Source organism: Saxibacter everestensis (genome assembly GCF_025787225.1).
Classification (GTDB): Bacteria; Actinomycetota; Actinomycetes; order Actinomycetales; family Brevibacteriaceae; genus Saxibacter; species Saxibacter everestensis.
Genome location: NZ_CP090958.1, coordinates 288,358 through 401,257, shown reverse-complemented (window position 1 = coordinate 401,257; position 112,900 = coordinate 288,358). Strand labels below are relative to the sequence as shown.

The window sequence follows — 112,900 nt, the reverse complement described above, 5'->3', positions numbered from 1 at the left end:
TTCGCGCTGCATCCGCTCGCCGAAGCGCTTGACCGCTTCTGCGTCATCCGAGGCGTCAGACACAGCTTCGGCCAGGAGCGAGATGGCGCCGATCGGCGTTTTCAGCTCGTGTGAAACGTTGGCGACGAAATCTCGCCTGATGTCTTCGACCCTCCGTGCTTCGGTGTGATCATCACAGAGCACAAGCACGTAACGCGGCCCGACCGGAGCTATTCGGGCGTGCAACAGGCGGACGGACTTCGATGCCGGACCGCGTGCGTGTTCAAAATCCAGCTCTTCGATCAGGCCGCGCTGGCGGACCCGTCCAACCAGGTCGAGCAGCTTCTCGGAAGCGAGGGCGTGCCCCCGAACCAGCCCGAAGGTGTATGCGGTCGGGCTGGCCTTGACCACATCATCGCCAGCGTCAACCACAATTGCCGCTGACGGCAGCACGGCCAGGACTTCGCTGAGCCCTTCCGGCAGTTCGTGTTCGGAATGCAGGTCCTCGCTTTGCCGGGCACGCTCACTGAGCCGGTATGCCAATACACCGGCGATGCCGATGGCCAGGCCCAGCACACCTGAGAGAATGGCAGCAAGAACAACGTCCACGTCATTTAGCCTAGATGCATCCGGATCAGGCGAAGCACCGAACCTGAGGATTGGTTTCGTTTCTTCAGCCGAAATTCATCCGCCGGTCGTCAGTTGTTTACTCTTGGCTGGAACTGTGGAACGGTGTGCGCAACATGCACGCATCGCTACGAGAGGAAATACCAAGTGCGCGAAGTGTTTCGCCAGGATCTTCAGCAGATCGCCGATCTGCTTACCCAGATGGCAACTCTGGTCCGGTCGGCCATAGGAAATGCCAATCAGGCTTTGAACCAGGTCGACCTTCAACTTGCCGAGCGGGTCATCGAAGAAGACGTCCGGATCGACGAACTGCAGCAGGAACTCGACGAGCTAGCGATCAATGTCCTTGCACGCCAGGCCCCGGTGGCCGGCGACCTGAGAAACGTCGTCGCGGCCCTGCGGATGTCGGCCTCGGTCGAACGAATGGGTGACCTCGCCAGGCACGTGGCCCAACTTGTTCGGATCCGCTACCCGGAACATGCCATCCCTGAGCAGGTGCGGCCGATCTTCGTCGAGATGGGCCAATACGCCGAGAAGATCGCCGATGCCACGATCGAACTTCTGGAAAGCCGGGGCCTCGATCAGGTGCCGGCGATTAACGAGGTCGACGAGAAACTCGACGACCTGCACCGGTCAGTCTTCCAGGCCGTCGCGGCGAACTGGGACGGTAGCGGCGAAAGCGCTATCGATGTCGCCCTGGCCAGCCGGTACTACGAGCGCTTCGGCGACCACGCTGTGTCGGTATCGAAGAAGGTCGAGTACCTACTGACCGGCGACTGGTAACCCGGCCAAGGCGGTCAGGGCTGGCCAGGCGCTTGCGGCACGGCATCCAGCCGCTTGCGGTGCGGTCGATCGCAAGCGCCTGGGGCAACCGACGTCGCCGGCGCTGCTCAGCGGCCCTGGTTAGCGACCTGGCCGATCGCCGCTTCCGCGGCTTCCGGATCGAGGTAGCGGCTCGCGGCCAGCGGCTTCAGCTCGGCGTCGAGTTGGTAGAGCAATGGGATCCCGGTCGGGATGTTCAGCCCGGTGATGTCGGCGTCGCTGATGTCGTCCAGATGCTTGACCAGGGCGCGCAGCGAGTTGCCGTGGGCTGTGACCAGAACCGTGCGGCCGAGCAGCAGGTCCGGGACGATTGAATCGAACCAGTACGGCAGCATCCGCACAACTACGTCCTTCAGGCACTCGGTGCGCGGGAGCGCCTCGAACAGGTTCTGGTACCGCGGGTCACTGACCTGCGAGAACTCGTCGGCGTCATCGAGGGGCGGCGGCGGGGTGTCGTAGGAGCGACGCCAGAGCATGAACTGCTCCTCGCCGAACTCATCCAGCGTCTCCTTCTTGTTCTTTCCCTGCAGGGCGCCGTAATGCCGCTCGTTCAACCGCCAAGACCGCTTGACGTCGATCCAGGACCGGTCCGCGACGTCGAGGGCCAGGTTCGCCGTGGCGATCGCCCGCTGCATCCGCGAGGTGTGGACGACATCCGGCAGCAGGTCGTTCTCGGCCAGCAGCTGGCCCGCCCGGGCGCCCTCGGCCTTTCCCTTTTCGGTCAGGGGTACGTCGACCCATCCGGTGAAGAGGTTCTTCTGGTTCCAGTCGCTCTCGCCATGGCGGAGCAGGATGAGGGTGTACGGCGCTTCAGTCATGGCCTCAATTCTTCCACGCCGCTCCGACACCCGGTCAAGCAGTAGACCCGCCATGGGTCCGACTGGTTCGACCGGCGGCTGAGAATCACCGATCAGGTGCGTCGCGACGGCCCCGCTTCAGACATCCCTCAATCACTCCCCTTCGCCGCCACCGTTCTCCGACGGCCGGCGTAGCAAATGCTCGAAGGCGCTGAGATTCCTGGTCGACTCGCCGCGGGATATCCGCCAGTCCCACTCCCGCTGCATCGAGGAGAGGAATCCAATGGTGAGCAACTCATTGAACGAGCCGTCAGCCTGACTGAGCAGCTCCCCCATCAACTGATCGCACACGTCCACGGTGAGCGCCGCTTTCGGCAATTCGGCCATGAGGAAGACGTCGCCCAGCGAATCGATCATGAAGGCTGCGCCGTGCACCCTGCCATTCCGCTCGAGCAACCAGCGATAGAACTCCTGATGGCGTTCGTCCGGCTTACGGATAACGAACGCCATGAACCGTACCGAGTAGTCGCCGATCTTCACGGCGACAGTGGTCTTCAGCTTGCGTTCCCCCGGCAGCTGCACAACCATGCTGCCGTCGGCCGTGCATTCGATATCGATGCCGGCATCCTGAGCCCAGGCTCTGACCACGCCATCGGCTTCTGCCGGGTCAACGGAAGCCTCAGTCATTACGCTCCACCGCCAATCGGTACACCTCGAGAGTGCGGTCGGCCGTTGCCTGCCAGCTGAACTGCGCGACGTGTTCCAACGCGGACCGGCCCATCTCGGCACGCAGGTCGTCGTCACTTAACACCCGGCGCAAGGCTTTTGCCCAGGCGGTTGGCTGATGTGAATCGACCAGCACACCGCTGACACCGTCGTCGACCACCTCGCTCAAGCCGCCGACTGCCGCCGCAATCACCGGGAGCCCGCAGGCTCCGGCTTCCGCGGCGACCAGACCAAAAGATTCGCTGCGCGAAGGCACCGCCGATACGTCGGAGGCCGCGTACCACCGAGCGAGTTCTGCCGGCGGAACCGGAGGACAAAAAATGACCGACTCGGCCAGGCCCAGCTCGGCGGCACGTTTGCCCAGGTCGGCCAGCCCGTCCTCGGACTCGCCGCTCCGGCCTCCCAGCATGGCAACAGAGACTCGGCTGGCCAGATCCGGTTCCTGGTCCCGCAGCTCGGCGACGGCATCGATCAGGATCTGCGGGCCTTTGAGGTACTGAATCCGGCCGACGAAAAGCACGATCAGATCACGCGCATTCAGGCCGAGCTCGGTGCGTGCCTCCGCTCGGGACGCGGGCCGGAATATCTCGTGATCGACGCCCGGCGTGGCTATTGCGAGCCGGTTGGGATCCGCGCCGTAGAGCTCTACGAGATCCTGGGCCTCTCGTCTCGTGTTGGCGATCAGGAACGACGACTCGGCAACGAGACGTTCCTCCCAGCTGATCCGGTTCTCGGGCTCCTCATCGACCCGCAGGTCGCGGTTCTTCACCCTGGCCAGGGTGTGCATGGTGAGCACGAGCGGAATCCTAAGTTCCAGCCCGAGCAACAATCCGACCACACCGGAAATCCAATAGTGTGAGTGGATGACGTCGACCCCGCGCATCGCTGGGTGAGCGCCGATGGCGTCGGCGATTTCGGCGGTGTGCATGGCGAGGGTCGCCTTGTCGAATGGGCCCTCGCCGGGCGGTCGGACCTGATGGACGCAGGCCCCCGGGAGGAATTCAAAGCTGTCGTCATGGTCGGGATCATGGTCCGCGGTGAAGATCTCCACTTTGACGCCCGACGCCACCAGCTGTTTCGCCAGCTGGACGACGTAGACGTTGAGCCCGCCAGCGTCGCCGGATCCTGGTTGATTCAGCGGGGCCGTGTGGATTGACAGAATGGCGACGTGCACACTACGAGCCTACGCGGCATCCCGGGCGAGCTCTCGGGCAAGCCCGTGCCGGTGCGAGCGACGAGGCAGGCGAGACGTCCGACGGCCGGCCGATCACGACTGCGCGTAGGGAAAGCCGGCCAGCGTTGGGAAAGCCGGCCAGCGTTGGGAAAGCCGGCCAGCGTTGGGAAAGCGCCGACCAGCGTGTACTTGATCACATCTGCCCAATGTGGTTAGCCGGTCCATCGATGCGGCAAATAAAATATTCCAGTGCAAAAGCTCCCCCGTGTCTCGTCTCCGCTGGGAGCGATCACCCGCGGCACAACCAATCCAAACCGGCTTCGCCGGATCGACCGATGGATGGTTTCGCAACTGGAATTGCGCCTCCGCTCGCGCCCGTCGGCGCTCGTTGTGGACCTGGGCTACGGCTCTTCGGGCGTCACGCCTGCCGAACTACGAAGCCGGCTGGCGAAAGTCGACGCACGATGCCGGGTACTTGGGCTGGAGATCGACCCTGCCAGAGTGGCGTCGGCTCAACCCTGGGCCGGGCCGCAACTATCTTTTGCGGTCGGCGGCTTCGAGATCAGCACGCCAGGCGGCGAACACCCGCTGGCGATCCGGGCTTACAACGTGCTGCGACAGTACGGCGAGACAGAAGTATCGGCGGCCTGGCGGCGGATGTACGAATCCCTCGCGCCCGGAGGCCTCCTGGTGGAGGGCACCTGTGACGAGCTCGGACGGCGCTGCTGCTGGCTGGCCTTCGAAAAGCCGGAAGCTGCCGCGGGTGGCGCCGCAACCCACTCGATTGCTACCGATATCTCGGTTGACCTGCAGCCGAGCACGTTCACGATCTCGGTCGACGTCAACGACCTGGCGCAACCCTCCGATGTGGCGGCGCGGCTGCCGAAGGCGCTGATTCACCGCAACACTCCCGGCTATCAGGTGCACGAATTCCTTCTGCGTCTTGACGCAGCCTGGTATGAAGCCGCGGCCTGGGAAGGCTACGGACGGCGTCAACGCTGGATTCGGATGTGCCACTCGCTCAAGGAGCAAGGGATGCAGGTCGTCAGCGGCAAGGCCCGGTGGCGACTCGGCGAGCTGACAGTTGCCTGGTCGGAGGTCGCCGACCGGTCGATGGCGGAACCAGCCATGTCATCCCGCGAGCAAGCGGCGACCACTAACGACGCGACCGGATACAACCAGGGAGCACTCATCCAATCGTCGGGGAACTAGTCGTGAGGGACGAGACGTCGGGAATTAATCGTTGAGGAACCCGTTGATGATTTCGCGGATTTTGCTTCGTCCGAGCCACAAAATAGATCCGGCGGGCAGCACAACCAGCTCTGCATTCGGCAATGCCGCAGCGTAGGCCTCGGCTACTTCGACCGGGTGCGCTTCATCATCCTCGTGCGTGAGGACGAGAGTCCTCGCCTGTACCGCGCCAAGTGCGGCAGCGGAATCTACCGCACGCTCGCTCGGCAGGGTCAGGCCGAAGCGCGCGTCGCTGTTAACGATGAGTTCGGCCTGATGCTCAAACCAGGCTTGGGCTGCAGGCACGGCCCGGACTTCCTCCGGCTCCCGCAAGGCGAGTTGCTGCGCGATCCCGGCGGTGTCATGCCGCGCCGCGAGCTCGACCATTCGATCGACCCGCGACATCATCCGGGTACGCCCAGCGCTGCGGGTTGTGCCGTCCAGCACGGCAGGGAGCACGAAGGCGGCCTTCTCGAAACGATCCGGCGAGTCGGCGAGCATCCGGGCCAGCGCACCGGCTCCCATCGAGACGCCCAGCGCCCGGGTTGCTTCGACGCCATCGGCTGCGGCGCGCAACTCACCCGCAAGCTCTTCGTACGTCCATCGCGAACTCGGGGCGGGCCGTCCGCCATGGCCACGAAAATGCATGAAGGCGCGTGTGCCGGAGACTCCGGTGCCAAACGGTCGCGTGTCCCGAATCGATCCACCGAAACCGTGGGCGAACAGGGTGACCGGTTTACCCGTTCCGTACTGCTCCACGAACGCGGGCGTGCTCAAAATGGCGTCAGACATAGTCTTCATAGCGTACGAGGCGGCGCTCGATACCCACTCGGCGCGGTGAGCGGCCCGGTTTAACCGGCCTGCTCGACACCCGGTCGGCGGCCCACCAAGCGCTCGGTCGATGCGCTGTACGGCTACCAGCCGCCGTACGGCCCCTGATTTCTGTCCCGGCTACGCCCCTTGCCGCCGACGGCGCGTAGCGCAGGACGGACATCGGCAAGGAAAACGGCGGCAGCGACGAAGCCGACGATGCTCAGGATGCCAAGCACCTGCAGCGACACCCCGCTGAACGGCAACCCGAGAAATCCGATCAAAGTTGCGGCACCCACAATCGATGCCCAGAACGTCTTGGTCCGCTTGCCCGCGCTCACGTAGCTGTCCTTACTGTGCCGGAGTGCTTCGACCAGGGCGAAGACCTCGACGGCGAACAGCACGAATGCAAGGATCAGAAACAACCAGGATTGCGCTTGACCAATCATGGCACAAGCCTACCGAACGTGGCTGACAGCGAGCTTAGAGTGCGCGGCTAGAGGTCGGGAAGCCGTTTGACCGCGGCCGAGCTGGTGAGTCCGGCGGCCTGCAGCAGGTCGACGGCCATCGGACGCAGCAGCAGCACGAGGCTGTCGCCCTGCAGGTCCTTGACAGTCAGGTTCCGGGGGTCGAGGATCGCCGCTGCCTCACTCAAGATCCGCTGCGCCTCCTCGCGTGAGCTGCCCTTCAGCAACGCCTGGTTCAACTCACGGGCACCTTCGGCCATTGTGCTGACGGCGTCTGCCAGTTTGGGTCGCGGCACGCCTTCGGCCGCCGCGCTCTGCATCCGTCGGGCGACCACCCGGACAAGCCGCATGGCCCGATCCGCGTACTCGCACGCCCGGGCCAGACGGCTGACTTCCGCGGCATGCCGTCGCTGAGCCGGCGATATCCTGGCCGCCTCCTGCGCGATCTTGGCCGACTTCTCCCAGTTCTCCACCAGCCCTTGGCTATCCCGGCCCCGGGTCAGTGCCCGCTCGGCGGCATGCGGGTCGGAGCGACGGGCGGCGTCCGACAGCTCGTCCAGGATCTCCGCGATCTCACGCAACAGCGCTGAAGCGTTTCGTCGTGGTTCACGCCGGGGATCACGCGGCATCAGGCCCGCCACCAGGAGGGCGACGACGCCGCCGACCACGGCATCCTGTGTCCGTTCGAACGGTGCACTGCCCGTAGTTGCCGGCACCACGACGACGTAGATCGACTGGATGCCGAACTGCATGGTGAACAGCGCGCCGCTGTTGAGCATCTGGGCAACCAGGAAGGTAAGCATCATGACGACGAATATCTGCCAGACCCCGGTGCCGAGCAGGTGGACCATCACCTCGCCAACAGTCACTCCAAGCACGGCGCCGATGCTGAACTCGATCGCCCGGCGCACCCGAAGATCGGCAACCACGCCGACACCGACTGCGGCGGCAACCGCCGCGAGGAATGGGTACTGGTGTCCCAGCACAAAAACGGCGAAGGCGTAAGCGCACGTGGCAGCCAGCGCGGCCTGCAGTAGCTGCCCGAACCGGCCCTGGATTCTGCGGATTCCCTGCCGCCAGCGGTTTTTCAGCACCAGCAGCGCCTGCCGGTAGGCCTGGTAGAACTGGGTCGACGAAGTGCTCACGGCACTACTCTGCCCTATCCGACGGTCGCAATGCCGCTTTCCGTCCGGGATTGCATCCCAGTTTGCCGCCGGCAAGTTTCGGCACACGAAACTCACACGATCCGGCAAAGAAGTGTTTGACTAGTTTGGTGAGCAATTCAAATCTGAGCCGAGCAGAAGCCGCTGAGCGGAGTCGGATCCTCGACATCGACAGCTACCACGTCGCCCTCGATCTCAGTGAAGGCCGTGACCCCGAAGAGACCGGCTATGACTCGGTCACCACGATCCGCTTCCACGCCACGGAGGCCGCGACCACGTTCATTGACCTGATTGCGGCGGAGGTACGGGTCGTCGAACTCAATGGGAAGCGGCTTGATCCGGATGCCGTCTTCGACGGAGCGCGGATCACCATCCCCGGCATCGTGCAGGGCGAGAACTCCCTGTGGGTGCACGCCCGGGCCAATTACTCACGCACCGGCGAAGGCCTGCACCGCTTCGTCGACCCGGCAGACGGCGAGACCTATCTATACACGCAGTTCGAACCGACAGACGCGCGCCGGGTGTTCGCGAATTTCGACCAGCCTGACCTCAAGGCCCGGTTCAGCTTCACCATCGTCGCTCCCGACGACTGGCTGGTGCTGTCGAATTCGGCCGCCCCGGAGCCCCAGCGCGTCACCAACGCCACTGCTGCCTGGGAATTCCCGGCGACAGAACGCCTGTCCAGCTACATCACCTGTATCGCCGCCGGGCCGTGGACACGTTTCACCGATACCTGGACGTCGACCACGTCGGACGGCCAGCAGCTGTCGATCGAACTGGGTGCCACGGTCCGCGCGTCGCTGGCGAAATACCTCGATGCAGATGAGATCTTCGAGGTGACGAAGGCTGGAATGCAGTTCTTCCATGGTGCTTTCGACTACCCCTACCCCTGGGGCAAGTACGATCAGCTGTTCGCCCCGGAATACAACCTCGGCGGGATGGAAAATCCGGGACTGGTGACGTTTGCCGAGAGCTTTGTCTTTCATTCGACCGCCACCGAGGCCGATCGGGAACGCCGGGCCAACGTGATAATGCACGAAATGGCGCACATGTGGTTCGGCGATCTGGTCACGATGCAATGGTGGGACGACCTGTGGCTCAAGGAGTCCTTCGCCGACTACATGGGTTCGCTGGCAGTTGCGGAAGCCACCAGGTGGAAAAATTCCTGGGTCACCTTCGCCAACCGTCGCAAGGCCTGGGCGTATAAACAGGACCAGCTGCCGACGACACATCCGATCGTCGCCGACATTCCGGATGTCGAGGCGGCGAAGCTGAATTTCGATGGCATCACCTACGCAAAGGGAGCCGCCGTCCTCAAACAGCTGGTCAGCTTTGTTGGCCGGGAGGCCTTCTTCTCCGGTGCCCGGCAGTATTTCCGCGACCATGCATTCGGGAACACTACGCTGGTCGACTTCCTGAAGGCGATGGAACACGGCGCGGGTGACCGGGACGTTCGTGAATGGGCGGACTCCTGGCTGCAGACCGCCGGAACCTCAACTTTGATCCCGGAGATATCCACCGACGATGCCGGCGTGATCACATCTTTCGTGATCCGCCAGGAAGCGGTGGACCCCACCACCGGCGAAGACGCTCCGCGGCCGCACCGGATCGCCATTGGCTTCTACGAACTGGTTCGAAACGAGCTTCGCCGGACACACCGTTCCGAGGTGGATATTGCCGGGCCGTACACCGAGATTCCCGACCTGAGCGACCGCAAACGACCCGCGCTCGTCATCGTCAATGACGACGATCTGACGTTCGCCAAGGTTCGGCTCGACGATCAATCGCTTGGCACCGTCCGACGACATCTGTTCCGGCTGACCGCGACAATGCCGCGGGCCCTGATCTGGTCGATCCTGTGGAACGCGACCAGGGACGCGGTGCTTCCGGCCGGAGACTTCCTCGAGCTGGCAGATCGGCACCTGGTGCACGAAACGGATCCGAGTCTGCTCGCCACCGTGCAGGATCAGGTGATTCAGGCAATCGATCATTTCGTGCCCCGCGAGTTCCACCTCGATGCCGTCGACAACACGCTCTGCAGCGCTCTCGATGCGCTGTCCACCGCGCAGCCTGGATCAGACCGGCAGCTCGACACCATGCTTTTCGTCATCCGGCTTACCGGCAGGGTGCCATCCGGCGCCGGCTATGGGGCAACCGGTGCGACGTCCGGTAGTGCGGAGACCCCTGCAATAACAGCTTCCCGGACGCTGCTGCAGGCGCTGCTCAGGTTGCCGATCGATGCGGACGCCGGCGCTGGCCGGGAGACCACGGCGCTCGCCGGGCTGAAGGTCGATACCGAGCTGCGCTGGGCGGCGCTGACCGCGCTTACCGCGACCGGATACGCGGACCTGGACGATATCGCGGCCGAACGGGCCGAGGACAGCACCAGCTCGGGTGAACAGCATGCGGTGCGCGCCCGGGCAAGCCGGCCGTTGCCCATCGTCCGCTCGCGTGCCTGGTCGGCGGCGGTCGAACACGACACGCTGAGCAATGACCTGCTTTCGGCAACGATCTCGGGATTCGTGCATCCGGCGGGGTGGCATCTGATCCAGGACTACGTCGGACGATACTTCGACATGCTGGAACCCGTATGGTCAAGCCGCAGCATCGAGATCTCCCGCCGTCTCGTCGCCGGGCTTTTTCCGCACTGGGCAGCCGACAAGGCCCGCGCTGCGCATCGGGCGCAGTCCTGGCTGGACGGCCACCAGGAAGCACCCGCTGGGCTGCGCCGGCTGATCATCGAAGGCCGCGATGAGCTTGAACGGGCGCAACGAGCGGCGCAGTAGCTCAGCGGGTAACTGGGTCGTTAGTCCCAGGCCGCACCGGCGCTGGGAGGGTTGTGGGTCGCTAGACCCAAGCCGCACCGGCGCTGGGAGGGTTAGCAGTCGATTGTGCGGCTTTAAGCCTCCCACCGAGCCTCAACCCTCCCTCCGGCCGAAAAATGCCTTAAAGCAGTTCCTTGCCGAGCAAACGCAGAGTCTGCACCCTCGCTTCCGCGGAGTCAGCCGGTTCACCGCGGTGAGCCGAGGCGACTGGATTGACCATCACCTCGTCGACCCCGAAGGTTTTGGCGAGCTGCCGCAGCTGGCCTGCCGCATTGGACGGCGTGCCGATGATCCAGTGCTGTCGCATTCCTTCGATCAACGCCAGTTGCTGCGCCGGCAACGATGTGTCGGCTGCGTCCTGCACGAGGGCCAGCGGTTGGAGTGGCTCGCCGCTGCGCAACCTGGCCATTGCCTGCAATTGCGGAAGCGCAAGTTCGCGTGCCTCATCGTCGCTTTCGGCGACGACCGCGTTGACCGTCAGGAACGTCGTCGGCCGCGCTGCCAGGTCGCTCGGCCGGAACTGGCTGCGGTAGGCCTGCAGCGCCGCCGCGGTTCCCTGGCCGGCAAAGTGATGGGCGAAGACGTATGGCATCCCGTTAGCCGCTGCGAGCTGCGCGGAATAGCCGGATGAGCCGAGCAGCCATACCTTCGGTTCCGACACCGCGTTCGGCGTCGCGCGCAGGACGTAGTTCGATCCGCCACGCATCGGCACGTTGACGCCGCGCGCGCTCATCAGCGCTATCACGTCCGCGACGTACTCGGGAAACTTCTGCACAGGGTCCTGGTCGGTGCCTTGGCCCACGTGCCCTCGGAGCGCCATCGAGGTCACCGGATCACTCCCCGGTGCGCGACCGATGCCCAGATCGATCCGGTCCGGGTAAGCGGCCTCGAGCAACGCGAACTGTTCCGCAACCGCGAGCGGGGCGTGATTGGGCAGCATGACGCCGCCCGAGCCGACCCGGATGCGTTCGGTGCGCGCGGCCAGATGCGAGATCACCACCGGAGGCGACGTAGCCGCAACCGCCGGCATATTGTGATGCTCCGCCACCCAATACCGGGTGTAACCGGCAGCATCGGCCGCCTGTGCCACATCCACCGAGGCGGCGAGCGCCGAGCCGGTGGTCTGGTCCGTGCGCACCGGCACAAGATCGAGGGCGGAAAGTTTCAGGGGGTTCTTCCGAACTTCGTCATGACTCACGATTGCCATAACGTCACAGCCAGGACGAAACTTCCCGACGACGGGCGTGAGCCAGCTCGCAGGTGTGCTCACTGGGGCATGAGCCACTCGGTACGAGGTTGCGCCGAGTCGCGCCGAGATCTACGGGTTCGCGCCGAGGCTGCAGCGGCTACCCAGCTGATATCCACGGGGTCGCGCCGAGGTTTGCAGGAGCTAACCGGCAAGTAACCCTCGAAATCTCACGATGCGAGCGGAAAACAGCCCGCAACATCGGCCAGCACCTGCATTTATGAGCCCACGGCACGGATGGTGCTCGACCCCGACTACCGCTGAAGGCGCGGCACTGCGTTAACCAAGCCGCCATATTCCCGGCGAGCGGTACCCCAGACTGTGCGCGTCAATAAGCACGGCTCCCCGGTCACCGGACAAGAGGCGTCACCCGGAACCTAATCCGGGCGGCACCTCACCCTGGTCACTTGACCGGAATGGGCTAGAAAATCAGAAGTCCAAGTCCTCGTACCCGGAATTCAGCTTCTCGAGCTCAGTTGCCAGTCGAATTCGGCGGGCGTCAACAACATGCGGCTCTCCGTTGCGGTCATCGACGTATGCCTGGTTCTGACTGTCATACATAGTCAACTCACCGATGATGAGTCCCGTTCTACCGATTCGTGCCTTGATCCTGGCCCGCTTCGAGTTTGGCTGAGCTGCCACGATGTCGCCCTCTTCAGGACGACGGTTCTGATCAGCACTGTTTTGCAAATCCCACACTCCTGCACCCGGCGCCCAACCGGCAATCCAGGGAGGTCGTATCCGCTGGGCCTTCGCAGACTACGTGAGAACACCCAACTGCAGTCAGACGGCGCGTAGATTGCGAACGCGTGGCCAGCACATGCATTTGTACTCCGGGCCGAGCACAAAGCAGATCGCCCCGGACCAGTTTGGTCCGAGGCGATCTGCCGGGTGCCGAAGTTAGTGCCGGCGCCTGAGTGCCCTATTCGACGATGGCGGCGAACGCCTCGTCCAGGATGTCCAGGCCCTCGTTAAGCAGGTCGTCCGAGATAACCAGCGGCGGCAGGAAGCGCAGCACGTTTCCGTACGTTCCGGTGACCAGCACCAGCAGACCGGCAGCGTGCGCGGCCTTGGCCACCGCAGCTGTGGTCGCAGCATCTGGCTCGATGGTTCCCGGCTTGGTGATCTCGATGGCGATCATTGCGCCGCGTCCACGCAGGTCGCCGATGACCGGGAACTTCCCCTTCATCGTGGTCAGCCGCTCGGTCATCAGCTCGCCGATGTGCGCGGCCTTGCCGATCAGGTCTTCCTTTTCGATCGTCGCGATCACGCCAAGAGCCGCGGCGCAGGCGACCGGGTTGCCGCCGTAGGTTCCGCCCAGGCCGCCGCCGTGCACGGCGTCCATGATTTCGGCGCGGCCGGTCACCGCTGCCAGCGGCAGGCCGCCGGCGATTCCCTTGGCCACAGTCATCAGGTCGGGAACGATGTTCTCGTCTTCACAGGCGAACAGCTGTCCGGTGCGGGCGAAGCCGGTCTGGACCTCGTCGGCGACAAAGACCACTCCGTTTTCCTTCGCCCACTCGACCAGGGTCGGCAGGAATCCGGGAGCGGGAACGATGAAGCCGCCCTCGCCCTGGATCGGTTCAATCACGATTGCGGCGAGGTTCTTGGCCCCGACCTGCTTTTCGATCATCGAGATGGCACGCTTCGCGGCGTCAGCGCCGGAGAGCTTGGTGCCGGCCGCGTCATTGTCGCGCAGGGGGTACGACATCGGAGCGCGGTAGATTTCGCCGGCGAAGGGACCGAAGCCATCCTTGTACGGCATGTTCTTCGCGGTCATTGCCATGGTCAGGTTCGTACGGCCATGGTAGGCGTGATCGAATACGACAACGGCGTCTCGGCCGGTGGCATGACGCGCGATCTTCACCGCATTCTCGACTGCCTCGGCACCGGAGTTGAAGAGTGCGGTCTTCTTGGCATGGTCGCCGGGAGTCAGCCGATTGATCGCCTCGGCAACCTCGATGTATCCCTCGTACGGCGTGACCATGAAACAGGTGTGGGTAAATCGCGCAACCTGGTCCTGTACCCGGGAAACAACTTCGGGTGCGGAGTTACCAACGTTGACGACGGCAATGCCGGCACCGAAGTCGATCAGCTGATTGCCGTCGACATCGCGCAGGATTCCGCCGCCCGCTGCCGTGATGTACACAGGCAGTGTCTGGCTGACACCTGCGGCAACTGCGGCCGACTTGCGGGCCTGCAATTCGACCGAGCGTGGGCCGGGGATTTCCGTAACCAGTTTGCGCTCCTGGGTGAGCGCCGGGCCGCCTGGAACCGCGGCATCTTCATGCGTGGAAGTCATAAGGCGAGATTACGCCCGCGACCGCTTCGGTGTCTTTGTACGTTTCGGCAGAAGTAGCGGACTGAATAGTTCATTTTGGCGTAGTAATGGGATGATGGTGGGATGGCGATTTCCCTGCGTTCCCTCACCGACGACCAGGATCTCGACCTCCAGGTCATCGTCGAGGGAGACCTTGACGCCGAAATCACCTGGGCGCACGCCACCGAACTCGACGATCCGAAGCCCTATCTCAATGGTGGCGAGCTGATACTCACGCTCGGTCGTTCCCGCGAGCTGACCCCCAAAGCCTGCCGGACCTACGTGCGCCGCCTCGTAGCCGCGAGAGTGGCGGGCCTGGCATTCGGCGTCGGTCTGGGCCACCGGAAGGTGCCGGCTGCCCTCGCCGACGCCTGCATGGCGAGCGGACTGACTCTGCTGGCCGTGCCGAAGCCAACGCCATTCATCGCCATAGTAAGGACAGTCGCCGAAGCGATCGCAGCCGAACAGCGCGAAGAGGAATTGTGGCTGCTCAATTCGCAGCGCGCTCTCTCCCGCGCCGCCTCGTTGGGTGGCGGCATCCCCGCGGTGATCGACCAGCTCGCAAAGGCCACCGGACGATGGGTCGTGCATTGCGGGATGGATGGCGCCCCGCTGCACAGCGCCGGATCCAGGATCGGCGGCAATGAACTGATCGCGGACTTCGACGCCGACATCCGGCGTCTGCTCGCGGGACCACCCCGTGGGACGGCCAGCGTCACCGCACCGGATCGGACAGTTGTCATGCACGCACTCGGCGCTGGCCGTCAGGTACAGGGCGTGCTGTTGCTCGGTGGAAACACCTCGGTCACCTCGTCGGTGAACACCCTGCTGGCCAGCGCCGTCGCACTGACCGCCATCTCGCTACGACAGGACACCGAACTCACGGCAGCACGAGCTTCGCTGCGCTCGGCGCTACTGGCGCAATTACTGAACGGCCAGCTGGAATCCGTCCGGCAGACGGTTCGCGCGCTGGGCACGCCGCTGCCCCGATCCCCCGTGACGGCACTCCTCGTCCGCGGATCCGCCGCGCAGCTGGAGGCCGTCGAAGAGGCCCTGGCACAGAGGGCAGAAGCGACATTGCTCCACATCCGTCAGGATCGGCTCATCCAATCTGCGGAGCAGAAACCGGCCCAGAAAGGGATAGAGCTGGCCGGATCCGGATTCTTCCATGCCTTGGCGAACTCAGAGCTGGTAATCGTCTGCCGGGCGAATGAGGCAGCCGAACTTGCTGACTTCAGCGCCCGCACTGCTGAAGTCAGCCTCGGCGTCAGCGCGCGGCACAACTGGGCCGATATCGGCCAGGCCGTCTCCGAAGCCCGTACGGCGGTCGATGCCAGCGGCGGCACCGGAATCCGCTGGTTCGGCGACCTCACCGCAGACGGCATGCAGGTGCTTACCAGACTTCCCGGTCTGCGGCTGCTGGCGGAAGAAAGGCTCGCGCCGGTGATCGGATACGACGCACAGCACAACACCGACCTGCTGACAACCCTCGGCTGCTGGCTCAACCACTCGGGAGCCTGGGATGGCGCCGCCACCGAACTGGGCGTGCATCGGCACACCGTCCGATACCGGATTCGGCAGATCGCCGAGCTGCTCGACGCTTCATTTGACGACCCCGACGCCCGGTTCGAGCTGTGGTGGGCATACCGGGTGTTGAAGGCACAAGATGACGTGGGCCACAAACTGGCGTAAGTTTTCTTCTCGGCTAGACAGCGAACGGCTACCGGCGTTCCTCCATGCAGATTAGAAACAGGACAAATATGGCAATCGATTCGTCGCCCCCCAAAGGTGAAACGAAACAAGGCACATCCGGCACCCTCGGAACAGGCCTGAAGTCCCGGCATGTCACGATGATTTCGATCGCTGGCGTAATCGGGGCCGGACTTTTCGTCGGCTCGTCCAAGGCAATCGCCCTCGCCGGACCGGCAGTTCTGATCGCCTACCTGACGGCCGGGCTGCTGGTGGTCCTCGTGATGCGGATGCTCGGCGAGATGGCCGCAGCGAATCCGGACTCCGGGTCATTCTCCACATACGCGGATCGCAGCATCGGTCGCTGGGCCGGCTTCAGCATCGGCTGGCTGTACTGGTGGTTCTGGGTCCTGGTCATCCCACTCGAAGCCGTCGCAGCGGCAATCATCCTCAACAGCTGGATTCCCGCTGTCGCAACCTGGATATGGGCGTTGGGCATCACCCTGATCCTGACCATCACCAACCTGGTAAGCGTCGGCAACTACGGCGAGTTCGAGTTCTGGTTCGCCCTGTTGAAGGTCGTCGCAATCATCGGATTCATCGTCATCGCCGGCCTGGCCGTCCTCGGCCTGCTGCCGGGATCCAACGTCAGCGGTGCCGAGCACCTGGTTAGCGACGGTGGCTTCTTTCCGAATGGATTCGGAGCCGTTCCTGCTGCCTTGCTGACCACGATGTTCACTTTCATGGGAACCGAGATCGTCACCATTGCCGCCGCCGAGTCGGCCAACCCGGCAAAGGAGATCCGCAAGGCGACGAACTCGGTCATCTGGCGGATCAGCCTGTTCTACGTAGCCTCGATCTTCCTCGTGGTCTCGCTGGTGCCCTGGAATTCCGAGGTGCTCGCCGCGAATGGCTCGTTCCAGTCGGCACTCGACGCGATCGGCATCCCGAACGCCAAGATCATTATCGATATCGTGATCCTGGTCGCCGTCGCCTCCTGCCTGAACTCGGCCTTGTACACCGCGTCCCGGATGATGTTCTCGCTGGCACAGCGAGGCGATGCGCCGAAGTCCATAGCCAAGGTGTCGAAGAATGGCGTGCCTACGAATGCGGTGCTGCTCTCGACAGTGGTCGGCTTCATCGCGGTCGGATTCAACTTCCTGGCACCGGAGGCAGTGTTCAGCACGCTGCTGGCGACATCGGGCGCCGTCGCTCTGCTGGTATACCTCGTGATCGCCGTTTCACAGCTACGGCTGCGTGCCAAGACAGAGGCGGCCGGAACCGAAATGCCGATCAAGATGTGGGCATTCCCGGTACTGACCTGGCTCGTGATCATCTTCATTCCGGTGGTGCTGATCTACATGGCCATCGGTTCAGATCTGAAGCTCGAACTGTACGCCACGGCTATTCTCGCTGTCGTCGTCGTCGCAATCGGGCTGATCGTGCAGCGCCTCAACAAGGGAAAGCACGGCGAGGTCGTGAAGGAAGCAGAAGTCACGTCCGGGCACTGACGCCCTCAGGTTGACGGGCCGCCATCCCTTTTGGGGTGGCGGCCCGCTCTACGCTCTCTTTGAACTGGTCCCCATTTGTTGGACTGTCCAGTTAGAGAGTCTAGGCCGCGAGGGTCTGGGTCCGGTATCGCACCGGGCTCAGGCCCTCGAGTCGTTCTGAGAGGCGGTCGTCGTTGTACCAGCGGATGTACTCATGCAGGGCTGTCTCTAGCGCGTCGATGTCCAGGTAGCGGACGTGGTGGAAGCATTCTTCTTTGAGGTGGCCGAAGAAGTTCTCGATGACCGCATTGTCGTAGCAGTTGCCCTTGCGGGACATCGACTGTGTCGCCCCGGTATCGGCGAGTATTTGCCGCCAGGAGCGATGTTGATACTGGAACCCTTGGTCGGAATGAACCAGCGGATACTGCCCGGCCTCGAGCGTTGCGATCACCTCACGCAGTGGCGCGTTCGTCAGCTGCAGGCTCGGTGACGTGCCGATCGAATAGGCGATGATCTGCCGGTCAAACAGATCCATGATCGGCGAGAGGTAGAGCTTGCGATCGCCGACCCGGAACTCGGTTACGTCGGTGACCCACTTCTGGTTCGGGGTGTCCGTGGTGAACTCGCGATTCAGGAGGTTGTCGGCGATCTGGCCGACCTCGCCCTGATACGACACGTAACGGCGCTTGCGGCGCGAACGGCAGACAAGCCCGAGGTCGCGCATGAGTTTCAGAACGGTCTTCTTCGCCACCTGCCCGCCGGCGTTGAGTAGTTCCCGATGCACGCGGCGATGCCCGTAACGGGACTTGTTGGCGGAGAATATCTCCGTGATCGCGACTTTCAGCTCGGCCTGCGGATCCGGGACGTCCAGCCGCGCCTGCTGATAGAAGAACGTTGAACGGGGCAATCCCGCGATCTGGAGCAGCAGGTCGAGCCGGTGCTCAGCCTTGAGGGAGACGACAGCGCGGACCTTCACCGTCGTTCTTGCGCCCTCAAGGCCCTCAATTTTCCCAAGTATGCGACCTCCGCCCGAAGCCGCTCATTCTCGCGCCGCATCCGCACTACCTCGGTCGATTCACTCGGAGCGGAGTCAGTCTCCACTGATTTGCCGGGAGAGCTCGGTCTTAGCGCTTCCTCGCCCTCATTCCGGTACTTCCGCGCCCACGTCTCAATCAGCTTCGGCGAGGACAGATCGAACTCGCGAGCCAGCGCGACCTTCGTCTCGCCCGCCAAGAACCTGCGCACGACGTCAAGCTTGAACTCGAACGAAAACGAACGCTTGGTCGGCTTCGTCACCAAGGCCCCGCTCCCACGAACCCGCCAACGGTCATAAAGCCGATGCACCGGGTTCTCCCGAACCCCGAGATGCCTGGCGGCAGCACCCCAGCTCCACTCGGCCTCGAACAACACTATCGCTGCTTCACGCTGACGCTCTGATAGCGAACTACCTAGATACACGAAACTGGCCCCCGGAAATCGGAACTGAAGTCATCAGTCCAACTTCCGGGGACCAGTTCATCGAAAGATGCCTCGGCTGATCTAGACCGCACCGTAAATCTGCGTGAACATCGGCGGGCGAGCGCGTGACTTGCGTAGTGGCGAGAGTTCGTGGCGTTTTAGAAGGTTGAGCTGGTCTGCTCGAGGTAGCGGGCGACGGTGCCCAGTTCTTCTTCGGTGAACTCTGCGTTAGTCCGGTCGATGGTATCGGTGTACTTCTCGTATCGGCTGATGATCGGCGCGATCTTCTCGGCGATGAGTTCGATGTTGATTCGTCGTCGGTCCTGCGGATCATGCGCGCGCCGCAGGTAGCCGACTGCTTCGAGTCGGTCGAGGACCCGCGTCACGGTGCTCGTGGGCAGACCCGCGGTCTGGCTGAGCTGCTTAGGTGTGCGCACGTCTTCGCGCAGGACGAGCAGGTGCAGCGTCTGGAGGTCGGTGACGAGCATGTCGAACTCGCGCGCGATGCGCTCGTTGCCGAGCACCGCGTTGACGAGCGCGCCCTGGAAGGCCCGCTGTATGCGCGTGCTGTTCGGACTGGACATTCCACACCTTTCCGAGTAATATCTCCAATGTGGGATTATCCCATAATGGGAGATATTCAAATTAGGGAAGATCCCATAACCGAAATCTTAGCGGAGGAGCTCCGATGGCACGACTACACGCCGGGAACCGAATCGTTGCGGTCAGCGTGCTGCTGTTCGCCTCGTTCATGGACCTTTTGGACAACACGATCGTCAACGTTGCGCTGCCGGCAATCGAGCAGGAGCTGGGTGCGTCGCCGGCGCAGTTAGAGTGGCTGGTCAGCGGCTACTTGTTGGCCTTTGCCGCGCTGCTGGTCACTGGCGGGCGCCTCGGGGACATTCTGGGGCGGCGCCTCGTGTTCATCGTGGGCGTGGTCGGCTTTACCGCCGCGTCGATGCTCGCGGGGCTCGCCACGTCCGGCGACGCCTTGGTTTCGCTGCGAGTCGTGCAGGGCGCCTTCGCCGGCGTAATGGTCCCGCAGGTGCTCTCGATCATCCAAGCGCTGTTCCAGCCGCGCGAACGCGCGGCCGTCTACGGGATCGCCGGGGCCGTCACCGGGCTCGCCGCCGTGGCGGGTCCCCTGGTTGGCGGCGCTCTCATTACCAGCGATGCCTTCGGGATCGGGTGGCGATCCATCTTCCTCATCAACGTCCCCATCGGCATCCTGCTCCTAGTGGGTGCGCTGCTGTTCATCCCCGAGACGCGATCCGAGCAGGCCCCCCGCCTCGACGTGCTCGGCGTGGTGCTCGCGATGTCCGGAGTGCTTGCGCTGGTCTACCCGCTGGTTGAGGGCCGGCAATTGGACTGGCCGTGGTGGATGTTTGCCCTCATGGCCCTGTCCCCGATCCTGCTCGCCCTGTTCGTCTGGCACCAATGCCGCCGCGCGGCCGCGTCCCGTGCGCCATTGTTGCCGATGAGTCTGTTCCGCGACCGCGGTTTCAGCGCCGGCCTAGTCGTCCAGCTCGCCTTCCAGGCCGGAGTCGCCAGCTACTTCCTGATTCTCACCATCTATCTGCAATCCGGGCTCGGATACACCGCGTGGGACGCGGGCCTATCGATACTGCCTTTCAGCCTCGGAGCGATCCTCGGCAGCGGCGTTTCCGTGCCACTCACCGCCAAGTTCGGCAAGCTCCTCGTCCTGGCCGGCTCGATCCTGCAAGGAGCGGGCGTAGCATGGTCCATCGCCGTCGTCAGCGACCGCGGCGACGCGCTCACCATTTCCGACTTCATCCTCCCGCTGGGGTTGGCCGGCATCGGCCTGGGGCTGCTCGTGGTTCCGCTGCTCGACGTCGCCCTCGCCACGGTCCCGGTAGACAACGCCGGGTCGGCATCGGGCGCCCTCAGCACCTTCCAGCAGGTCGGTGCCGGTCTCGGTGTTGCTGTGGTCGGCGTGGTGTTCTTCGGGATCATCGGCACCTCCTTCGACTCGGCCACCATGCGCGACGCCTTCCTCACCGCCGCCTGGGTTGCCGTGACCGCGGCTGCGATCGCGGCCGTGGCGAGTCTGCTGCTCCCCAGCATCGCTGCCGTCCGTACCCGCGCGGCGCTCCAAGTCCACGACGCACCCGACCAGCAAGAACCTCTGAAAGGAATGACCTCATGACCAACCCCAGCACACTCGACGCAACCGGCGACCTCGCCGCCGCAACGGCGGGAGAACTCCGTATCTCTGGCGGCGCAGCCAACCTCACAATCGCCGACAACATCAAGCCTGGCCAGCTCTATCACGCGCACTTTCGGGGTCTCATCCCCACTGTCGGCGATGAGAACGGAACGGTGACCGTGCGCTACAAGCGGCGCCTGCACCCCCTCGCCAGCGACCAGGGCGAGGGGTCCATCGAACTGTCAGCGCACGTGCCCTGGAACGTGCACGTCTACGACGCGGCCGCAGGTATCACCGCGACCCTGACAGCCCTGACCCTGACGAGTCTGAGCTTCGACAGTGCTCTAGCAGACACGGCACTCGACCTGCCCACCCCCCTCGGTGCGGTCGAGATCCGGATCGATGGCCCAGTCCGCAACCTCCGCCTACGTCGCCCGTCCGGAGTCCCCGTCGGAGTCCACATCGTCGGCGGAGCGAGCCACATCCACATCGACGGTCAAGAACTCGGCGCGATCGGACCCGGTTACCGCAGCACCGCTCCCACCAGCCCGAATCACTACACACTCGTCATCGCGAAAGCCGCAGACCGCCTCACCGTCACGCACTAGCCCACCCGTCAACCTCACAAAGGAGCACGCACATGTCCGGTACAGGCACGTTGCCCGGATGGCTGAAGCCAGCAAACCGCGTCGTCAAGTTCCGACTTCGCCGCGGCCAGCGATAAGGTCGCCGTCCTCGAGATACAACCGCGCGATCAATGCCGCTAGTCAGGAGAGCCCCGTCGCGAGGCAGCGATCTACGGCGTCGTCGCAGCCACTGACACCCGTCTCAGGAAAGTACAGCTTTTTGAGACATTGGCCGGCTGGTGCTTGCTTGACTACTGCTTCCCGCCATCCTCGGTCGTCGCCTGTCTCAGAAATTCGTCTCACTGCAAAGTGTCTCAGGGTAGTGCCGGTAAGGGTTTTGTGAGTCACAATGGCCGAGTGAGACTTCTTGGATACACCCGCGTGAGCACATCGAGTCAAGATGCGCAGCTGCAACTCGACGCTCTCGTCGCGGCTGGTGTCCAGAAGCGCGACGTGTTCGCCGATGTGACGTCCGGGAGCAAGACCGCGATCGAACGCCGTGGCATGAGGAAGCTCCTCGAGCACGCGGAGTCCGGTGACACGGTCGTCGTCTGGCGAGTCGATCGCCTCGGCCGCTCCCTGGTCGACGTGCTGAACACTGTGAACCTGTTGCGCGAGCGCGACATTCACGTCCGCTCCATCTCGGACGGGATCGATCCGACGACGTCGACGGGCCGGTTGATGTTGAACATGCTCGCCACTCTCGCTGAGTACGAGCGCGAGCTCATTGTCGAGCGCGTGAATGCCGGCATCGCCGCAGCTCGACAGAGTGGCACCAGATTCGGGCGACCGCTATCGGACCCGGCAGTGATCGCCGACAAGCTCGCGATCGCGGCCGATGCTCGAGCCAAGGGGCGCACCGCCGAGGACGCAGCACGGCTCGTCGGCTGGAGTCGCGCCACTCTCTACCGCCACCAGCAAGCCCTCGCCGGCCGCGAGAGCATCACCATGTAGTGATGTCATGAGCGGTGAGGAGCGGTGGCGGATTCTTCGACTTCATGTCGAGGACCAGATACCTCTCACCGCTCTAGCCAAAGAAACCGGGATCGGCCTGCGGACGTTGCAACGCTGGAATCAGCTCTACCGAGACCACGGCATCACTGCACTCGACCCTCATCCGAGAGCCGACGCGGGGACTCGTCGCACGGCGGCCGAGTTGGTTGCGTTCATCGAGCGCCTCGCGTTGACCAAACCGAGGCCAGCGCTCGCGACGCTGCATCGCCTTGTCAGCACCGAAGCGAAGCGGCAGGGCCTAGCGGTGCCAGCTACGCCACCGTCAGAGACATTGTGCAGTCCCTCGATCCAGCGCTCGTGACGCTCGCGCTGGATGGACCCACCGCGTATCGCGATCGACACGAGCTGGTGTACCGACGTCGAGCCGATCGACCCAACGAGATCTGGCAGGCCGATCACACCGAACTCGACATCCTCGTTACCAGTGCCGCAGGCGGCAAGTCTGATCGACCCTGGCTCACGATCGTGATCGACGACCACTCACGCGCGATCTGCGGATACACAGTCTTCACCGGTGCCCCCTCAGCGATGAACACGGCCCTCGCGCTCCGGCAGGCGATCTGGCGCAAGACCGACCCCACATGGGCGATGTGCGGCATTCCCGACGTTCTCCACGTCGACCACGGCTCCGACTTCACCAGCCATCACCTCGAACGCACCGCCATCGAGCTGCGCATCCGGATCATCCACTCCACCGTGGGCCGGCCCCAAGGCCGCGGCAAGATCGAACGCTTGTTCCGCACCATCAACACCGAGCTTCTCTCCACTCTCCCCGGACACCTCGGACCCGGCAGCAAACACCCTCACCCCGCTCTCGATCTGGCCGCCCTGGACCAGGCGCTCGGCGCGTTCATAGGGATGTACAACGCGCGCCCACACCGCGAACTCGGAGTTTCGCCTCGGGATGTGTCGGTCGCGGATGGGTGGCTTCCGCGAATGCCCGACAGCCTGGAACAACTCGACGGCCTCCTGCTCACCGTCCCGAAGAACCGGGTGGTGCAGCGGGACGGTATCCACTTCCAAGGCCAGCGCTACCTCGCCCCGACACTCGCCCCCTTTGTCGGGCACACGATCACGATCCGCTACGACCCGCGCGACATCTCCGAGATCCGCGTGTACGACCGCGACACCTTCGTCTGCGTCGCCGTCGACGAAGCCCACCCCAATCTCCGACTCAGCCTCCGCGACATCGAAACCGCCCGCCGAGCCCGCCGCCGAGCACTCCGACACACCATCAACGACCGCATCCCCACCGCCGTCGCACGGGAAGAGCTGCGCGACGTCGCGCCCACTCCGCATCGTCGCCGGCTACGCACCTATGAAGAGGACGAGTGATGAACCAGGCCTTCATCGTCACCAAGGAGCACCGGCGCTTCGCCGAGTTCGCGAACGCCGTCCGCAAAGAGCGAACCATCGGCATCTGCCACGGCGAGGCCGGCGTCGGTAAGACCAACTCCGCCCGCCGATACGCGAACTGGGATGCGCTTGAGCCCTACATCAACGCGTGGGGGCCTCGCGGCGATCACGACGCCAAGTACTACGCCCTCGCCAACCGATCCCGCACCGTCTTCTACACACCCGAAGTCCTCTGCCGACCCAAAGACCTCATGCACGACATCGACCGATGGCAAGCGAAGATCGAGATCTGCGCCGACGAACACCTTCGCTCACAGGAAACCGAGCCGACAACCAACGCGATAGGCATGTCTCACCTCGTCGAACTGCTCATCATCGACGAAGCCGAACGACTCACCCCGACCACGCTCGAGCTGCTCCGCGACCGCCACGACCGCGAACACCTCTCCATGATCCTCATCGGCATGCCCGGAATCGACCAACGATTCCGCCACTACCCACAGCTCTACAGCCGACTCGGCTTCTCTCACCACTACCGAACCCTCGGCCGAGAAGAACTCCTCTTCGTCCTCGAACGCCACTGGAAACGCCTAGGACAACAACTCGACCCCGACGACTTCACCGACGCGCAGGCCATAGCCGCGATCGAACGCATCACCCGCGGCAACTTCCGCCTCCTCGAACGACTCTTCCCCCAGATCGCCCGAGTGCTGAAAATCAACGGGCTCGAAACCATCACCGACGACGTCATCGAAGCCGCGGCCAGCATTCTCGTCATCGGCACCTAACGCCACGCAACGGTCACAGAACACCGCCACCGAGCGATCAACTCCACACTGGGCGAGAAGAGTGTCGGCCGACTCATGAACGGTCGTATCCGATACGCATGCGTCTGGCGGCGCCGACCCGAACTGTCTTCCCTCCTCTGAGCGCACTACCGTGAGAGATGAGATCGGTCGGCGAACGAGTTCCATAGTTTCGCTGCAAGATTTTGGTCGGTGACGAGATTCCCGGGGTCTCGAGGAGCTAGCTGGTCGAAGAACACGCCTGCGATTGACTGGGGGGTCGTGCCTGCGGAGATGAGTGCGTTAGCCGCCTGCTCTGGCGTCGACATGAAGCGGCTTGCGATGGTGCGAAGGGGCGAAGCCGCCAGCAGTTGCTGTCCGGGCATTCGCCGGATGAGCCCTGTCGTCACGACGCCGGGATGGACGTCTGCGAACTCTGTTTCCGGTACTCGGCGTGTGAACTCGCGGACCATGAGGCTGACCGCCAGTTTGCTGGCCGCATAGGCGTCCCAGGGTTTGTATCGGCGCGAGCTGTCGAGTTGTTCTAGATCGCCGGGCCTGGTTCGAAGGCCGGTGATGCTGGTGGTGGAGATGACCCGGCCTCCCTCCAGTAGAGGGCCCAGGGAGCGTGTCAGCAGGTATGGCGCGATGGCGTTGACCTGCATGGTGCGCTCGTTGCCGTCGACAGTGAGGTCGCGGGTTTTCCACATCGCTCCTGCATTGTGGAACATCAGGTCGATGTGATCGGTGGTTCTGCTCAGCTCGCTCGCCAGGGCTCTCACCTGGTCGAGGTCTGCGTAGTCGGCAGTCAGGAACTCGGCTCCGGTTTCAGCAGCGGTAGCGGCAAGTCTCTCGCTGCTCTGTCCTACGAGGATCAGCCGGCGGGTTTTGTGGCTGAGGCGTCGGGCTGTGGCGGCGCCGATGCCGGAGCTTGCTCCGGTCAGCACGACGGTGCTTTCGGCGAGGAGGGGAATGTAGGAATTCATATCTTGTCCTTCGACGGGGTGTGGATCAGTGAGATAGCAGGGTTTGTTCGGGCGCACGAGATTTCACCCGCGCGGGGAGGGCGATTGCCGCCACACCGGCGGCGGCGAACGCGATCACCGTGATCACATTGCCGAGGACGATTGCTTGCTGGTACACGGCTTGGGGTGCGTGCGAACCAATCACCCCGAAGAATGCGATTCCTGCAACGGCGATACCGATGGCGTAGCCGAGTTGCTGGAACATCGCAAAGGCTCCGGATGCGGCGCCTGCCTGGTCGGTGTCGACCTGAGCCACAGCGAGTCCCATCAGGGGCACGGCCAGCAGAATCATGCCGACCCCCGCAATGCCAAGCGGCAGAGCTAGTGACCAGACGCCGAGCGCGGCTCCACTTGCTGAAAGCACTATCGCGTATGCCACGAAGCCGAGCATCTGCACGCCCGCGCCGATGATCACCGCGGGGCGTCCGATCCGTGCGGCGAAGGGGGCCAGGGCCGTGCCGATGAAGGAGCCGACGGTAACGGGGACCATGACGAGCCCTGCTTCCAAAGCCGAGAAATGCAGTGCCTCCTGCGTGTAAAGGCCGAGCATTAGCGCGAAACTGCCCCATCCGACCTGATACGCGAGTTGGACGAGGGAACCCACGGCGAAGCCACGGCTGCGAAACAGTCGGGGCGGTAGAAGCGCCAGGTCACCGCGGCGACGTTCAACTGCAACGAAAGCGACCGCGAGAACTATCGCGACGCCGATAAGTCCCCAGGTCCACCAGGCCCAGTCGACGCTGTTTCCGACGGTGAGCGGAAACACGAGCGAGAACACGGTTGCCGACAGGAGGACCACACCGACGCCATCAAGGCGCCCGCCTCGTTCCGCGCGTGTTTCAGGGACGAGGAGTCGAGTTGCAATGAGGATCGCTACTCCGACCGGCACATTAATCAGGAAGATGCTGCGCCAGCCGAGGCCGGCGATATCAGCGACGACGAGCCAGCCACCCAGTAGCTGTCCGGTGAGCACTCCCACGCCTCCCAACGCGCTCATCAGACCGAAGATCTTGCCGCGCTCGTGCGGCTCGAATAGCACCTGTGCGGTCGCGAGCACCTGCGGGACCATCAGCGCGGCGGCTGCACCTTGAATGATCCGAGTCGTCACCAGCTCGCCGCCTGAGTGGGCTGCTGCCGCACCGATCGACGCGAGCGTGAAGATCGTGACACCAATCAGGAAAATGTGACGTCGACCGAAAAGATCGCCAAGCCGCCCGCCCGTGATGAGCACGACCGCGAAAGCGAGAATGTAGCCCGTCAGCGTCCATTCCAGCTGAGCATCGGTTGCACCCAGGTCGCGGCGTATCGACGGTAGTGCGACATTCGTGATCATCGCGTCCATGAGATCCATGAACTGCGCGACAACGAGCACCGCCATCGCCAAACTGCGCTTTTTCATCAGAATTCTCCTCTCATGCGTAAACCTTACGCAGTGATAGAGTAAACCATACGCAATCCGCCGTTGTCTAGGAGAACCTGTGGCCCCGTCAGAACATCCAGCAGCCACTCGTCGCGCCTGGGGGCTTGATCAGCCCCGCCGCAGCGGGCCTCGGGCGTCGATCACGACATCTCAGATCATCGATGCGGGGATTGCTCTGGCAGACGCCGGAGGACTCGAGGCGTGTTCGATGCCGAAGCTCGCCTCCTCGCTCGGTGTCGGGACGATGTCGCTCTATCGACACATTGACGACAAGGCTGAACTGACCGCGCTCATGCGCGACTACGCCATCGGCCCGGTGCCGCCTGATGCACCTCGCATGGGACCGTGGGATGAGGCGATGCGCTTCTATGCAGACACTATGTCGGAACGATATTTCGCTCATCCCTGGTTGCTAGACGTGCCGATCACGGGCTTTCCTCAGACACCCCGTGTGCTCGATTGGGTTGAATTCGGACTCGCCGCGTTGACTGCGGCTGGACTCAGCCCCCGCACGGCGCTCCGTTCGACACTTCTGTTGGACGGGCAGGTTACAGCGGCAGCGCGGTTGCGTCGCGATTCTGGCCCGGACGATGAAACGCGGTCGTTGTCCGACTTACTCGACGTCGAGGACTACCCAGCGCTGCGCTCCACTATCGCAACAGGCGTCCTCGCGGATAAAACGTTCGATGATGGCGGGCTGCAGTTCGGTGTTGGGGTCATTATCGAAGGGATCCGAGCGCTGTTGGAGGAAGACCCTCCTAGCGCTTGACGTCCGCCGCCCAACTATTGTGGGACCGCTGGTGGTGCGGAAACCTCGGCTTCGGCCCGTCAATCACTCCACCGAGTCGCTCGATTCAGAGCTGTCGATTGGCGCACGCGTGATGGGTCAAACGGAATGCCTCGGATCCAATCCCAAGGGCGTCATTTAACTCCGCTGGAATCCCGCCAACGATCGCCGCGATTCACAGCCATTGGGCGTCCGGCGCATCGACGGGCTGTGCGCGCCGGTCACGTCGATAGCGCAAGTGGCCCCACATCGCGACCAGGAGGGTGAGCGCCGCGGACACGGCGATGCCCAGCCAGAGATCGAACCGCAGCGCCAGTGCCCCGGCGCCCGCGCCCAACAGGATCAGCCCGATGGCGAGCAGCCGACGGGGCCAGTGCGCGCTCTTGCCCCCCGCGAACCGCGAGTCGGCGGCGAGCGCCGTGATGGTCGACGTCACCACGACTGTGGTGACGTCGGCGACCTTCAGCGCGCGAGCGGTGGCGGCCTGGATCCCCATCGCCACCGCCAGCAGCGAGGTGGTGATTCCGGCAAGTACGTCGTCCCCCTGCACGTCCACGACGCCGACGAAGACGGCAAGCCCCGCGAGGATCGCTGTCACGGCGAACAGGGTCAGCGAGGTGCGCCCACCCCAGGCCGACGGCCGGCCCCGGAGCAGACGGCCGGCCAGCGCCGCGCCCAGCATGAAGAACACCAGGGCCAGCGCAGGACGGACGACGGGCAAGTCGTCGGCGCCGGCGATCGCCATCCCCAGTAAAACGACGTTCCCGGTCATGTTCCCGGTGAACACTCGATCCAGGCCGAGGTAGCCGACGGCATCGACCACGCCGGTGGAGAACGTCAGCACCAGCATCAAGCTCAGATGCACCCGCTCGGTGGAGGTCCGGGCGGACCGCTTCACGTTCCGCTCCATTCGGCTCAGCCGGCATCCTGCTCGGCAGTGCCGGCGGCGCCGTCCGCCCGCGGATCGGTGGCAGCGGCGAACGCTCCGGGCCCTGCCTTCCGCACCAGCTGGGTGTGCCCAGCGACGTCGTCGTGCTGCGGGATCGTGCCGACGACGAATCCGGCTGCGGCGAGTCGGCTCGCCACCTCCGAGGGAGCATCACCCTCGCAGGCGATCGAGATGCTGTCGTTCTCGGCGGCGGGTCCCGCCTCGAGTTGACCGAGAATCCAGCGCGATGCCGAGACGGCCGACGCGGCATCCCCGCCCAGTGCCAGCTGGAGGGCGAGGTGGGCATGGATCTGCGGCTGGGCCCGGCCGCCCATCGTGCCGTGCGCGCCGATGAGCTCTCCGGCCCGCCGGACGAGTACCGGCATCAGGGTGTGCGGCGGACGCCGGCCGGGGCCCAGCTCGCCGGCCGCTCCGGGAGTCAGCACGAACGACGCGCCCCGATTGTGCAGCAGGATGCCGGTGGCGGGATCGACGACGCAGGAGCCGAAGGCATGGAATGCGCTCTGGATCAGCGAGACCCAGCGGCCATCGGAATCGGCCGCCACGATGGCCACCGTGTCGCCCTTGCGGCGCTCGATGGGGGCCTGGTCGAGGTTGACCGGCACCGCGCCGCCCTCCAGCGCCTGGGCGGCGATCGCGTCGAGCCGGGCGGAACCCAGCACCTCGTCGATGTCCAGAGCTGCGACGGTCGAGTCGCCGAGCATAGCGTCCCGCGAGGCCGCCGCAGCACCAAGGATCCTAGCCACTACGGGAGCATCCGCTCCGAGCGGATCGGGAACCCTGCCCAGCCGCTCGGCCACGCGGTCCAGCGCCCCGAGCGCCTGCAGAAAGTAGGTGCCCTGGCTGTTTCCGCCGGCACTGAGGTACTCGTCCCCGCGGAAGGTCATCGCATGAGGCCGTTCGATCGTCACCTCGTGACGGATCAGGTCATCGACGTCGAGACTGCTACCCATGTTCCGCAGGGTGGAGACCAACCGCTGGCCGATCTCGCCGCCGTAGAACTGCCCGATTCCGTCGCTCGCCAGCCGGGACAGGGTCTCCGCCAGCCGGGGAAGCCGAAGCTCCTGCCCGGCCGTGAGCACGCCGCCGGCGCGGAAGAAGACATCCCGGGCGCCGGCGTCCCCTGCCAGGGCGTTTGCCTCATGCGCCAGGCCCCTGGCCACGCCGGGCGCGACTGGGAATCCCTCATCGGCCAGTTCCGCCGCGCGGGACAGGGCGGCCGACAGCGGGCGGCTGCCCCACCTGCTGGCCAGCGACTGCCAGGCGCTCAGCACGCCGGGAACTGTCACGGTGTGCGCGCCGGTGACCGGCATCGCGTCGCGCGCGGACCGGAAGACGTCCACATCGAGGTGACTAGCAGCGCGCCCGCTGCCGTTGATCACTGTGACCGAACCGTCGACGTCGCCGATCAGCGCAATCGCGTCGCCGCCGATCGAGCACTGGTTCGGGTAGACCACGGTCAGGATGGCGGCAGCCGCGAGCGCGGCATCGATGGCGTTGCCGCCGCCGCGCAGCGTGTCGAGGGCTGCGGCGGTCGCATCCGAGTGCGGGGTGGCGACGGCGCCGCGGATGACGCCGGGACGATCATGGTTCACTTCGATTCCTCGTGGTCTTTCTCATCGATTGGGTGTAATGCGTTGATCGACTCGGACACGTCGGCAATATGATCGGACATCGCCGCCGCAGCCTTGGCCGGATCGCCGATCCGCACGGCCTCGTAAATGCTGCGGTGCGCGCCGACCGAAAGCCGCATCCGCCGTTCGGTCTGCAGGGTGGCGCCGCGGGAAGGTGCCATCCATTCGCTCGTCACATCCATCAGGCGAGTGAGCATGGCGTTGTGACTGAGCCTGGCGATGCCGGAGTGGAACGCGACGTCGAGACGCTGCATCTCGGTCACCGACGGCCGGGCCTTGGCTAGTTCGGCCTCGGCGGCTTCGAGCGGCTCCCGGAGCAGCACGAGCTCGCCGTCGCTACGCCGGGTGGCTGCCCTCCCCGCGATTGGCGGCTCGATTACCGAGCGCAGGTCCATCACCTCGCGAATCACGCGCTGGCTATGGCTCAGGTCGCCGAACAGGTTCTGATCCATGGCGGGCCGGTCTTGGCGACTGACCACGGTGCCAACTCGTGGGATCCGTTTTACGTAGCCGCGTCGTTCGAGGTCGTGCAGCGCCTCACGGATGGATGTGCGTGAGGCGCCAGTGAGCTCGATGAAGCCGCGCTCACTGGGAAGTTTCACTCCCTCTTCGAGCACTCCGGATTCGATCCGCTCGATCAGCTTGTGACTGAGCTGATCCGGAACGGACTGGTCGTTCACGCGTAAGCCGGACCACACAGACATGTTCTTCCCCCAAACCATCCTCGAGTCGGCGCCGATGCGTCCGGACCTTCTGGTCCGACCAATTTCGGCGGCAATCTCAGCGTACCTGAACAAGTCTTAAATTCTAGGAATCAGCAAAAAATAATCGCACTAATTATGCTCTTCCATCTGGTCGGACCAGTGATATAGCATGTGACCCAGTTCATGTTTCGGCCATGAGCACGTAGTTCACGAATCGCGTCCAATGCCGGACGCCAAGGAAAGGCAACCACCATGACGACCAGCCAGTCGCACGTCGTGCCGGGGAACGAAAAGCCAGCAGCAGATCTGTTGGGCCATCCTCGCGGGCTGATCACGCTTGCCGGGACCGAGCTCTGGGAACGGTTCAGCTTCTACGGGCTCCAAGTGATCCTGGCGTATTACCTCTACTTTTCGATCACCGACGGCGGCCTCGGCCTGCCAATGACAGTGGCTCTCGGTGTGACTGGATCCTACGGCGGCGCGATCTACATCGCCCAGATGCTTGGTTCGTGGCTTGCCGACCGGTTGGTCGGCGCCCGATACGTGGTCCTGGTCGGGGCGACAATGATCATGCTCGGCCACATCGCCCTGGCAGCGATTCCGGCTGTCCCCGGCCTGATCACCGGGCTCGTCCTGATCGTACTGGGAACCGGCGGACTCAAAGTCAATGTCACCGCTATGGTCGGGGCGCTGTACAGCCGGGAGGACACCCGGCGGGACTCCGGCTATTCCATCTACTACATGGGTATTTCGCTCGGCGCTTTCCTTGGGCCGGTCCTCACCGGCTTCCTGCAATCGGAGGTCGGCTTCCATGTGGCCTTCTCCGCCGCCGCGGTCGGGATGGCGCTGGGACTCGTACAGTACGTGTCCGGATGGCGCCGCCTGCCCGAGTCGACCCGCCGGCCGGCCAAGCCGTTGACCGCGCAGGGGCGGCGTCGCGGCCTGCTCGTCGCCGTCGTCTCGGTCACCGCCATCGTCCTGATGGCGAGCACCGGAGTGATCAATCTGAGCAACATCAGCACCGTGACAACCGGCGTCATCGTTATGGCCACGCTGGCGTACTTCGGCGTCATCCTGTCCTCCCGGTCCCTGAGCAAGACGGAGCGGAACAAGGTGGTGGCCTACATCCCGGTGTTCATCGGCACCGTGGTCTTCTGGCTATTGCTGCTCCAGCTGTTCACGACGTTCGCCGTCTACGCCGACACCAGGGTGGATCTCAGCATTGGATCGTTCGATGTCCCGGCGGCCTACGTGATTACGGCCGAGGGTCTGTTCGCCACGATCCTGGCGCCGGTGATAGCTGCGCTGTGGTTCAAACTGGGCGTGCGCCAGCCCAGCTCCTTGGTGAAGATCGCCGGGGGCCTCCTGGTGCTGGCTGCGGCGTACGCCGTATTCGCCCTCGCCGCGTGGGCCGAAGTGCCGAAGGTCAGCATCTGGATCGCCATGTTCGGCATGCTGTTGTTCGGACTGGGTGAGGTTACGGTGGCCCCGGTTGCGATGTCGAGCACCACCCGGCTCGCGCCCGCGGCGTTCCCATCGCAGATGATGGCGCTCTACTTCTTGACCATGGCGGCAGGTTCCACTCTGGCCGGAACTGTCGCCCAGTTTTACGACCCAGCCAATGAGGCAGCCTTCTTCACGATAACGACAGTGGGTGCCGTGGCGATCTCGGCGGCGCTGCTCGGCCTGGCGCCGCTAGCCAAGCGACTATCCGGGGAACGTTAGCGGGCCGCCGAAGCCTAGCTGGGGTCTGGGAAAGAGCGATCGCCGAACAGGATGCGGCGGGCCGCAGCAAGCCCTGGCGGCGTGCGCATCAAGGTGAATGCGGACGCCGCCATTGCGGGCGTGCGCACCTGGGCAAGCGCCCGGCGCAACATCAGCCGCCCTCGAAAGCGAGCGCGCAGGGTTGCTCCGTCGTAGTGGGACAACGCATCCGTCCGTCCATCCCGAAGGGCGTCGTCGATCACGGCGGCTGCGTGCTCCGACAATCGCAGGCACGGATCCAGGCCGCCGGCGGTGAGCGGTGAGACAGCGCCCGCTGCATCCCCCACCAGGAGTCCCTCGAAGCAAGCAATCCGGCGCAGGACACCCCCGACGGGGATCGGCCCCCCTCGCCGTTCGACCTCATCGGGCCGGTCGATGCCGTTCAGCCCAGGCGCCGTCTCCCCGAACCGCTGCATGGTGCGATGAAGACCGCCGTGGAATCGATGAGCGTAGCCGGCCACACCCACGTGTGCATGCTGTCCGTCGTTGACCACCCATGCCAGGTAACCCGGAGCAAGTGAGGGGTCGAGCACGCAATGGAATGTCGGCGGCTCCTCAGTCCGGGGGACCTCGAAAACCTCCTCGGCCCCGACCAACAGGTGCTGATTGCGGTCCAGGCCCAGGTCGCGGGCGACCCGTGAACGAGCGCCATCGGCACCGACGACGAACCTGGCTCTGACTCGAACCGGTCCAGCCGGACCAGCCATGAAGAACGTATCGCCGTGCCGGCCGACATAGCGAGTACCGAGAACGAGACGCACGCCGGCCTCGACCGCGGCGCGGGCAGTTGCTACATAGAGCGGACCCATATCGCCCACCCGGTACTCGTCTCGTGCACTTTCCAGCATCACCGGCCGGCGTAGGCTCGGCGGGTAAAGCGCGACCCGTCGGATCGGCGGCCCTAAGCAGTCGGCCGGCAGCTGGAAATCGTCGAGGGTTCGCCGCACGAAGATGCCCGTGGTACGAATGGCGCCCGTCAGTGTGGTGCGCCGGTCGACCAGCAGCACGCCATGGCCCTGCTGGGCGAGCAGCTTGGCGGTTGTCAGCCCGGCCAACCCGGCGCCGACGACCAGGACGTCAACGCTCTGTGTACAGCCCACGGGAGTCCCGGTGTCATCCCCTGTCTCGCGCAAGGTGGCTTCGTCGGCGGGCGACCCGGTCATCGCGCGCGGGTCAGTCGGTCGTGCCGACATGATCACCGTCTGGCTCGTCGACCCACTCGAGCAGGTCGCCGGGCTGGCAGTTCAGCGTTCGGCAGATGGCCTCCAGGGTGCTGAAGCGCACGGCCTTCGCCCGCCCGTTCTTCAGCACCGCCACATTCGCCGGGGTGAGTCCGACCCGTTCGGCGAACTCCCCCACACTCATCTTGCGCTTGGCCAGCTCGACATCGATCCGGACTACGATCGCCATCACACGACCTCGGCGAGTTCGCTCTGGAGGGCCGTCGCACTGCGCAGCAAGCCGCGCATCACGACCATGAGCAGCACGAACGCCATCCCGGCCATGACCGCGCCGCCAACGAACACGATCACTCCCGGCGCATCGTCCCGCATCGCCACACCGATTAGATGAATCCCGAAGGCGAGGACGAGGACGGTGGCAGCGAGCCCGGCAACGATGATGGCGTCGACCCAGCGGAACGCGCGCTGGGTGAAGATCGCGCCGCGCCGGACCATCGAGAGCAGTACCCACACTGCGACGAGCGCAACTTCGACGCAAACAGCCAATGCGACGCCAAGAACCGCGTACGGCACCGGAAGGATCGTAACGTCTGACTCGTTGGCGACAGTGTTGGCATAGACAGGAAAGATGAGGACGAGCTGAAGGATCAGGGCGCCAAGCCCGATCAGGATGACGAGTGCTCGCAGGGCAAGAATGGCGAAGTGGCTCATGCATTGATTTTTAATCGGAATCTACCGAAAATCAATAGATGAACCCGGCGCGCAACTGCTAGGGGCGCGGCCGACCTGCACGCCGGCACTCCCAGCCGCCACTGTCAGGTTGGGGTCGTCTTCCGGTGTCGGGAGCGCCCTAAACCTGGCAGTCGGCGCACCTGCGAGCAGTCAGAGGCGCGTCGTCGCCGTCCGAACCGCGCTGCCCCAAATCGCTAGCCGCCTGACGGCGACGCGGATAGCATCGGACGATGACCAACAATGATGGCGCGGTGCTGCGCCGCGCAGTTGACCAGCTGGCAGAGCTCCTCGATGACGTTCCCCCCGACGCTGTGGGAGATCCCACCCCGTGCGCGGAGTGGACGGTGCAGGACTTGGTCGATCACGTCGTCGCGGCGCCGGCGAAGTTCGCCGGGATGGCGCGCGGCGAGTCGATCGACTGGTCAGCCCCGACTCCCCCGGCGGGCAGCGATCCCGCCGCCGCATTCCGCTCGAACGCCGACGACCTGGTTCGGGCCTGGCAGGACGGCGACGGCTCCGCGAGCGGGCTCGATGTCAGCTGGATGTGCGCGGAGTTCGCCGTACACACCTGGGATCTCGCCACGGCGCTTCGCCATGCCACCGGTGACCTCGACCCCGAGGTGGCCGACCGCGGCTTCGCTTTCGTGAGCGCGAATCTCACTGCTGACAAGCGCGGCGCGGCGTTCGATCCCGAACAACCGGCTCCCGAGGGCGCCGACCCGTACCAGCGGACCGCCGCCTTCGCCGGCCGAGTGGTGTGACACCGGGCGGCTGTTCAGCCTGTCTCGATGTCCGGGTTCCGTAAGGTAAATCGCACTGAAACCTTACGAGACGCGGACCTCGGGCGCAGTCGGCGTGGGCTGCGGGGCAGAACCTTACGAGACCCGGACATCACTGTCCCGGCTGGCGATCACTCCGACTCGCTATTCCGGGTGGGACCGGACCCAGTCGAGAACCTGCTGTGCGTGCGTGTTCGGCGGAAATATCGGATAGAAGGCGTGCTCGATGACGCCATCCGTGATCACCAGCGTCAGCCTGGCGTACAGGCGTTCGTGTCCCGGTGCGGCGAATGTCGGCAGGCCCAACGCGTCAGCAAGCTCGAACCCCTCGTCGGAGAGCATCTCGAACGGTAGCGCCAGTCGCGCGGCCACCTCCCGCTGATAGTCGCCGTCCTGGCTCGACAAACCCCAGACGTTGCGCACGCCGGCGTCGGCGAGCTCCTGATGGTGGTCGCGGAAGTCACACGCCTCGGTGGAGCAGCCGCGTGCGCCCGGGATGTCGTCCCAGCCGGCGGGCAGATCGACCCCCGGGCGGCCGGTGAGCGGATACAGGTAAACCACCGATCGACCGGGGCCGAGGGCGGCAAGATCGACGTCCCCGCCGGCCGTGCTGGCCAATGTTATCGGCGGAACAGCCGAGCCAGGCAGGTGATCCGCCGCGCCGTCGTCAGCCGGCTGCGGCAGTCCGGCGGGAAGGGTTGTGTAGTCGGACACTTGAGAATCCTCTCGGTTCGAAAAGGAGCGTGAAGCTCCCTCGGACAAACGCGCCGCGAGCACGGCACGTCGGGCGGCGAGCGAATCAATAGTGCGATCCAACTCGGCGATGCTGTCGCGTAATGCCGCGAGGGACGCCGGGCACTCGTCGCCGTGCTCGTGACCTGCGTCCAGGCAATCGACGAAGGGGCCTGCGTGACGCGGCCGAATCCCGAGCTGCGACAACTCGCGAATCTCGGCTACTGCCCGAACGTCGCGCTCGTCGTAGTCGCGGTAACCGTTCGACAGCCGATCCGGAACCATCAGACCCAATGTCTCGTAGTACCGCACCGCCTTGACAGTCACGCCGCCGCGCCGAGCCAACTCACCGATCCGCATGGCCAACCTCCCGGAATCGAGCCTAATCCTTGCCCCCAGGGGCAAGGTCAAGCTATGCCGCGCGAGGTCGTTGCTCGATGTCCGGGTCTCGTAAGCCAAATCGGCCTAAGACGTTACGAGACCCGGACTTCGGCGATTCCGTTTCGGCGATTCCGGCCGCCGCCGTCAGATCGGCATCCGGAGCGGCCGCAACTCCTCAAAGCGGTCGCCCGGCCCCGGGTTCTCCGGCGTGGTGGACCCACCAAACTGCCGGGTAACGCCCCATACCGCGTTCAGCCCGGTCGTCACGGCGCCCTCGGCCCAGGCCGCGGTCCAGGAGATGCCGTCGCCGGCCAGGAAGATGCCCTTTTCATCGTCCGGCAACTCGTCCTGGATGAAGTGGCTGAACAGCCGCTCCTGGTAGCGATAGTGCCCGGGCAGATTCCCGTTGAAAGCACCCATGAAGTTGGGGTCGGATTCCCAAGAGACAGTGATCGGCTCACCGATGATGTGCGAAGCGATATCGACGTCCGGGTAGATGTTCTTCAACGAGTCGAGCATCATCCGCACCCGGTCGTCGATCGGCACAGAAAGCCACTTCAGTGCGTCATCCATCCAGGTGTAGGAAAGGCAGATGACGCCAGGCTTGTCCGGGCCTTCGTCCATCAGGTAGGTGCCGCGGGTCATCCGGTCGGTGAGCGTCATCGACATCGTGTTGCGGCCGGTCTTGGGATCGATATCGCGCCAGAAGGGCCGATCCACCATCACGAATGTCTTCGATGACAGCATGAAATGGCTGCGGTCCATCGCCATCCAGGTTTCCTGGCTGAACAGCTTCTCGTCGGTCTGCATTCGGGCCGAGAGCAACCAGGGCTGACAGGTCACGACGACGGCGGGATAAATCCGCTTCGTCCCCCATTTGTCGGTCACCGCGATCTGTTCCGGGCCGAGCCGGTCGAGCCGGGCGACCCCGGGCATCGGCGAACCGTTGTGCAGGCTTTCCAGGCTAGTGCCCTCGGGCCAGTGCACGATGTTCTCGGCCGCGCGCTTCCACAGCCGGACAGGTAGCTGCTGCGCCCCGCCGATGATCCGGCGCTGGTGGTCATCGCATTCGGTGCTCACCACACGCAGGATTTCCAGGATCGAGTTCGGGAAGTCGGTATCCCAGCCACCGGTGCCGAAGCCGACCTGTCCGAAGGCCTCGCGGTAGCTGTATGGCTTGGACCGGAATGCCTCAGACTGCGCCAGGAAGCCGTAGAAGCTCACCTCGTCCAGATGGGGCACCAACTCGTTCCAGATGTTCTTTATCGTGGCAGTGTCCCGCTCACGGATCGCATCCTGCAGCTTGGTGAAATTGGCGCCCTCTTTCAGCGCCTCGTTCCAGCTGTCGGCAACCTCGCGGTAGAACTCGGGAAGATCATCGATCGTCTCGGCGTAATGAGTGGCGCCTTTCAGGTCGATCACGGTGCTCGGCGTGTTCGGGGCCAGCGGATTCGGAAACGGCGCTGTTTCGAGGCCGACCTTGTCGACGTAGTGGTAGAACGAGCGCCCGGAAATTGGGAAGCGCATCGCGCCCAGATCGGCGACGACGCCCTCGGCACCCTGGAACTTTCCGGTGCGCATTCGGCCGCCGATTTCAGCCGACTCATAGATGACCGGCTTCAGGCCCTTCTTCATGAGTTCGTATGCCGTCACGACACCGGCCAGTCCGGCGCCGATCACGGCAACCTCCTGGCCGTACGCCGACTCCGGAACAGTTCCGGTGCCAGCCGGATCCGCCAGGAATTCGTCGTACCCGAACGGGAAGTCCGGCACCAGCATCGTTACCGGTTTTTCGCCAGGTTTCGGGGGCGACGTTTCAGATGAGACGGTCAATCGGTACTCCTAAAGTGCTCGCCGGCGCGCGGCATCGAGGGCTTGGCCGGAAACTGGGAAAGGTCAACAGGCTAACCCTAGCGGCGCTGCTCGACTTCCCGGTTGCGACCCGGCAGTCCGACACGCCGTTCCCGGTCAGCCGCCACAATCTGTTCCTGAGCTGCAGCGATTGCGCTCTCCCCGCCATCCGTTACCTGAAGCGTCACGTCGGCAGCAACCGACCGCTTGATCACGGCGAGCGCAATCGGACCGAGTTCGTAGTGCAGCGCTGTCGAAGTGATCCGGCCGATCGCCCGGTCCGCGCCACGAACCTCGGCCGTGATGTCCGCTCCGACTTCTGGCAGTGTGTGTCCCGAACCGTCGAGGTGCAGAAATACGATCCGGCGCGGCGGCTGCCCCATGTTATGCACGCGTGCGACAGCCTCCTGGCCGCGGTAGCAGCCCTTGTGCAGGTGCACGGACGTGCGCAGCCAATCCAGCTCAGCGACGAGGGTACGATGATCGGTTTCCGCGTCCAGCCGCGGCCGCCAGGCTGCGATTCGCAATGCCTCTGCCGCCATAGTTCCGGCCCGTTCGGCACCAAGCACGGCATCCAGCTCGGCCCGCGGCACGATCAGCTCACGCCAGGCATAGTCCTGACCGGGGTGGGAATCGTCGTCAGCAGCGTAGGATGCCGACCCTTCGGCGATGTTCGGCCAGGGGTCGACCCAGACCCGATGCGCCGGCGCTTCGACGGCAGCGGAACGGCTTGCCTCACCCACGACGGCCCATGCTCCAGAGACGTCCGCAATATCCACCCGCATCATGAACTTCATCTTGTTCAGCCATTCGACGAGCGGTTCCGCGTGCGTGGCCTCGGTGATCAGCCAGGCGGTTTCACCGTCATCGACAAGTTTCGCTGCGTGTTCGATGTGCCCGGTCGGTGAGAGCACAAGCGTTTCGGTGCTCACTCCGGGGTCGAGGCCGAGCAGAAGCTGGGTCGTAATCGAATTCAGCCAGCTCAGGCGGTCCGGGCCGGTCAGGGTGATCACGGCGTAATGGGAGAGATCGACGCGTGCCTCCCCGCGGGCGAGCGCGCGCTGCTCAACCAGAGGTTGGCCGTAATGCGCCGGAACGCCTGCGTCCCGGCCGCCGCCGATCACCGCGCCCTTGGAAGGAATTGCCGCGCCATTTCCAGCTATTGGCTGGTCCATACTAACCTCCGAGGTATTTCTTGAGCAGCGACTCCAGATCGTTGCTGCCCTGCCGAACGGCGTCGCCAGCCTGTTCGAGCCGGTCGACAATTTTCTGCAGCAACGCCAGCTTCTCCTGCCACTCGTCCAGTGCGCCCTGGGCCTCGCTCACAACCGATGCGAGTTGCGGAACAAGCGTCGAGGTGTCGATGCCGGCTATTTCGGCCTGCGCGCTGTCCAGTGCTTTCAGGGCCGGTGGCACCTCGTCAGTTAACCTCAACACCTCCGGCAGCGAGGATATGCCGCCGCGAGGCTGCCCGGTTTCGAAGCTGACCAGCCGGGCGAGAGCAACTACCGGCGGCAGTGCGTCGTCCGCAATGGTTCGGAACGCGGATGTCATGGTGCGCACCGCGGAAACGTTGGGGCCCAGCCAGGGCAGCCGCTCGCCACCGGCAAACGCCTGACTGTCGGCCGATGCCTGCGCGGTTTCCAGTTCCCCCTGCAGCTGGTTCAGGGTGGTAACTGCTGCGTCGGGATCACTCGTCAGCTGTGATTTCAGCGTGTCTGCCGAGGCGAGCGCGGCCTTCAGCTCGTTTGTGACCTGGTACGCCCTGATGCCGAAAACGCCGGCCAGGACCGCGACGGCCAGAATAACCAGCAGGACGAGGGTCATCACGATCCGCTGCCGTTGCACTCGACTCCCCTGCTTTCGCTATCCGTTCGCCGACTCGGCCGGTGTTAGCCGACTCGGCCGGTGTTGCCTGCCAGCGTGCACCCGGCACCTAACCTGGGCGCCTCGTTACCTGGGCGCCGAGCGCCTGGTTACCTGGGCACCTAACCTGGGCGCCGAGCGCCTGGCGCCTGCGTTCTGGCCGCCTTCGAAGTGCCGCCGACATGGGCTCGGCCTCAGTTTTCCTCGGCGCTAAGTTCCGTCGGCCTAAGTTCCGTCGCCCTGGGGTCTGAGGCGCTGGGGTCTGAGGCACTGGACTCCGCGGAGCTGGTCACTGACCCGACCTTTTTCAACCGGGCGGAGGCATGGGAGGTCAATCCCTCACCTGCGGCAGCCATATCCCAGGCCCACATCAGTTCACCCTTGACATAACCGTAGAGCCGCTTGGACGCGCTGTATTCCTTCGCTGTCGTCGTCCGGGCAACGACGTCTGTGGCGAGATTGATCTGGGCGCCTTCACTAGTGCCCGCGTACATCTCCATCACACCGCCGGGGTGCACGATGGCGACCTCCAGGTCGAAGACGCCGTCGGCGTTGCGCAGCGATTCGACGCTCTCGGCCGTTGTGAAGCTGGAGGGTTCGCGGGCGGCGATCATTCCCGGTCCCGGATCCTCATCCGTGCGCGGGCGAACAAGCTGCCAGAAACCGGTCTCCATGGTGAGCATGGCCTCGGGGTTGCCCTCCAGGTCGAGCAACCAGGTCTGCGATGTGTAGTGCAGGTAGCTCGCGCCCTCAGGAGCGCCAAAATCGATCCGCTGGCCGAACTGGCGCTCGGCCGTGCCGGGATATCCCACGACTCCGACGCCTTCCCAGCTACCGACGAGCCAGGACAGCGGAACGAGCTCGGGTGCCAGTGAGGCGTCGATTTCGATCGGCATCTGATTTATCGGTTCGACTTGAACAGGCGGTACACAACGAGTCCGGCGGTCCAGGCAATTGCGGCCGTGGCCAGAACCAAAAGACCGATGAAGGTCATCTCCAGGGCAAAGTAATCATGCATGGCGGCAAGTCTACCGTTTGCCGTCGCGCTCCGATCAGTCAGCCGATGAACAGTCGTTCAACGGCGTAGACAACGACGCCGCTCAGCGCGATCGGCGTCGTGCCGAGGGCAAGTTGAACCCCCGCCGAGGCGGCGCGCGAGGACAAGGTGGCCGAGGATTCGGCCGTCAACTCGGCGAGAACTTTCTTTTCCGCGGCCGGCACCGGTATCTCTTCGGGGCCGGCTGGAGCCACGGCGCGATTCAGCGGCGGAACGCTCAGCCGCTTCTTCTTGTTCGAGGCGAAGTTCACGAAAACCGCCATTCCAAGCAGCCGGTGCACGGCGGCAACCAGCACTCCGAGGGCGGCGCCAAGCCCGGCTGCCAGCACTATCGCGACCTCGGTATCGGCAATCACTCCTGCGGCAGCTGCCGCCCCGGCCGCCGCCAACACGATGGCGAGCGGCGAGGTATAGCGGGCAGGCCACGGAATCACGGTGGTGGCGAGTGCCAGCACGAGCGCAGTCAATCCGACGATCAACGCCTCGCCGTGACCCGGAACGCGTAGCACCGCCAGCCAGGCCGCACTAGTGAGCACGATGGCGACACCGGCGACCTGGGATGCGACGTGCAGGACCGCGTCGCTTGCCCCGACTCCGCGGGAAAGATGCTGGATGAACGAGGCAAGGATACCGAGTCCACCGACGAGCGGCAGCCAATCCAGGTACGGACTATCGGGTGAGAGCCCCACCGTCAGAACGCCTGCCACACCGGTGATCGACAACAGCACTGTGGTCGCCATCGGTTGCGGGGAGTCCACCAGCCGCGGCCATCCGTAGGCGAAGCAAAGGACGAGAACGATGACTGCGCCGACAAAGAACCACGGCCCCGCGAAGGTGGTACTGGCCAGTGCCACTCCAAGCAGGGCGGCGATTATCACCCGCAACCATGAATTCACCACTCCATCCTGCCGCATTTGCGTCGGCATTGCTCACCGACGTCGCCGGCACCGCCACCTCGCCCCACCTTTCCCCGCCCTGGGTGGCGGACGATTTCAGTGGTTGTTCCGCCGAGCGGGTAATCTTGACGATTGTTAGCGTCCAAGCCTCTCGCCGTCGAGAAGCGGGCAGGCATAAGGGGACAGATAGATGCTAAGAGTTTTGCACCTAAGCCATTCTGTTGAATCGGCTGAACTGCGCCAGCCGTCCCTTCCTGCCCTGGAACTACTCACCCACGACATCACGTACCTCCCGGTTGACCCGGCTGCCCTGTTGCGCGCTCCGGACGTCGACCTGATCCTGCTCGACGCCACCGTGGATCTGCTGGCGGCACGTTCCGTCAGCGGGCTGCTCCGAACCGTTGGGACGTCCGCACCGCTCATCCTGGTACTCACCGAAGGTGGTCTCACCGCCGTGCGATCGGACTGGGGAGCGAGCGACGTCATCCTGACCACCGCCGGCCCGGCCGAAATCGAGGCCCGGTTCCGGCTCGCCGCCGGCGCGCGGCCGGATGGACCGGAGACCACGCGGGATGAGATCCGCAGCGGCCAGCTCTTGATCAGCGAGGCCAGCTACACCGCGAAGGTCGGTTCCCGCACGCTCGATCTCACCTACAAGGAATTCGAGCTGCTCAAGTACCTGGCGCTGAACCCGGGCCACGTCTTCACCCGGGCCCAGCTGCTGCAGGAGGTCTGGGGCTACGACTACTACGGAGGCACCCGCACGGTCGATGTGCACGTTCGCCGTTTGCGGGCAAAGCTTGGCGCCGAGCTGGAACAGAGCATCGGTACGGTTCGGAATGTCGGCTACCGTTTCACTCCGCTGCGCGATCGTGACGAGCTCGGTCATATCGCCAAGGACTCGGTGAGTATCGACGACGCCAGCGGCACCGTCGACGCCGATGATCCGGCCGACCTCGGGGACACGGACAGTGTGCGAGGGTAAGAGTCATGGTTCGTGACCCGAAGTCTCCCTTGCGCATTACTCAGGTTTCCAGCAGGCTCGGCCTCGGCCAGCCGGAGACCGTAACCCGCCCTGGACTCGACCCCGGACAACGCGAAGTGTTCGACGCCGCAGCGACATTCGACCACGTCTCCGCACTGTCGGATGGCCTGCGCCAGGCCGTCGACGCCGGAACCGCAAGCGTCTGGAACGCTGATGACGGAACCAGCACTGTCGCTGTCGCGGTTGCGGCACTTCAGGGCGAACGGCTGGCCGTCGAGCTGGCAGTGCACCCGGATGCGCGGCGCCACGGCGTCGGGCGGCAACTTGTCGCCACCGTCCTGGCCGAGTTGAGCGACGACGAGCCGTGGTTCTGGGCGCACGGCGACCACCCCGGTGCGGCACAGCTCGCCGAGGAGTTCGGCCTCGCCCGCTCGCGGGAGCTGCTGCAATTGCGCGTGCCGGCTCCCGCCGAAGGATCCGGCGAGGGGTTCGGCAGCGCCCAACTACCCGACAATGTTGTGCTCCGCACCTTCGTGCCAGGCCAGGACGACACCGAATGGGTTCGTGTGAACAACGCAGCCTTCTCCTGGCACCCTGAGCAGGGCCACCAAACCGAGGCCGACATCTCGGCGGCGAGCCGTGAGCCGGACTTCGACGTGCGCGGTTTCTTCCTCGCGGTCGAGCAGGCCGACCCGGCAAGGATCCTCGGATTTCATCAGACCAAGATCCATGGGCAAGCGGATGGCGGACTCGGTGAAGTCTATGTTCTCGGCGTCGACCCGCACGTGCACTCCCGCGGTCTCGGCAAGGCACTGACCGTTGCCGGTCTCAACTACCTCGTCTCCCGTGGGGTGGCAACCATCCAGCTCTACGTGGAGGGAGACAACGCGGCCGCCGTAGGTCTGTACGGATCACTTGGCTTCCAGCGGTATGCCATCGACGTCAGCTACCACCGGATGTCGGACACGCCGGGTCATCAAACGTAAGCTGGATAGACCCGGCACGTCTTCCTTTGGTGTCTGGGCTGGAATAGAGAGAGGCAACAATGTCGACTACAAGCAGCCGCGCTACCTCGGTAGACGACATTCCCGCTGGCCAAGAGAACGAAATCGACCGGGCGGACACGGTGCCCGAGCCGGACCAGGACCTGTCCCAGGCCGATACCGGTGACGACCTGCCGCAGGACCGCTTCCTGGACCGCGAGCTCAGTTGGCTCGCGTTCAACCAGCGGGTACTCGAACTGGCCGAAGACCCGGATCTCCCGCTGCTGGAGCGGGCAAATTTCCTGTCCATCTTCACCTCGAACCTTGACGAGTTCTTCATGGTCCGGGTCGCCGGGCTGAAGCGCCGGATCGCGGCCGGACTCGCAGTACCGACCATCGCCGGCGATCAGCCGCTCGACGTGCTGCGCCGGATCAGCGAGCGCGCACACGAACTCACCGAACGGCATGCCAGGGTATTCGCCGAAGACGTCCGCCCGGAGATGGAAACCGAGGGCATCTTCATCGTCGGTTGGAAGGACCTCACGCCCGAAGAGCAGGAACGGCTGCACGTCTTCTTCAAACACCAGGTGTTCCCGGTCCTGACCCCGCTGGCCGTCGATCCGGCGCACCCATTCCCGTACATTTCCGGCCTCTCACTCAATCTCGCGATCGTGCTGCGCAATCCGAAGACGCAGAAGGAACTGTTCGCCCGGGTCAAGGTTCCGCAGCTGCTGCCGCGCTTCGTGAACGCCGCGAATCTCAATGAGACGCTCACCGCGACGCCTGAGAACCCGGCTCGGTTCGTACCGCTCGAGGACATCATCTCCGAGCACGTCAACCAGCTGTTTCCCGGCATGGAGGTCGTGCAGCAGCACACCTTCCGGGTGACAAGGAACGAAGACCTCGAGGTCGAGGAAGACGACGCCGAGAACCTGCTGAAGGCACTGGAAAAAGAGCTGCTGCGGCGGCGCTTCGGCCCAGCCGTACGGCTCGAGGTTCCGCCGGGCATCAACCCGGCGGTGCTCAGCCTGCTGGTCCGGGAACTCGGCGTGCACCAGCGCGAGGTATACGAGCTACCCGCGCCGCTAGACCTGCGCGGTTTGAGTAGCCTCGCCAGGATCTCGCGTGGCGACCTGCACTACCCGAAGGCCGTGCCGCGGATGAACCGCTACCTCAGCGACGCCGAGTCGTCGAAACAGGTCGACGTGTTCACCGCCATCCGTGCGCGGGACATCCTGCTGCATCACCCCTACGATTCCTTCTCGACGAGCGTGCAGGCATTCCTGGAGCAGGCGGCAAACGATCCCAAGGTGCTCGCCATCAAGCAGACGCTTTACCGCACCTCGGGTGATTCGCCGATCGTCGATGCGCTGATCGACGCCGCCGAAAGCGGTAAGCAGGTGCTGGCGATCGTCGAGATCAAGGCGCGGTTCGACGAGCAGGCCAACATCTCCTGGGCGCGCAAGCTCGAGCAGGCCGGCGTACACGTCGTCTACGGCATCGTCGGACTGAAAACGCATGCCAAGCTGTGCCTGGTGGTACGTCAGGAGTCGGATGGGCTACGGCGCTACTGTCACGTCGGGACCGGTAACTACCATCCGAAAACCGCGCGGCTCTATGAGGACTTCGGCCTCCTGACCTGCAACGACCAGGTCGGCGACGACCTTTCCCGGCTGTTCAACCAGCTCTCCGGCTACGCGCCGAGCACCTCCTACCGCCGGCTACTGGTCGCCCCAAGAGACGTGCGCACCGGTCTGATCAAGTGCATCAAGCGTGAGATCGAGCATCACCAGGCCGGGCGGGACGCGAAGATCCGGATCAAGGTGAATTCGATAGTCGACGAGAAGATCATCGACGCGCTGTACCGCGCTTCGATGGCCGGGGTGCCGATCGAGTTGATGGTCCGTGGCATCTGCTCGCTGCGGCCGGGCGTCCCCGGGCTCAGCGAGAACATCAAGGTACGTTCCGTGGTCGGGCGCTATCTTGAGCATTCGCGAGCCTTCACCTTCAAGGGCGGGGGCGATCCGACCGTCTACATCGGCTCGGCCGACATGATGCACCGCAACCTGGATCGACGGGTCGAAGCCCTCGTGCGACTGACCTCACCTGAGCACATCCAGGAGATCGAATCGCTCTTCGACCTCGCGTTCTCTCCGGACACCGGCGCCTGGGAGCTCGAGGCCGACGGGAAATGGACCAGATTCCACCGTGATGCCGACGGCCAGTCGCACACCAAGTTCCAGGAAGAGCTGATTCGCCAGCACGCGAAGCGCCGGGCGCGGGCCCGACGGTGAGCCCGACCGCAGTACATGACGCCGCGGAATCCGCGGGCATTCAGGCGGATGTGCTTGCCGCAGGCGCGGTGTGCTGGCGTGAGCGGGACGGCGAACTTGAGGTGTTACTGATCCACCGTCCGCGCTACAAGGACTGGTCCTGGCCGAAGGGGAAGGTCGAGAAGGGCGAGACGCTGCCGGAGTGCGCCGTGCGCGAGGTCGAGGAAGAGACCGGGTACACCGTGACGCTGGGCCGGCCACTTCCCGAGGCAAGGTACCGGATCGGCAGACGGCTGCAGAAACATGTGGCCTATTGGGCAGCCGAGGTGACTTCAACGAAGAAACCGGCGCCGCACAATCTGCGGGAAATCGACAAGGGCCGCTGGGTGTCTCCGGCCGAGGCATACCGGATGCTGACAAGATACGACGACCGGGAGCAGCTCGAGGTTGTCGAGCGAGCGTGGGACAACGGCAGGCTCCGGGTCTGGCCACTCATCATCGTGCGCCATGGCAAGGCCTACCCGCGGGCCAGGTGGCATGAGACCGAACACAAGCGTCCACTGCTCGCGCTCGGCTCCCGGCAATCGATGGCGTTGACCGGGCTGCTCGCCGCCTGGGCACCTTCCCGGCTGATCTCGAGCCCGTGGAAGCGCTGCATCGCAACTCTCACTCCGTATTCCGCGGCGACTTCCAAGCCAATTCGGCAAAAGAAGGAGATCAGCGAAAAGGCGAGCAAGCTCAGCCCGGTGAAGGCGCACGGATTGATCGCCAAGCTGATCAGCCGGGGGCGGTCGGTCGCCGTATGCACTCACCGGCCGGTCTTGCCGGTGCTGTTTCAGGCGCTCGCGGATGCCGCGCCGAAATCACTCGCCAACGAACTGCCATCGAAGGACCCGTATCTTTCACCCGGCGAAATCCTGGTGGCATATATCCAGCCGGGCGAGATGTCGCGGATCATTGCCTTCGAACGGTTCCGGCCGATCGACTCCTGAGTCCGCCCGGGCCTCGAGCTTTAGGGCCTCGAACGCTAGAGGCTCGGCCTCCAGGGCCTCGAACGGTCCAAACTGTCCAGTTGCTCCGGCCAGACGGGCGACACGGTCCAGTTTCTCCGCAACGTCGTCACTAATAAGTGACGACGTTGTCGACATTGTGGACCGTCTCGCCACTCATCGGTCGTACTTCGCGTGACATTCAGCTCGTGTTTACCTTCCGTTCACCGACTCTGCGCTCTCAAGTCATGTCACTTCCTTAGGTTGAGATACGACGGAGGTCAGTGGGATCTCCTCGAGTCCGATAGAACCGAAAGGTCACTTGTGAAACTTCATCGCTTCGGCCCAGCCATAGCAATCGCAACGGCTGGTGCACTTTTGCTCTCTGCATGCGGTAGCGACGATCCGACCGGCTCAGGCAATGCGGGCGCAGGCTCCGAGGGCGGCGCGGAGCTATCCGGCACACTGCAGGGCATCGGCTCCAGTGCGCAGAAGTCCGCTATGGACGCCTGGATTGCCGGCTTCCAGGGAATCGCATCCGGCGCAACCGTGCAGTACTCCCCCGATGGATCGGGTGCCGGTCGCGAACAGTTCCTGGCAGGAGCGGCGAACTTCGCCGGCTCGGACGCAGCATTGGACGACGACGAGCTGACGGCCGCAAAGGAAGTCTGCGGTCCCGAAGGCGCCTACGAGTTCCCGGTCTATGTCAGCCCGATCGCCGTGGCCTACAACCTGCCCGGCGTCGACGACCTGCAGCTGGCACCCGAAACCATCGCCGGAATCTTCTCCGGCAAGATCACCAGCTGGAACGACGAAAAGATCGCCAAGGACAACCCCGACGCCAAGCTGCCGGACACCAAGATCACCCCGGTTCACCGCAGCGACGAGTCGGGCACCACGGAAAACTTCACCGACTACCTGGCAGTCGCCGCGAAGGACGCCTGGGGTCAGGAACCCGCCCAGGAATTCCCGAAGGACTTCGGCGGTGAGGCCGCACAGGGAACCACCGGCGTCATCCAGACAGTCGAAGGCGCCGAAGGAGCCATCGGTTACGCCGACGACTCCGCGGTCAGCGACAAGCTGGGCACGGCCAAGGTCAAGGTCGGCGACGAGTACGTCGAGCTGTCCGCCGAGGCCGCATCCGCAGTAGTCGACGCGTCGCCACGGGTCGAGGGCCGGGGCGAGCACGACCTGGCGATCGAGGTGGCACGTGACACCACCGAGTCCGGCGCCTACCCGATCGTGCTGGTCTCGTACCACATCGTCTGCTCCAGCTATAAGGATCAGGAAACAGTCGACCTGGTCAAGGAATGGGAGAAGTATGTAGTCAGCGAGGACGGTCAGAAGGAGGCTCAGGCGTCGGCCGGGTCGGCCCCGATCTCCGATGACCTTCGCGCCGACATCGAAAAAGCACTCGAAGCCATCACGGTTGCCAAGTAACGCATATCCAGCGAAGGCGGCGCGGTCGGTGTCCACTCGGACACTCACCGTGCCGCTTAGCCGCGTGCGGGCCACGCCGCGATCGGCGCCGGGCTCGGCCAGCAGCTAAGAGCCACCTACGATCTACGAACCAAGTACGGAGACAAACGTGACGCAGAGCGCAACAGCTCATCACCCGCCGGCCAAGGCGGTGAAGCGCCCGGGTGACCGCATCTTCACCGGGGGCACTCTCGCCGCCGGCATCCTGATTCTCGTTGTCCTCGCCGGAGTCGCGGCCTTCCTGTTCAAGGAAGCGCTTCCGACGTTCACCGCCGATCCGGCCGAGATCAGTGGCGGCGCAGGTTTCTGGAGCTATGTCTGGCCGCTCGTGGTTGGCACGCTTATTGCTTCGGCGATAGCCCTGGTCATTGCTACGCCGCTGTCGATCGGCATCGCGCTCTACATCTCGCATTTTGCCTCCCGCAAGCTGGCTCAGCCACTCGGCTACGTCATCGACCTGCTGGCCGCCATCCCCAGCGTGGTCTACGGCCTGTGGGGCATCTGGCTCGCGACGGTGATCCGGCCGATCTTCGACTGGCTCAGCACCTACCTCGGCTTCATTCCGATTTTTGCCGGTCCGGCGTCGAGCACCGGTCGCACCATGCTGACGGCCGGCATCGTGCTGGCAGTGATGATTCTGCCGATCATCACGTCACTGTCCCGCGAGGTCTTCCTGCAGACGCCGAAGCTGCACGAGGAGGCGGCGCTCGCGCTCGGCGCGACCCGCTGGGAAATGGTCCGGATGGCGGTGCTTCCGTTCGGCCGCTCCGGCGTCACCAGCGCGATCATGCTTGGCCTGGGGCGCGCACTCGGCGAGACGATGGCCGTGGCGATGATCCTCTCCCCCGGCGCACTGATCGCATCACTCGTCCAGTCCGGCAACCAGACCATCGCGGCGGAGATCGCCCTTGACTTCCCAGAAGCGGCGGGGCTACGCCTCTCCACGTTGGTGGCTGCCGGTCTCGTGCTGTTCATCATCACCCTGCTGGTCAACATGGTCGCCCGAAGCATAGTGGCGCGCAGCGCCATCAAGGGAGGAAGGTAATGGCCCAGCCACCGAAACTCGGCTCGCTGACCGACAACGCAGCTGATTCCACGTCCGTTGCTTCAGATATCTCGACCGAAACTGATGCCCGCACGGCTAGCGGCTCCTCGGCAGCCGGCACTGCGGCCCGGGCGGCTTCAGGGCCGACATCCGCGGCGGGGCCGGCTTCGGGCCTGTCAGCCGGGACGCCTTCCGGGCCCACAGGCGGCCGATCGAAGCGTTCCCGCGGAAATGGCCTGACCTCCAACCAATTGCCCAAGTACGCGCCTTGGGCGATCGGCGCGGCATCCGTCGGCGTAGCTGGCGCGGTTGTAGCGGCGGTCGGTTTCCACCTGATCGGCTGGGCCGTGCTCTCCGCAGCGCTCTACACCATCGCGATGCCGGTGACGTCGGCCATCGTCGAAGGTCGCCGGAAGGCGATCGACCGGCTGGCCACAACCCTGATCACCGGCGCCTTCATTGTGGCCCTGATACCGCTGATCTCCCTGATCTGGACCGTGCTGGTCAACGGGCTCCCGCACCTTTCCGGCCGGTTCTTCCTCACCTCGATGAATGGGATGAAGGGGTCGATCGACCTCGAGACCACGCAGGGCGGTCCGTTGATCGGCGGCATCTACCATGCGATCCTCGGCACCCTGCTGATCACCGGCCTCGCGACGCTGATCTCGGTTCCGATCGGGCTGCTGACGTCTATCTACCTGGTCGAGTATGGCCGGAACAACAGGCTCTCCCGGGCGATCACGTTCTTCGTCGATGTTATGACCGGTATCCCTTCGATCGTGGCCGGCCTCTTCGCCTACGCCTTGTTCTCGCTCATCATCGGGCCGGGGACGAAAACGGGCGGGGTCGCCGCCATCGCGCTCTCGGTGTTGATGATTCCGTTGATCGTCCGGTCCGCCGAGGAGATGCTGCGGCTGGTGCCGATGGAATTGCGGGAAGCCGCCTACGCGCTTGGCGTACCGAAGTGGAAGACCATCCTGAAGATCGTCATTCCGACCTCGATCTCCGGGATAGTCTCCGGCGTGACGATAGCCATCGCGCGGGTGATCGGCGAAACGGCGCCGCTCGTCGTCACGGCGGGCTTCGCCGCTGGAATCAACAACAATGTCTTCCAGGGCTGGATGACATCGCTGCCGGTGTTCATTTATAACCAGGTGATGCGTCCGTTGTCGCCGAAGGCGATCGACCCCAGCTACGACCGGGCCTGGGCAGCGGCCCTCGTCCTCGTCATCATCGTGATGCTGCTTAGCCTGATCGCCCGGCTGGTCGCCCGAATTTTTGCGCCGAAGGCCGGCCGTTGAACCAGATCCCATTGACCATTTCGAAAAGGAACTAATGTCCAAGCGCATCGACATCAAAGATCTCAATGTCTACTACGGCGATTTTCTGGCCGTGCAGGATGTATCGCTGCGGATCGAACCTCGCAGCGTCACCGCGTTCATCGGCCCTTCCGGCTGCGGCAAGTCCACCTTCCTGCGCACCTTGAACCGGATGCACGAAGTCATCCCGGGCGCACGCGTCGAGGGTTCGGTGCTGATGGATGGCGACGACCTCTATGGGCCGGGAGTCGACCCGGTCAACGTTCGACGCCAGGTCGGTATGGTGTTCCAGCGCGCGAACCCGTTCCCGACCATGTCAATCAAGGAGAACGTGCTGGCCGGGGTGAAGCTCAACGACCGGCGCATCTCGGCATCCGCCGCGAATGAGCTAGCCGAGCGCGCGCTCCGTGGCGCGAATCTGTGGGAAGAGGTCAAAGATCGGCTGGATAAGCCCGGCTCGGGTCTTTCCGGCGGCCAGCAGCAGCGCCTCTGCATCGCGCGAGCCATCGCGGTACAGCCAGAGGTGATTCTGATGGACGAGCCCTGCTCGGCTCTGGATCCGATTTCCACCCTTGCCATCGAGGACCTGATCAACGATCTGAAGAACGACTACACCGTCGTCATCGTCACCCACAATATGCAGCAGGCGGCGCGGGTTTCCGACAGAACAGCGTTTTTCAACATCGCCGGCACGGGCAAGCCGGGACGGCTGATCGAGTACAACGACACCGACAAGATGTTCTCCCGGCCCGAGGTCCAGGCCACCGAGGATTACGTCTCCGGCCGCTTCGGCTAAGGGTTTCGGGCTGGGCGTTCGGGCTGGGCGTTCGGGCCGGGCGTTCGGGCTGGGCAGTCTCCCAGCAGAACGCGCTCCACGTGCAGGAACGGGTCCGCATGCGCGCGCGGGCTAGCATACGGCTCGCGTTCCTGGGCCAGGTGTTCGATAGCGCCGGTCACTGCTGCATCCTCGGGTCGTGTGTGGGGTCGGCATACATGCGCGGGCAACGGTGATCGATGGCTTCGGGGCGTAGTTCGAAGTGCCATGGTTCGTTGCGGTAGATCCGGCACAGCCCGTATTCGGCACCGTGTTCCGACAGCCACGCCGTGGCATCGGAGCGCCCGATGTCGACGGCATCTCCGGAAACGTGAAGAGACGTCCCAGCGGTGGCGACCCAACGGGCTGCTTCCTCCTCCGAGCCGTACCGGGAGATCGCCTCGCTGAGAAGCTGATTCTGGTACTCGGCGGAGCGCCATCCGCTGTTGACGTAGAAGTCGATGCCGTCGTCAGCGGCAGCCGCCGCCGCTTCGCGCATTGCCTGGAGCAGATCGGCGTCGAGGTTGGCTACGCCGGCGTACTCGTCCGAAAACACCGTCACGCCGCCGGGGAGGGTGCCATCATCCTCGGTGACGGCACCGTCAGCCTCGGCGGTCGTGCCGCCGTGGTCACCGCGAAGTACATCGCTTGACGAGGGAGCAGATGACGATGCTGACTGATAGAGGAAGGTTCCGATGACCGCAGCGGCGAGGAGGACCAGGCCGAGGGCGGTGGACCTGAAAGCCTTGCGGGACGATGGCCGTCTCGTGGTGATTTGACTCATGCTCCCAGTCAAGGCAAAGCGGTGTTGCCGGCCAGTATGCGGTTTTTGATACGCCGGCGATATGTGTCGGCTCGTAGCATTGAGAGCATGCGTGTGTTGGTCGTCGAGGATGAGCCCTACATGGCGGAGGCCATCAGTGCCGGGCTGCGCCTGGAAGCGATCGCGGCCGACATCGCCGGTGACGGCGACACAGCTCTGGAGCTGCTGAGCATCAACGCATACGATATCGCCGTCCTCGACCGCGACATCCCCGGTCCCTCCGGCGACGAGGTAGCCGAAAGCATCGTCGCCTCCGGCAGCGGCATGCCGATCCTGATGCTCACTGCTGCCGACCGGCTCGACGACAAAGCCTCCGGGTTCGAGCTTGGCGCCGATGACTACCTCACCAAGCCGTTCGACCTCCAAGAGCTCGTGCTTCGGCTCAGAGCACTCGATCGCAGGCGCGCCCACAGCAGGCCGCCCGTGCGGGAGATCGCGGGCCTCCGGCTGGACCCGTTCCGTCGCGAGGTCTACCGCGACGGACGCTACGTCGCTCTCACCCGAAAGCAGTTCGCCGTGCTCGAAGTCCTCGTCGCCGCCGAAGGCGGTGTGGTCAGCGCCGAAGAACTACTGGAACGAGCGTGGGACGAGAACGCCGACCCGTTCACCAACGCCGTACGCATCACAGTCTCCGCATTGCGCAAACGGCTCCGTGAACCCTGGATCATCGCCACTGTGCCCGGCGTCGGCTATCGCATCGACCCGGCACCCGGCACCGCAGCTGAGGGAGCAGACAGTGGATAGGCAGCCTGGTTTGAGCGTTCGGCTCAAACTCACTCTCAGTTACGCCGGCTTTCTCATGCTCGCAGGCGCCTTGCTGCTAGGGGCCGTGTGGGCATTCCTCCTGCGCGGCCTGCCCGAGGTGTGGGTGGTCGGCCCTGACAGGCAGGACGTTGGCTGGTATCGCCTCGCGCGTGACTTCGCGCCGGCCGCGGGAGCTGTGATGCTCTTCCTGCTGGTATTCGGCCTCCTGGGCGGGTGGCTCCTCGCCGGCCGAATGCTCGCACCGCTGACTCGCATCACAGACGCCACACGCATCGCCGCGAACGGATCGCTCTCCTACCGAATCCGGTTACCGGGCCGCAACGACGAGTTCCGCGAACTCGCCGACGCCTTCGACGCAATGCTGGCCCAACTCGAAGCACACTCCGCCGAACAGCAGAGGTTTGCAGCCAACGCTTCTCACGAACTGCGCACGCCACTGGCGATCACGCAGACACTGCTCGACGTCGCCCGCAACACTCCGAACCGCGACAGCGGCGAACTCGACGAACGCCTCAGAGCCGTCAACACCCGAGCGATCAACCTCACCGAAGCATTGCTGCTGCTCAGCCGCACGGACCAACGGTCGTTCACCCGGGAACACGTCGATTTGTCCCTCATCGCGGAAGAAGCCACCGAAACGCTCCTCCCGCTCGCAGAAAAGCACGGCGTCACCATCGCGATCTCCGGGGACATCACCCCCACCATCGGCTCACACGCTCTCCTGCTGCAACTGACCACGAACCTCCTGCACAACGCCATCGTCCACAACGTCCCCGAACACGGCACCGTGCAGGTCAGCACCGCCATCGGCCCCGAGGCCGTCACGCTCACTGTCGAAAACACCGGCGACAAGCTCACTCCACGCCTTGCCTCGACACTCACCGAACCGTTCCGGCGAGGCACCGAGCGCGTACGCAGTGACAATGCAGGTGTCGGGCTCGGTCTGGCAATCGTCAAGAGCATCACACAAGCACACGACGGCACCCTCACCCTCAGCCCCCGGGCCGCTGGCGGCCTTCGCGTCACGGTGCAGCTACCCGCTGCTCGGCGATCGGCTTAAGCACCTGCCGGGCGCCTACCCGGAGAGGGTGAACAACCAGCCGAAGCCACCAGCCAGGATGGCCGTCGCCGGAAGACTGACGATCCAGCTGCCTACGATCGGCGCAAGCACTCGCAGATCCACTGGCCTGCGTCGGCCGGGCACCGCAGCACCCACGATGGATGACGTCACCGTGTACGTCATCGAGATCGGCGCCCGCAGTACGAAGGCGGCAATGTAGAGCACGCTGGAGCTCACCACGTCGGAGACGAAACCGCGCACCGGGTCGATCTTCGCCAGCCGCTCCCCCATGGTTCGGACGATCCGCCAGCCACCCGTGTACGTGCCGACGGCCAGCGCAATGGCGACCATGATTCGAACCGTCCAGCTGACTTCGAGCGTGTCACCGTCATTGAGCCGCCACGCGTCGTCGGCGGCGAGCGCCATCATGATCACGGCGGCGGTCTTCTGCGCGTCCTGAATGCCATGAGCCAGGGCAAGCGCAGCCGTGGAAAAAGACTGGATGGATCGAAAGTTGGAGAACAGCGCCGCCGGAGCCGCCCGCGCCACGAGGCGAATCACCAAGTAGGCGACCAGCATGCTGACGAGGAAGCCGACCAACGGCGAAACGACCAGCGGCAACAATATGACGGTCAGCAGGGTTTCCCAGTGGGTGACAGCCCCGGTCACCAGGCCTGCACCGAGTAGCCCGCCGATAAGAGCATGGGTCGAGGAGCTCGGCAGCGCCAGCCACCAGGTGAACAGGTTCCAGAGCAATGCCGCGAGGACGGCTGCAGCGAGCAGCGGCAGCACCTGGCTTTGTCCACGGGGGTATTCGATCAGTCCTTCGCCCAGACGATGGGCGATGCCTTCGCCGATAAGTGCGCCGATGAAATTGAAAGCCGTTGCCAGGATAAGCGCGTAGAACGGTGTGAGCGCTCTGGAGGCAACTGAGTTGGCCACAACCGAGGATGTGTCGTGGAATCCATTGCTGAAAGCGAAAAGCAGGGCGAGGCCGATGACGATAAGAAGGAGCGGATCCACACTACGACTCCTTGACCACAATACGACCGACGGCCACGCCAATCTGCCGGAACGCCTTCGTGGCTTCCAGCATCGACCCGGCGAGCTGATCACCTGCCGCGTACTCGGATAGCCGCTTCTTCGTGGTCAGGATCCGGCCTATCCGCTGATGCAGGATTCTGGCTTGCTTGGCCTGGCGGGTGATCTCATCGTGGAATTCCCACAGCTCGCGCATCGACCTGAGCCGTCGCGTCATTCCGACCGTGAGCTCTGCCTGTCTGTCCAGGACCGCCAGCATTTCGACGGCCCCGGCCGGCAGATCGCGAAGCGCGTCGTTGCCCATGGCATAGGCAACTGCCTCGAGGCTGTGGCAGGCGGCCTGGACGGCGTCTGCCAGCTCAAACACGTCCTGACGGTCCACCGGGGTGACATAACTTTCCCGGAGCGCACGAAGCACGGCGTGAGTGGCCTCATCGACCTCGTTACAGACTTTGTCCATCTGGCCGCGGGCGGCACGACGTTCTTCTGGTTCGATGCCGGACATCTCGGCGAGCACCAGGTTGGCGTCGGGAAGCTTCTGGGCCTGATCGGTGAGCAGCTGGTAGAAGGTGGCGTCCTGGGGCAGGAACCGTACGCGCATTCAGTACCCCTTGGGGAGTCGAGAGCCAGATGGCGGAGCGAAGCCGGAAGGACACAGACCTAAGCGGGGAGCCTTCCTGGCCGCCACTGAACAATATATCCGGTATCGCGTACGGCCTGAATATGCATTCCACGACGAGTGACCGCATCGATGTGGAAGCCGAAGGGCTGCGACGCGCGTGATCCGCGATGTGGTGCTTCGAGGTGGACGTCGAGCCGGGAGCGCCTCTCGGCGAGGGGCCGCTCGAAGCGGCGTATTATGGAGCCCGGGGCTACCGCGGCTCGACGTCCACTGGTTCAAACGAGAACCACAACCAGTCTGTTCCCAACACCGGCAATCAGGCAAGTCGGATGGAAGAATCGGGTCGATCTAGTCAAGCGTCGACTGGCTAGTCAAGCGTCGACTGGCGCCACGCGGCGGCGGAACGCTCCAAGGCCTCGGCGGTCGACACCAGTATCCCGGCGCTTCGGGTCAGCTCGGCCTCTGGCGCGTCATCCGGCGCGGTCACAGTCGGTTCGGCTCCGGTTGACTCATTCTGCGATCGCTCCCCGGATGCGCGCTCACCCTCATCTGCCAGGTGCGTGCGTCCGAGGGCAACCACCCGGCAGAAAGCGGCGGCCCGTTGCAAGGCAATTGAAAAATCGCCGGTGTAAACCCCACCTAGCACCTGATCGGCGAGCGCCTTCACCTCATCCGGGCCCGGAGGCGTTGCAACCCCGGCCAGTACGACGGACACCTCATCGCCGGTCATGCCGGAATGGAACTGATCCGCAACATCGTGCGGAGCGTTCTGCACCCAGCGGCGCAGAACGTAAAGACGCCACAGCGCGCCAGGCAGGGAGACCGCAGGGCTATTGGCCCACATCTCGGCAATGACCTCGAGCCCCATCTCATCGGCGAGGTTCACGAGCCGGTGAGTCACTTCGGGGTCATCGTTCTCCCGGCCCCTGGTGACAAGAATCTGCGCGGTCATATGGGCAAGCTCGGCCTGGGCAGCCGGGTCCAGCTCGGAACGCATATTGTCCATCGAAGCTAGCGACACCGGACGACGGAACGGTCGAGGCGAAGGCATACGTCCACGCTACGCCGCCGCGTCGCTACGTCCCAATAGGATTCTTGCGGCGGCAGTCAGGCACGCCAGCGGGTCCTCCGTCGTTATGATGTGGGGGACGTTGGCAGTGATCGACCTGATCGCAGTGTGAAACCCCTAACCGGAGGATGATTCGCTTGGCCAAGATCGACAAGTTCCAGAACGGGCTTTCCATGGCTGCGAAGACCGCCGTTCGCGCGGACGGCACGTTGCATCCGACAGCGGAGAAAGGCTTCAAGCGGCTGCTGTCCGTCCAGCGGCCCCTCGTGCTCGCGCACATCCGCCAGCTTCGACGCCGGCATCCGGAGGATACGCCTGAACAACTCGTAAAGACGTTGGAGCGCGAGTACCTTGCCGCGGTAACCACTGGCGGTGCCGCCGTCGGCGCGAGTGCCGTCATCCCAGGCATTGGCACCGGAGCGTCCCTGGCATTGTCCGGCGTGGAGACTGCTGGATTCCTGGAGGCCAGCGCTATGTTCGCCCAGGCGGTCACCGAGGTGCACGGCATCGCAGTATCCGATCCGGAACGCGCACGAGCACTGGTGATGACAATGATGCTCGGCACTACGGGCGTGGACATGGTGCGCACCTTCGCCGGAGAAACCGGAAAAGGTCCCGCCGTGGGCCGGCACTGGGGTCCGCTGATTGCCCAGACTCTGCCGAAATCGGTGATGTCGGAGATTACCTCACGGGTGCGACGCACCTTCATCAAGCGTTTCGCCGCCCGACAGGGCGCGTCGGTTCTGGGACGCGCGGTTCCGTTTGGCATCGGCGCGGCGATCGGCGGTATCGGCAACCATATGCTCGGCAAGAAAGTTGTCGAGGCCTCGCGGACCGCTTTCGGGCCGGCCCCGGCATACTTCTCGCCTGAAATGAGCATTGACGCGTCGTCCGGGCAAGGGGCGTCGTCCGGGCAGGGGGCCGGTCGGTCTCGGCTGTCGAACGCGTTCCGGCGTCGCTCGAAGCGACAGGGCGGTGGCGGCGATCAGCCGACGGTCCTGCTGCCCGATCGCCGCATGCTGAATCGCTCCGCAGACGATCAGCTGCCGCCCGATCCCGGCAGGCCCGCGTGATAGCGTAGGCCTCGCGTGTTTTGCGGTTCTGATCGGTTTTCTCATAAGCTGAGCTAGCGCAAAATCACCGCGTGGCGGGCCTCTAGCTCAGTTGGTAGAGCAACGGACTTTTAATCCGTGGGTCGTGGGTTCGAGCCCCACGGGGCCCACAATGTCAGGAGGGACCGGACACGCTTTTCGTCCGGTCCCTCCTGACGTCACGCGGTAGAGCGGCTCGAACCCTTGCCATGAGAATCATTGGCCTCCGTTCGGGCCTTGTCGCTGTTCTCGTCGCCCAGTTCAGAGCGTTGGCGTTGACTTCGGGGTCGAGCAGGATCTCGAAGGGTCGGAGTTCGTCGTGGAGATGGCTGACGGTCCAGTTACCCGAGGCGTATGCCGAACGCCCATTCGATCAGCGGGGCGCGTTCGGGGTCGAGTGGCACGGTGCGGACCTCGCGGCCCAACTTGTCGCGTTCGTGGACGTTGAGGTAACCGATGGGCGCTTTGCCGAGGGTGCTGCCATCGGTAGCCTGCTGCGTCATGCGCGATCATCCGCGCGGTGAAGCCGGCGAACTCAGGGCAGGCGGCGACGTGCGAGCGGCCCCTGAATAGAGTGGGTGGATGCCAGACCAGCGAGGCCTGCCCCCGCAGCGTGCGCCGTCGATTCCCTCGCTGGTCAGTTTCCTGTTCGGCATCGCCGAGCGCGAGTCGCTCCCAGGCCCAGTCCTCGTCGCACTGCTGGCTGACCTCGGCATCAGCAGCGCTGCTGCGCGGAGCGCGATCGCGCGGATGCGGGCGTCGGGCAAGCTGACCGGCATCCGGCGCGGACGCGTCACCGATTACAGCCTCGCGGGGCTGACCGCCAGCGGCTTCCGCCATGCGCGGATCCTCGGCCACCCCGGGCAGGAACCGGCAGAACGTGTCTGGCAGGGCGAGTTCGCCGGGATCCTCTACAGCGTGCCCGAGCGCCTCCGGAGTCACCGCGACCGGCTTCGCGTCGAGGCGCTGCTGGCGGGATACACGACGCTCAGGCCAGGCCTGCTGATCGGGGTCGCGGACCAGTGGGATGCGCTCGAGCCACTGGTCTCGACGATGCCCGCGGCGATCAGGGTCTACCCTGTGACGCTTCGGCTCCACCCGGCGCAGGCGCGATCGGCCGCTGCCGAGGCCTGGGAACTGGAGTCCCTTGACCGCCATCTCTGCCGCCTGGTCACGTGGCTGCGCAGCGCCCTCGACCGCGACCGCGATCGCCGCCTGACGGGACCGGTGGCACTGCGCCGGCTGGCGGAGCTGACGCTGCCCGTGTACCGCGCACTCGTCGTCGTGCCGCCGCTGCCACCCGAGCTGCTCCCCGACAGATGGTGCCAGCCCGAACTCGTCGAGCTCCTCGGCGCGATCCATGAGGTGCACGGCCCGCCCGTGCAGCAGCACCTACGCGCGTTCCTCGCCGCAGCGCACTGATCCGACGCTCGATCGCCCAAACATCTGTGTCGTTCTCGTCACCGATCTGCGATGATTGCGACATGGATCAGGTCCAGGCCCGGAAGCGTTCGCACACCATCCTCGGCAGCAGCCTCGCGTTCGTGATCGGCGCCACGATCATGATCCTCTTGCACGAGACCGCCCATGCCGTCACCGGCGCACTCCAGGGCTATTACCCCACCCAGCTCGCATTCGCGGTGGACTACACACCGCCGCCCCCGACGATTCCACACGTCATCGCACTGCTCGCTGGGCCGGCCTTCAGCCTGCTGAGCGGTGTGGCCGGAATCGTGGTCGACCGCTTCGTAACGCTGTTCCGCGACCGCCCGTTCTGGCGCATGGTGTGGCTGTGGACGCTGTTCGCCAGCGTGCAAGAAGGCCTCGGCTACCTGCAGATCACTGCGATCCTGCAGGCCGGCGACACCGGGCAGGCATTCGCCCTACTGGAGGCGCCGCCGACCGCGTACGTGATCGGGACGGTGATCGGATGGGCGGGACTCCCGCTCACGGCCTGGGCGTTCTCGGTGCCGATCCGCGCACTCGCGTCGTCGGTCGACGACAAGCAGGACCTGGCGACATGGCCCTGGCTCATCGGCACCGGTGGCCTGCTCGTGCTCATGACGCTCTATGTGCTGCTGAGCCCCGTGAACGAGCCCGCGACCATCGTCGCCGTCCTGGCCGGCGCACTGTCGATCGGCGTCTACGCGCCGATGTCGATGATGTTCCGGACGAAGCAGTGCGACGCACCCTCCCCGCCGTCCATGCCGTGGCCCCCGGTCGCCGGGCTGATCACGCTGGGGGCCTTCGTCGTGTTCAACCTGCTGCTGACCCAGGGCTGGATCTGGCTGTAACGCAGCGCTCGTTCGCGCCTGGATCTTGCGACGATGCGAACGCTGGGGCGCCACATGAACGAGACACTGAGTTCACGTCTTCACCCGACGTGGACCCAGTCCAAGCTCACGATCGAACTGGCGCTAGGTCAAAGGCGCGATCTCGAAGTCAACATCCACGAGTTGCACAGCCCGGACTCCACGGTTACTCCGATCGAAGACCTGGTGGATCGTAAGACGCATCTACGCACGGTCAATGAGTTCCTGGCCGAGCAGGAGAAGAGCATCACCGCGGGCGCACTCGCCAACAGCTCGATGATCGCCAAGGCAGTGGACGACTACGCGAAGGCTCGGGTCGCCCTGCCACGCCCCGGTTCTTCAGCTCGGCGAGCACGTTCATCCCGAATTTCGCGGTCTCCCCGCCACCGGTGCCGGCCCAGACCGAGGACGTCCTTGTGGCCGGCCAGGTCCACCCCGATCGGCATAGACCGGGCGGTTGCCGACTTGGCCGTCACGGACCTTCACGTGGATGGCGTCGACGAAGACCGCGGCGTAGACCTTCTCCAGCGACCGTGCGGACCACTCGGCCATCTCGGCCACGACCTTGTCGGTGATCCGGCTTATGGTGTCCTTGGACACCGAAGCGCCGTAGATCACGGGCGTTGTGGGCGCTGATCTCCCCAGTGGTCAGACCCTTGGCGTACAGCGAGAGCACGATCGCGTCGACATCGCCGCTGCGGCGCTGCCACTTGCCCACGATCGCCGGGTCGAAGCTGCCCGTCCGATCCCGGGGCACCTCGATCTCGACCGGTCCACAGTTGTCGGTCAGCACCGTCTTGGTGCGGGTCCCGTTACGGGAGTTGCCGGTGTTCTGGCCCGCTGGTTCATCCAGCGCGGTCTCGATCACCGTCTTGGTCAGCGCCTTCAACAACCCACCCGGGCCAGTAAACGCGGTCCACGCTCCCGGGCCGAGCGCACCAACTCCCGGGCCACCTCAAGCTCCTCAGCGCAGGGCCGAGCCGGCACCTCCGATGGCTCGCCCTGCGGCAAGCTCGTTGCCGATCTCCTGCTCCTCCAGTGGCGACGTCGCCGCCTCGGTCGATTGGGCTGCCTTGGTCTTCGGACCGGGGCGAGTTCTTGTGTGGTCTGGACTGGTAATCGCAAAATTGCTGGCCGCAAAGATTGCGACTCTGAACTGTCGCAGCTGGAACGGCCTATCCGCCGTCAGAGGCACTTACTGTGATTGCGCTGCGGCCATCCCCTGCTGAAGCCGGGTACACGGGAGATCCTGGGCCAATGTAGATCCCGTTGACGAGGTACTTCTACGACCCCACGGCGCACCGCCAAGGCGACGGCCACAAGTGGTCTCGGGAACGAGGGCCTGACTTTCGTCAGGGGTGGTCGTTGCCGATCGACCGGTGCCTGCCGACCGCCCCGATCGGCACGCTTGAGTCATGGATCCTCACTACCCGCGTCCGCGCCGGCGTGCCGCTGTCGCCGCGTTCCTTGCCGCAGCCCTGATCATCGCCGCAGCGCTCGGTCTCCCTCGTGCCGTTGCCCACAGCTCCCCCTCCGGCTCCGCCGGCCCGGTGTCGTTCACACTGCCCGCGCCGACTGGCCCGGAGCAGATCGGGACCCTGGAGATGCAGTTGGTTGATCGTGGTCGCATCGATCCGTGGGCCGAGGACGGTGGACCGCGTGAGCTGATGATCAACATCTGGTATCCGGCTCGACACGTCAGCAGCGCCCCGCCGACCCCCTATCTCTCTGCACGGGTCGCGTCCTACCTCAACCAGACCACCGGCGAGCTGGGAATCGCCAAAGACGCAGTAGATTTCGTCGGCGCGGTGTCCCACGCCCAGACCCGGGCACCGATCGCTGAGGCCGGTCCCCGGCCGACATTGATCTACTCGCCCGGTGGAGGGATGTCGAGGGCACTGGGCACAACGTTGGTCGAAGACCTGGTCAGCCACGGATATGTCGTCGTCACCGTAGACAGCACCTATCAAGCACCGGCCGAGTTCCCTGACGGACTTCGAATGCCGGCCCGGGGTGTGGACATGAAACTGGCGTTAGCCGAACGGGTCCGCGACATCAGGTTCGTGATCGATCAACTCAGCCGGCTCCGAGCCGGCGACAATCCCGACGTTCAACTCCGGTCACTTCCCGCCGGACTCCGTTACCAGTTGGACCTGGACAGGATCGGCATGTTCGGGCACTCCATGGGCGGCTTCGCCAGCGCGGAAACGATGCGAGCTGATCATCGGGTACGAGCAGGGGCCAACCTGGACGGCAGCATGGGCGAGACCTATCGGGCGAGCACCGGGATGCCGCTGTCAGGTCCGTTCTTGCTGATCGGCGCCGGAAGAGACGGCGAGACCAATCAGCAGCACACTCACCGGGAGGCCCCGGACTGGGCCAGCTACTGGAGCCTGATGACCGGCTGGAAGCGCGACCTCTATCTGCCCGAGGGCGAACATATGAGCTTCACGGACCTGCCGTCGATCTTGTCGGGGGTGTCGGCTGATGTCGATCTTGACCAGCAGGCCGTCCGGGATGCGATCGGCACTGTCGATCCGGATCTGGCTCTGATGGCGCAGCGCAGGTATCTGAAGGCGTTCTTTCACCTGCAGTTGTCCGGTCAGCCGACGACAATATTCGAGCACGTACCGGCCGAGCTGGCCACGACAGCGGAGTTGATCTCATGATCACGATGACCGGACTGACCAAGCAGTACGGGGATCGGTTGGCCGTCGACGACCTGACCGTCACCATCCGGCCGGGTATGGTGACCGGATTTCTCGGACCGAACGGCGCGGGTAAGTCGACGACGATGAGAATGATCGTCGGGCTTGATCGGCCGACCGCAGGCACTGCTCTGCTCGATGGGCGACCCTATGCCGCCCTGCGCCGCCCGCTCCGTCATGTCGGCGCCCTGCTCGACTCAGCCACCGCCCATCCGGCGCGGCGCGCGAAGGATCATCTCCGGATGGTGGCAGCCAGCAACGGCATCGAGAAGGACCGCGTCGGCAGAGTGCTGGAGCAGGTCGGACTGTCCGAGGTTGCGAGTCGTCGGGTGGGCGGATTTTCCCTCGGCATGTCGCAACGCCTCGGCATCGCGACGGCGTTGCTCGGGGACCCACCGATCCTGCTGTTGGACGAGCCGGTGAACGGTTTGGATCCAGATGGCGTGCGCTGGATCCGGGACCTGATGCGGTCGCTGGCGGCGGAGGGACGGACCGTGCTGGTCTCCAGTCATTTGATGAGCGAGATGCAGCACACTGCCGATCACCTGATTGTTATCGGCCGCGGCCGGCTGATCGCCGACGCGCCACTGCAGGAGGTGCTCGACTCGGCATCACTCAACGTGGCCCGCGCCCGGACCCCTGAGACCGCCAGCTTGGCCTCTGCCCTCCGCGCGGCCGGGTGTGATGTCGAGCAGTCACCCGACGGCGACCTACTGATCACCGGCGCGAGGTTGCCGGAGATCGGTGACCTCGCACACCGGCAGCAGATCCCCCTGCACGAACTGACAATGCAGGCGCCAACACTCGAGGAGGCCTACCTCCGACTCACCGGCGCCGCAGTCGAGTACAGCGCCGATCACGCAAGTCAATCCGATCAAGCAGCGGGCCAGCGACGGAAGGCAGACAGGATATGAACATGAATGCACCGGCAGCCGTGCTGCCGGCTGGACACGCCGAATGGATCAAGCTGCGTACCGTCCGATTCAACGGCTGGGCGGCGTTCGGCGCGATGTTGCTGACCATCGCCTTCTCCGTCATCGTCGCGTCCTCGATCGCCGCCAGCGCGGCCAACGGCTATGACATCACCGCATCCACGGCTGAAATTGCGGCCAATGCGATTACGCTCGGACAGCTGCCGGTGTTGATGATCGCCATCCTGCTGACCTGTCAGGAGTACGGTAGCGGTGCGATCCGGCTGACCCTGCGGTCGACACCGTTGCGGGGCCAAATGCTGTTGGCGCGCAGTGCAATCGTGGCGCTCATGGCGTTCGTGCTCGGCGCCCTGCTGGCGATCACCGGCACGATCACCGCAGCACTGATGATCGGCGATGTCGACACCGCGACGACCGCCGATCGGATCCACACGGTGATCGGCACCGGTGCCTACCTCGCGCTGGCGGCGGTGCTGATGACCGGTCTCGGAACTATCCTGCGCAGCACGATCGTGACGATCCTGGCCGCCCTGCTCCTGTTGCTGGCCAGCCCGGTGCTGGCCCAGGTGTCCAGCGCGAGCTGGCTGCAGACCGCGCAGACTTACCTGCCGAGCACAGCCGGCACGGTGCTGATGAGCCCCGACGGAAGCGACTACGGCGCCGGGGTGGCGGTATTGATCCTGTCCTGCTGGGCACTGCTCGCTCAGCTCGGCGGCTACCTCACCCTGTGGCTTCGGGACCCGTGATCAGCAGCGCGGACGCCGGTGAGGACCGGGTCCGATCCTGCCGCCAAAGTCACGACAGGACCCGATCCAAATTCTGCAGCTTTTCTAGGCGTCGGCCTGCAACCCGGCCTGGTGGCCGATGATCGCGGCCTGGACCCGGTTGTATACGCCGAGCTTGGTGAGGATGGAACTGACGTGCCCCTTGACGGTGCCCTCCACCATGAACATCTGTCGACCGATCTGGGCGTTGGACAGCCCAGCCGTCACCAGCGCCAACACCTCGCGCTCCCGTGCGGTCAGCGGGGTGACCCGGTCGGCGGCTTCGGACTTCGCCGATCCAGACGCAGCGCGATAACCCGCGATCACGGTGCCGGCGATCCGGGGCGAGAGATACGCGCCGCCGTCGGCCACCGCGTGCACAGCGTTGATCATCTCCCGCGGGTCGGATGCCTTCAGGAGAAAGCCCGACGCGCCGGCGGTCAGGGCTTTGCGGACGTTCTCCTCCGCACCGAAGGTGGTCAGCACGATGATCTTGATCGTCGGCAGCACACGGATCAACTCGGCGGTAGCCTCATGGCCGTCCAGGACCGGCATCTGCAGATCAAGCAGCGCGACATCCGGAAGGTGCCGCCGTGCCGCCTCGACGGCGTCCCTGCCATCGACGGACTCCGCGACGACCTCGATGCCCGAATCGGTCGCCAGTACCGAACGAACGCCGGCACGGATCAATGGCTCGTCGTCTGCCAGCAGAACGCGAATTGGCCCGTCAAGTTCACCCATCACGACCTCCGTTCGGTCAATCTGTCTTTCGAAACCACAATCTCAGCACCATCCGGACCATGATCATCGAAGCACAGTCGGAACATGTCCACGCCCGGCTTCAGCACCATACTGCGATCCAGATAGTACTCACAGCGTGCGGCGGCGGGAGCCGGCGGGACGACCAGAGTGGGAGTCGGACCGGATTGACTATGGGGAGGCAGCAGTCCGCGGATGTCCGCCCTGCGATCTCCGACTGCGATTTGACCGTAGTGAGCGGGTGTCAATCCGGTCTGGACGAAGGTGGCGACGTAGGCGGCCGATAACGCCGACGCAATGATCAGCGCTAGAACGACCGGCAGGATCGCTGCTCGTCGAACGCTCCGGCGCTGCTGGCGGCGGAGCGTCCTCGCGATCACCCGCGGGCCGTCCTCCACGGCGCCGCCTTCGGCATTGCCCGGAAGCGTTGCCCGGACGTCAAAGCCGCCGCGCCGCCGTTCGGCGGTCAACGTTCCACCGAGCTGCCGAAGTCGTTCGTCCAAGGCGATCAGTCCCGAGCCTGACACCCGTCCCGGGGCCAGGTCGGACGCCGGTTGCAAACCACCCGTGTTGGTCACCTCGATGCGGAGCGGGTCGATGGTGTCGTCGATCGCGATGGTGATGTCACTGCCAGGTGCGTGTTTGGCGGCATTGGTCAACGATTCCTGCAGTACCCGGTACACCGCGCGCGCCGTCGGCGGCGACCAGGTGTCACGCCGTTGTCCGAGGTCGGCATGATCGATCAACAGGCCCGCCGATCGGGCATGATCGACCAGACCCTCGAGGCCCGTAGCACCGACCGAGTCCCCAGCGCCCTCGCGGAGCAGGCCGACGCTCACCTGAAGTCGATCCGTCGCCGCGGTCGCCTGACGGCGGATCGCGGCGGCCGCCTCCCTCCGGGCGTCTGCCTGGTCTCCCGATTGGTCCTGCGCCAACTCGAGGGCGCCGGCCTGGAGTGCGATCAGGGCCAGGTCATGGCCCAGAGCGTCATGCATGTCGGCCGCGATCAGCGCACGTTCACTGGCCCGGGCGCGCTGGTCGATCAGTACGTGCTCCCGGTGCACTCTATCGACGGCCGACTGCCGGAGTCGTCCGAGCCACCACGGCAGAGCCACCGCGAGCAGCACGGCCAGTTGCCCGGAGATCCCCCGGGATAGCAGAAGATCGGGGCGGGCGATGATCAAGACAATAAGTCCGACCAGGTCGACCACGGCTATCGTGGTGACGCCCGGCACCAGAGAGCGCAACCACCGCCCTGCCGCAAGAGCGATCAGCGCCGCAGCCGGCAACAGAATCACACCGTACGGTCCATGTGGCGCCAGCAGCGCGGCGACGCAGGCAGCGCCCAGCGCTACCAGCCAGAAGACGCCGAGGCGAACGACCGGTCGCTCTCCTTTACGACCCAGCAATTGAACCCACCCCCGAACACTGCGTCCGCTCCAATGAGTCCCGTCCTACTGATTCCGCTATCTCTGGAAGGGCTTCGTCGATGGATGCCGGTTCTTCCAATTCGTACGTCAGCGTGAACGAAGGCTCACCGATATCCGCGCAGTCGATGACAGACTGCCCGGCATCGCCCACGTCAGGCAGGACGCCTGTGACAGTCCAGCCACCGATAGGCGGTAGCCCTGGCAACTGCTCATTCCATACCCGCCGGAGGTCGTCGTACGCTCTACTCGATCTACGACTCGGCCCAGAGGAGATCATCGGTTGCGCCCGCTCCCGAATAGCGGCCAATCTGGATAGGTTGGCCGGTGCTCGATCCATGGCTTGAAAAAGGTCGTCGAGGGGTCCACCCTCAAATTCTCGCACTGTCGAGTGGTACTCCTGTGACTTGTTTCACGCCTCCAGCCCCATGAGGGTCCGCAGGCGGCAAAGAGGCCAGGCGGTTGGACACGTTCGTGCGTTCAGCCCCCAGCTCGTGAGCGAGTTCGGCGGGATAGCGTGGCCTGTCCAGCAGCGACGGCAGAGTCCGTGACAGTGAGCAGAGGCCGCGCCGAAGCCTCTTTGTCTACCTTTAGCGCGACCGGACCCTCCCAGCACAGGTGCCGGGAGGGTCCGGTCGCGCCTGCGATCCTCAGGCGGCCAGGAAGGCGTCGATCTGGTTGATCGCCCCGGTCGCCCCCTCCTCGACGCCCATGTCGATCACCTTCTGCAGCCCCTCGACAGTTTCGTAGGTGCTGCTGTGAACGACACGCGTGCCATTGCCGGTGCTCTGTGGACTATCACTACAGTCTGGTTTGTGCCTCGCCGGTGTAAGCCTCGTCGAGGAGACGTGACAATGTCGCATCCTGGGCCATCGACTTGTCGCCTATGCGCGACACAGGAATCCCCGGCGTCCAGGAGTTCATCACCACGGCGGAGAACTGGTCGTTCATGTCGGTTGGGCGAATCTCCCGGATCTGCTGACGAACGGCCATGCTTTGCAAGCGGCGGGCCAGGATCTGCATGGTCACCCCAGGCAGATAGTCGGCTTCCGGCCAGATCACAGACTCGCCATCCCAAAACGCGAGGTTCCAGATGGTGGCCTCGCTCAACCTCCCAACTCGGTCTTCGAATGCCGCATCGTCGAATCCACGGGCGTTCGCTCGCCGCAGGAAGAGGGTCTTGCCGACCTCGCCAACATGCTTGACCTGCGGCAGATGACGTTCGTGGCGGACGACATCGAGCGAGAGAGGGCCGACCGGGGGCTGCGCGGGGTCGGTGACCTTGACCAACACGTCGAGCTCCGGGGCGTCGTCGGCGGGTGCGAACTCGCCCGGGTGAGACGTGATGAAGCAGGTCAGCGATGCGTCAGCCGCCCCGGCATCGTCGACGGCGATACGCAGGAACTCAGTGATCTGGTCATCCGAGAGGTGCCGTCCGAAGAGTTCATCGCTGGCGTTGCGCAGGCGTTCGACGTGGAGGTCCATGCCCCGCACCGAGTGATTACGCATCTGCATCGCGGTGAAGTGGGCATAGCCGGCGAACGCCAACGGAGCCAGGTTCGAGACGGTTGCAGGACTACCATTGAGGTGAGTGATCGAGAGAGCCATAGGACGACCGTAGGAGTTGACGCTAGTGGCAAGCGCAAGTCTGGAAGACGCTCAACTGCTCCGCGTCGGCGACCTCGCGGCGCGCACCGGGACTAGCCCGCGCATGCTGCGGTACTACGAGAACAAGGGACTCATCGAGGCGGAACGTTCATCCTCGGGACAGCGACTCTTCGATCCCGCCGCAGCCGACCAAGTTCACCACATCAGGATGCTGCTGGCAGCCGGCCTGCCCACTCGGGCGATCAGTGAACTACTTGGTTGCATTCACGACCCCGGCCGTCTGGAACCCTGTGCCGTGCCTCTGCTCGTGGATCACCTGCGCGCCTATGACTCTCAGATCGCGGAGCTGGTCAGCACGCGGGAAACGCTCCAGGGCCTAATCGTTTCCTCGACACCTGGCTCCAAGTTGTCCCGCGACTTCGCATCCCAGTGAGCCACTCTCTGAGCGATCATCGGAGAAGGCATCTGCGCTCAGAAGCACCTGCGGAAGGCGCCTTGCTCCCTTACAGGCCGCGATCGGGATGGAAGCACCCCGGAGCGGAGCAAGAGTAGCTGTGCTTGGCTATGATCTTGTTCGCTCCGGTCGAACTCTGGTGAATTGTGATCACTGAGTGGCTGCCTCCTCACAGATCTGTTGTGGAACAGGCCGTGCGATGACCTCGGCGATCTTCCGCGGAGCACGGGCGGTCGCCACGATCGCCGGGATCATCGCAAGGAGGGCGAGCACCGCCAGCCCGGCCCCCACCCAGAGCGGGGCCATGACTCCGAAGGCGCCGATCCCAAGGCCGCCGATCCAGGAGCCGATCACGACACCGAAAGTGATGAAGGAGGAGTGCGTCGTGTTGACGAGGGAGCCGGCGTTGCCCGCCCGCTGGACACGCGTGATCATGGCCGGGTTAAGAGTGATCCCCACGAGGCCGATCCCAATCATCCCGACGATCGCCGCGGCGGGGACTTCGGCGAAGATCGCGAAGCCGACGAGGAACGCCACATTGAGGAGCAGGCCGGCGACGATTACCGAGATCGTGTGCGACTGCGCGAGCCGACCGACGACGATGTTGCCGACGACTGTCGCCGCCCCGTACCCGAGCAGCAGCAACGGGACGACTGGCTCGGAGAAGCCCGTGACGTCGGTGAGGATCGGCACGAAGTAGGAGAAAGCGGCGAAGGTCGCTCCGATGATGAGCGTCGAGGTCGCCATGATGAACCACAGTCGCGGATTTCGGAATACCCTCAGCTCCGCTCGGAGACCGCTCGAGTTATCCGGAGTGAGGCGGGGCAGCGCCAGCAGGGTCGCGACGGCGATGACCACGGTCAGGACGGCGATCGCGACAAAGGCCACCCGCCAGCCGAACCGGCCACCGATGAGCGTTGACAGCGGCAGACCGAGCGCTGTGCCGAGCATGAGGCCCTGCAGTGCCAGGCTCGTCGCCCGGCCGCGCAGCTCGGGCGCAGTGATCTGGGCGACGGTGGACAGTGCAACGCCGAAGAACGCCCCAGAGGCTGCTCCGGTGACGAGTCGTCCGACGACCATCGTGCCGTAGGAGGTCGACATCGCCGCGAGGGCATTGCCGATGAAGAAGACGATGAAGAGCACGAGCAGGGCGTTGTTCGTCCGTAAGCGCAGCACAGCGAGGGTGAGGGGCGGGCCGCCGATCGCCATCGCGAGGGCGAAGGCGGTGACGAGATAGCCGATCTGGGGGATGCTGGCACCGAGATCTCTCGACATCTGCGGCATGAGACCGCTGACGAGGAGTTCGCTGCAGACCATCACAAAGATGCCGAGCGTCATCAGGTATACGGGCTTGGGCATGGGCTGACCCTTTTGGCGGCCAGCGCGGGGGCGTGTTTTGAACTGCATAGTTCAGATCGTACTTCTGAACTGTTCAGTTCACAACTTGGGCGAACGCCTCTCTGACGATCGGGGCGGGGGTCGCACCTGACTACCGGGTCAGGCGGTGAGGGCGAGGAGCGAGAACCGAGTCGGGATGCGGGACGATGTGCCAGAAAGTGGATGGCACGTCGAGAAGTACCTCGGGTCAGGCGGTGAGGGCGAGGAGCGCGGTCTCGGCGATCGCGTCGAGGATTTTCCGGTCGGCACCAGACTGTGCCGAGACCCGCATCCCGGAGATGAGGGTCGTCACGTACCATGCGGCTTCGTGTGGGTTCCGGTCAATGGCGATCGAGCCATCTTGCTGCCCACTCAGGACAGCGGTACTCAACGCGGAGTTTCGCTTCCGCAGATCGGTGTCGATGAGCTGGGCAACTTCGGAGTTCCGTGCGGCGATGGAGGTGATGGTGTTGACGGTGAAGCAGCCGGAGCCGTTGCCCGCGGCCCGACTAGCGGCCTCGTCAGCGACGATGGCGGCGAGGAGCGAACGGATGCGCGTGAGGCCGTTAGCCCCCGGCGTTTCGAGGAGCGCGTCCTGCCTGGCAGTCGTTGTCGTGGTGTAGCGCATCAAGGCCCGTCGGAACAACTGCTCCTTGGACTGGAAGGTGTTATAAAGGCTGCTTCGGTTGAGTCCCGTTGCCGCGCAGAGCTCCTCCGTCGAGGTGCCGTCGAAGCCCTTCGCCCAGAACACCAGGCAGGCAGATTCCACCGCTCGTTCCTCATCGAATTGGCGCGGCCGTCCCATGACGTCACCCTATCAAGGTTCTGGATAGTTCAGCCCAAAACAGGCGGGTCGGCACGCTGAAGCGCTACTACGTTCAGCCAGCGAGGCACCGCAATGCCGGCGAACCTCCGCGATCCCTTGAGACCGCGGCGAATCAACCTCATGACCGACTTCCGGGGCCTTATCAGCACCAGCAAGGTCCACCCTGCGCACAGACCTCGCGACCCCACCGTCAGCCTTTGCGGCGGAACAGTCCCCGCTTCTGCTTGGCCTCCGCCATCTCCAGCACAGGTTCCTGGGTAACCGGATCGACGCTCTCGCGCAACTCGTATTTGGTCAATCCATACTTGGCCGGCTGCCCGGCAGCGGGTACCACATCAGGTTCGCCGGGCATCCGGTTGAGCCCCGTCCGCACTCGCTTGGCCAGCTCATCGTGGGTCATTCCTGAGTCAGTCAACAGCACCTCGCGACCGCCGATGGCGGCCAGCCCGCGTGTGATGACCGCGGTCGTCCCCTCGGGCGCCGTGGCCGGGTGTACGCGATAGGTCAGCCGCACTTCGTTCTTGATGTCCGCGGTGAACTGTTCTGCAGTCGTCACGTGCTGCTGGTGTGGCAGCCAGATCGCTGCCACTTCGCTCTGTTCGGCCAGCATCGCAACCATGGCCATCACGGCCGTCACCTGGCCGCCATCGCCCGGGTGCTCCGGAGCGAGGGTGACTACACCGCGGTGCTCGAGCACCGCCGCGCGGACCTGATCACGCAGCGGGCTGTTGCCTGCGTCCTTCGACAATTGTGCTGGCTTGATCGGCCCGGCGACCCGCCAGCGCACGTTCTCCTTCTCACCAGCCGGGATGACGGCATCCGTGCTCTGCTTCTCCGCAAGGAGTGCGGCGCGATTCGGCATCAGCGGCGCCAGCACGTCGCCTAGGTGGGCGTGCCGACTCTTCATCAGAACATGCACGGACCACGGCGGAGGACCACTCACCACGCTGGCCCGGCCTGGATCGAGTGCGGCCGTCACCCTTGCCTGGAGAAGACGGTCGATGAGTGCGTCACCGCCGTCAGGCGTGGCGACCTTGAAATCCATCTCCTCGGGCGTGGTCGGCAGCACCGCGAGGTAGTCGACCTCGCCGTGTGGGGTGATCGCACGCATGATGCTGGGCGGGTAGCCGACCGGTGGGCCGACGATAGCCCCGGCGAACCGCACCCCGGGTGCGAACAGGGTGCCCTCGTCGTCGACGACGGTGTGGCCCCAGCCGAGGAAGCTATCGTACGCGCTCGGGATGCGAGCGAGATCTTTGAGCAACTTGATCGGCCAGAAGTTCGACGGATCGTCCAGCAGGTCGCCGTCCAACGGATCAATGCCCGGCCAGCCGACGGGCACACCGAGCAGCAGTTCCAGGTGGGCTCCGCCCTCGGAACCCGGCGGCAGGGACATCGGACGGTCAGACATTCCTGCGGTCACCAGAGTGACGTACGGGATCTTCTCGGTCGGCCGGAACACATAAATGTCGAGGTGGATGCCGGTGCTGAGCTTCTCGGTGAGCACGGTGAAGTCATCCCCGAGGAATGCGGTGAGGTGTGCCTCGCAGGCGCGGCGGCGGACCTCGTCCCGCGGTGCGACATCGGCAAGCGGATCGACACCGTGATGCTCGAAGACCGGATCGCCGCCAATAGCCTGACTCTGCTCGTCGGGGGACGGAGTTGTCATAGTGGATCCCTCCAGGATGCCGGCGCCCAGCGGTTGTGCGCTCAACCAGCTCGACGCCTCCGAGGCGACGATCGTTCCACGAGCATAGCGATGTGTTGAGTCCTCGACCAGGGCAAGTATCGAAACCCTCCCAGCACAGGTGCCGGGAGGGTTCGATTGCGTTTGCGATCCTCAGGCGGCCAGGAAGGCGTCGATCTGGTTGATCGCCCCGGTCGCCCCCTCCTCGACGCCCATGTCGATCACCTTCTGTAGGCCCTCGACAGTTTCGTAGGTGCTGCTGTAGACGACTCGCGTGCCATTGCCGGTGCTCTCGAAGCGGTACTCGTTATGCGAGACCGGCATGTCGGGTGCAGGCTTGAGCTCGGCGTCGGCGAAGCCATCACGGAAGCTGAAGCTGTGTGGCTCGTCGACGTTGTCGATCTCCCACCAGCCACCGAACTTCTCGCCCTCGGGACTGGTCATGTAGTACGTGACCCGGCTGCCAGGCGTGAGGGAATGGTCGACGAACGTGGCCGGGTAGGTCGGCGGGCCCCACACCTGCTCGAGCTGACGAGGGTCGGCATAGACCTGCCACACCCGTTCGACGGGGGCGGCGAACTCCGCGGTAATGGTCAGGGTGCGGTTTTCCAGGTCCTTCTGGATGTCGGTGACAGGCATGTCAGTTCTCCTCAGTGCTGGTGTCGGTGATCTCTTCGGTGTGAAACAGCTCGTCCATCCGGGCGATACGGCCGCGCCAAACCTCTTCGATTTCGGTGAGCATCGCACCCACCGACCGCACGGCCTCCACGTCGCCGCTGGCCAGAGCCTCACGCCCGATGCGCCGCTTGGTGATCAGGCCCGCCCTCTCCAGTACAGCAACGTGCTTCTGCACCGCAGCGAAGCTCATGTCGTACTTCGCCGCGAGCGCGGAGACCGACTGCTCCCCGGTCAGAACCCGACGCATGATGTCGCGCCGCGTCCGATCGGCCAGGGCGTGGAACAGTGCGTCAGCCTTGTCCTCGTCGCTTTCGGTCACGACTAAATCATACAACTGAACGGTTGTAAGTTGTCAAGAGGTGGCCCGGATAAAAATCAATCGTCTTGTCGCGGCGAACACCGGCACACCAAGAGAACTCCGAGGACGGCCAGCGACGGCAATTTTTTCGATCTCGAGAGCGTCCCCAGATACCCCCCAGATCTGGTTCAGGTGTGGGTGCCGACGTTGATCACACTGCCGTGGGCATCTCTATAGAAGAAGCGAGTGACGCCCCAGGGCTCGTCGGTAAGGGGATGGACGATCTCCAGCCCAGCTTCTGTCGCTCGACGCAATGCCTCCGCTACGTCATCGACGAAGATCGAGACATCGGGGTTTACCGGGGCGGAAGCGTCTGTCGTCATGACGCTCAGCTGGTGGCCTTCGCCATCTCCTAGCGTCACGATCCAGCCGTGATCCATGAGCACGGACCACCCGAGAACATCGCGGTGGGCTGCGATCGCGCTTTCGATATCGGTGACGGTCAGATTTGGGACAACTCGGTCAACTCGCATGGGTCCATTACACAGCACGTAACCGGCCAGCGTGCCGCAAATTAGGGCCATTCAGCGAGGCTCCCGCGGCCAATCTCGAATGAGGCGGGTGCGTTGACTCGGCCTCGGACCCGATACACCCCGGGCGGCCACTGCCCGATGCTCAACTAGACCAATGATCTGGCGCCTCGGCTGCTGTCATGTCACCAGTCACTCCTACCCGACTTCTCCGACCAGGTGGCAATGGTGCCGGCTGCGGATGCACGAGCCGAGCGGCACAACCCGCAACACACCTCGAGTTCGACGCACCCGCAGACTGGCAGCGTCGAAGCGTCACATGGTTCCCGCTCAGGCGCCGATATAGGCCGCGAGGTGCTCGCCGGTGAGGGTGGAACGGGCGGCGACCAGGTCGGCGGGTGTCCCCTCGAAGACGATCCGGCCGCCGTCGTGGCCGGCACCTGGACCGAGGTCGATGATCCAGTCCGCGTGCGCCATCACCGCTTGGTGGTGCTCGATGACGATGACCGATTTGCCGGATTCCACCAGGCGGTCGAGCAGCCCGAGGAGTTGCTCCACATCAGCGAGGTGCAGACCGGTGGTCGGCTCGTCGAGGACGTAGATGTCACCCTTCTCCGCCATCTGGGTGGCCAGCTTGAGCCGCTGCCGCTCGCCACCGGACAGCGTTGTCAGCGGCTGCCCCAGCGAGAGGTAACCGAGCCCGACGTCGGCCAGCCGGTCCAGGATCTTGTGCGCGGCCGGCGTGCGCGCCTCGCCGTCGCCAAAGAACTCTTCAGCCTCGGTCACCGACATCGCGAGCACTTCGGCGATGTTCTTAGACCCCAGCGTGTACTCCAGCACCGACGCCTGGAACCGCTTCCCCTCGCACTCCTCGCAGGTGGATTCGACGGTAGCCATCACGCCGAGATCGGTGTAGATGACGCCGGCGCCGTTGCAGGTCGGGCAGCCTCCCTCGGAGTTGGAGCTGAAGAGCGCCGGCTTCACGCCGTTGGCCTTCGCGAACGCCTTACGGATCGGGTCGAGCAGGCCGGTGTACGTCGCCGGATTGCTCCGGCGCGAACCGCGGATCGCGCCCTGGTCGATCACCACTACGCCGTCGCGACCGGCGACCGAACCGTGGATCAACGAGCTCTTGCCTGATCCGGCGACGCCGGTGAGCACGCAGAGCACCCCGAGCGGGATGTCGACATCCAAGCCCCGGAGGTTGTGCTCCGAGGCGCCACGGACCTCCAGCGCACCGGATGACGAACGCACCGATTCCCTGACGCTCGCCCGGTCGTCGAGATGGCGGCCGGTGACGGTGTCACTCCCCCGCAGCCCCTCCACGGTGCCCTCGAAGCAGACGGTGCCACCACCCGTGCCTGCGCCGGGGCCGAGGTCGACGATGTGGTCGGCGATCCCAATCGTCTCGGGCTTGTGCTCCACGACGAGCACTGTGTTGCCCTTGTCGCGCAACTGCAGAAGCAGGTCGTTCATCCGCTCGATGTCGTGCGGGTGCAGGCCGATCGTGGGCTCGTCGAAGACATAGGTGACGTCGGTCAGCGAAGAGCCGAGGTGGCGGATCATCTTGGTCCGCTGGGCCTCTCCCCCGGAAAGCGTGCCCGCGGGACGGTCGAGCGAAAGGTAGCCCAATCCGATCTCCGCGAACGAGTCGAGCAGGTGCTGCAGCCCGGTGAGCAGCGGCGCTACCTCGGGCTCGTCGAGGCCGCGGATCCAGTCGGCCAGGTCGCTGATCTGCATCGCGCAGACGTCGGCGATGTTCTTCCCCTTGATCTTCGACGACCGGGCCTCCGGGCTGAGCCGGGTGCCGTCGCACTCAGGACAGGTCTGAAACGTCACTACCCGCTCAACGAAGGCGCGGATATGCGGCTGCAGCGCGTCGACGTCCTTCGAGAGCATAGACTTCTGCACCTTCGGGATCACGCCCTCGTAGGTCAGGTTGATGCCCTCGACCTTGATCTTGGTCGGCTCCCGGTAGAGCAGATCGTGCAGCTCCCGCTTGTTGAACTTGCCGATCGGCTTGTCCATGTCGAAGTAGCCACTACCGCTGAAGATCCGGCCATACCAGCCGTCCATGCTGTACCCGGGGATGGTGAGTGCACCCTCACTGAGCGACTTCGAGTCGTCGTACAGCGCCGACAGATCGAAGTCGGTCACCGAGCCGCGGCCCTCGCAGCGCGGACACATGCCGCCGAGCCGGTTGAAAGTCGCCTTCTCAGACTTCGTTTTGCCGCCCCGCTCGACGGTGATCGCGCCACTGGCCTTCACCGAGGGCACGTTGAACGAGTACGCGTTCGGCGAGCCGATATGCGGTTGACCGAGCCTGCTGAAGAGGATGCGCAGCATGGCGTTGGCGTCGGTCGCGGTTCCAACCGTGGAGCGGGGGTTGGAGCCCATCCGCTCCTGATCGACGATGATCGCCGTCGTCAGGCCATCCAGTAGGTCGACCTCCGGCCGCGAGAGCGAGGGCATGAAACCCTGCACGAAGGCGCTGTAGGTCTCGTTGATCATCCGCTGCGACTCCGCGGCGATGGTGCCGAATACCAGCGAGCTCTTCCCCGAGCCGGAGACGCCAGTGAACACCGTCAAGCGGCGCTTCGGGATCTCGACGTGTATGTCCTTCAGGTTGTTCTCGCGCGCTCCCTGCACGCGGATCAGATCGTGGCTGTCAGCAACGTGCAGCTCGGGCGACTGGGTGCCCGTCCTCGTGGCCGTGCTCATCATGTCTCCATCTGTTCGGGCGCAGGACGCCTTGGCGGTCTCCGTCGGCTCGCCTGGCTCGATTGTAGCCAGCTTCGAGCGATAGGTCTGGTTCTTGGACGAGGCTCAGACCGCCACGGCCCAGCTGATCAGCCTGGTTGTTGGACGGGGGTCAGACCGCCGCGGTCTCCCACCCGAACCCATCCGGGTCGGTGAACTGGCCGGCATCGCTGTGCAGCACGATCCGGTGCGATCCGCTGCCGTCCGGTGAGACACCGGCGTCCTTGGCGAGGGCACGGCGGCCATAGAGTGCCAGTTTGATCTGCGAAGCCGGGCTCTCGAACTCGACGTACTTGCCGCCGAAGCTCCGCTTCACGGCCAACCCGAGTTCGACGTAGAACTGTTTGCTCGCCTTCACGTCCGCGACTCCGAGCAGCAGCACGACCTCGTCGACCTGCCGGGTGGCGGGGCCCTTGTCCTTCTTCGACGATGTCGCTACCTTCCAGATCGCCCCGTCCGGCGCCTGAACGACGCCGCCGTAGCCCCAGAAGCTCTTCTCGACCGGCTTCAGCGCCGTGGCGCCGCCATCGAGCGCGGAGCCGATAAGACTGTCGACCGTGCTCGGCTGGGATACAACGAGCGACATCGTGAAACCGCGAAAACCGGTCGTCGGCGTGTCCGCTGCGCGAAAGTTGACGGTGTCGCCCAGGTCGAATGCCTTGGCATAGAACGCCTCGGCCGCTGCGACATCGGACACTTCGAGGGTGAGCGACGCGATGCCCGTCATGACAGCTCCTGGATGCGGATCATATTGCCCGCGGGATCGCGGAAGGCGCAGTCACGCACCCCGTATGGCTGTTCGGTTGGCTCCTGAACCACCTCGGCATCGCTGGCTTCCACCTCGGCGAAAGTGCCGTCAAGGTCCGGGGTGGCCAGCAGGATCCAGCCGTAGGTGCCCTTGGCCATCATCTCGACAATGGTGCGTCGCTCGTCGTCGGTGACTCCAGGGTCGGCAGCGGGAGGCGCCAGGAGAATGGATGTTCCGGGCTGGTTGGCGGGTCCAACCGTGATCCAGCGCATCGTGCCGTTTCCGACATCATTGCGGACCTCGAAGCCGAGGGTGTCGCGATAGAAGGCCAGGGAGGCGTCCGGATCGGTATGCGGAAGGTAGGTTGTGTTGATTGTGATGTCCATGACATTCACAATAATTGCGGCTCGGGCGCCGGCGCTTCTCGATTCCTGATCGGTCTGGTCACCTGTTTCGCAACGCACGCCGGCAGCTCCGCCGTAGCCTGCAACGCCTCACGCCGATAGACGCTCGGCGGCACACCGACCAGCTCGGTGAAGCGACTGCTGAAGGTTCCCAGCGACGAGCAGCCGACCGCGAAACAGACCTCGGTGACGCTGAGGTCCCCACGGCGAAGCAGCGCCATTGCGCGCTCGATTCGCCGGGTCATCAGGTAGGCGTACGGCGACTCCCCGTAGGCAAGCCGGAACTGCCGGCTGAGGTGCCCGGCTGACATATTGACGCCACGAGCGAGTGCCTCGACATCAAGTGGCTGAGCGAACTCCCGGTCCATCCGGTCCCGCACCCGGCGCAGCAGGGCGAGGTCGCGCAGGCGCTGCGAGGTGGCAGGAGGGCTGGTCACATGCGCGATCGTGCCACGTCGGACCAACGTTGTCCAGGGTCGGTGACAGTTGTTCAGCGCCGATGGCCGGTGTCCAGCGCCGATGGCCGGTGTCCAGCGCCGATGACGCCGCGTTCAGTCGTCGCTGTGCCGGAGCTGCCGGCGAGCAGAGAGCAGTTCGATCTCTGGCCGGCCGGCGACGAAACGGTCGGCCTCGTCCAGCACATCGACCAGGTGTTTGCTGTCGGCAGCCACCAGGCCGACGCCGATGACGGCCCGCCGGTGCAGATCCTGATGGTCGACCTCTGCCGCGGAAACCTCGTACCGCCGCTTGAGGTCGGCCAGGATAGGGCGCACCACCGCGCGTTTGGCCTTCAGTGAGTGCACGTCGCCGAGTAACAGGTCGAATTCGACCCAGCCAATCCACATGGGACCATTCTGCCGGTGATCGTTCACCGGGACAGCATCCCCTTGGCCACTCGGCAACAAAACCGAAACCCGGCCTCCTACTCCGGGCCCACCGGGCAACCGGCCTGTTCGGCAAAAAGATAGATCGCGCGCCGCGCCGCCTGCACTGTCATGAGCTTGTTACCCCCGACTATATGCAAGCCATAGGCGTCCTCAAGAGCAACGAAGTTCATCGCAATGTCGTGCAGGTCGCCCGTCGGCGAGAAGTCACCGGAAGCGGTGCCGCTGCTGAGGATCTCGGCGTAAACGGCAAGCTGCCGTTGGTACATCCGCTCGACCAGATAGTCGTGCAGCTTTGAGTTACCGGCGAGGATGTCGAACTCGTAGAGCAACCGCATCAACGCATCGTCCGGCCCGTTCGGCAAACCCGCGTCAATCGCCACCCGCAGCTGGCGGCCCGGGCTACGCTCCTTCATCACCAACGCGTCGCGCTGATCACCGATCCGCTGGTTGCCGGCATCGTGCGCCTCGACCAGAAGGGCGTCCAGATCCTCGTAGTAGTACAGCAGCGCACCCCTGGTCAGGCCCGCTTCCCTGGCGACGTCTGTCATGGATAGCTCGCGCAAGCCTCGCTCGGCTGCGGCGGCGAGTGTCGCCTGAATCAGGTCGTTACGGCGCTTGGCCTGGGTGCTCGGACGTGCCATTCCTTGACAGTAACCTATGACCGGTGTCACACTCCAAAGTGTTATTTGACGTTGATGTCAAAAAACTCTTTGTCTACGCGAGAGCGAGTAATTCCCAACCATGAGTGTCGATATTCTGTTCACCGGCGGCGCCGTCCGCACCTTCGATCACGAAGCCGCCTGGGTCGAGGCGATCGGTGTGACGAACGGCAGGATCAGCTATCTCGGCACCAGCGCCGACGCACCCAGCGCCCGCGTGACCCACGATCTAGCCGGCCGGCTCGTGACGCCGGGAATTATCGACTCGCACAATCACCTTCTCCTTGGCTTCGACGACGAGGCGGTAAGCCTGGAAGGCGCCCAGACCCTGGATGAGATTCGGCAAAGGATCCGGAATCATGCCCAGGAGCACCCTGACCTGCGTTGGATCTGCGCGGAGAACGCCGTCTACTCCGTTGTGCAGGGCCGTCGCCCGGATGCCGGCGACCTGGACGGTTTGACGGACAAGCCGATCTTCATCACCACCTACGACCAGCACTCGGTCTGGCTGAATCGTGCCGCGATCACCAGCCTCGGGCTGGATACCGGGTCAAGCATCGCCTGGGGCAACCCGGAGCGGGACTCTGTGACCGGTCGCGCCACGGGCTGGGTGACCGATTTCTACACCAGCGCCATGACCCGCGCCGGCCTGACCGCACTGCAGCGAGACATCCCGCTGTACTCGCCGGATCGTCGCTACCGCAAGCTCGCGTCCAGCCTCGATCTGGCCGCGCAGTCCGGCATCACCACCGTCGTCGAACCGCAGGTCCCGCTCGCCGAACTCGATCTGATGTACCGCGCGGAGCGTGACGGCCGGATGCGCTCCCGGGTGATCACCGCCCTTTACCACCCGGTCGGCGCCGATGCCGCGTTCCGTTCGGACCTGCGTGAGGCCGTCGATGGGGCACCGCAGAGCAGCCGGCTTCGACTCGGCCCGCTCAAGCTCTACGCAGACGACGTCATCGAACCGCACACAGCGGCCATGTTGAGCGATTACGCCAACCGGCCAGGTCACCGCGGGCGACCTACATTGCCGCCCACCGAGTTCGCAAAACTGCTGACCGAGCTCGATCGGATGGGGTTCAAGACACATACTCACGCGACCGGCGACTGGGGCGTGCGCGTGGCACTGGACGCCATCGAGGAAGCCGGCCGCATCAACCAGACCCGCGACCGAAGGCACGGGATTGTCCACGTCGAGTGCCTCGCTCCGGAGGACCTGCCTCGGTTCCGTGAACTTGGCGTTGTCGCGGCAATGCAGCCACGCCACTGCTCACCGGATCTCGTCGCCGGAACCTGGATGGATAACGTCGGCGAGGAGCGCTGGAGTCGCGCCTGGCGATTCAACTCGCTGATCAAATCCGGCGCCCACGTTGCCTTCTCCAGTGACTGGCAGGTCGGCGAGATGGATCCACTGGTCGGCGTGTACAGCGCCATGACCCGGGCAGGACTTGACGGGCGCGACTCCTGGACCGTGGACGAGCGGGTCGGTCTCGACGCAACCCTCGAGGCCTACACCCGCGGCGGGGCCTGGGCGTGGCACTCGGAGAACGAACTCGGACAGCTAAGGATTGGCGCCGCCGCCGACCTGGTCGTCTGGTCGGAAAATCTGTACAACCTCAGCCCAGCCGAAATTCTCGAACAGCGTGCCGACCTCACCATGGTCGGCGGCGAAGTAATTCACGACGCGCAAAACGAACTAGTTTCCGGATAGCTCGTGCCCGCGAGCGTAATCTTTCATTTCAAAGCGATGGGGCTTGAATCATGACTACCGCATCAACAGATATCAGCGCAGTACACGAGCAAGGCCAACTCAAACGATCGCTCAAACTTCGGCACATCGTATTCATCGGTCTGGCATACCTGTCCCCCCTTGCTGTGTTCGACACCTTCGGCATCGTTTCGGAGGCGACATCGGGCCACGTACCCATGGCGTACGTCCTGATTGTCATCGCCGTGCTCTTCACCGCGTTCAGCTACGGGAAGATGGTGCGCGCATACCCTTCATCCGGGTCGGCCTACACCTATACCCGGCGCACGATTAATTCCCATCTCGGCTTCCTGGTCGGCTGGGCGGCGATGCTGGACTACCTGTTCCTGCCGATGATCAACGCGCTGCTCTCAAGCATTTACATGACAATCGCTTTCCCGGACGTGCCGGCGTGGGTCTGGATCATAATGACGATCGTGATCTGCACCTCGCTCAATTTGTTCGGCGTCAAACTCGCCGCAAAGGTCAATTACCTTCTGGTCATCATCGAGATCGTCGTCGCGCTGTCATTTGTGGCGTTCACCATCAAGAACATCCTGGCTGGAGCGAATGGAGCGGAACTGTCGCTCGCCCCATTCGTGACCGCCGATATGTCGATGCCGACTGTTGCGGCCGGCGCTTCGATTCTGGCCCTGTCATTCCTCGGGTTCGACGCCGTCACAACTCTTTCCGAAGAGGCGAAGCACCCCCGCCGGGACATTCCGAAGGCGATTTTCATCATCGTCGCCGTTGCCGCCGCGTTCTTCATCGGCGTCACCTACTTCATGCAGGTGCTCTTTCCGGATGTCTCCGCGATCCAGAACATCGCCGGCGCCTCCCCGGAAATGGCTAAGTACATCGGTGGCGCCGCATTCCAGGCCGTCTTCATTGGTGGATACATGGTTGCGGTGCTGGCCTGCGGACTCACCCAGCAGATGAGCGCGAGCCGGCTGCTTTTCGCCATGGGTCGTGACGGCGTGCTGCCCAAGAAATTCTTCGGCTACATCAGCGCCAAGTCGGGTATACCGGTGCTGAACATCCTGTTGATCGGCCTACTGGCGACATCCGCTGTGTTCCTGGATCTGTCGAAGGCTGCGTCGTTGATCAACTTCGGTGCGTTCGTGGCGTTCGCCTTCGTGAACCTGTCGGTGATTTCCTACTACTTCCGCTTCCTGGGTGACAAGTCGCCAGGAAAGGTCATCGGCTACCTCGTCGCGCCGGCGCTCGGCGTCATCGTTAACGTTCTGCTGTGGATAAGCCTCGAACCCAGCGCCAAGATCGTCGGCCTGAGCTGGACGGTCATCGGCGTTATCTATCTGGCCGTACTGACCCGGGGATTCCGTCGGACGCCCCCGCAGATGACCGCCGTGCCCGAGTAGCGGCGAGCAGGCGCGCGGCTACTATTTCTCCTTCGGCGCGACCGTGAACCGCTACACGATCGGGCTGACGTTGACGATGATCACCTGGGTGTTCTTGGTGGCGTCATAGCGCAGGTCGTAGTTCACTTCCAGGCCGGTGGATGTGCCGGAAACGAGGGAGAACTCGCTGCTGTGCTCCGGGTCCGCCTCGGCGGAGGTAATCCAGCGCTCAGCGGATTCGCCATCGATCCCATACCGGTCCACCCCATCACGGATGAGTTCGAAGTACTCCTCGGCGGACTCGGTGGTGAGGAAGTACGTCACGACGCTGAAGTCCGTCCGGGTATCCACGGTGTTGAAACGGATGCGGTCAGTTTCCCCGCTGATCTCCCCCGAAGGGCCCACAATTGTGAGCTGAACCTTATCGTGTGGGTCCCGAGTGTTGATCTCCGGTCCCAGGTCGTCCTGAGGTAGGCCTACGTCGGACTTCTCGAGGTTGCCCGACCTCATGTCTAGCCGCGCGGTCCTGCTCGCGAGGATTCGTTCCACTCCCGCGTCATCAAGAGTTGAGTAGGCCCCCGCAGGCAACGTCGGAGACGCCGTGTCAGCCGGTCCTCGGGATAAGGCGCAACCGCTCACCAGCAGGCTGGTGGCCAGCAGGAGTGTGGCCAGCAGGAGTGTGGCCATCCGTCGCCCCAGCCGGACGCCGCTAGGTGATGCGTCCGGCCTGGACTTCACTGGTGGCTCAATGCTCATGCGCTTCCTGTCGGTTGTCACGATACGGCGATGCATCATAGTCGCAGTACGACGTCTTCGGCGGTGCAGGCGGGGGGTGGCGGCGACGGCTGCAGCTACGGCAGGAAAGACCGGAACATGGCCAGCCCCGCCACCCCGAAGGCCGCCAGGATGACGCCGGTGGAGAGTCGCCCACGGGCGGCGGGGAGGCCTGGTAACGCTGACTCGACAGGGTTCGCCGGGTTGTAGAGCACCCTGATCGGCTCACCGATGATGTGCTGATCCGGCCCGAAAACGTCGCCCTGGCCCGGATGCCGGGCTCCGCTCCAGTCCATGAACTCGTACGACGGTGCGAATCGATGCCGGCCGCTTGAGGGCCCGTCCGGCCCGGGCAGGATGCCGGTGACCGTTCCGGTCGCTGCCGCCCAGCCCTTCCATGCCCGGCACCGGCAGAATGACTCGAACAACGACCATCCCACCAACAGCACTCCCACCGTAAGGACGACAGCGGGAATAGCCAGCAGCGCCGCAGTGATTTCCATGGTTATTCCGGGAAGAGCCCGATGAAGAAGTAGAACGCCACCGCAATTGTCACCATGAACGGAATCGCACAACCCAATGTGTGGCGGGTCTTGGGCGACTGGTGGAACGACTGGTTTGGATTGGCCGGGTTATAGACCACTTTGATGGTGCTTCCGGGCACAGGGATCTCGGCGCCGGGGATCTCCGACTGGCCCGCAAAGAGCGTCCCGTGCGGGTCCAGAAACTGATACGCGGGAAAATAGCGGCGGTGCCTATCGCCCCCGCCGAAACCGCTGCTCCACCCGGCGACATGCCCAGTGACCGCGGCAGTCACACACGGCCAATCGGCGGTTTGCCGCTCCTGCCGCCGCGTTTTGCGCACCATGTGGATGATCGACAAGGCGGCAACCACCACAAAGATCGCCCACGCGACATACATAACGGTTCTCATGAAATCGTCCAGGAAGAAAGCGTATGAGTCACCCAAGAAGTATGCCAGTGAAGAATGCCTACTACGGCACCAGTCTGCCGATAAACGACGGCATCGCAATGCCCTGGCTGGCGGATGAAGGCTGAACCGCTCAGATTGTGACCGTCTGGCGCCTTGACCCAAACGCCCCCGCAGATGACCGCCGTGCCCGAGTAGCGGCGAGCAGTCGCGGGCCTGCTACTTCTTTTTCGGCGTGAACGACGTCGAACAGGCCCACGACTTCTTTCCCTTGGTCGCGGTCACGGTCACCGTGACCGACTTTCCGGGCGTTGCCCCGCTGATGTAGTACTCAAGGTTCGCGTTGCCCTTACTGCTGGCCTTCGTCGACTTCCTGGTCTTCGTCGTCTTGTAGTGTGCCGTCGTCGTGACGTTGGCTTTCGATTCGACGTTGCTTACCCGGACAGTCGTGTAGGAGTACTGCCTGGGCTTGCTCACCGACATGCTGGCCTTGCACTTCCCGACCTTCTTCGCACTGGCCGCTGCCACGGATGCCGTGGTGGTTGCCTCGCTCGGCGCCGCGGAGACGGCGACCGGAACCATGGCCAGGACACATGCCGACAGGAAAGCTAACAGGTGGCGCCTCATCGAGATCGACCTTTCACGTCTTGGGGCGACCTCATGGCGCCGATATCAGGATCCTAACCTGGCGTGACGCATGCGCGGCAAGCAGTCGGCGAAACGCGAAACCGCCGCTAGGCCTGCGGCGTGTCTTCGACCCGGGAGAAGCTCAGCGTTTCGCCCCGCGCTCCGCCCATCCAGATGTCCTGACAGGCGGCCGCCATCTCTTCCATACCCTCGACAACGGCACCGAAAACGTTTCCGGGGACCCAGCCCTGATCTCCGTTGATCAGCAGGTTATTCCGGCCGTAGAACAGCGCGAGGTCGATGATCTTGTCGCTCGGACCAAACCCCTCCTCGCCTTCGCCGTAGCCGTAGCCCGGATTGCCCAGATCGTCGGCATCGAAGGCGAAATAGCACAGGTCGCCGGGAATCGGCGTGATCGTGGTGTTCTCCTTGCCCGGTTCCACCTCGGCGAATGCCGGGATGAAGTTATAGATCTCGTTGCGGGCGTACTTGCCGTGGAACACCTGGCTCGACAACGGCAATGCATTCCACACGGCGCTGGCGGTGCGCGGAGCCTCATCGTCCAGCAGGCGGGCGATACAGCTGACGCCGCGTGATTCCAGCGTGACCTTGATGAACCGGGGCATAGAGATCTCCTTCAGTTTTCCTGCGATTTCCATTGACGGGGTGATGAAACCCTAGCGTAGGATTGTCGACAATCCAAGGGTGACAAATGAGAGTGACGCTGATGGCTCAGACAGACAGCTCGGGCATCCCAAACGGCCCGGCCGGACAGCACAGAATCGGCGTTGTCGTCCCGTACGATATGGCGCTGGACCGCGAGCTGTGGCGTTGGACGCCGCCAGAGGCGTCGCTCTTCTTCACTCGAACTCCCGACGAGATGCTTCCGGTAACCCTTGAGATGACCGAGAAGGTCGGAGACCCGCAAGTGGTGCTGACGGCGGCGCGCAGTCTCCGCTCACTGGCACCCGTCTCATACTTCTACGCCTGCACATCGGGCAGCTTCGTCCGCGGCCTGGCCGCCGAGCAGCACCTCGTCGAAGCACTCAGGGCAACGGGCGCTCCGGCCGCCACGGCGTCGGGCGCCGTCCTCACCGCCCTGGCGTATCTCAACGCGCGACTAGTCTCCATTGCCACGCCGTACGACGAGCCGATCACGCGGCGCCTGGTCGAGTTCCTCGGCGAAGCCGGCGTCACCGTTGCTGGTGAGGCATATCTGAACATCCGTGAAGACATACCGTTCGTGCCTTACCACCGCACGGCGGAACTGATCCGGAGTGCGGATCGGGCCGAGGCAGAGGCCATCGTGGTGTCATGCACAAACCTGCCGACCTATGACCTGATCGCGCCGCTCGAAGACCAGCTGGGCAAGCCGATCATCACCGCAAATCAGGCCGGCATGTGGGCCGCCCTTCGCAACTGCGGCCTCGATGCGGTCGGACCGGGTCAGCGGCTGCTCGGCACCGAGCCGACGCCGCCGCTGACCCAGCAGTACGGCCACGACCAGGTCCTGCACTCCGGCCCGGAACAGCCGTAGTGTTCCAGCACCAGTCCTAACGTTCCAGCACCAGTCCTAACGTTCCAGCACCGCGCGAAGGAAGCTCCTTGTCCGCTCGTGACTGGGGTTCGTGAAGATCTCCTCGGGCGGCCCCTTCTCGACCACGACACCCTTGTCGAACATCACGACGCGGTCCGAGATCTCCTGAGCGAACCTCATCTCATGGGTGACCATCAACATCGTCATATCGGTGGTGGTGGCCAACTCACGGATGACGCCCAGCACCTCTCCGATCAGCTCGGGGTCGAGTGCCGAGGTTGGCTCGTCGAACAGCATCACGCGCGGGCGCATCGCCAGGGCTCGGGCGATGGCAACACGCTGTTGCTGGCCGCCGGACAGCTGCGGCGGCCGATGACCGATGTGGGCCTGCAGCCCGACCATTTCCAGCAGCTCGACTGCCCGTTCCTTCGCCTCCGCCTTTGGCATTCCCAGCACGTGCACCGGCGCCTCGATCACATTCTCAAGCACCGTCATATGCGGGAACAGGTTGAACTGCTGGAACACCATGCCCACTTTTTTGCGGGTCTCGCGCATCTGTTTGGTTTCCCTGGGCTTACTGCCCCGCTTGACGTCCCATAGCGGATCCCCACCGACGGTGACAATGCCCTCGTCCGGATACTCCAGCGTCATCAGAATGCGCAGAATCGTTGTCTTTCCCGACCCAGACGGACCAATGATCGACACCTTCTCACCGGCGCGCACCTCGAAGTCGAGGCCGCGGAGCACGTGGTTCTCCCCCCATGCCTTCGACACGCCGGAAAACGAAATCTCGACATCGGATGCCGACCGCCGCGAACCCTGCGCCGGCTCCTCGCGCTCACTGTGTGGTTGCAAAACGTCGCTCCAATACTCGAATAAGGGCCGAAGCCGGGTAGCTGATCGCAACATAGAGCAATCCGGCAACCGTCAGGGGCTCCAGGTACTGATAGTTGCTGTTGCCGAAGCTCAGCGCGACCTGCATCATCTCGACGACGGTAATCGCCGAGAGGACAGCGGAGTCCTTGAACATCTGGATCAGGTAGTTGCCAAGGATCGGTATGATCGCCCGAATACCCTGCGGCAGGATTATCTGCCCCCAGAGCCGGGATGGCGGCAGGCTCAGCGCCTTGGCTGCCTCCCACTGCCCGACGGCAACACCCTCAATACCGGAGCGATAGACCTCGGCAGTGTACGAGCTGTAGTTCAGCCCAATCACGATCACACCGGTGACAAACGCATTTGCCTGGATGCCGAAGTCGGGCAGGATGTAGTAGGCCACATACAGCTGCACCAGCAGCGGCGTTCCGCGGACGAACAACACATAGAAACTGAAGATCTGCGAAATCACCGGAATCTTCAGCCGCCGGACCACCGCAACGAACAGGCCGACGACCAGGGCGATCGCCATCCCGAGCAGGGTGACCTGGACCGTGACCACCAGGCCTCTGAGCACCAGCGGCAAAAACTCGAGCGTGTACTCGAAATCCCACGTCATCGGACCGCACCTCCGCCCAGGATCGACTTCAGCGGACGGATCTTCGGGATCTTCCGGCGGTCCAATGCGAACCGCCGTTCCAGCCAGGCCATCAGTAGCGACAACAGCCAGGACAGGATGAAGTAGACAACCAGGATGGTGAGGAAGATTTCCACCGTGTCTCCGGTCGTCGTGCGGGCCTGCTGTGCCCGGAAGGTGAGTTCCGAGACCGTGACCAGCGAGACCAACGAGCTGTTCTTCAGCAGGTCGACGAAGATGTTGCCGAAGTTTGGCAGCATCGCCGGGATCGACTGCGGTATCAGAATCCGCCGCATCCTTAAGCCGGGCCGCATGCCAAGGGCGATGGCGGCCTCGGTCTGTCCCTTGGCGCGGGACAGGATGGTTCCGCGCACGATTTCTGCCGCGTAGGCGCCCTCATTGAAACCGAGGGCGATTACGGCGGCGGTGATCGGTTGAAGCTGGATCCCGAAGAACGGCAGCGCATAGAACAGCCAGAACATCTGCACCAGCATCGACGAACCGCGGAAGAACTCAACGAAGACGGCGGCCGGCCAGCGCAGGATCCGGTGCGACGACAGCCGCATAAGGCCGGCAACAAACGCGGTGATGACTGCCAGCACGCAGCCGAGGAACGAAACCAGGATGGTTATACCGACGCCCTGCAACAGGAAAGGGGCGTACTCAATTATGGTCGACATGCGAAGGGCCTAATCTGGTAGTCCTAGCCTGGGTTCTTGCAGAGCTCCTCCGCCGTCACCCCCTTGACCACGGTCGGGTCGAAGCCCCACTTCTTCAGGATCTCGTCGAACTCACCGGTTTCCTTGAACTTCTTCAGCTCCGCGTTGTATGCCTCCTGCAGCTTGGTGTCGTCCTTCCGGAACGCCGCGCTGGATCCGGTCTTGGGTGCATCTTCGACCGGCTCGGTAATCTCCATGTCCTTGTCGTCCTTGAGCAGATCCTCCAGCGAAAGCGTCGGCAGCAGGAACGCGTCCGCACGCTTGGCTTTCACTGCCTCGATGCCGCTCCGTGCATCCTTGACCACCACCTGCTGGTCGGTCGGCACTTTGGCGGTCTTCAGGATGCCTTCCTCGAAGCCGCCGGTCAGCACGGCTATTTTCAGATCCTTGTTCGCCAGAACATCGGCAACCGTGGTGATCTTCTTCGGATTGCCCTTCGGCACCCCGAAAGACTCGGTGGAGACGATAACCGGCTCGGCGTACGCGACGGCCTCACAGCGTGACTGCTTCATGAACAGGCCGGCAGCGATCACGTCCCAGCGATTCGCGTTCAGTCCGGGAATCATCGAGTCGTAGGTAACCGTGGTGCCCTGGATCTCCTTGATGCCGAGCTTCTTGGCCACGGCAGCCAGGATGTCAGGCTCGACGCCGGTGACGGTTCCATCCGCCTCGACCTTGGTGTACGGCGGCTCATTGGCGATCGCCACCCGGAGGTACCCCTGCTCCTTTGCCTTTGCCAGGGTGTCCGGAGCAGCTCCTCCCCCTGGCTCAACCTTGGAACAGCTGGCCAGCATTGCGGCCATCGGTATTCCAACTGCTGCGGTTCCGACGCTGCGAAGAACATTGCGACGTGTAAGGTCACCGGTCATAACTAGCTCCGTTCGATCGTTTAAGAAGGTGCGATTCAGCGGATGTTTGACTCCCTGCGAGACCCGGAATCCTCAGCTACGTTTCCGGTCCTTTTCGCCGAACTTAATCACGGCCTATTGGATTGTCAACAATTTACTGACATCATGCAGTTATTCGTTACCATCCAGTGACCAAGCACGTGAGAGGTGTCAAAGTGACTACGCCAACCATCGGTCTGCTCTACCCCGGCGTCGGCGCCGACGACGACTTCCCCCGGCTGGAACAGCGGCTCGCCGGTACGCTTCGGCTCCCCGTGGCGTATACCGCGGGCGGAGACGTCGCGCACGAAGTCGACGAGTTGCTGGCCGTTGGATCGGCTGCCAATCTGGCAGCCGGCGCAAAGGAAATCCTCGCCGAGTCACCGGACGCCATCGTCTGGACCTGCACGTCCGGCAGCTTCGTCTTCGGTCTCGAAGGCGCCAGGCAGCAAGCACAGGAGATCACCGACCTGGTATCCGTGCCGGCGTCATCGACATCCCTGGCGTTCGCGGCCGCCTGCCATGCACTCGACGCCAAGGCGGTCAGCGTGGCGGCAAGCTACCCGGAAGACGTCGCGCGCCACTTCGCCAAGTTCCTAGCCGACGCCGGAGTCCAGGTCCTGTCGATGCGCAGCCAGGGAATTGCGACCGCCGGCGAAGTCGGCAAGCTGGGCAGACAACAGGTGATCGAGATGGCGCAGGCCGCGGATCACGAGGACGCCGCCGCAGTGCTTATCCCGGACACCGCAATGCACTCGCTGGATTGGATCGAGGACATCGAGCGCGAACTCGGCAAGCCGGTGCTGACCGCCAACCAGGTCAGCGTCTGGGAAGGGCTGCGGATCGCCGGTATGCCGATGCGGATCAACGAGCTGGGAGCGCTGTTCCGGCTGTAGTAAGCGTCAGGCCGGTGGGCAAGCGACGCTCCGGTAGCGGCGCCCGGCATCCGGCCGCCAACAGCGGCGGGCGTCGCGCCGGCGGGCGTTGCACCGTCGGGCGTCCGGCTCCGGCATCCGGCCGGCAGGCGTCGCGCCCGCGAGCGCCGTACCTCCGGCATCCGGCCGGCAAAGGGAAGCTCCACCGCGGGCGAGCGCCTAGGCTCAGGTGCTATGGAACCAATGGCAGCAGGTACCTCGTATGCGGGCTATCACTCCATCGCCGTGCCGGTCGGACATGAGCTCGAAGTGAAACGTTCTCGTTTCATCGCCGAGCTCGCCCCGGTTGAAACCGAAGAGGCCGCTCGCTCGTTCATTTCGGCTCAGCGCCGAGTCCACTCCAAGGCCAGGCACCATTGCACGGCCTTCGTGCTCGGTGAACGGTCCGAGGTGCGACGGTCCAATGATGACGGCGAGCCGTCGGGCACCGCGGGACTTCCCATCCTCGAGACGCTCACTGGCCGAGGGCTCAGCAATATCGTCGCCGTCGTCATCCGCTATTTCGGCGGCACCCTGCTCGGCACCGGCGGCCTGATTCGCGCTTATGGCGGCGCGGTCAGCGCCGCGCTCGACCGGGCTGCCATAGTCGACTGGCGTCCCGTGCAGTCCCTGACGATAACCGCCGACTATTCGAACGCCGCCCAACTGGAGAAGCTGATTCACGAACGCAGGTGGACCCTGCTGACGGCCAACTACGCCGCGGAGGTCACTCTCAGCTTCGGCGTCCCGCCCGGCGAGGCTGATGCGGCAGGCCTCGCTGTGCAGGATGTGAGTTCCAGGCACAATCTGCCGACCATCGGTTCTGTGAGATACGTGAAATCTGACTAGACTCGTAAACCGCTTCACACCTCACCTACAACCTTGGGATTCGCAATGAGCATCTTCCGCGTTAAGTCCATTGAACGTTCAATGGAAGACACCCAGGAAGAGGGGCATAAACTACGCCGCTCCCTTGGCGTGTTCGACCTCACGATCATGGGCATTGCCGTCGCCGTCGGAGCCGGCATCTTCTCGGTTGGCGCCACTGCAGCCGCCAACTACTCCGGCCCCAGCGTCATCCTGTCATTCATCATTGCCGGAGTCGTTTGTGGCCTGGCGATGATGTGTTACGCCGAATTCGCCTCAACCGTTCCGGTTGCCGGATCGGCCTACACCTTCTCGTACGCGACGCTCGGGGAGTTCGTTGCCTGGATCATCGGCTGGGACCTGATCCTCGAACTCCTGACTGCTTCGGCGGTGATCGCCAAATTCTGGGGGGTCTACCTCGGCACCACGTTCGACCTTTTCGGGCTCCAGATTCCTGTCTCCGTCGACCTCGGCCCGGTGACCTTCGAATGGCCGCCGGTCTTCATCGTCACAGTTTTCACGATCCTGCTGGTCCTGGGAACAAAGCTCTCCAGCCGGGTCAACAGCGTCGTGACCCTGATCAAGGTCGCAATCGTCGTCTTCATCATCATCGTCGGTTTCTTCTTCGTAAAAGCCAAGAACTACACCCCATTCATCCCGCCGGCGCAGCCCGCCGAAGGCGAAGGCGACGTATGGACTCAGTCGTTGTTCTCCTTCCTTTCCGGAGCCGAGCCGACAACCTATGGCGTCTTCGGCATGCTTGCCGGCGCGGCTCTGGTGTTCTTCGCATTCATCGGCTTCGATGTCGTGGCCACCACCGCCGAGGAAACCAAGAACCCGCAGCGCACGCTGCCGCGCGGAATCTTCGGCGGCCTCGCCATCGTCACGGTGCTCTATGTCGGCGTCACCCTGGTGGTGACCGGAATGGTTTCGTACAAGGAGCTGGCCGCCGTTGAGACGCCGGACCTTTCCACCGCATTCGAAATCGTCGGTGCCACCTGGGCCGCTCAGATCATCTCGATCGGCTCGCTGATCGGTCTGACCACCGTGCTGATGGTGCTGCTACTTGGTCTGTCCCGGGTCGTATTCTCGATGAGCCGCGACGGCCTGCTGCCGCGTTCATTGAGCAAAACCTCGGAGAAGCGTGGCACGCCGGTACGCCTGCAGATCATCGCCGGCGTCATCGTGGCCGGAATCGCCGGCTTCACGAACGTGGAAGCGCTCGAGGAAATGATCAATATCGGCACGCTTTCTGCCTTCGTGCTGGTCTCCATCGCCGTGCCGATCCTGCGCAAGCGTCGTCCGGACCTAAAGCGCGGCTTCACCGTGCCGCTGAATCCCTTCGTGCCGATCCTCTCCGCGGTGCTCTGCTTCTACCTGATGACAAACCTGTCAACGCTCACCTGGACGCGTTTTGCCATCTGGCTCGCTGTCGGCCTGATCATCTATTTCAGCTACGGATACCGGCACTCGGTGGCCCGGAGCGAGGAGCGTGCGGCCGCCCGGACCTGACGCACCGGAGCCACGGTGGGTCCGGCGCTCGTCGCCGGGCCCACCTGGGAAGGATCGCGGCCCGGGTGCAAGAACGCGCTCGAATTCGCGCGCGGTCCTGCACAAAGCTCGCAGTCCTGGGCAGCCAGGGCGGAGAAGTCCGCGGGCCTGCACGAAGTTCGCGTCCTGCGTCGCCCGGATAGCGCTAGTCGCCGCGGGCGACGCGGGCGAGCCGCGCATCCGTGAGCATGACGACATCGTTCGGCGCCACCTCGACGTCGAGACCGCGACGGCCACCGGAGATCAGGATCCGATCGAAGGCCAGTGCGGAGTTGTCCAGCACGGCGGGCACCGGCCTGCGCTGGCCGAACGGACTCATCCCCCCGACGACGTAACCTGTGCGCCGCTCAGCCTCGGCGACGCCGGCGAGCACCGCCTTCTTGCCGCCGATCGCAGCCGCAAGCGCCCGCAGGTCCAGTTGGGCGCTGACCGGGATGATGGCCATGACGAGTTCGTCGTCCACCGAGATCAGCAGGGTTTTGAAGACGCGCCGGGGATCGACACCGAGCTTTGCGGCAGCTTCCGTTCCGAAACTCCGGACGGCAGGATCATGGTCATAGGCGCGCACCTCGAACCTGATACCTGCTGTCTCCAGAACCCGGATAGCCGGGGTTCCATTCGTGCTCCGCGTCTTCGTCATCCGTCTGCTACTCACTGTCGACTCCGTTCCCCTCGAGGCTATCTGCCCTCGTCCTCAGCCCGATAGTCGCCACCGACCGCCGGTCAAGGGTGGGCCGCCACTGCGTCGGAATGAGGTCGCCAAGGAAGGCGTATTCGCTCCGCAGCCGCTTGTCGCCAACCGCCCGCATCTGTGCGTACCAGATGGCGATATCAGCCCAGCCCGGAGCGCTCAGCGATCCCCCGATGTACTGGACGGAAAGCGCCGCGCAGAGGTTCGCCAGACGCAGCCGCTGAGAAAGTGGCCAGCCGGCCAGCGTACCCATCATCAAGGCGGCGCCGAAGACATCCCCGGCTCCGGTCGGATCGACCGCGTCCATCGCAAGCCCGTCGACTTCGGCTTCCTCTCCGGTACCGGAATCGATGGCGATCGCACCGTGATCCCCGCGGGTCACCACCGCGAGCGGCACCCGTTCGGCCAACGCCTTGCAGGCGCCACGCGGATCGTCCTGCCGAGTGTAGGCAATCGCCTCCCGGGTATTCGGCATGAAGGCATGACAGTGTTCAAGGCCCGCGAGAGTCTCTTCGGACCAGACGAGCGTTGAGTCCCAGCCGACGTCGGCGAAGACCAGGGCACCGGCCGCGGCGCGGTCGCGCACCCAGGTCGGAAAGCGCGTGGACAATGGTGCGAATACTGCAGCCGATTGCGGCAGCCGCGCGGCGAGGTCGGCGACTGGAACCGGAGCCTCGTGTTCGTGCGTCATCATGCTTCGGTCGCCGGCGTAAGCAGCGGATACCGTCACAGGGGAATGCCAGTCCGGCACCCGGTACGAGGCCGAAAGGTCCACCCGCTCGCCGGTCTCGAGTGTTTCCCAGCAGAAATCGCCGTATACATCTTCGCCGAAAGCCGACGCGAGAGTTGTGCGCAGGCCGAGCCGGGCGGCCGCGACGGCCAGGTTGGCGGTGCCGCCGGGACAGGATCCCATTCCCTGTGCATGCACCTCGGTGCCGGGATGCGGGTCTCCGCCCAGTCCGGTGAACACGATGTCGAAGAAGACAGTGCCGATCAGGGCAAGGTCGAACTCGGGCTCATCTGAACGTCCGGAACGCAGAGACAGCAGCGGGTCGTGCGGCTCGCCGACCATGGGCGCCTGTTCGGCCGCCCGCTCATCGGGGGCATTGCCAGCCATCATCTGCTCGCTCCCTTTTCGGGGTTGACCACCCCCGCGAGGGGAAGGCCACGGTCCTCTATTGTTATCAGCCGAACGGACCGCTGTATATCTGACACTCGGTTAGTGGTGCACGTGCGACTCGTGCTCGGCGTGGGCCAACGGCTCAATCTGGAACGTGCAGTGATCCACTTCGAAGTGGCCTTTCAGGCAGGTCAGCAGGTGGTCGAGCACCTGATCGATGCCGTCGGCATCCAGCCATTCGGCGTCGACGACGATATGCGCCGACATCACGGGCACGCCTGAGGTAATCGTCCAGGCATGGACGTCGTGCATGTCGATGACGCCCGGTACCGACAGCATGTGTTCCCGCACCTTTTCCAGATCTACACCGCGCGGAGTCGACTCAAGGAGCACGTCCACGACATCGCGAAGCAGCGACCACGCCCGTGGCACGATCATCGCCGCGATAAGCAGCGAGGCTATCGAATCCGCCGCAACGAAGCCGGTCAGTGCGATGACGATGGCGGCCACTATGACGGCGACCGAGCCCAGCAGATCGCCAAGAACCTCGAGGTACGCGCCGCGCACATTGAGGCTCTCTTTCTGCCCCTTCGCCAGGATCAGCATCGAAACCGCATTCGCGACCAGGCCGATGCCGCCGAAGATCAGCATTGGCACCGGCGCCACCTCTGCCTCCGCACCGAATCGACCCACGGCTTCGGCGACAATGAAGGTGGCGATAACGAGCAGGATGATGGCGTTGGTCAACGCCGCGAGAATCTCCGCGCGCTGCAGACCGTAGGTGCGCTGTGCGCTGGCCGGGCGCGCTGCAAGCCGAGTGGCGATGAGCGCTATGCCGATTCCCGCTGCGTCGGTCAGCATGTGTCCCGCGTCGGCAAGCAGGGCGAGCGAACCCGATATCCAGGCGCCGATCACCTCGATGACGAGCACCGTGAGCGCAACGCACAGCACGATTACCATCGAGCGCCAGTGCTTGCCTGCGGATGTGGTCGGTAGTCCGTGCGAATGTCCTGATCCCATGCGGATAACGCTAGGCGAATAACATATGCATGACAACTTATATGTCAGTGTGCTTCGTCACGTTAGCTCCAGCCGAGCTCATGCAGCCGCTCGTCGTCGATGCCGAAGTGGTGGGCTATCTCGTGCACAACCGTCACAGCCACCTCGTCGCGAACCTGATCGGCGCCGGAACAGAACTGCAGGGTCGGTTCACGAAAGATGGTGATGTGATCGGGCAGCGACCCCATTGCCCAGGAGTCGCCTCGCTCGGTCAGCGGGGTGCCCTCGTAGAGCCCGAGAAGCCCAGGCTGATCCGCGGGGGCCGCGTCCTCGACAACGACAACGACGTTATTCATTTCGCGGGCCAGATCCTCAGGTATCAGGTCGAGCGCATCCGATACCGCCGCCTCGAACTCTTCACGCGTCATCTCAACCATGGTTCTGCCATTGTCCCGCACGATGGTCCGGACGACTGCACCGCGGGACAGCCCACCGCCCGGGCAGGCTGCCGTCCACCCGGCTGCGCCGCAGGACGGTCAAACAGCGTGGCCCGAGGCGGCAATGCGGCGTAGGCTTGCGGGACAACTGAACCTCGACCAACAACGGCATCGGGAGCGCTGTGCAGCTACGAGTTACGTTTTGCACTTTGGCCCGGTTTCCATCTATGCTATTCAAGGTTCAAACGCACGGAGAAAGTCGCCGTAAATGAGAACTGAATTCCCCTGGCCCCCATCGTCTAGGGGCCTAGGACGCTGGCCTTTCACGCCGGTAACACGGGTTCGAATCCCGTTGGGGGTACGGATAGTAAGCAAGACCCTTGCATCCAGCAAGGCCCTGTAGCGCAGTTGGTTAGCGCGCCGCCCTGTCACGGCGGAGGTCGCGGGTTCGAGTCCCGTCAGGGTCGCGAGCATGAAGTTTTCTCCCGAAGGCTTTAGGCTAGTGATTGGTCGTAGCCATGGCTACGACCTTTTGGCTCTGTAGCTCAGTTGGTAGAGCGTTCGACTGAAAATCGAAAGGTCACCGGATCGACGCCGGTCGGAGCCACTGAAACCCCGCGTAGCTTCTACATCGCGGGGTTTCTTTCTTTGTCTTCCGCTCTCTGACTTATCGAGCGAGACCCCCGCCCGTACGCCGTCGAACCGGCCGCTCTCGGTATCCAGGCAGCCCTCTACCCGGACCCCGCCGGGACTGGCGCATCAAGTGCCAGCTTCACGCCCACCGCGCCAAGAAGGGTCCCTGTGGCCCACCGCTGCCAGCGCATCCACATGGGCTTGCGCTGAAGAAACACTGCGATCGACCCCGCCGCGAGGATGATTACCCCATTCACGGCCATGGCCACTGCGATCTGGATGGCTCCCAGCTGGAACCCCTGGGCTACCACGTTTCCGGCACCTTGATCGACGAACTGAGGAATCAGCGCTAGGTACATGATCGCCGCTTTCGGATTCAGCAGGTTCGTCACGAGCCCCATCCGGAAGAGCTTGCCGGCGGTATCGCGGGGAAGGTCTTGGGTCTCGAACAGAGACATACCGCCCGGGCGGAGGGTCTTGTAAGCCAGCCAGAGCAAGTAGACCGCACCGGCCACCTTGAGCGCGGTGTAGAGCCAGGGAACCACGATGAACACTGCCGCAAGCCCGAGGTTCGCCATCGTCATATACACAACGAACCCGACTGCGGTGCCGGCCAGAGACATCATGCCGGCGCGCCATCCCTGGCTGATACTGCGGGAGACCAAGTAGACCATGTTGGGCCCGGGCGTGAGCGCCATTCCCAACTCAACAAGGGCCATGCCTGAGGCAGCTGCAAGCGAGATCAAGATGGCCCCTTCTGTGCTGGATTGAGCGGGCATCTCCTTCGACGCGCAGACTTTCGACCCAAGCGTACGGCACGGGCCAGCACTGAACACCGTCCACCTTGGCCACGAATGTCCTCATCGGCGCGTTAGCGAACCTGCGCCGTCGATAACAGCTTGGCCGTGTTGAGTTCCACAGATAATGTGTGCGGCAACTCTACGGCGCTCGTGCCCACGCGGAGCGTGTAGCCGCCGGGCTCGTACTGCCAACCGTTGTCCCAGTAGGCGAAAGCCCGCGCCGGCACCTGAATCGTCACCCTGGCCGAGCGGGAGGCCTCGGCCCACACGGGTGCGAAGCCGACCAGCCAACGCACGGGTCGATCCACCGTCGACTCGGGGCGCTCGGCGTACACCTGAACGACCTGTTTGCCCGCGCGTGTACCCGTGTTCGTGACGGTCGCGGCAACTTCGACTATCCCACCGGGCTCGACCGCGCTACCGCAAGTGGCGTCCGTCAGCTCCCAGTTCGTGTAACCCATTCCATGCCCGAATGGGTATGCCGGTGCCGTACCGGCTTTGAGCCAGGCGCGGTAACCGATGTGAATGCCTTCGTCATAGCGCACAACCCCGTTGGCGGGTGTCACGTCGCTCACCGGAAGGTCACCCTCGGTCTTTGGCCACGTCGTCGGCAGGCGTCCGCCGGGTTCTCGCAGGCCGAGGAGCACGTCGGCGAGGGCGTGGCCGAACTCCTGGCCGCCGAAGTAGCTGAACAGAACCGCCGCGACATCGTTACGCCACGGCAGCAGCACGGGTGATCCGGAATTCACAACGACGACGGTTCGCGGGTTCGCTGCCGCGACGGCACGCACAAGTTCGTCCTGTCGCCCCGGGAGTGCCAGCGAGTCGCGGTCGTAGCCCTCAGATTCCACCCGTGAGTTGGTGCCGACGACGACGAGCGCGACATCCGCGTCCCGCGCTGCAGTAACCGCCTGGGCCATCAGTTCATCTGGGTCGGAGTCGTCTGGTTCCAGCCCGAAGGTGAAAGCCATCGCGTTCGCAAGGGCCCCGACCCGGTCCTCCAGCTCAACCTCGACACGTACGGCGAGCGGCATGCCGGCAGTGACCGCGACCGATGCGGATACCGAGGGCGGGGCCAGGAAGGCGGCGCCAAGATCGTCGCCCTCCGGCAGGAGAATGCGATCGAGCACGAGCTCGTCGTCGACATATATGCGGGCATGGCCGATCGAGGCGAAGCCGAGCAGTATCTCGCCGCTCTCCTCCGGCGTGTAGCGGGTGGTCAGTTCGAGCAGGTTCGCGTCGGCGATCGGGGCATCGCCGCCGAACCAGACCAGGGCGGTGGAGCGGCGGTCCTCAGCGAAAAGTTCGGTCCCATCTGCGTGAAGGAAGCGCGTCAACACCCCTGCTTCGCCGGTGCGCGGGTTCATGATCTGTTCAAGCGGTAGCTCGACTACGCCTTCCTGTACGATCGCGCCGATGGAATAGGAGACGTCCACGCCTGGCAGCGCCTCGCGGACGCCGTCGAGCGGCGAGATCACTCTCACCGGCAGCACGGTGGCGCTTCCACCACCCTGGCTGCGCGCGAACTTCGCGTTGTGGCCGACCACGGCGACAGATGAAAGCGTTTCGGCCGACCACGGCAGTTCGCTCTGATTGCGCACCAGCACGGTGCCGGCTGCGGCCGCCTCTCGTGCGAAAGCGAGACCGTCCTCGATGGGCACCGGATTCGCCTGCACCGATTCGAAGCCGTCGAGGGCGCCAACGCGAGCAGCCAGCGCCAGTAGACGCAAAACTTTGCGATCAATGGCAGATTCCTGTACTTCTCCCATACGCACCGCAGTAACGAGGGCGCCGCCCCACGCACCGGCGGGGCCAGGCATCGCAAGGTCCTGGGAATGCTTCGCGCTCTCCACCGAGCGCACCCCGGTCCAGTCGCTGATGACCACGCCGTCGAAACCCCATTCGGTGTTCAAAGGGGTCTCGAGCAGATGGTTTTCGGTCGCCGTCGTCCCGTTGATCGAATTGTACGAGCTCATGACAAGCCACGCTTTGGCCTCTGTGATCGCTTTCTCGAAGGCAAGCAGATACAGCTCGCGCAGGGCGCGGTCGCTCACCTGCACGTCGACCGTGAAACGGTCGGTCTCGAAGTCGTTGGCCACATAATGTTTGGGGGTAGCGCCGACGCCGTTGTCCTGCACGCCGGAGACATAGGCTGCGGCAAGTTCGGCGGTCAGCAGCGGGTCCTCGCTGAAGGCCTCGAAATGACGGCCACCATACGGCGAGCGGTGCAGGTTGATGGTCGGGCCGAGCACAACGTCCACACCCTTGCGGTGCGCTTCGGAAGCGGACACAGATCCGTAGCGGTAGGCGATAGCAGGGTCCCACGCCGAGGACAACGCGGTCGCGGACGGCAGGTTGAGTGAGGGGTCACGCTCGTCCCAAGCCTCGCCGCGCACACCGCTCGGCCCGTCCGAGACGAGGATGCGCCGCAATCCGATCTTCTCCATCGGCCAGGTTGTCCAGAAGTCCCGCCCGGTCAGCAATTGCACCTTTTCTTCCAGGGTCAGCCGGTCAAGCAGTTCGGTCAAGCGATCGTCGTACGGTTGCGCCACGGAAGCCTCCACGGAATGACGGCCGCCGGCTCTGGCGACCCGTCGTGATGCTAACACCCAATCCCGACTAACACTAGGTTTTCCGATTGAGTGACCCAGATGGCCTAACATCGAATTCATGACAGGCAGGGGACGTTACGCAAAGGGGGTGGCCAAGCGCGAGGAGATTCTGCGCACGGCACTTGAGGTATTCTCCCGCCAGGGTTATCGCGGGAGCTCACTCCGTGAACTTGCCGCCGCGGTGAACCTGAGCCAAGCCGGACTCCTGCACTATTTCGACTCCAAAGAGGAGCTCTTCGCCGAGATTCTGCGCAAGCGCGATGAACTCGACGACGAGGCATACACGGCTCCGGGCGACGCCCTGGGGACGATGGTGGCCGTAATGCGACACAACGCAGAGGTGCCCGGGCTGGTGAAACTCTATACAACCATTTCCGCCGCGGCGACCGAGCCGGACCATCCGGCACACCCCTTCTTTGTCCGTCGATACGAGGAAATGCGGCAGATTCTGGCCGAGAGTATTCGCACGAAGCAAGAATCCGGCGAACTCGATACAAAGCTCGACGCGGAAAAACTTGCGGCCATCATGCTCGCGGTCGCCGACGGCATGCAACTGCAATGGCAATTCGACTCGCGTCACGGCATGGCCGACCACGTCGAGTACTTGTGGTCCGTGCTCACTGGCGTCGAAAAACTCATCACCCGATAGTTGCGGCGGGCCCAGCAGCCATTCTCGGACCGACTGCGCTGAAGCGCCCGATGAAGGATCGGTGCCGTGTGCGAAGCTGGACTCATGAGCACGGCGGCAACTGACCCGGTGAATCGCGGAGCCGCGACCACCCTTGTCAGCGGTGATGTGCGTCGCCACAATCTCGCCATCGTCACCCGCTTCCTGGTCTCAAATGGGCCGAGTTCGCGCAGTCAGATCTCGGACGGCACGGGATTGACACGCGGAACCGTCACCGCGCTCGCTGCAGCACTGACGGACGCTGGCATTGTCCGCGAGTCAGGGCCGATCGTGAACGGCACTAAAGGGCGGCCGCTCACCCTACTCAAGCTGGCAGCAGACGATATGGCACTCCTCGCGCTGCAGTTGGATGCCGACCAGGCCACCGCCCTTGTCGTTTCCCTGGCCGGTGAAACGCTGTTTCGACATACTGAACAGCACGGCCGGCCGATGGGCAGACCTGATGTCGTACTCGATGTCGCTGCCCGGGTACTCAAGGCCGGATTAGATGCGACAGCCGCACTCCAGCGTCGGATCGCCGATCTGACCGTTGTCGTGTTCGCGCCCGTCGGCGGCGAACCGGCGCAGGTACTCGCGGATACCGATCTCGGCTGGGACACCGTGGACGTCATCGGTGGCCTTCGCGCGCGCAATCCCGATCTGCCGCCCACTGTCCGGCTTAGCCCCGATGCCTCGGTCGCGGCACTTGCCGAACACAGCAAGCTCACCGGGGTACGCGACATGCTTTACCTCAAGAGCAACTCGGGCATTGGCGGCGCGCTGATCGTCGCCGGGCGACTCGTCGAAGGCGCACACGGTTTCGCCGGCGCACTCGGCCACCTTCCGATCGACCACGACGGCGCGCTGTGCCTGTGCGGCCAACACGGATGCCTCGTCACCGTCGCAGGTCCCGACGTGGTGCTCGCCGCGGCAGGGCTGGGCGAGAACCTGGAGCGCGACGGCCTGACCGCGGCTCTCACCGAGCTGACCCGTCGCATCCGAGCCGGCGAGAAGCGCGCCACGGCGGCCTGGGATGATGCGGCGGTGTGGGTCGCTCGCGCCCTGCAGATCCTCACCATTTCCTTCGACCCCGAGGTCATCGTCCTCGGCGGGTATTGGGCCGATTTGGTCGAGCCAGTTAGACGTGCCTTTGTCCGGAACCACCCGACGATCGCAGGTGCCAGGCTCTGGACCGACCCGCAGGTGATGCCTGGGCAGCTCGGCGATGATGCGGCATTACTGGGCACGGTGTGGATCGCGCGTGACCGGCTCCTGGAGGATCCGCTCAACATCGCCATTTAATTCAACCCTTGAATTTTAGGGGAGCGCGACGCATAATCAATCCCAAGCGTTGTTCGGTTTTCGTGCAGCGTGCGCATGCACCAGATCTGCTCAACGAAGAGGAGAGCCATGTCCACCCCGCTTACCCCGCCCGGCACTTCGGAGCCCCGCGGCACCTCGGCCCCCGTCGAGAGTCTGATTCCGCCAAACACGACCGAAGCCCCGCAGGTGATTCCGCCCGACACGACAGACCAGAGCGGCACGCTCAGCCCGACGGCCAATAGCCGCCTCCTGCCTTCAATCGGGATCACGACCCTGATATTGTTTGCCGCCTACGCCGGCCTGATCGCGGTACTACTGCCCAACCAGGTGACAGCGATCGATGCGACTCACAAGGTGGGAAACCTCGCGATCGTCACCACGGTTTCGTTCGTGTTTACGCTGTTCGCGCAACCCATCGTCGGCGCATTCAGCGACCGTACCCGTTCACGACACGGCCGACGCGCGCCGTGGATGATCATCGGAGTCGCCGTCGCAGCCGTGTTCCTAATCGGCCTCGGCAGCCTGCAGTCGATCCTCTGGATCACCGTGTTCTGGGTGATCATCCAGGTCGCACTGAATGCGATGCAGGGACCGTTGACCGCAATCACCCCCGACCGATTCCCACGAAGCCGACGTGGCGTCGCTTCGGCAATGCTCGGCCTCGGCAGCGGAATCGGCGGCACTGTCGGTGTGATCGCCGCCGGCCAGCTCGCCAACAACGTCGGCGTCGGCTACACCGCATTCGGCATCGCAGTACTGGTTGTCACCCTGATTTTCGTGCTATTAAACCGCGACTTCTCCAGCAAGGGCGTCGTACATCCACCCTTCAACTGGAAGAACTTCTTCGCGGGTTTCTGGATCAGCCCCCGCAAGCACCCGGACTTCGCCTGGGCTTTCGCGGCACGATTCCTGTTCATCCTGGGCTACTTTGTCGCTTTCACCTATCAGCTGTTCATCCTGACCGACTACATCGGCCTGAGCCTGAACGCAGCGAACTCGACCATCGGACTGATCAGCATCGCATCGCTCATCACGACGGTCATCTCGGTGCCGCTGGCAGGCTGGCTGAGCGACAAGCTGGGTCGGCGCAAGGTGTTCATCTACGTCGCGTCGGTGCTAATGATCGTCGGCTTGCTGATGCCGCTGTTGATGCCGAACGTCACCGGCATGCTTGCCATGTCGGCGATCAACGGTTTCGGCTTCGGTCTCTACATGTCTTGTGATACCGCCTTGATGACCGAGGTACTTCCCGGCGGCGGAACCGGTGCCGGCAAAGACCTTGGCATCCTCAACGTGGCAACCAATATTCCACAGTCGATGAGCGCCGCTCTCGCCGCCCTGATCATCACCTTCTTCGGCGGATACCCGGCACTGTTCGTCTTTGCAATGATCTGCGTCGCCGCGGCTGCGTTCGTGATCATCCCGATCAAGAGTGTGCGCTAACAGACCACTGCCCGTAGGCTTCCGCGCCGCGCCGGGTGAGCGCAGCTGATGAAATCCAGATCAAGGAGACACCATGAACACAGAGACAGTCGATGTCAGCACCACTGCGGGCACGGTCCGCGGCATCCAACGCGAAGGGTCGGCCGCTTTCCTCGGCATCCCTTTCGCCGAAGCGCCCGTCGGTGACCTGCGCTTCGCCGCCCCAGTCCCGCACGCGCCATGGGAAGGTGTGCGCGAAGCGACCGCGTTCGGCGCGACTCCCCAGCGCAAAGCGCTGATGGAGGTCACGCTCATCCCCGAGCCGTCGTACCCTGGCGAGTCCACGCTAAACGTCAACGTGTTCACGCCAGCCCCGGCGACGGACGCAGCACTTCCGGTGCTCGTGTACATCCACGGCGGCGGCTTCGTCGCAGGTTCTCCTGCCAGCCCGTGGTACGACGGCGCCGCGTTCAATCGCGACGGCGTCGTGACGGTGAGCGTGTCATATCGGCTTGGATTCGACGGCTTCGGCTGGATCGAGGATGCCCCGCACAATCGCGGGGTGCTGGACTGGCTTCTCGCCCTGGAATGGGTGCGCGACAACATCGCCGCGTTCGGCGGAGACCCGACGCGCGTGACGATTTCCGGCCAGTCCGCCGGCGGCGCGGCCGTCACGACGCTGCTCGGGATGCCGCGCGCCCAGGGATTGTTCTCGCAGGCTTACTCCATCTCCGGGCCCATGGCCGATATCAGCCTCGACCAGGCGGAGGACTTCGGGCGCCGATTCGCCCAGGAGGCGGGAGTCCCGCCGACCCGCGCCGGCCTCTCGTCGCTCACCGACGAGCAGATCATCGCTGTGCAGGAACGGCTCGCATCCGTCGGCCCGGCAGCTGAGCCGACACCGGATGGCCCACTCGCCGTCCCGATCGCAGGACTGCGCGCCCTCGTAGGCGAAGGACTTACACTCGCCCCTGTTGTTGACGGCGAACTGATCCCCGGACCGGCGCTGGACTCCTTGCGAGCCGGAATCGGCCACGACAAGGGTTTCATCCTGGGCGCGACAGACGACGAGTTCTCGATGATGCTCGCCGGTGCCCGAGACTCACTCGAGCACGTGCCGCCCGAGGCTATCCTCGATCAACTCGGACTCATCGGCGACGGGCTCAACGCATACCTCGCCGCCAACGAAGCGAATCGCCATACCGCTGATGTCGTGGGCCGATTCGTCACCGACAAAATGTTCCGGTCAGCCGCCCTGCTGATCGCGGAAGCCCGCGGCGACGCGGCGACATGGCTCTACCGATTCTCCTGGCAGTCGCCCGTGTTCGGAGCGGCAGTGCACTGCCTGGACATGCCATTCATCTTCGACTGTCTGGCGTTGGACCGTGTCGAAGCTATTGCGGGATCCGAGCCGCCGCAAGTTCTCGCCGACAATGTGCACGGCGACGTGGTCGCATTCATCCGCGACGGTGACCCGGGATGGCCGCGCTTCGACCGGTCCACTGAGACGGCAAAGATATTCGATGCTCCCTCCCACGTCGAGCAACACGCATACGACGCGGTGAAGGCGCTCCTGCCTATACCCGTCGCATAGCTTACGGACCGCCCAAAGGTACGAGCCCTCTGAATCGAAGGGTCACCGGATCGACGCCGATCGTGGCCACCAGTTGAAGCCCCTGGAATTTTTCAGGGGCTCTTCTGCTTGCTGGATACGCCTTCTTTGGAGTGGGTCGAGAACATGGACATCGCGCTCCGCGAAGCCGGCGCGAGCATCGAGGACGTCATCAGCACTCGCATGCTCGTCGCCGCCGGCCATCTAGCAGACCGAAGCGGCGCGGACCTTCCATTCCACGCTATTGTCGGGCACTCCCTCGGCGGCCTGACCGCGCTGACCGTGGCCCGCTCGTCGGTGCCGGTCGGTCTCGTCGCCGTCGTTTCCGCAGTCGGAGGCCCGGACCCGTTCATCACCGAGTTCGCGAAGGACTTCCACCTGAACGCCCGCACTGCGGCGCAGGTCAAGGCGCGATTCCACGCCCGACTGGGCGAGGACGAAGCATCAGCGGCGCTACGCTGCGACGCCGTGGCGCACCCGCTGCCCGCAGAGACCGAACTCCTCATCGTGCACGGCCGCGGCGACCGGCGAATGCCCGACACGGACGCACGGCGCGCTCGATGCGCATCCCGGCAGATCGCGGATGCTGAACACCTCGGGCTTCGGTCACACCCGCATCCCGACACGGACGCACGGCGCGCTCGATGCCGTCACGGCGTTCGTCGCGGACGGGCTCGCAGCCGTGGATGACGCTCACGAACACCGCGGCCTCGAATCGGAGACGACACTCGGACATCGGTAACCGCGGGGCTTTCCGGCATCGGCGAAACCGCTCGGGACATCCGAGGTTCGAGTGCCGTCGCCCTGCTTGCCGGTGACCCCGCCTCCGATAAACCGCAGCCGGCAGCCATCCGGTTAGTAGCCGGTGATCACGCGTTGCACCGGGTGCCACGCTTCGATACCGGCGCCCACGCCCCAGTCGGGCAATCCTCGCTCAACCTGGCGGCTGCTCCGAATGCTCGACGCTGGAGTCGGTGCCTGGAAACACCAGCGTCTCGTGACCGTCGTCAAATCGGACCAGGTACGGCGGCTCGCCATTTGGCCCATGAACTTCAACAATTTCGCCATGCCGATCGGGGCTGTCAACCGCCTTGCCGCGGATCAGAAGCCGCTCGCCTACTGCTGCATGCATCGCGTGATCATCTCCCTTACGGTAAGTTCCGTTGTGGCCGATTATCCGTCCGCCCGAGCCATCCCGGCAAGCTAAATCATCGCCGCTTGTCCTCGGGCTCGAAGATGCTCAGGTTTCGCAGCTGACCGATCCTCGTCTCGGCAGGCTTAATGCCCAGAATTCTGTCGATGTCAGACTTCCAGAACCTTCGGTGGCCGCCCATGGTCTTCAGGCTGTCCAGCTTGCCAGATGCCGCCCATCTGGCCACCGTCTTGGGATTGACCTTGAACAACTTTGCGACTTCCGCAGGGGTCAGCAATACGTCGGGGATGTTGTTGTGCCTCAGTGCCACAGCGCCCTCTCCATTGGGGACTGGAAACTATCCGGGTTGAAAGATAGTAGAGCACTAAATATCGACATGTGGGACAAAATCGGCGAATTTGTACCCAAGTGGGTATAACATACCGGTCGCCCCGTTGGTTTTGACGATTCAGGGGACTTGCGGCCGTCGGGCAGGAGCACAGCAGGGACGTCCGCTCCTCGTTCACTTCGCGGAGATTTGCAGCGGCTAACCGACCAGTAACCCCCGGGGTCTCACGATCCGAGCGAAATTCCGATCACGGAGCCACCAGCTCCAGCATTTGTCCGCTGAATTCCCCACTGCTTTCCCGTTGTGGGCACGCTGGCGGTTGCGGACAGCAGCCATCGCGGACCGCGTTTCGGGCGGCAGCGATCGCGGACCGCGTTTCGGACGGCAGAGATTGCGACGCCGGCCGCAATCTCAGCGGGGAATCGGCCAGCCGGCGTCAGGAAGCCCGCGCCAAGGCAGCGACTTGCTGCCAGCGCTTTACGAACCGGTGATAGCTTGCGGCCGCAACGGACATGTCTTCCTCGCCCAGGGCCTCGATCCCGTCGTGCACGTCAACGCTGCTCGGATCGGGCCAGACCTGTTCCGCCAGGCCGCCGTAGTCGAGTTCAACAAATGAATCCAGGTCGAAGCTTTCCAGCCACTCGACCAACTCGCCGACCTCGGCGGTGACTTCCTGGTCAGGCAGCTTGTCGCTGAGAATCTCCAGAGCCCACTCGGCACGGGCCTGCGCGGTCAGCAAGGGAGTGCGCACCCGCACCCGGTCATCCGTTTCATCAACCTGGTCATCCTCGCTGTGCACGGCAACAAACCACGACAGCGGAATCTCCCAGGTAGCCATTCGGGTGAAGACCCGGGTTTCCTGCTCGCCGAGCACCCAGCTGGCACGTTCGCTAGCGGCCCGCTTCCGCACGGCCCGTGGCGCGACCAGGTCGACAACCGATTCGGGCCAAACTTCTTCCAACGCATCAAGAGCGTGCCAGCTGCGCACCTGTTCCTGAAGCGGGCACACCCGCAGCACCTCGTCCCCCACGACGCCAACCGGGATCGTCAATACAGCCCGGAGGTCTTCGGATGGCATCGGGTTTACCGGAATCGTCAGCAGGCGGCGATTCGCGGCCTTCACTGACTCCAATTCGAGCTCATCACGCGCGACCGACAAGCTCGACACGTCGAGCTCCGGATGAGCGCTGATCGGCTCGAATACTCGCAGGTACGTCTCGTACGGGCGTCGAATAGCTCCCATGCGTCCATCATCTCACTGGCAATAGCGGAAGACACGTCAACGCGGCATGTGAGTTGGCTGAGTCAACTCCTCCGGCAGTCCGGTAGTCGGGTGCCGCGGCGGCTCCTGGTCGACAGCTGCCAGCTGATTCACGCGACAACCAGCCCCCGAACGAGGCTGGACCGCCGACCGAGGTCGGGCTCAGCCGCCAGATACTAGACTCAAATGGCTCAATCGCAAATAACCATGTAATCTTTGGACGACGAGATATGTATGGATTCCGGGCCGCACACGGTGCCTGCCCGGTTAGACGCGTGAGGGGGTCGACGCCTGTGGGCCGCGGCCGCGCGAAGGCAAAACAGACCAAGGTTGCCCGGAAACTGAAGTACTACAGTCCGGATACCGATTACACCGCCCTGGAACGTGAACTCGGCGGTACCGATTCGCATCCACCCGACACTGCTGGTGACGAAGAATATTCGGACTACGACGCTTACGCGTCGAAGTACACCGATGACGACGATCACAAGTGGGCGTCCGGAGGACGCTAAGCCAGGCATTACCCCTGTTTGCCCGCTGGAGATACATCCTCAGCGGGCAAACTTGTATCCATCAGCCGCAGGCCATCGGCCGCATCAGCCGACGTCACAACTCGACGCCATATTCTTGAGCACCCGATATCGCAGCGGGCGACGGCACAGTAGCTGCGGCACCGACTGCCGGGCTAAGCCAGAAGTGCGGCTCCCCCGTCGACTCCCTTACTGCCCTGAACGTACCCTGAGGCAGTTTGCAGCGATCCGTCGTCGGGGACGATCTCGCCAAGCACCCATGACCCTAGGTTGCGGCTGGTCAACAACCGGCGAGCGATATCGACGACGTCCGGATGCAGGACGGCAACCATGCCCACGCCGAGGTTCCAGGTGCGATCCTGATCCTGCTGCGGCACTCCGCCGAGTTCGGCCAGAACCTGGAAGACGCCGGGCACCGTCCATGAGGAGCGGTCCAGCTTCGCAACCACTCCCTGTGGAAGCACCCGGGCAACGTTCGCAGAAAGACCACCGCCGGTGATGTGCGAGATCGAATGCACCCCGCTAATACCGCCGACGACCATTTCGTGGTCCTCGATCAGATCCAGCAGGTCGGCACTGTACACCCGGGTCGGCTCGAGCAGCTCCTCGCCGAGGGTTCGGCCGAACTCGGCGACTTCGCGATCCAGCGCCCAGCCGGCATCGGCGATAATCCGGCGGACCAGCGAGAAGCCGTTGGAGTGCAGCCCGGAAGATTCGATACCCAGCACGACATCGCCGGGCTGAACCCGATCCGGACCCAGCAGCCTGTCGGCCTCGACGACGCCGGTAGCCGCTCCCGCGACGTCATAATCGTCTACCCCGAGCAGGCCCGGATGCTCCGCGGTTTCGCCGCCCACCAGCGCGACTCGCGCCTGCTGGCAGGCTTCGGCAATTCCTCTAACAATGTCCGCAATCCGCTCGGGCACAACATGCCCGCAGGCGATGTAGTCCGTCATCACGAGCGGCTTCGCGCCGCAAACCACGATGTCGTCGACGACCATGCCGACCAGGTCGAAACCGATCGTGTGGTGGATGTCCATCGCCTGCGCTATCGCGACCTTGGTGCCGACGCCATCCGTCGAGGTCGCAAGCAGCGGCCTGCGGTAGTCCTTCAGCACGGATACATCGAACAGCCCGGCGAAACCGCCCACGCCGCCGACTACCTGCCGGGTGTGCGTAGCGGATACCGCGGCCTTCATCAGCTCGACGGCCCGGTCCCCTGCCTCGACATCCACGCCGGCCGACGCGTACGTCGTGCCCTGTGTGGTCTGAGGGCCGGCGTGCTGTTGATCGGTTCCGGCTGATTGCGCGGCGCTCACAGGGGCAACTCCAGAAGGTTCTTCCCCAGCCTGTCTTCGGAGGGGAGTTCGATGGGGTACTCCCCGGTGAAACAGGCAGTGCACAGCTGGTTTCGCGGCTGTTCGGTAGCGCCGATCATCCCGTCGACCGAGATGTAACCGAGCGAATCCGCGCCAAGTGAGGCACAGATGTCGGCGGTGTCGAGTCCGTTGGCGATCAGCTCGGCCCGTGAGGCGAAATCGATCCCGTAGAAGCAGGGCCATTTGACCGGGGGTGAGGAAATCCGGACGTGGATCTCGGCGGCGCCGGCTTCGCGCAGCATCCGAACGAGTGAACGCTGCGTGTTACCGCGCACAATCGAGTCGTCGACCACGATCAGGCGCTTGCCGCGGATGACGTCCCGCAGCGGATTGAGCTTGAGCCGGATGCCCAGCTGGCGGATGGTGTCGCTGGGCTGGATGAAGGTCCGGCCGACGTATGAGTTCTTGACCAGTCCCTGACCGAACGGGATACCGGACTCCTCGGCATATCCGACCGCGGCCGGCGTACCCGATTCCGGGGTGGGTATCACCAGGTCTGCTTCGACCGGATGTTCCTGAGCCAGTACCCGGCCCATCTGAACTCGGGCGGTGTGAACGACCTTGCCGTTGATCGTGGTGTCTGGCCGGGCCAGGTAGACGTACTCGAAGACGCAGCCGGCGCGCTTCGTCTCGGCGAACCGATAGCTTCGCAGGCCATCTTCATCGATGGCGATCAGCTCACCCGGCTCGACCTCGCGCACCATCGACGCACCGACGATGTCCAGGCCCGCCGATTCACTGGCCACGACCCAGCCGCGCTCCAGCCTGCCGAGGACCAGCGGACGAACCCCCTGCGGGTCACGTGCCGCGTAAAGTGTGTTTTCGTCCATGAAGACGAAGCTGAATGCTCCCTTGAGCTTCGGGAATAGTTCAAGAGCCGTCGCGGTCAGAGTGTGATCCGGATCCCCGGCCAGCAGAGCGGTGACGAGCGACGTGTCGTTCGTCGAGGTCGACTTCAACGTGGCACGGGTGCGGGAGCGACGCCCGTGAGCGATGTTCCGTTCCTCACGCAGCAGCTGGTCGTCTACGACCATGTCCCGCAGGTCCGCGGTGTTGGTCAGGTTTCCGTTGTGCGCCAGCGCGACGGTGCCACCCGCGGTGGGGCCGAGCGTTGGCTGAGCGTTCTCCCAGGTTGAGCCGCCGGTAGTGGAGTATCGGCAATGCCCGACGGCTATATGCCCCTGCAACGTTTCCAGCGCAGTCTCATCGAAGACCTGCGAGACCAGCCCCATATCGCGGTACACCAGGATCTGCCGGCCATTCGAGGCGGCGATTCCCGCTGACTCCTGTCCGCGGTGCTGCAGGGCATAAAGGCCGTAGTAGGCGAGCTTGGCGACATCCTCGCCAGGCGCCCAAACGCCAAATACGCCACAGGCATCCTGCGGGCCTTTGTCATGGGGGTCGAGTTCGTGGGATAAACGTCCATCTGAGCGGGCCACGGGTTAATCTTCCCACACCATCGCGCCCGATGTCGCATTCGTCACCCTCGCTGGATCCGCCGGCTGGTCAGGTGTTCGCCCGGCATAGAACGCGAACGGCATGCAAGACCGCGCGCGCATTCAGACCCGTTCTTACGCGCCGCTCGCGATCCTTGCCGCCAACTCGGCTAGCGCGGCCCGCCGGGTCGGGCGTCAGGGTCATCGGGTACGGCGTCAGGGTCATCGGAGCCGGCGTCAGGAACGTCGGGAAGGGTGCCGGGATTGACGCCTGATCCGGCGTCCGTCTCCTCGAAGACGCCGGTCACTTCAGTGGTGTGCGTCCGGCGGCCGGACAGGCGATCGAGGACGATGGCGACGAGCC

111 protein-coding genes, 4 tRNA genes and 1 pseudogene (2 of these 116 running past the window's edge) are annotated in these 112,900 nt (G+C 64.2%); 47 read left to right on the top strand and 69 right to left on the bottom strand.

Annotation, left to right across the window (positions count from 1 at the left end; translation table 11 throughout):
* Nucleotides 1-588: the 5' end (the start) of a sensor histidine kinase gene (locus tag LWF01_RS01890; RefSeq protein WP_349639345.1), read on the bottom strand. The gene continues 639 nt to the left of window position 1, outside the view; the window shows 588 of its 1,227 coding nt (coding positions 1-588); its start codon is at nt 586-588; its stop codon lies off the left edge, out of view.
* Nucleotides 589-753: 165 nt separating this feature from the next.
* Between LWF01_RS01890 and phoU the strand changes: the two genes are divergently transcribed.
* A complete protein-coding gene (gene phoU, locus LWF01_RS01885; protein WP_349639344.1) occupies nt 754-1,389 on the top strand; it encodes a phosphate signaling complex protein PhoU in 636 nt (211 codons plus the stop codon).
* Nucleotides 1,390-1,496: 107 nt separating this feature from the next.
* Here phoU and LWF01_RS01880 read toward each other — a convergent pair whose 3' ends face one another.
* The 3 genes from LWF01_RS01880 to LWF01_RS01870 form a co-directional block, all read right to left on the bottom strand.
* Nucleotides 1,497-2,246, bottom strand: coding sequence for a phosphoglyceromutase (locus LWF01_RS01880; protein WP_349639343.1), 750 nt, complete (start codon nt 2,244-2,246; stop codon nt 1,497-1,499).
* Between the two features lie 132 nt (nt 2,247-2,378).
* A complete protein-coding gene (locus LWF01_RS01875; protein ID WP_349639342.1) occupies nt 2,379-2,912 on the bottom strand; it encodes a type III secretion system chaperone family protein in 534 nt (177 codons plus the stop codon).
* On the bottom strand, nt 2,905-4,125 hold the full coding sequence (locus LWF01_RS01870; RefSeq protein WP_349639341.1) for a glycosyltransferase: 1,221 nt from the start codon (nt 4,123-4,125) through the stop codon (nt 2,905-2,907). Before LWF01_RS01870 ends, LWF01_RS01875 begins: the two co-directional genes overlap by 8 nt.
* 249 nt (nt 4,126-4,374) lie before the next feature.
* On the opposite strand from LWF01_RS01870, the gene LWF01_RS01865 reads away from it, so the two are divergent.
* A complete protein-coding gene (locus LWF01_RS01865; RefSeq protein WP_349639340.1) occupies nt 4,375-5,337 on the top strand; it encodes a class I SAM-dependent methyltransferase in 963 nt (320 codons plus the stop codon).
* Nucleotides 5,338-5,361: 24 nt separating this feature from the next.
* Here the strand turns inward: LWF01_RS01865 and LWF01_RS01860 are convergent, their stop codons facing one another.
* The 3 genes from LWF01_RS01860 to LWF01_RS01850 all read right to left on the bottom strand — a co-directional run bounded on the left by LWF01_RS01860 (nt 5,362) and on the right by LWF01_RS01850 (nt 7,777).
* A complete protein-coding gene (locus LWF01_RS01860; RefSeq protein WP_349639339.1) occupies nt 5,362-6,147 on the bottom strand; it encodes an alpha/beta fold hydrolase in 786 nt (261 codons plus the stop codon).
* 122 nt (nt 6,148-6,269) lie between these two features.
* Nucleotides 6,270-6,614 carry a DUF2516 family protein gene (locus tag LWF01_RS01855; RefSeq protein WP_349639338.1) on the bottom strand — a complete coding sequence of 115 codons (345 nt, stop codon included), beginning with the start codon at nt 6,612-6,614 and terminating at the stop codon, nt 6,270-6,272.
* A 47-nt stretch (nt 6,615-6,661) separates the two neighbouring features.
* Nucleotides 6,662-7,777 carry an FUSC family protein gene (locus tag LWF01_RS01850; protein WP_349639337.1) on the bottom strand — a complete coding sequence of 372 codons (1,116 nt, stop codon included), beginning with the start codon at nt 7,775-7,777 and terminating at the stop codon, nt 6,662-6,664.
* Between the two features lie 128 nt (nt 7,778-7,905).
* Between LWF01_RS01850 and pepN the strand changes: the two genes are divergently transcribed.
* Nucleotides 7,906-10,581, top strand: a complete 2,676-nt coding sequence (gene pepN, locus LWF01_RS01845; RefSeq protein WP_349639336.1) for an aminopeptidase N — start codon at nt 7,906-7,908, stop codon at nt 10,579-10,581.
* 160 nt (nt 10,582-10,741) lie between these two features.
* Here pepN and LWF01_RS01840 read toward each other — a convergent pair whose 3' ends face one another.
* From LWF01_RS01840 to gabT, 3 genes are all read right to left on the bottom strand, one after another.
* Nucleotides 10,742-11,818: an LLM class flavin-dependent oxidoreductase gene (locus LWF01_RS01840; protein WP_349639335.1), complete on the bottom strand. Its 1,077-nt coding sequence runs from the start codon at nt 11,816-11,818 to the stop codon at nt 10,742-10,744.
* 477 nt (nt 11,819-12,295) lie between these two features.
* The gene (locus tag LWF01_RS01835) at nt 12,296-12,556 is read right to left on the bottom strand and encodes a hypothetical protein (RefSeq protein WP_349639334.1); all 261 of its coding nucleotides are present in this window, start codon (nt 12,554-12,556) and stop codon (nt 12,296-12,298) included.
* A 232-nt stretch (nt 12,557-12,788) separates the two neighbouring features.
* The gene (gabT, locus tag LWF01_RS01830; protein ID WP_349639333.1) at nt 12,789-14,168 is read right to left on the bottom strand and encodes a 4-aminobutyrate--2-oxoglutarate transaminase; all 1,380 of its coding nucleotides are present in this window, start codon (nt 14,166-14,168) and stop codon (nt 12,789-12,791) included.
* Between the two features lie 102 nt (nt 14,169-14,270).
* Here gabT and LWF01_RS01825 point away from each other — a divergent pair, with 102 nt between their 5' ends.
* Together LWF01_RS01825 and LWF01_RS01820 are read left to right on the top strand one after the other, a co-directional pair.
* On the top strand, nt 14,271-15,878 hold the full coding sequence (locus LWF01_RS01825) for a PucR family transcriptional regulator (RefSeq protein WP_349639332.1): 1,608 nt from the start codon (nt 14,271-14,273) through the stop codon (nt 15,876-15,878).
* A 68-nt stretch (nt 15,879-15,946) separates the two neighbouring features.
* A complete protein-coding gene (locus tag LWF01_RS01820) occupies nt 15,947-17,386 on the top strand; it encodes an amino acid permease (RefSeq protein WP_349639331.1) in 1,440 nt (479 codons plus the stop codon).
* A gap of 100 nt (nt 17,387-17,486) precedes the next feature.
* Here the strand turns inward: LWF01_RS01820 and LWF01_RS01815 are convergent, their stop codons facing one another.
* The 3 genes from LWF01_RS01815 to LWF01_RS01805 form a co-directional block, all read right to left on the bottom strand.
* Nucleotides 17,487-18,341 (bottom strand): IS3 family transposase, encoded by an 855-nt coding sequence (locus LWF01_RS01815; RefSeq protein ID WP_349639330.1) that lies wholly within the window; start codon nt 18,339-18,341, stop codon nt 17,487-17,489.
* Entirely contained in the window at nt 18,338-18,775 is a 438-nt protein-coding gene (locus LWF01_RS01810) for a helix-turn-helix domain-containing protein (RefSeq protein WP_349639329.1), read from the bottom strand. Before LWF01_RS01810 ends, LWF01_RS01815 begins: the two co-directional genes overlap by 4 nt.
* Before the next feature lie 206 nt (nt 18,776-18,981).
* The gene (locus LWF01_RS01805) at nt 18,982-19,407 is read right to left on the bottom strand and encodes a MarR family winged helix-turn-helix transcriptional regulator (RefSeq protein WP_349639328.1); all 426 of its coding nucleotides are present in this window, start codon (nt 19,405-19,407) and stop codon (nt 18,982-18,984) included.
* A gap of 104 nt (nt 19,408-19,511) precedes the next feature.
* Here LWF01_RS01805 and LWF01_RS01800 point away from each other — a divergent pair, with 104 nt between their 5' ends.
* From LWF01_RS01800 to LWF01_RS01775, 6 genes are all read left to right on the top strand, one after another.
* Nucleotides 19,512-20,990 carry an MFS transporter gene (locus tag LWF01_RS01800; protein WP_349639327.1) on the top strand — a complete coding sequence of 493 codons (1,479 nt, stop codon included), beginning with the start codon at nt 19,512-19,514 and terminating at the stop codon, nt 20,988-20,990.
* Entirely contained in the window at nt 20,987-21,598 is a 612-nt protein-coding gene (locus LWF01_RS01795) for a hypothetical protein (protein ID WP_349639326.1), read from the top strand. The genes LWF01_RS01800 and LWF01_RS01795 overlap by 4 nt, the downstream gene beginning before the upstream one ends.
* A 375-nt stretch (nt 21,599-21,973) precedes the next feature.
* Complete coding sequence (locus LWF01_RS01790; protein WP_349639325.1) at nt 21,974-22,570, top strand: recombinase family protein; 597 nt, start codon at nt 21,974-21,976, stop codon at nt 22,568-22,570.
* Nucleotides 22,455-22,931: a helix-turn-helix domain-containing protein gene (locus LWF01_RS01785; protein WP_349639324.1), complete on the top strand. Its 477-nt coding sequence runs from the start codon at nt 22,455-22,457 to the stop codon at nt 22,929-22,931. The genes LWF01_RS01790 and LWF01_RS01785 overlap by 116 nt, the downstream gene beginning before the upstream one ends.
* Entirely contained in the window at nt 22,904-23,965 is a 1,062-nt protein-coding gene (locus LWF01_RS01780; protein ID WP_349639323.1) for a TnsB C-terminal domain-containing protein, read from the top strand. The genes LWF01_RS01785 and LWF01_RS01780 overlap by 28 nt, the downstream gene beginning before the upstream one ends.
* A complete protein-coding gene (locus LWF01_RS01775) occupies nt 23,965-24,774 on the top strand; it encodes an AAA family ATPase (protein WP_349639322.1) in 810 nt (269 codons plus the stop codon). The genes LWF01_RS01780 and LWF01_RS01775 overlap by 1 nt, the downstream gene beginning before the upstream one ends.
* 146 nt (nt 24,775-24,920) lie before the next feature.
* Here LWF01_RS01775 and LWF01_RS01770 read toward each other — a convergent pair whose 3' ends face one another.
* Both LWF01_RS01770 and LWF01_RS01765 read right to left on the bottom strand, forming a co-directional pair.
* Nucleotides 24,921-25,757 (bottom strand): SDR family NAD(P)-dependent oxidoreductase, encoded by an 837-nt coding sequence (locus LWF01_RS01770; RefSeq protein WP_349639321.1) that lies wholly within the window; start codon nt 25,755-25,757, stop codon nt 24,921-24,923.
* A gap of 25 nt (nt 25,758-25,782) precedes the next feature.
* On the bottom strand, nt 25,783-27,195 hold the full coding sequence (locus LWF01_RS01765) for an MFS transporter (RefSeq protein WP_349639320.1): 1,413 nt from the start codon (nt 27,193-27,195) through the stop codon (nt 25,783-25,785).
* A 79-nt stretch (nt 27,196-27,274) separates the two neighbouring features.
* On the opposite strand from LWF01_RS01765, the gene LWF01_RS01760 reads away from it, so the two are divergent.
* Entirely contained in the window at nt 27,275-27,985 is a 711-nt protein-coding gene (locus tag LWF01_RS01760; RefSeq protein WP_349639319.1) for a TetR/AcrR family transcriptional regulator, read from the top strand.
* Between the two features lie 193 nt (nt 27,986-28,178).
* On the opposite strand, the gene LWF01_RS01755 is transcribed toward LWF01_RS01760, so the two are convergent.
* From LWF01_RS01755 to LWF01_RS01745, 3 genes are read right to left on the bottom strand one after another with little or no spacing between them, the layout of a single operon-like run.
* Complete coding sequence (locus tag LWF01_RS01755; RefSeq protein ID WP_349639318.1) at nt 28,179-28,901, bottom strand: YoaK family protein; 723 nt, start codon at nt 28,899-28,901, stop codon at nt 28,179-28,181.
* A 17-nt stretch (nt 28,902-28,918) separates the two neighbouring features.
* Nucleotides 28,919-30,547 carry a gamma-glutamyltransferase family protein gene (locus LWF01_RS01750; RefSeq protein ID WP_349639317.1) on the bottom strand — a complete coding sequence of 543 codons (1,629 nt, stop codon included), beginning with the start codon at nt 30,545-30,547 and terminating at the stop codon, nt 28,919-28,921.
* Nucleotides 30,544-31,383 (bottom strand): FadR/GntR family transcriptional regulator, encoded by an 840-nt coding sequence (locus LWF01_RS01745; protein ID WP_349639316.1) that lies wholly within the window; start codon nt 31,381-31,383, stop codon nt 30,544-30,546. Before LWF01_RS01745 ends, LWF01_RS01750 begins: the two co-directional genes overlap by 4 nt.
* 159 nt (nt 31,384-31,542) lie before the next feature.
* Here LWF01_RS01745 and LWF01_RS01740 point away from each other — a divergent pair, with 159 nt between their 5' ends.
* Nucleotides 31,543-33,015, top strand: coding sequence for a peptide MFS transporter (locus tag LWF01_RS01740; RefSeq protein ID WP_349639315.1), 1,473 nt, complete (start codon nt 31,543-31,545; stop codon nt 33,013-33,015).
* A gap of 14 nt (nt 33,016-33,029) precedes the next feature.
* On the opposite strand, the gene LWF01_RS01735 is transcribed toward LWF01_RS01740, so the two are convergent.
* Genes LWF01_RS01735 through LWF01_RS01725 form a run of 3 tightly spaced genes read right to left on the bottom strand, consistent with a single transcriptional unit; the run spans nt 33,030 to nt 34,946 of the window.
* A complete protein-coding gene (locus LWF01_RS01735) occupies nt 33,030-34,247 on the bottom strand; it encodes an NAD(P)/FAD-dependent oxidoreductase (RefSeq protein WP_349639314.1) in 1,218 nt (405 codons plus the stop codon).
* Nucleotides 34,228-34,464, bottom strand: a complete 237-nt coding sequence (locus tag LWF01_RS01730; RefSeq protein ID WP_349639313.1) for a helix-turn-helix domain-containing protein — start codon at nt 34,462-34,464, stop codon at nt 34,228-34,230. Before LWF01_RS01730 ends, LWF01_RS01735 begins: the two co-directional genes overlap by 20 nt.
* A complete protein-coding gene (locus LWF01_RS01725; RefSeq protein WP_349639312.1) occupies nt 34,464-34,946 on the bottom strand; it encodes a DUF2975 domain-containing protein in 483 nt (160 codons plus the stop codon). The genes LWF01_RS01730 and LWF01_RS01725 overlap by 1 nt, the downstream gene beginning before the upstream one ends.
* A gap of 251 nt (nt 34,947-35,197) precedes the next feature.
* Here LWF01_RS01725 and LWF01_RS01720 point away from each other — a divergent pair, with 251 nt between their 5' ends.
* On the top strand, nt 35,198-35,728 hold the full coding sequence (locus LWF01_RS01720) for a TIGR03086 family metal-binding protein (protein WP_349639311.1): 531 nt from the start codon (nt 35,198-35,200) through the stop codon (nt 35,726-35,728).
* Nucleotides 35,729-35,890: 162 nt separating this feature from the next.
* Here the strand turns inward: LWF01_RS01720 and LWF01_RS01715 are convergent, their stop codons facing one another.
* The 6 genes from LWF01_RS01715 to LWF01_RS01690 form a co-directional block, all read right to left on the bottom strand.
* The gene (locus tag LWF01_RS01715) at nt 35,891-36,838 is read right to left on the bottom strand and encodes a MerR family transcriptional regulator (RefSeq protein ID WP_349639310.1); all 948 of its coding nucleotides are present in this window, start codon (nt 36,836-36,838) and stop codon (nt 35,891-35,893) included.
* Between the two features lie 165 nt (nt 36,839-37,003).
* Nucleotides 37,004-38,638 carry a flavin monoamine oxidase family protein gene (locus LWF01_RS01710; RefSeq protein WP_349640970.1) on the bottom strand — a complete coding sequence of 545 codons (1,635 nt, stop codon included), beginning with the start codon at nt 38,636-38,638 and terminating at the stop codon, nt 37,004-37,006.
* A gap of 131 nt (nt 38,639-38,769) precedes the next feature.
* Nucleotides 38,770-39,885: a CAF17-like 4Fe-4S cluster assembly/insertion protein YgfZ gene (gene ygfZ, locus LWF01_RS01705; protein WP_349639309.1), complete on the bottom strand. Its 1,116-nt coding sequence runs from the start codon at nt 39,883-39,885 to the stop codon at nt 38,770-38,772.
* Between the two features lies 1 nt (nt 39,886).
* Nucleotides 39,887-40,558 carry a hypothetical protein gene (locus LWF01_RS01700; protein ID WP_349639308.1) on the bottom strand — a complete coding sequence of 224 codons (672 nt, stop codon included), beginning with the start codon at nt 40,556-40,558 and terminating at the stop codon, nt 39,887-39,889.
* Nucleotides 40,559-40,770: 212 nt separating this feature from the next.
* On the bottom strand, nt 40,771-41,472 hold the full coding sequence (locus LWF01_RS01695; protein WP_349639307.1) for a heme-binding beta-barrel domain-containing protein: 702 nt from the start codon (nt 41,470-41,472) through the stop codon (nt 40,771-40,773).
* A gap of 160 nt (nt 41,473-41,632) precedes the next feature.
* Entirely contained in the window at nt 41,633-42,559 is a 927-nt protein-coding gene (locus LWF01_RS01690) for an ammonia permease (RefSeq protein WP_349639306.1), read from the bottom strand.
* A gap of 160 nt (nt 42,560-42,719) precedes the next feature.
* Between LWF01_RS01690 and LWF01_RS01685 the strand changes: the two genes are divergently transcribed.
* The 8 genes from LWF01_RS01685 (at nt 42,720) to pstB (ending at nt 52,398) form a co-directional block, all read left to right on the top strand.
* A complete protein-coding gene (locus LWF01_RS01685; protein ID WP_349639305.1) occupies nt 42,720-43,514 on the top strand; it encodes a response regulator transcription factor in 795 nt (264 codons plus the stop codon).
* 5 nt (nt 43,515-43,519) lie between these two features.
* Nucleotides 43,520-44,500 carry a mycothiol synthase gene (gene mshD, locus LWF01_RS01680; RefSeq protein WP_349639304.1) on the top strand — a complete coding sequence of 327 codons (981 nt, stop codon included), beginning with the start codon at nt 43,520-43,522 and terminating at the stop codon, nt 44,498-44,500.
* A gap of 59 nt (nt 44,501-44,559) precedes the next feature.
* Nucleotides 44,560-46,791 (top strand): RNA degradosome polyphosphate kinase, encoded by a 2,232-nt coding sequence (locus tag LWF01_RS01675; protein WP_349639303.1) that lies wholly within the window; start codon nt 44,560-44,562, stop codon nt 46,789-46,791.
* A complete protein-coding gene (locus LWF01_RS01670) occupies nt 46,788-47,762 on the top strand; it encodes an NUDIX hydrolase (protein WP_349639302.1) in 975 nt (324 codons plus the stop codon). The genes LWF01_RS01675 and LWF01_RS01670 overlap by 4 nt, the downstream gene beginning before the upstream one ends.
* Before the next feature lie 321 nt (nt 47,763-48,083).
* On the top strand, nt 48,084-49,199 hold the full coding sequence (gene pstS, locus LWF01_RS01665; RefSeq protein ID WP_349639301.1) for a phosphate ABC transporter substrate-binding protein PstS: 1,116 nt from the start codon (nt 48,084-48,086) through the stop codon (nt 49,197-49,199).
* A gap of 148 nt (nt 49,200-49,347) precedes the next feature.
* On the top strand, nt 49,348-50,283 hold the full coding sequence (gene pstC, locus LWF01_RS01660) for a phosphate ABC transporter permease subunit PstC (RefSeq protein ID WP_349639300.1): 936 nt from the start codon (nt 49,348-49,350) through the stop codon (nt 50,281-50,283).
* Nucleotides 50,283-51,584: a phosphate ABC transporter permease PstA gene (gene pstA, locus LWF01_RS01655; RefSeq protein ID WP_349639299.1), complete on the top strand. Its 1,302-nt coding sequence runs from the start codon at nt 50,283-50,285 to the stop codon at nt 51,582-51,584. Before pstC ends, pstA begins: the two co-directional genes overlap by 1 nt.
* Before the next feature lie 34 nt (nt 51,585-51,618).
* The gene (gene pstB, locus LWF01_RS01650; protein WP_349639298.1) at nt 51,619-52,398 is read left to right on the top strand and encodes a phosphate ABC transporter ATP-binding protein PstB; all 780 of its coding nucleotides are present in this window, start codon (nt 51,619-51,621) and stop codon (nt 52,396-52,398) included.
* 157 nt (nt 52,399-52,555) lie between these two features.
* On the opposite strand, the gene LWF01_RS01645 is transcribed toward pstB, so the two are convergent.
* Nucleotides 52,556-53,200 carry a M15 family metallopeptidase gene (locus LWF01_RS01645; protein ID WP_349639297.1) on the bottom strand — a complete coding sequence of 215 codons (645 nt, stop codon included), beginning with the start codon at nt 53,198-53,200 and terminating at the stop codon, nt 52,556-52,558.
* Between the two features lie 87 nt (nt 53,201-53,287).
* On the opposite strand from LWF01_RS01645, the gene LWF01_RS01640 reads away from it, so the two are divergent.
* Both LWF01_RS01640 and LWF01_RS01635 read left to right on the top strand, forming a co-directional pair.
* Complete coding sequence (locus LWF01_RS01640; RefSeq protein ID WP_349639296.1) at nt 53,288-53,983, top strand: response regulator transcription factor; 696 nt, start codon at nt 53,288-53,290, stop codon at nt 53,981-53,983.
* Complete coding sequence (locus LWF01_RS01635) at nt 53,976-55,064, top strand: sensor histidine kinase (RefSeq protein WP_349639295.1); 1,089 nt, start codon at nt 53,976-53,978, stop codon at nt 55,062-55,064. The genes LWF01_RS01640 and LWF01_RS01635 overlap by 8 nt, the downstream gene beginning before the upstream one ends.
* Before the next feature lie 15 nt (nt 55,065-55,079).
* Here the strand turns inward: LWF01_RS01635 and LWF01_RS01630 are convergent, their stop codons facing one another.
* The 3 genes from LWF01_RS01630 to LWF01_RS01620 all read right to left on the bottom strand — a co-directional run bounded on the left by LWF01_RS01630 (nt 55,080) and on the right by LWF01_RS01620 (nt 57,778).
* Nucleotides 55,080-56,087, bottom strand: a complete 1,008-nt coding sequence (locus tag LWF01_RS01630) for an inorganic phosphate transporter (protein ID WP_349639294.1) — start codon at nt 56,085-56,087, stop codon at nt 55,080-55,082.
* A gap of 1 nt (nt 56,088) precedes the next feature.
* Complete coding sequence (locus LWF01_RS01625) at nt 56,089-56,706, bottom strand: DUF47 domain-containing protein (RefSeq protein WP_349639293.1); 618 nt, start codon at nt 56,704-56,706, stop codon at nt 56,089-56,091.
* A 388-nt stretch (nt 56,707-57,094) separates the two neighbouring features.
* Nucleotides 57,095-57,778 carry a hypothetical protein gene (locus tag LWF01_RS01620; protein WP_349639292.1) on the bottom strand — a complete coding sequence of 228 codons (684 nt, stop codon included), beginning with the start codon at nt 57,776-57,778 and terminating at the stop codon, nt 57,095-57,097.
* 155 nt (nt 57,779-57,933) lie between these two features.
* Here LWF01_RS01620 and LWF01_RS01615 point away from each other — a divergent pair, with 155 nt between their 5' ends.
* The gene (locus LWF01_RS01615; protein WP_349639291.1) at nt 57,934-58,869 is read left to right on the top strand and encodes a hypothetical protein; all 936 of its coding nucleotides are present in this window, start codon (nt 57,934-57,936) and stop codon (nt 58,867-58,869) included.
* A gap of 76 nt (nt 58,870-58,945) precedes the next feature.
* A tRNA-Lys gene (locus LWF01_RS01610) sits at nt 58,946-59,018 on the top strand.
* Between the two features lie 210 nt (nt 59,019-59,228).
* Here LWF01_RS01610 and LWF01_RS01605 read toward each other — a convergent pair.
* Entirely contained in the window at nt 59,229-59,390 is a 162-nt protein-coding gene (locus tag LWF01_RS01605) for a hypothetical protein (protein WP_349639290.1), read from the bottom strand.
* A gap of 79 nt (nt 59,391-59,469) precedes the next feature.
* Here LWF01_RS01605 and LWF01_RS01600 point away from each other — a divergent pair, with 79 nt between their 5' ends.
* Both LWF01_RS01600 and LWF01_RS01595 read left to right on the top strand, forming a co-directional pair.
* Nucleotides 59,470-60,309 carry a hypothetical protein gene (locus tag LWF01_RS01600; RefSeq protein ID WP_349639289.1) on the top strand — a complete coding sequence of 280 codons (840 nt, stop codon included), beginning with the start codon at nt 59,470-59,472 and terminating at the stop codon, nt 60,307-60,309.
* 62 nt (nt 60,310-60,371) lie between these two features.
* Entirely contained in the window at nt 60,372-61,181 is an 810-nt protein-coding gene (locus tag LWF01_RS01595) for a hypothetical protein (protein ID WP_349639288.1), read from the top strand.
* 343 nt (nt 61,182-61,524) lie between these two features.
* Here LWF01_RS01595 and LWF01_RS01590 read toward each other — a convergent pair.
* Nucleotides 61,525-62,210: pseudogene (locus LWF01_RS01590) on the bottom strand (IS256 family transposase); the annotation flags it as partial.
* Between the two features lie 404 nt (nt 62,211-62,614).
* Between LWF01_RS01590 and LWF01_RS01585 the strand changes: the two are divergent.
* The 3 genes from LWF01_RS01585 to LWF01_RS01575 are packed head-to-tail and all read left to right on the top strand — an operon-like array spanning nt 62,615 to nt 65,585.
* Nucleotides 62,615-63,868: an alpha/beta hydrolase family protein gene (locus tag LWF01_RS01585; protein WP_349639287.1), complete on the top strand. Its 1,254-nt coding sequence runs from the start codon at nt 62,615-62,617 to the stop codon at nt 63,866-63,868.
* A complete protein-coding gene (locus LWF01_RS01580; RefSeq protein WP_349639286.1) occupies nt 63,865-64,821 on the top strand; it encodes an ABC transporter ATP-binding protein in 957 nt (318 codons plus the stop codon). The genes LWF01_RS01585 and LWF01_RS01580 overlap by 4 nt, the downstream gene beginning before the upstream one ends.
* Before the next feature lie 2 nt (nt 64,822-64,823).
* Nucleotides 64,824-65,585, top strand: coding sequence for a hypothetical protein (locus LWF01_RS01575; RefSeq protein WP_349639285.1), 762 nt, complete (start codon nt 64,824-64,826; stop codon nt 65,583-65,585).
* Nucleotides 65,586-65,669: 84 nt separating this feature from the next.
* Here the strand turns inward: LWF01_RS01575 and LWF01_RS01570 are convergent, their stop codons facing one another.
* The 3 genes from LWF01_RS01570 to LWF01_RS01560 all read right to left on the bottom strand — a co-directional run bounded on the left by LWF01_RS01570 (nt 65,670) and on the right by LWF01_RS01560 (nt 69,397).
* Nucleotides 65,670-66,344: a response regulator gene (locus tag LWF01_RS01570; protein ID WP_349639284.1), complete on the bottom strand. Its 675-nt coding sequence runs from the start codon at nt 66,342-66,344 to the stop codon at nt 65,670-65,672.
* Nucleotides 66,344-67,771 (bottom strand): sensor histidine kinase, encoded by a 1,428-nt coding sequence (locus LWF01_RS01565; RefSeq protein WP_349639283.1) that lies wholly within the window; start codon nt 67,769-67,771, stop codon nt 66,344-66,346. Before LWF01_RS01565 ends, LWF01_RS01570 begins: the two co-directional genes overlap by 1 nt.
* 819 nt (nt 67,772-68,590) lie before the next feature.
* Nucleotides 68,591-69,397 carry an aminotransferase class IV gene (locus LWF01_RS01560; protein WP_349639282.1) on the bottom strand — a complete coding sequence of 269 codons (807 nt, stop codon included), beginning with the start codon at nt 69,395-69,397 and terminating at the stop codon, nt 68,591-68,593.
* Between the two features lie 25 nt (nt 69,398-69,422).
* Between LWF01_RS01560 and LWF01_RS01555 the strand changes: the two genes are divergently transcribed.
* A complete protein-coding gene (locus LWF01_RS01555; RefSeq protein WP_349639281.1) occupies nt 69,423-69,830 on the top strand; it encodes a MerR family transcriptional regulator in 408 nt (135 codons plus the stop codon).
* 171 nt (nt 69,831-70,001) lie between these two features.
* On the opposite strand, the gene LWF01_RS01550 is transcribed toward LWF01_RS01555, so the two are convergent.
* The 12 genes from LWF01_RS01550 to LWF01_RS01495 all read right to left on the bottom strand — a co-directional run bounded on the left by LWF01_RS01550 (nt 70,002) and on the right by LWF01_RS01495 (nt 80,687).
* On the bottom strand, nt 70,002-71,210 hold the full coding sequence (locus LWF01_RS01550; protein WP_349639280.1) for an MFS transporter: 1,209 nt from the start codon (nt 71,208-71,210) through the stop codon (nt 70,002-70,004).
* Between the two features lie 226 nt (nt 71,211-71,436).
* Nucleotides 71,437-72,033: a TetR/AcrR family transcriptional regulator gene (locus LWF01_RS01545; protein WP_349639279.1), complete on the bottom strand. Its 597-nt coding sequence runs from the start codon at nt 72,031-72,033 to the stop codon at nt 71,437-71,439.
* A gap of 211 nt (nt 72,034-72,244) precedes the next feature.
* The gene (locus LWF01_RS01540) at nt 72,245-73,723 is read right to left on the bottom strand and encodes a suppressor of fused domain protein (RefSeq protein ID WP_349639278.1); all 1,479 of its coding nucleotides are present in this window, start codon (nt 73,721-73,723) and stop codon (nt 72,245-72,247) included.
* A gap of 171 nt (nt 73,724-73,894) precedes the next feature.
* Nucleotides 73,895-74,380 (bottom strand): SRPBCC family protein, encoded by a 486-nt coding sequence (locus tag LWF01_RS01535; RefSeq protein WP_349639277.1) that lies wholly within the window; start codon nt 74,378-74,380, stop codon nt 73,895-73,897.
* 1 nt (nt 74,381) lies between these two features.
* Nucleotides 74,382-74,666, bottom strand: a complete 285-nt coding sequence (locus tag LWF01_RS01530; protein ID WP_432762036.1) for an ArsR/SmtB family transcription factor — start codon at nt 74,664-74,666, stop codon at nt 74,382-74,384.
* Between the two features lie 239 nt (nt 74,667-74,905).
* Nucleotides 74,906-75,250 (bottom strand): VOC family protein, encoded by a 345-nt coding sequence (locus LWF01_RS01525; protein ID WP_349639275.1) that lies wholly within the window; start codon nt 75,248-75,250, stop codon nt 74,906-74,908.
* Nucleotides 75,251-75,577: 327 nt separating this feature from the next.
* Nucleotides 75,578-77,968, bottom strand: a complete 2,391-nt coding sequence (locus tag LWF01_RS01520; protein WP_349639274.1) for an ATP-binding cassette domain-containing protein — start codon at nt 77,966-77,968, stop codon at nt 75,578-75,580.
* A gap of 151 nt (nt 77,969-78,119) precedes the next feature.
* A complete protein-coding gene (locus tag LWF01_RS01515; protein ID WP_349639273.1) occupies nt 78,120-78,734 on the bottom strand; it encodes a VOC family protein in 615 nt (204 codons plus the stop codon).
* Nucleotides 78,731-79,141 carry a VOC family protein gene (locus LWF01_RS01510; protein WP_349639272.1) on the bottom strand — a complete coding sequence of 137 codons (411 nt, stop codon included), beginning with the start codon at nt 79,139-79,141 and terminating at the stop codon, nt 78,731-78,733. The genes LWF01_RS01515 and LWF01_RS01510 overlap by 4 nt, the downstream gene beginning before the upstream one ends.
* A 5-nt stretch (nt 79,142-79,146) precedes the next feature.
* Nucleotides 79,147-79,596, bottom strand: coding sequence for a helix-turn-helix transcriptional regulator (locus LWF01_RS01505; RefSeq protein ID WP_349639271.1), 450 nt, complete (start codon nt 79,594-79,596; stop codon nt 79,147-79,149).
* A 114-nt stretch (nt 79,597-79,710) separates the two neighbouring features.
* On the bottom strand, nt 79,711-80,004 hold the full coding sequence (locus LWF01_RS01500) for a DUF503 domain-containing protein (RefSeq protein WP_349639270.1): 294 nt from the start codon (nt 80,002-80,004) through the stop codon (nt 79,711-79,713).
* 77 nt (nt 80,005-80,081) lie between these two features.
* Nucleotides 80,082-80,687: a TetR/AcrR family transcriptional regulator gene (locus LWF01_RS01495; protein ID WP_349639269.1), complete on the bottom strand. Its 606-nt coding sequence runs from the start codon at nt 80,685-80,687 to the stop codon at nt 80,082-80,084.
* 100 nt (nt 80,688-80,787) lie between these two features.
* Here LWF01_RS01495 and LWF01_RS01490 point away from each other — a divergent pair, with 100 nt between their 5' ends.
* Together LWF01_RS01490 and LWF01_RS01485 are read left to right on the top strand one after the other, a co-directional pair.
* On the top strand, nt 80,788-82,419 hold the full coding sequence (locus LWF01_RS01490) for an amidohydrolase (RefSeq protein WP_349639268.1): 1,632 nt from the start codon (nt 80,788-80,790) through the stop codon (nt 82,417-82,419).
* Between the two features lie 50 nt (nt 82,420-82,469).
* Complete coding sequence (locus LWF01_RS01485) at nt 82,470-83,834, top strand: APC family permease (protein ID WP_349639267.1); 1,365 nt, start codon at nt 82,470-82,472, stop codon at nt 83,832-83,834.
* 51 nt (nt 83,835-83,885) lie between these two features.
* Here LWF01_RS01485 and LWF01_RS01480 read toward each other — a convergent pair whose 3' ends face one another.
* The 5 genes from LWF01_RS01480 to LWF01_RS01460 all read right to left on the bottom strand — a co-directional run bounded on the left by LWF01_RS01480 (nt 83,886) and on the right by LWF01_RS01460 (nt 86,771).
* Nucleotides 83,886-84,569 (bottom strand): hypothetical protein, encoded by a 684-nt coding sequence (locus LWF01_RS01480; protein ID WP_349639266.1) that lies wholly within the window; start codon nt 84,567-84,569, stop codon nt 83,886-83,888.
* Nucleotides 84,570-84,664: 95 nt separating this feature from the next.
* On the bottom strand, nt 84,665-85,090 hold the full coding sequence (locus tag LWF01_RS01475) for a DUF3592 domain-containing protein (protein WP_349639265.1): 426 nt from the start codon (nt 85,088-85,090) through the stop codon (nt 84,665-84,667).
* Between the two features lie 2 nt (nt 85,091-85,092).
* Nucleotides 85,093-85,509 carry a DUF3592 domain-containing protein gene (locus tag LWF01_RS01470; protein ID WP_349639264.1) on the bottom strand — a complete coding sequence of 139 codons (417 nt, stop codon included), beginning with the start codon at nt 85,507-85,509 and terminating at the stop codon, nt 85,093-85,095.
* 228 nt (nt 85,510-85,737) lie between these two features.
* Nucleotides 85,738-86,145: a hypothetical protein gene (locus LWF01_RS01465; RefSeq protein WP_349639263.1), complete on the bottom strand. Its 408-nt coding sequence runs from the start codon at nt 86,143-86,145 to the stop codon at nt 85,738-85,740.
* 107 nt (nt 86,146-86,252) lie between these two features.
* Nucleotides 86,253-86,771, bottom strand: a complete 519-nt coding sequence (locus tag LWF01_RS01460; protein ID WP_349639262.1) for a DUF3830 family protein — start codon at nt 86,769-86,771, stop codon at nt 86,253-86,255.
* A gap of 101 nt (nt 86,772-86,872) precedes the next feature.
* Between LWF01_RS01460 and LWF01_RS01455 the strand changes: the two genes are divergently transcribed.
* Nucleotides 86,873-87,682, top strand: a complete 810-nt coding sequence (locus LWF01_RS01455) for a maleate cis-trans isomerase family protein (protein ID WP_349639261.1) — start codon at nt 86,873-86,875, stop codon at nt 87,680-87,682.
* A gap of 36 nt (nt 87,683-87,718) precedes the next feature.
* Here LWF01_RS01455 and ehuA read toward each other — a convergent pair whose 3' ends face one another.
* From ehuA to ehuB, 4 genes are read right to left on the bottom strand one after another with little or no spacing between them, the layout of a single operon-like run.
* Complete coding sequence (gene ehuA, locus LWF01_RS01450) at nt 87,719-88,537, bottom strand: ectoine/hydroxyectoine ABC transporter ATP-binding protein EhuA (protein WP_432761980.1); 819 nt, start codon at nt 88,535-88,537, stop codon at nt 87,719-87,721.
* Nucleotides 88,521-89,177, bottom strand: a complete 657-nt coding sequence (ehuD, locus tag LWF01_RS01445) for an ectoine/hydroxyectoine ABC transporter permease subunit EhuD (protein ID WP_349639260.1) — start codon at nt 89,175-89,177, stop codon at nt 88,521-88,523. The genes ehuA and ehuD overlap by 17 nt, the downstream gene beginning before the upstream one ends.
* Nucleotides 89,174-89,875: an ectoine/hydroxyectoine ABC transporter permease subunit EhuC gene (gene ehuC / locus LWF01_RS01440; protein WP_349639259.1), complete on the bottom strand. Its 702-nt coding sequence runs from the start codon at nt 89,873-89,875 to the stop codon at nt 89,174-89,176. Before ehuC ends, ehuD begins: the two co-directional genes overlap by 4 nt.
* Nucleotides 89,876-89,898: 23 nt before the next feature.
* Nucleotides 89,899-90,783: an ectoine/hydroxyectoine ABC transporter substrate-binding protein EhuB gene (ehuB, locus tag LWF01_RS01435; RefSeq protein WP_349639258.1), complete on the bottom strand. Its 885-nt coding sequence runs from the start codon at nt 90,781-90,783 to the stop codon at nt 89,899-89,901.
* Nucleotides 90,784-90,977: 194 nt separating this feature from the next.
* Here ehuB and LWF01_RS01430 point away from each other — a divergent pair, with 194 nt between their 5' ends.
* From LWF01_RS01430 to LWF01_RS01420, 3 genes are all read left to right on the top strand, one after another.
* Nucleotides 90,978-91,697: a maleate cis-trans isomerase family protein gene (locus LWF01_RS01430; RefSeq protein ID WP_349639257.1), complete on the top strand. Its 720-nt coding sequence runs from the start codon at nt 90,978-90,980 to the stop codon at nt 91,695-91,697.
* A gap of 213 nt (nt 91,698-91,910) precedes the next feature.
* Nucleotides 91,911-92,564 (top strand): YigZ family protein, encoded by a 654-nt coding sequence (locus LWF01_RS01425; RefSeq protein WP_349639256.1) that lies wholly within the window; start codon nt 91,911-91,913, stop codon nt 92,562-92,564.
* 45 nt (nt 92,565-92,609) lie between these two features.
* Nucleotides 92,610-94,094 carry an APC family permease gene (locus tag LWF01_RS01420; protein ID WP_349639255.1) on the top strand — a complete coding sequence of 495 codons (1,485 nt, stop codon included), beginning with the start codon at nt 92,610-92,612 and terminating at the stop codon, nt 94,092-94,094.
* A gap of 184 nt (nt 94,095-94,278) precedes the next feature.
* On the opposite strand, the gene ybaK is transcribed toward LWF01_RS01420, so the two are convergent.
* The 4 genes from ybaK to LWF01_RS01400 all read right to left on the bottom strand — a co-directional run bounded on the left by ybaK (nt 94,279) and on the right by LWF01_RS01400 (nt 97,380).
* Nucleotides 94,279-94,773, bottom strand: a complete 495-nt coding sequence (gene ybaK / locus LWF01_RS01415; protein ID WP_349639254.1) for a Cys-tRNA(Pro) deacylase — start codon at nt 94,771-94,773, stop codon at nt 94,279-94,281.
* A gap of 7 nt (nt 94,774-94,780) precedes the next feature.
* Nucleotides 94,781-95,944: a PfkB family carbohydrate kinase gene (locus tag LWF01_RS01410; protein ID WP_349639253.1), complete on the bottom strand. Its 1,164-nt coding sequence runs from the start codon at nt 95,942-95,944 to the stop codon at nt 94,781-94,783.
* A gap of 99 nt (nt 95,945-96,043) precedes the next feature.
* Entirely contained in the window at nt 96,044-96,964 is a 921-nt protein-coding gene (locus LWF01_RS01405; protein WP_349639252.1) for a cation diffusion facilitator family transporter, read from the bottom strand.
* 62 nt (nt 96,965-97,026) lie between these two features.
* Nucleotides 97,027-97,380 carry a metallopeptidase family protein gene (locus LWF01_RS01400; RefSeq protein WP_349639251.1) on the bottom strand — a complete coding sequence of 118 codons (354 nt, stop codon included), beginning with the start codon at nt 97,378-97,380 and terminating at the stop codon, nt 97,027-97,029.
* Nucleotides 97,381-97,668: 288 nt separating this feature from the next.
* On the opposite strand from LWF01_RS01400, the gene LWF01_RS01395 reads away from it, so the two are divergent.
* From LWF01_RS01395 to LWF01_RS01385, 3 genes are all read left to right on the top strand, one after another.
* Nucleotides 97,669-97,741 (top strand) — tRNA-Glu (locus LWF01_RS01395).
* Between the two features lie 32 nt (nt 97,742-97,773).
* A tRNA-Asp gene (locus LWF01_RS01390) sits at nt 97,774-97,847 on the top strand.
* A 67-nt stretch (nt 97,848-97,914) separates the two neighbouring features.
* Nucleotides 97,915-97,987 (top strand) — tRNA-Phe (locus LWF01_RS01385).
* A gap of 124 nt (nt 97,988-98,111) precedes the next feature.
* Here the strand turns inward: LWF01_RS01385 and LWF01_RS01380 are convergent.
* Together LWF01_RS01380 and LWF01_RS01375 are read right to left on the bottom strand one after the other, a co-directional pair.
* Nucleotides 98,112-98,759 (bottom strand): LysE family translocator, encoded by a 648-nt coding sequence (locus LWF01_RS01380; protein WP_349639250.1) that lies wholly within the window; start codon nt 98,757-98,759, stop codon nt 98,112-98,114.
* A gap of 125 nt (nt 98,760-98,884) precedes the next feature.
* A complete protein-coding gene (locus LWF01_RS01375; protein WP_432761979.1) occupies nt 98,885-101,365 on the bottom strand; it encodes a glycoside hydrolase family 3 protein in 2,481 nt (826 codons plus the stop codon).
* 118 nt (nt 101,366-101,483) lie between these two features.
* On the opposite strand from LWF01_RS01375, the gene LWF01_RS01370 reads away from it, so the two are divergent.
* From LWF01_RS01370 to LWF01_RS01350, 5 genes are all read left to right on the top strand, one after another.
* A complete protein-coding gene (locus LWF01_RS01370; protein WP_349639249.1) occupies nt 101,484-102,074 on the top strand; it encodes a TetR/AcrR family transcriptional regulator in 591 nt (196 codons plus the stop codon).
* 84 nt (nt 102,075-102,158) lie between these two features.
* Entirely contained in the window at nt 102,159-103,394 is a 1,236-nt protein-coding gene (locus LWF01_RS01365) for an ROK family protein (protein WP_349639248.1), read from the top strand.
* Between the two features lie 108 nt (nt 103,395-103,502).
* A complete protein-coding gene (locus LWF01_RS01360) occupies nt 103,503-104,858 on the top strand; it encodes an MFS transporter (protein ID WP_349639247.1) in 1,356 nt (451 codons plus the stop codon).
* Between the two features lie 73 nt (nt 104,859-104,931).
* Nucleotides 104,932-106,431: a carboxylesterase/lipase family protein gene (locus LWF01_RS01355; RefSeq protein ID WP_349639246.1), complete on the top strand. Its 1,500-nt coding sequence runs from the start codon at nt 104,932-104,934 to the stop codon at nt 106,429-106,431.
* Nucleotides 106,432-106,575: 144 nt separating this feature from the next.
* Nucleotides 106,576-107,139, top strand: coding sequence for an alpha/beta hydrolase family protein (locus LWF01_RS01350; RefSeq protein WP_349639245.1), 564 nt, complete (start codon nt 106,576-106,578; stop codon nt 107,137-107,139).
* A gap of 244 nt (nt 107,140-107,383) precedes the next feature.
* Here LWF01_RS01350 and LWF01_RS01345 read toward each other — a convergent pair whose 3' ends face one another.
* From LWF01_RS01345 to LWF01_RS01335, 3 genes are all read right to left on the bottom strand, one after another.
* The gene (locus LWF01_RS01345) at nt 107,384-107,581 is read right to left on the bottom strand and encodes a DUF1918 domain-containing protein (RefSeq protein ID WP_349639244.1); all 198 of its coding nucleotides are present in this window, start codon (nt 107,579-107,581) and stop codon (nt 107,384-107,386) included.
* Nucleotides 107,582-107,657: 76 nt separating this feature from the next.
* Nucleotides 107,658-107,912 carry a BldC family transcriptional regulator gene (locus tag LWF01_RS01340; RefSeq protein ID WP_349639243.1) on the bottom strand — a complete coding sequence of 85 codons (255 nt, stop codon included), beginning with the start codon at nt 107,910-107,912 and terminating at the stop codon, nt 107,658-107,660.
* Between the two features lie 454 nt (nt 107,913-108,366).
* Nucleotides 108,367-109,173: a DUF8083 family protein gene (locus tag LWF01_RS01335; protein ID WP_349639242.1), complete on the bottom strand. Its 807-nt coding sequence runs from the start codon at nt 109,171-109,173 to the stop codon at nt 108,367-108,369.
* A gap of 311 nt (nt 109,174-109,484) precedes the next feature.
* Between LWF01_RS01335 and LWF01_RS01330 the strand changes: the two genes are divergently transcribed.
* The gene (locus LWF01_RS01330; protein WP_349639241.1) at nt 109,485-109,703 is read left to right on the top strand and encodes a DUF3073 domain-containing protein; all 219 of its coding nucleotides are present in this window, start codon (nt 109,485-109,487) and stop codon (nt 109,701-109,703) included.
* A 173-nt stretch (nt 109,704-109,876) separates the two neighbouring features.
* On the opposite strand, the gene purM is transcribed toward LWF01_RS01330, so the two are convergent.
* From purM to LWF01_RS01315, 3 genes are all read right to left on the bottom strand, one after another.
* Nucleotides 109,877-111,040, bottom strand: a complete 1,164-nt coding sequence (gene purM, locus LWF01_RS01325; protein ID WP_349639240.1) for a phosphoribosylformylglycinamidine cyclo-ligase — start codon at nt 111,038-111,040, stop codon at nt 109,877-109,879.
* Nucleotides 111,037-112,539: an amidophosphoribosyltransferase gene (gene purF, locus LWF01_RS01320; protein ID WP_349639239.1), complete on the bottom strand. Its 1,503-nt coding sequence runs from the start codon at nt 112,537-112,539 to the stop codon at nt 111,037-111,039. The genes purM and purF overlap by 4 nt, the downstream gene beginning before the upstream one ends.
* A 167-nt stretch (nt 112,540-112,706) precedes the next feature.
* A protein-coding gene (locus tag LWF01_RS01315; RefSeq protein ID WP_349639238.1) for a hypothetical protein crosses the window boundary here: on the bottom strand, nt 112,707-112,900 show its final stretch. It continues 205 nt past the right edge of the window; the window shows 194 of its 399 coding nt (coding positions 206-399); the start codon falls outside the window, past its right edge — the gene reads right to left on this strand; its stop codon occupies nt 112,707-112,709.

What these genes read in the sequence shown, in the direction of transcription:
- LWF01_RS01880 (WP_349639343.1), bottom strand. Translation starts at nt 2,246, where the DNA reads ATGACTGAAGCGCCGTACACCCTCATCCTGCTCCGCCATGGCGAGAGC.
- LWF01_RS01875 (WP_349639342.1), bottom strand. Translation starts at nt 2,912, where the DNA reads ATGACTGAGGCTTCCGTTGACCCGGCAGAAGCCGATGGCGTGGTCAGA.
- LWF01_RS01860 (WP_349639339.1), bottom strand. Translation starts at nt 6,147, where the DNA reads ATGTCTGACGCCATTTTGAGCACGCCCGCGTTCGTGGAGCAGTACGGA.
- LWF01_RS01855 (WP_349639338.1), bottom strand. Translation starts at nt 6,614, where the DNA reads ATGATTGGTCAAGCGCAATCCTGGTTGTTTCTGATCCTTGCATTCGTG.
- gabT (WP_349639333.1), bottom strand. Translation starts at nt 14,168, where the DNA reads ATGACTTCCACGCATGAAGATGCCGCGGTTCCAGGCGGCCCGGCGCTC.
- LWF01_RS01825 (WP_349639332.1), top strand. Translation starts at nt 14,271, where the DNA reads ATGGCGATTTCCCTGCGTTCCCTCACCGACGACCAGGATCTCGACCTC.
- LWF01_RS01820 (WP_349639331.1), top strand. Translation starts at nt 15,947, where the DNA reads ATGGCAATCGATTCGTCGCCCCCCAAAGGTGAAACGAAACAAGGCACA.
- LWF01_RS01805 (WP_349639328.1), bottom strand. Translation starts at nt 19,407, where the DNA reads ATGTCCAGTCCGAACAGCACGCGCATACAGCGGGCCTTCCAGGGCGCG.
- LWF01_RS01800 (WP_349639327.1), top strand. Translation starts at nt 19,512, where the DNA reads ATGGCACGACTACACGCCGGGAACCGAATCGTTGCGGTCAGCGTGCTG.
- LWF01_RS01795 (WP_349639326.1), top strand. Translation starts at nt 20,987, where the DNA reads ATGACCAACCCCAGCACACTCGACGCAACCGGCGACCTCGCCGCCGCA.
- LWF01_RS01785 (WP_349639324.1), top strand. Translation starts at nt 22,455, where the DNA reads ATGCTCGAGCCAAGGGGCGCACCGCCGAGGACGCAGCACGGCTCGTCG.
- LWF01_RS01775 (WP_349639322.1), top strand. Translation starts at nt 23,965, where the DNA reads ATGAACCAGGCCTTCATCGTCACCAAGGAGCACCGGCGCTTCGCCGAG.
- LWF01_RS01770 (WP_349639321.1), bottom strand. Translation starts at nt 25,757, where the DNA reads ATGAATTCCTACATTCCCCTCCTCGCCGAAAGCACCGTCGTGCTGACC.
- LWF01_RS01765 (WP_349639320.1), bottom strand. Translation starts at nt 27,195, where the DNA reads ATGAAAAAGCGCAGTTTGGCGATGGCGGTGCTCGTTGTCGCGCAGTTC.
- LWF01_RS01740 (WP_349639315.1), top strand. Translation starts at nt 31,543, where the DNA reads ATGACGACCAGCCAGTCGCACGTCGTGCCGGGGAACGAAAAGCCAGCA.
- LWF01_RS01735 (WP_349639314.1), bottom strand. Translation starts at nt 34,247, where the DNA reads ATGTCGGCACGACCGACTGACCCGCGCGCGATGACCGGGTCGCCCGCC.
- LWF01_RS01730 (WP_349639313.1), bottom strand. Translation starts at nt 34,464, where the DNA reads ATGGCGATCGTAGTCCGGATCGATGTCGAGCTGGCCAAGCGCAAGATG.
- LWF01_RS01725 (WP_349639312.1), bottom strand. Translation starts at nt 34,946, where the DNA reads ATGAGCCACTTCGCCATTCTTGCCCTGCGAGCACTCGTCATCCTGATC.
- LWF01_RS01720 (WP_349639311.1), top strand. Translation starts at nt 35,198, where the DNA reads ATGACCAACAATGATGGCGCGGTGCTGCGCCGCGCAGTTGACCAGCTG.
- LWF01_RS01715 (WP_349639310.1), bottom strand. Translation starts at nt 36,838, where the DNA reads ATGCGGATCGGTGAGTTGGCTCGGCGCGGCGGCGTGACTGTCAAGGCG.
- LWF01_RS01710 (WP_349640970.1), bottom strand. Translation starts at nt 38,638, where the DNA reads ATGCTGGTGCCGGACTTCCCGTTCGGGTACGACGAATTCCTGGCGGAT.
- ygfZ (WP_349639309.1), bottom strand. Translation starts at nt 39,885, where the DNA reads ATGGACCAGCCAATAGCTGGAAATGGCGCGGCAATTCCTTCCAAGGGC.
- LWF01_RS01695 (WP_349639307.1), bottom strand. Translation starts at nt 41,472, where the DNA reads ATGCCGATCGAAATCGACGCCTCACTGGCACCCGAGCTCGTTCCGCTG.
- LWF01_RS01690 (WP_349639306.1), bottom strand. Translation starts at nt 42,559, where the DNA reads ATGCCGACGCAAATGCGGCAGGATGGAGTGGTGAATTCATGGTTGCGG.
- LWF01_RS01685 (WP_349639305.1), top strand. Translation starts at nt 42,720, where the DNA reads ATGCTAAGAGTTTTGCACCTAAGCCATTCTGTTGAATCGGCTGAACTG.
- mshD (WP_349639304.1), top strand. Translation starts at nt 43,520, where the DNA reads ATGGTTCGTGACCCGAAGTCTCCCTTGCGCATTACTCAGGTTTCCAGC.
- LWF01_RS01675 (WP_349639303.1), top strand. Translation starts at nt 44,560, where the DNA reads ATGTCGACTACAAGCAGCCGCGCTACCTCGGTAGACGACATTCCCGCT.
- pstA (WP_349639299.1), top strand. Translation starts at nt 50,283, where the DNA reads ATGGCCCAGCCACCGAAACTCGGCTCGCTGACCGACAACGCAGCTGAT.
- pstB (WP_349639298.1), top strand. Translation starts at nt 51,619, where the DNA reads ATGTCCAAGCGCATCGACATCAAAGATCTCAATGTCTACTACGGCGAT.
- LWF01_RS01645 (WP_349639297.1), bottom strand. Translation starts at nt 53,200, where the DNA reads ATGAGTCAAATCACCACGAGACGGCCATCGTCCCGCAAGGCTTTCAGG.
- LWF01_RS01640 (WP_349639296.1), top strand. Translation starts at nt 53,288, where the DNA reads ATGCGTGTGTTGGTCGTCGAGGATGAGCCCTACATGGCGGAGGCCATC.
- LWF01_RS01625 (WP_349639293.1), bottom strand. Translation starts at nt 56,706, where the DNA reads ATGCGCGTACGGTTCCTGCCCCAGGACGCCACCTTCTACCAGCTGCTC.
- LWF01_RS01620 (WP_349639292.1), bottom strand. Translation starts at nt 57,778, where the DNA reads ATGCCTTCGCCTCGACCGTTCCGTCGTCCGGTGTCGCTAGCTTCGATG.
- LWF01_RS01605 (WP_349639290.1), bottom strand. Translation starts at nt 59,390, where the DNA reads ATGACGCAGCAGGCTACCGATGGCAGCACCCTCGGCAAAGCGCCCATC.
- LWF01_RS01600 (WP_349639289.1), top strand. Translation starts at nt 59,470, where the DNA reads ATGCCAGACCAGCGAGGCCTGCCCCCGCAGCGTGCGCCGTCGATTCCC.
- LWF01_RS01595 (WP_349639288.1), top strand. Translation starts at nt 60,372, where the DNA reads ATGGATCAGGTCCAGGCCCGGAAGCGTTCGCACACCATCCTCGGCAGC.
- LWF01_RS01585 (WP_349639287.1), top strand. Translation starts at nt 62,615, where the DNA reads ATGGATCCTCACTACCCGCGTCCGCGCCGGCGTGCCGCTGTCGCCGCG.
- LWF01_RS01580 (WP_349639286.1), top strand. Translation starts at nt 63,865, where the DNA reads ATGATCACGATGACCGGACTGACCAAGCAGTACGGGGATCGGTTGGCC.
- LWF01_RS01575 (WP_349639285.1), top strand. Translation starts at nt 64,824, where the DNA reads ATGAATGCACCGGCAGCCGTGCTGCCGGCTGGACACGCCGAATGGATC.
- LWF01_RS01570 (WP_349639284.1), bottom strand. Translation starts at nt 66,344, where the DNA reads ATGGGTGAACTTGACGGGCCAATTCGCGTTCTGCTGGCAGACGACGAG.
- LWF01_RS01560 (WP_349639282.1), bottom strand. Translation starts at nt 69,397, where the DNA reads ATGGCTCTCTCGATCACTCACCTCAATGGTAGTCCTGCAACCGTCTCG.
- LWF01_RS01550 (WP_349639280.1), bottom strand. Translation starts at nt 71,210, where the DNA reads ATGCCCAAGCCCGTATACCTGATGACGCTCGGCATCTTTGTGATGGTC.
- LWF01_RS01545 (WP_349639279.1), bottom strand. Translation starts at nt 72,033, where the DNA reads ATGGGACGGCCGCGCCAATTCGATGAGGAACGAGCGGTGGAATCTGCC.
- LWF01_RS01540 (WP_349639278.1), bottom strand. Translation starts at nt 73,723, where the DNA reads ATGACAACTCCGTCCCCCGACGAGCAGAGTCAGGCTATTGGCGGCGAT.
- LWF01_RS01535 (WP_349639277.1), bottom strand. Translation starts at nt 74,380, where the DNA reads ATGCCTGTCACCGACATCCAGAAGGACCTGGAAAACCGCACCCTGACC.
- LWF01_RS01530 (WP_432762036.1), bottom strand. Translation starts at nt 74,666, where the DNA reads ATGCGTCGGGTTCTGACCGGGGAGCAGTCGGTCTCCGCGCTCGCGGCG.
- LWF01_RS01525 (WP_349639275.1), bottom strand. Translation starts at nt 75,250, where the DNA reads ATGCGAGTTGACCGAGTTGTCCCAAATCTGACCGTCACCGATATCGAA.
- LWF01_RS01520 (WP_349639274.1), bottom strand. Translation starts at nt 77,968, where the DNA reads ATGAGCACGGCCACGAGGACGGGCACCCAGTCGCCCGAGCTGCACGTT.
- LWF01_RS01515 (WP_349639273.1), bottom strand. Translation starts at nt 78,734, where the DNA reads ATGACGGGCATCGCGTCGCTCACCCTCGAAGTGTCCGATGTCGCAGCG.
- LWF01_RS01510 (WP_349639272.1), bottom strand. Translation starts at nt 79,141, where the DNA reads ATGGACATCACAATCAACACAACCTACCTTCCGCATACCGATCCGGAC.
- LWF01_RS01500 (WP_349639270.1), bottom strand. Translation starts at nt 80,004, where the DNA reads ATGTGGATTGGCTGGGTCGAATTCGACCTGTTACTCGGCGACGTGCAC.
- LWF01_RS01495 (WP_349639269.1), bottom strand. Translation starts at nt 80,687, where the DNA reads ATGGCACGTCCGAGCACCCAGGCCAAGCGCCGTAACGACCTGATTCAG.
- LWF01_RS01490 (WP_349639268.1), top strand. Translation starts at nt 80,788, where the DNA reads ATGAGTGTCGATATTCTGTTCACCGGCGGCGCCGTCCGCACCTTCGAT.
- LWF01_RS01485 (WP_349639267.1), top strand. Translation starts at nt 82,470, where the DNA reads ATGACTACCGCATCAACAGATATCAGCGCAGTACACGAGCAAGGCCAA.
- LWF01_RS01480 (WP_349639266.1), bottom strand. Translation starts at nt 84,569, where the DNA reads ATGAGCATTGAGCCACCAGTGAAGTCCAGGCCGGACGCATCACCTAGC.
- LWF01_RS01475 (WP_349639265.1), bottom strand. Translation starts at nt 85,090, where the DNA reads ATGGAAATCACTGCGGCGCTGCTGGCTATTCCCGCTGTCGTCCTTACG.
- LWF01_RS01470 (WP_349639264.1), bottom strand. Translation starts at nt 85,509, where the DNA reads ATGTATGTCGCGTGGGCGATCTTTGTGGTGGTTGCCGCCTTGTCGATC.
- LWF01_RS01465 (WP_349639263.1), bottom strand. Translation starts at nt 86,145, where the DNA reads ATGAGGCGCCACCTGTTAGCTTTCCTGTCGGCATGTGTCCTGGCCATG.
- LWF01_RS01460 (WP_349639262.1), bottom strand. Translation starts at nt 86,771, where the DNA reads ATGCCCCGGTTCATCAAGGTCACGCTGGAATCACGCGGCGTCAGCTGT.
- LWF01_RS01455 (WP_349639261.1), top strand. Translation starts at nt 86,873, where the DNA reads ATGGCTCAGACAGACAGCTCGGGCATCCCAAACGGCCCGGCCGGACAG.
- ehuD (WP_349639260.1), bottom strand. Translation starts at nt 89,177, where the DNA reads ATGACGTGGGATTTCGAGTACACGCTCGAGTTTTTGCCGCTGGTGCTC.
- ehuC (WP_349639259.1), bottom strand. Translation starts at nt 89,875, where the DNA reads ATGTCGACCATAATTGAGTACGCCCCTTTCCTGTTGCAGGGCGTCGGT.
- ehuB (WP_349639258.1), bottom strand. Translation starts at nt 90,783, where the DNA reads ATGACCGGTGACCTTACACGTCGCAATGTTCTTCGCAGCGTCGGAACC.
- LWF01_RS01425 (WP_349639256.1), top strand. Translation starts at nt 91,911, where the DNA reads ATGGAACCAATGGCAGCAGGTACCTCGTATGCGGGCTATCACTCCATC.
- LWF01_RS01420 (WP_349639255.1), top strand. Translation starts at nt 92,610, where the DNA reads ATGAGCATCTTCCGCGTTAAGTCCATTGAACGTTCAATGGAAGACACC.
- ybaK (WP_349639254.1), bottom strand. Translation starts at nt 94,773, where the DNA reads ATGACGAAGACGCGGAGCACGAATGGAACCCCGGCTATCCGGGTTCTG.
- LWF01_RS01410 (WP_349639253.1), bottom strand. Translation starts at nt 95,944, where the DNA reads ATGATGGCTGGCAATGCCCCCGATGAGCGGGCGGCCGAACAGGCGCCC.
- LWF01_RS01405 (WP_349639252.1), bottom strand. Translation starts at nt 96,964, where the DNA reads ATGGGATCAGGACATTCGCACGGACTACCGACCACATCCGCAGGCAAG.
- LWF01_RS01400 (WP_349639251.1), bottom strand. Translation starts at nt 97,380, where the DNA reads ATGGTTGAGATGACGCGTGAAGAGTTCGAGGCGGCGGTATCGGATGCG.
- LWF01_RS01370 (WP_349639249.1), top strand. Translation starts at nt 101,484, where the DNA reads ATGACAGGCAGGGGACGTTACGCAAAGGGGGTGGCCAAGCGCGAGGAG.
- LWF01_RS01365 (WP_349639248.1), top strand. Translation starts at nt 102,159, where the DNA reads ATGAGCACGGCGGCAACTGACCCGGTGAATCGCGGAGCCGCGACCACC.
- LWF01_RS01360 (WP_349639247.1), top strand. Translation starts at nt 103,503, where the DNA reads ATGTCCACCCCGCTTACCCCGCCCGGCACTTCGGAGCCCCGCGGCACC.
- LWF01_RS01355 (WP_349639246.1), top strand. Translation starts at nt 104,932, where the DNA reads ATGAACACAGAGACAGTCGATGTCAGCACCACTGCGGGCACGGTCCGC.
- LWF01_RS01350 (WP_349639245.1), top strand. Translation starts at nt 106,576, where the DNA reads ATGGACATCGCGCTCCGCGAAGCCGGCGCGAGCATCGAGGACGTCATC.
- LWF01_RS01345 (WP_349639244.1), bottom strand. Translation starts at nt 107,581, where the DNA reads ATGCATGCAGCAGTAGGCGAGCGGCTTCTGATCCGCGGCAAGGCGGTT.
- LWF01_RS01335 (WP_349639242.1), bottom strand. Translation starts at nt 109,173, where the DNA reads ATGGGAGCTATTCGACGCCCGTACGAGACGTACCTGCGAGTATTCGAG.